This window comes from Actinomadura macrotermitis (genome assembly GCF_009604375.1).
In the GTDB taxonomy this organism is placed as follows: Bacteria; Actinomycetota; Actinomycetes; order Streptosporangiales; family Streptosporangiaceae; genus Spirillospora; species Spirillospora macrotermitis.
Genome location: NZ_WEGH01000003.1, coordinates 115,344 through 230,686, shown reverse-complemented (window position 1 = coordinate 230,686; position 115,343 = coordinate 115,344). Strand labels below are relative to the sequence as shown.

88 protein-coding genes (2 of these 88 cut by a window edge) are annotated in these 115,343 nt (G+C 75.1%); 62 read left to right on the top strand and 26 right to left on the bottom strand.

Annotated features, from left to right (window positions below; translation table 11 throughout):
• On the top strand, window positions 1-616 hold the 3' end of the coding sequence (locus ACRB68_RS22200; RefSeq protein ID WP_328594584.1) for an XRE family transcriptional regulator. 971 nt of this gene lie to the left of the window's left edge; the window shows 616 of its 1,587 coding nt (coding positions 972-1,587); the start codon falls outside the window, past its left edge; it ends in the stop codon at window positions 614-616.
• Window positions 617-623: 7 nt separating this feature from the next.
• Window positions 624-1,241, top strand: a complete 618-nt coding sequence (locus ACRB68_RS22195) for a GNAT family N-acetyltransferase (protein ID WP_153535568.1) — start codon at window positions 624-626, stop codon at window positions 1,239-1,241.
• Between the two features lie 181 nt (window positions 1,242-1,422).
• Here ACRB68_RS22195 and ACRB68_RS22190 read toward each other — a convergent pair whose 3' ends face one another.
• On the bottom strand, window positions 1,423-2,217 hold the full coding sequence (locus tag ACRB68_RS22190) for a class I SAM-dependent methyltransferase (protein WP_153535566.1): 795 nt from the start codon (window positions 2,215-2,217) through the stop codon (window positions 1,423-1,425).
• Window positions 2,218-2,289: 72 nt separating this feature from the next.
• Entirely contained in the window at window positions 2,290-4,371 is a 2,082-nt protein-coding gene (locus ACRB68_RS22185; protein ID WP_153535564.1) for a prolyl oligopeptidase family serine peptidase, read from the bottom strand.
• Between the two features lie 79 nt (window positions 4,372-4,450).
• Here ACRB68_RS22185 and ACRB68_RS22180 point away from each other — a divergent pair, with 79 nt between their 5' ends.
• From ACRB68_RS22180 to ACRB68_RS22170, 3 genes are all read left to right on the top strand, one after another.
• A complete protein-coding gene (locus tag ACRB68_RS22180) occupies window positions 4,451-4,909 on the top strand; it encodes a DUF11 domain-containing protein (RefSeq protein ID WP_153535562.1) in 459 nt (152 codons plus the stop codon).
• 264 nt (window positions 4,910-5,173) lie between these two features.
• A complete protein-coding gene (locus ACRB68_RS22175; RefSeq protein ID WP_153535560.1) occupies window positions 5,174-5,683 on the top strand; it encodes an HNH endonuclease in 510 nt (169 codons plus the stop codon).
• 40 nt (window positions 5,684-5,723) lie between these two features.
• Window positions 5,724-5,945 (top strand): FmdB family zinc ribbon protein, encoded by a 222-nt coding sequence (locus ACRB68_RS22170; protein WP_153535558.1) that lies wholly within the window; start codon window positions 5,724-5,726, stop codon window positions 5,943-5,945.
• A gap of 66 nt (window positions 5,946-6,011) precedes the next feature.
• Here the strand turns inward: ACRB68_RS22170 and ilvD are convergent, their stop codons facing one another.
• Window positions 6,012-7,868: a dihydroxy-acid dehydratase gene (gene ilvD / locus ACRB68_RS22165; RefSeq protein WP_153535556.1), complete on the bottom strand. Its 1,857-nt coding sequence runs from the start codon at window positions 7,866-7,868 to the stop codon at window positions 6,012-6,014.
• A gap of 361 nt (window positions 7,869-8,229) precedes the next feature.
• Window positions 8,230-9,054 carry a nuclease-related domain-containing protein gene (locus ACRB68_RS22160; protein ID WP_153535554.1) on the bottom strand — a complete coding sequence of 275 codons (825 nt, stop codon included), beginning with the start codon at window positions 9,052-9,054 and terminating at the stop codon, window positions 8,230-8,232.
• A gap of 226 nt (window positions 9,055-9,280) precedes the next feature.
• Between ACRB68_RS22160 and ACRB68_RS22155 the strand changes: the two genes are divergently transcribed.
• Window positions 9,281-10,711 carry an amidase gene (locus ACRB68_RS22155; protein WP_328594583.1) on the top strand — a complete coding sequence of 477 codons (1,431 nt, stop codon included), beginning with the start codon at window positions 9,281-9,283 and terminating at the stop codon, window positions 10,709-10,711.
• Between the two features lie 69 nt (window positions 10,712-10,780).
• Window positions 10,781-12,868, top strand: coding sequence for a 4-alpha-glucanotransferase (gene malQ, locus ACRB68_RS22150; RefSeq protein ID WP_328594582.1), 2,088 nt, complete (start codon window positions 10,781-10,783; stop codon window positions 12,866-12,868).
• Between the two features lie 2 nt (window positions 12,869-12,870).
• Here the strand turns inward: malQ and ACRB68_RS22145 are convergent, their stop codons facing one another.
• Both ACRB68_RS22145 and pepN read right to left on the bottom strand, forming a co-directional pair.
• Window positions 12,871-13,875, bottom strand: a complete 1,005-nt coding sequence (locus ACRB68_RS22145) for a hypothetical protein (protein WP_328594580.1) — start codon at window positions 13,873-13,875, stop codon at window positions 12,871-12,873.
• A gap of 92 nt (window positions 13,876-13,967) precedes the next feature.
• Entirely contained in the window at window positions 13,968-16,502 is a 2,535-nt protein-coding gene (gene pepN, locus ACRB68_RS22140) for an aminopeptidase N (protein ID WP_328594579.1), read from the bottom strand.
• Between the two features lie 184 nt (window positions 16,503-16,686).
• Here pepN and ACRB68_RS22135 point away from each other — a divergent pair, with 184 nt between their 5' ends.
• From ACRB68_RS22135 to ACRB68_RS22100, 8 genes are all read left to right on the top strand, one after another.
• Window positions 16,687-17,301, top strand: coding sequence for a mycothiol-dependent nitroreductase Rv2466c family protein (locus tag ACRB68_RS22135; protein WP_153535548.1), 615 nt, complete (start codon window positions 16,687-16,689; stop codon window positions 17,299-17,301).
• Window positions 17,302-17,396: 95 nt separating this feature from the next.
• Window positions 17,397-18,092, top strand: a complete 696-nt coding sequence (locus ACRB68_RS22130; protein ID WP_328594578.1) for an energy-coupling factor ABC transporter permease — start codon at window positions 17,397-17,399, stop codon at window positions 18,090-18,092.
• Between the two features lies 1 nt (window position 18,093).
• Window positions 18,094-18,399: a PDGLE domain-containing protein gene (locus ACRB68_RS22125; RefSeq protein ID WP_153535546.1), complete on the top strand. Its 306-nt coding sequence runs from the start codon at window positions 18,094-18,096 to the stop codon at window positions 18,397-18,399.
• Window positions 18,400-19,164, top strand: coding sequence for a cobalt ECF transporter T component CbiQ (gene cbiQ / locus ACRB68_RS22120; protein ID WP_328594577.1), 765 nt, complete (start codon window positions 18,400-18,402; stop codon window positions 19,162-19,164).
• A complete protein-coding gene (locus ACRB68_RS22115) occupies window positions 19,161-19,934 on the top strand; it encodes an energy-coupling factor ABC transporter ATP-binding protein (RefSeq protein WP_328594576.1) in 774 nt (257 codons plus the stop codon). Before cbiQ ends, ACRB68_RS22115 begins: the two co-directional genes overlap by 4 nt.
• A gap of 111 nt (window positions 19,935-20,045) precedes the next feature.
• Complete coding sequence (locus ACRB68_RS22110; RefSeq protein ID WP_328594575.1) at window positions 20,046-20,984, top strand: ATP-binding protein; 939 nt, start codon at window positions 20,046-20,048, stop codon at window positions 20,982-20,984.
• 43 nt (window positions 20,985-21,027) lie between these two features.
• Window positions 21,028-21,987 carry a hypothetical protein gene (locus ACRB68_RS40260; protein ID WP_194293410.1) on the top strand — a complete coding sequence of 320 codons (960 nt, stop codon included), beginning with the start codon at window positions 21,028-21,030 and terminating at the stop codon, window positions 21,985-21,987.
• A 42-nt stretch (window positions 21,988-22,029) separates the two neighbouring features.
• Window positions 22,030-22,506 carry a ribose-5-phosphate isomerase gene (locus ACRB68_RS22100; RefSeq protein ID WP_153535540.1) on the top strand — a complete coding sequence of 159 codons (477 nt, stop codon included), beginning with the start codon at window positions 22,030-22,032 and terminating at the stop codon, window positions 22,504-22,506.
• A 10-nt stretch (window positions 22,507-22,516) separates the two neighbouring features.
• On the opposite strand, the gene ACRB68_RS22095 is transcribed toward ACRB68_RS22100, so the two are convergent.
• Complete coding sequence (locus ACRB68_RS22095) at window positions 22,517-22,711, bottom strand: hypothetical protein (protein ID WP_153535538.1); 195 nt, start codon at window positions 22,709-22,711, stop codon at window positions 22,517-22,519.
• A 129-nt stretch (window positions 22,712-22,840) separates the two neighbouring features.
• Here ACRB68_RS22095 and ACRB68_RS22090 point away from each other — a divergent pair, with 129 nt between their 5' ends.
• A complete protein-coding gene (locus ACRB68_RS22090; RefSeq protein WP_153535536.1) occupies window positions 22,841-23,956 on the top strand; it encodes a PP2C family protein-serine/threonine phosphatase in 1,116 nt (371 codons plus the stop codon).
• A gap of 5 nt (window positions 23,957-23,961) precedes the next feature.
• On the opposite strand, the gene ACRB68_RS22085 is transcribed toward ACRB68_RS22090, so the two are convergent.
• Complete coding sequence (locus ACRB68_RS22085) at window positions 23,962-25,263, bottom strand: serine/threonine-protein kinase (RefSeq protein WP_194293409.1); 1,302 nt, start codon at window positions 25,261-25,263, stop codon at window positions 23,962-23,964.
• Window positions 25,264-25,910: 647 nt separating this feature from the next.
• On the opposite strand from ACRB68_RS22085, the gene ACRB68_RS22080 reads away from it, so the two are divergent.
• From ACRB68_RS22080 to ACRB68_RS22070, 3 genes are read left to right on the top strand one after another with little or no spacing between them, the layout of a single operon-like run.
• A complete protein-coding gene (locus ACRB68_RS22080) occupies window positions 25,911-27,302 on the top strand; it encodes a sensor histidine kinase (RefSeq protein WP_153535532.1) in 1,392 nt (463 codons plus the stop codon).
• Window positions 27,303-27,321: 19 nt separating this feature from the next.
• A complete protein-coding gene (locus ACRB68_RS22075) occupies window positions 27,322-28,791 on the top strand; it encodes a carboxyl transferase domain-containing protein (protein WP_328594574.1) in 1,470 nt (489 codons plus the stop codon).
• Between the two features lie 40 nt (window positions 28,792-28,831).
• Entirely contained in the window at window positions 28,832-29,623 is a 792-nt protein-coding gene (locus ACRB68_RS22070) for an arginase family protein (protein ID WP_153535530.1), read from the top strand.
• Between the two features lie 4 nt (window positions 29,624-29,627).
• Here the strand turns inward: ACRB68_RS22070 and ACRB68_RS22065 are convergent, their stop codons facing one another.
• The 3 genes from ACRB68_RS22065 to ACRB68_RS22055 all read right to left on the bottom strand — a co-directional run bounded on the left by ACRB68_RS22065 (window position 29,628) and on the right by ACRB68_RS22055 (window position 32,724).
• On the bottom strand, window positions 29,628-30,605 hold the full coding sequence (locus tag ACRB68_RS22065) for an LLM class flavin-dependent oxidoreductase (RefSeq protein WP_153535528.1): 978 nt from the start codon (window positions 30,603-30,605) through the stop codon (window positions 29,628-29,630).
• A 36-nt stretch (window positions 30,606-30,641) separates the two neighbouring features.
• Entirely contained in the window at window positions 30,642-30,923 is a 282-nt protein-coding gene (locus ACRB68_RS22060; RefSeq protein ID WP_153535526.1) for a hypothetical protein, read from the bottom strand.
• A gap of 91 nt (window positions 30,924-31,014) precedes the next feature.
• Complete coding sequence (locus ACRB68_RS22055) at window positions 31,015-32,724, bottom strand: ExeM/NucH family extracellular endonuclease (protein ID WP_153535524.1); 1,710 nt, start codon at window positions 32,722-32,724, stop codon at window positions 31,015-31,017.
• Window positions 32,725-32,907: 183 nt separating this feature from the next.
• On the opposite strand from ACRB68_RS22055, the gene ACRB68_RS22050 reads away from it, so the two are divergent.
• The 7 genes from ACRB68_RS22050 to ACRB68_RS22020 all read left to right on the top strand — a co-directional run bounded on the left by ACRB68_RS22050 (window position 32,908) and on the right by ACRB68_RS22020 (window position 43,234).
• Window positions 32,908-33,228: an ArsR/SmtB family transcription factor gene (locus tag ACRB68_RS22050; protein WP_153535522.1), complete on the top strand. Its 321-nt coding sequence runs from the start codon at window positions 32,908-32,910 to the stop codon at window positions 33,226-33,228.
• On the top strand, window positions 33,228-33,476 hold the full coding sequence (locus tag ACRB68_RS22045) for a hypothetical protein (protein WP_153535520.1): 249 nt from the start codon (window positions 33,228-33,230) through the stop codon (window positions 33,474-33,476). The genes ACRB68_RS22050 and ACRB68_RS22045 overlap by 1 nt, the downstream gene beginning before the upstream one ends.
• 107 nt (window positions 33,477-33,583) lie before the next feature.
• Window positions 33,584-35,701 carry an MMPL family transporter gene (locus tag ACRB68_RS22040; RefSeq protein ID WP_153535517.1) on the top strand — a complete coding sequence of 706 codons (2,118 nt, stop codon included), beginning with the start codon at window positions 33,584-33,586 and terminating at the stop codon, window positions 35,699-35,701.
• Window positions 35,702-35,733: 32 nt separating this feature from the next.
• A complete protein-coding gene (locus ACRB68_RS22035; protein ID WP_153535516.1) occupies window positions 35,734-38,082 on the top strand; it encodes an ATP-binding cassette domain-containing protein in 2,349 nt (782 codons plus the stop codon).
• A gap of 35 nt (window positions 38,083-38,117) precedes the next feature.
• Window positions 38,118-40,181 (top strand): NAD-dependent DNA ligase LigA, encoded by a 2,064-nt coding sequence (gene ligA, locus ACRB68_RS22030; protein WP_153535514.1) that lies wholly within the window; start codon window positions 38,118-38,120, stop codon window positions 40,179-40,181.
• Between the two features lie 268 nt (window positions 40,182-40,449).
• A complete protein-coding gene (locus ACRB68_RS22025; protein ID WP_153535512.1) occupies window positions 40,450-41,649 on the top strand; it encodes a lipase family alpha/beta hydrolase in 1,200 nt (399 codons plus the stop codon).
• 526 nt (window positions 41,650-42,175) lie between these two features.
• Complete coding sequence (locus tag ACRB68_RS22020; protein ID WP_328594573.1) at window positions 42,176-43,234, top strand: S1 family peptidase; 1,059 nt, start codon at window positions 42,176-42,178, stop codon at window positions 43,232-43,234.
• Between the two features lie 48 nt (window positions 43,235-43,282).
• Here the strand turns inward: ACRB68_RS22020 and ACRB68_RS22015 are convergent, their stop codons facing one another.
• Window positions 43,283-43,450 (bottom strand): hypothetical protein, encoded by a 168-nt coding sequence (locus tag ACRB68_RS22015; RefSeq protein ID WP_153535510.1) that lies wholly within the window; start codon window positions 43,448-43,450, stop codon window positions 43,283-43,285.
• Entirely contained in the window at window positions 43,447-44,940 is a 1,494-nt protein-coding gene (qcrB, locus tag ACRB68_RS22010; RefSeq protein WP_153535508.1) for a cytochrome bc1 complex cytochrome b subunit, read from the bottom strand. Before qcrB ends, ACRB68_RS22015 begins: the two co-directional genes overlap by 4 nt.
• Before the next feature lie 306 nt (window positions 44,941-45,246).
• Here qcrB and ACRB68_RS22005 point away from each other — a divergent pair, with 306 nt between their 5' ends.
• Window positions 45,247-47,352, top strand: coding sequence for an MMPL family transporter (locus tag ACRB68_RS22005; RefSeq protein ID WP_153535507.1), 2,106 nt, complete (start codon window positions 45,247-45,249; stop codon window positions 47,350-47,352).
• A 60-nt stretch (window positions 47,353-47,412) separates the two neighbouring features.
• Here ACRB68_RS22005 and ACRB68_RS22000 read toward each other — a convergent pair whose 3' ends face one another.
• Both ACRB68_RS22000 and ACRB68_RS21995 read right to left on the bottom strand, forming a co-directional pair.
• Window positions 47,413-48,753: a glycosyl hydrolase family 18 protein gene (locus tag ACRB68_RS22000; RefSeq protein ID WP_153535505.1), complete on the bottom strand. Its 1,341-nt coding sequence runs from the start codon at window positions 48,751-48,753 to the stop codon at window positions 47,413-47,415.
• Between the two features lie 144 nt (window positions 48,754-48,897).
• Window positions 48,898-49,341 carry a hypothetical protein gene (locus tag ACRB68_RS21995; RefSeq protein ID WP_153535503.1) on the bottom strand — a complete coding sequence of 148 codons (444 nt, stop codon included), beginning with the start codon at window positions 49,339-49,341 and terminating at the stop codon, window positions 48,898-48,900.
• Between the two features lie 278 nt (window positions 49,342-49,619).
• Here ACRB68_RS21995 and ACRB68_RS40255 point away from each other — a divergent pair, with 278 nt between their 5' ends.
• The 10 genes from ACRB68_RS40255 to ACRB68_RS21950 all read left to right on the top strand — a co-directional run bounded on the left by ACRB68_RS40255 (window position 49,620) and on the right by ACRB68_RS21950 (window position 60,566).
• Window positions 49,620-51,260: a carbamoyltransferase family protein gene (locus ACRB68_RS40255; protein WP_194293408.1), complete on the top strand. Its 1,641-nt coding sequence runs from the start codon at window positions 49,620-49,622 to the stop codon at window positions 51,258-51,260.
• On the top strand, window positions 51,257-52,810 hold the full coding sequence (locus ACRB68_RS40250) for an HAD-IIIA family hydrolase (protein WP_328594572.1): 1,554 nt from the start codon (window positions 51,257-51,259) through the stop codon (window positions 52,808-52,810). The genes ACRB68_RS40255 and ACRB68_RS40250 overlap by 4 nt, the downstream gene beginning before the upstream one ends.
• Window positions 52,807-53,799: a glycosyltransferase family 9 protein gene (locus ACRB68_RS21985; RefSeq protein WP_328594571.1), complete on the top strand. Its 993-nt coding sequence runs from the start codon at window positions 52,807-52,809 to the stop codon at window positions 53,797-53,799. Before ACRB68_RS40250 ends, ACRB68_RS21985 begins: the two co-directional genes overlap by 4 nt.
• Window positions 53,796-54,791 carry a glycosyltransferase gene (locus ACRB68_RS21980; RefSeq protein WP_153535501.1) on the top strand — a complete coding sequence of 332 codons (996 nt, stop codon included), beginning with the start codon at window positions 53,796-53,798 and terminating at the stop codon, window positions 54,789-54,791. Before ACRB68_RS21985 ends, ACRB68_RS21980 begins: the two co-directional genes overlap by 4 nt.
• Window positions 54,788-56,005, top strand: coding sequence for a glycosyltransferase (locus tag ACRB68_RS21975; RefSeq protein WP_153535499.1), 1,218 nt, complete (start codon window positions 54,788-54,790; stop codon window positions 56,003-56,005). The genes ACRB68_RS21980 and ACRB68_RS21975 overlap by 4 nt, the downstream gene beginning before the upstream one ends.
• A gap of 62 nt (window positions 56,006-56,067) precedes the next feature.
• Entirely contained in the window at window positions 56,068-56,601 is a 534-nt protein-coding gene (locus ACRB68_RS21970) for a D-sedoheptulose-7-phosphate isomerase (protein WP_194293476.1), read from the top strand.
• Window positions 56,598-58,004, top strand: coding sequence for a PfkB family carbohydrate kinase (locus ACRB68_RS21965; protein WP_328594570.1), 1,407 nt, complete (start codon window positions 56,598-56,600; stop codon window positions 58,002-58,004). The genes ACRB68_RS21970 and ACRB68_RS21965 overlap by 4 nt, the downstream gene beginning before the upstream one ends.
• Complete coding sequence (locus ACRB68_RS21960) at window positions 58,001-58,678, top strand: SDR family oxidoreductase (protein ID WP_153535494.1); 678 nt, start codon at window positions 58,001-58,003, stop codon at window positions 58,676-58,678. Before ACRB68_RS21965 ends, ACRB68_RS21960 begins: the two co-directional genes overlap by 4 nt.
• On the top strand, window positions 58,669-59,619 hold the full coding sequence (locus ACRB68_RS21955) for a glycosyltransferase family 9 protein (protein WP_328594569.1): 951 nt from the start codon (window positions 58,669-58,671) through the stop codon (window positions 59,617-59,619). Before ACRB68_RS21960 ends, ACRB68_RS21955 begins: the two co-directional genes overlap by 10 nt.
• On the top strand, window positions 59,616-60,566 hold the full coding sequence (locus ACRB68_RS21950) for a UDP-glucuronic acid decarboxylase family protein (protein WP_153535492.1): 951 nt from the start codon (window positions 59,616-59,618) through the stop codon (window positions 60,564-60,566). The genes ACRB68_RS21955 and ACRB68_RS21950 overlap by 4 nt, the downstream gene beginning before the upstream one ends.
• Here the strand turns inward: ACRB68_RS21950 and ACRB68_RS21945 are convergent, their stop codons facing one another.
• Window positions 60,567-62,075: a long-chain-fatty-acid--CoA ligase gene (locus ACRB68_RS21945; protein ID WP_153535490.1), complete on the bottom strand. Its 1,509-nt coding sequence runs from the start codon at window positions 62,073-62,075 to the stop codon at window positions 60,567-60,569. It lies immediately after the preceding gene.
• A 69-nt stretch (window positions 62,076-62,144) separates the two neighbouring features.
• Entirely contained in the window at window positions 62,145-62,315 is a 171-nt protein-coding gene (locus ACRB68_RS21940) for a hypothetical protein (protein ID WP_153535488.1), read from the bottom strand.
• A gap of 76 nt (window positions 62,316-62,391) precedes the next feature.
• Here ACRB68_RS21940 and ACRB68_RS21935 point away from each other — a divergent pair, with 76 nt between their 5' ends.
• The 7 genes from ACRB68_RS21935 to ACRB68_RS21905 all read left to right on the top strand — a co-directional run bounded on the left by ACRB68_RS21935 (window position 62,392) and on the right by ACRB68_RS21905 (window position 68,703).
• Window positions 62,392-63,129 carry a GntR family transcriptional regulator gene (locus ACRB68_RS21935; protein ID WP_153535486.1) on the top strand — a complete coding sequence of 246 codons (738 nt, stop codon included), beginning with the start codon at window positions 62,392-62,394 and terminating at the stop codon, window positions 63,127-63,129.
• 102 nt (window positions 63,130-63,231) lie between these two features.
• Complete coding sequence (locus tag ACRB68_RS21930) at window positions 63,232-64,350, top strand: TIGR03364 family FAD-dependent oxidoreductase (protein WP_153535484.1); 1,119 nt, start codon at window positions 63,232-63,234, stop codon at window positions 64,348-64,350.
• A gap of 26 nt (window positions 64,351-64,376) precedes the next feature.
• Window positions 64,377-65,036: a phosphonatase-like hydrolase gene (locus tag ACRB68_RS21925; protein ID WP_153537548.1), complete on the top strand. Its 660-nt coding sequence runs from the start codon at window positions 64,377-64,379 to the stop codon at window positions 65,034-65,036.
• Window positions 65,036-66,067, top strand: a complete 1,032-nt coding sequence (locus ACRB68_RS21920; RefSeq protein ID WP_153535482.1) for a 2-aminoethylphosphonate ABC transporter substrate-binding protein — start codon at window positions 65,036-65,038, stop codon at window positions 66,065-66,067. Before ACRB68_RS21925 ends, ACRB68_RS21920 begins: the two co-directional genes overlap by 1 nt.
• 1 nt (window position 66,068) lies before the next feature.
• Entirely contained in the window at window positions 66,069-67,151 is a 1,083-nt protein-coding gene (locus tag ACRB68_RS21915) for an ABC transporter ATP-binding protein (protein WP_153535480.1), read from the top strand.
• Window positions 67,148-67,906 (top strand): 2-aminoethylphosphonate ABC transporter permease subunit, encoded by a 759-nt coding sequence (locus tag ACRB68_RS21910; protein ID WP_328594566.1) that lies wholly within the window; start codon window positions 67,148-67,150, stop codon window positions 67,904-67,906. The genes ACRB68_RS21915 and ACRB68_RS21910 overlap by 4 nt, the downstream gene beginning before the upstream one ends.
• Window positions 67,906-68,703, top strand: a complete 798-nt coding sequence (locus tag ACRB68_RS21905) for an ABC transporter permease (protein ID WP_153535478.1) — start codon at window positions 67,906-67,908, stop codon at window positions 68,701-68,703. Before ACRB68_RS21910 ends, ACRB68_RS21905 begins: the two co-directional genes overlap by 1 nt.
• 24 nt (window positions 68,704-68,727) lie before the next feature.
• Here the strand turns inward: ACRB68_RS21905 and ACRB68_RS21900 are convergent, their stop codons facing one another.
• On the bottom strand, window positions 68,728-74,190 hold the full coding sequence (locus tag ACRB68_RS21900; RefSeq protein ID WP_328594565.1) for an ATP-binding protein: 5,463 nt from the start codon (window positions 74,188-74,190) through the stop codon (window positions 68,728-68,730).
• 336 nt (window positions 74,191-74,526) lie between these two features.
• On the opposite strand from ACRB68_RS21900, the gene fusA reads away from it, so the two are divergent.
• Window positions 74,527-76,536: an elongation factor G gene (gene fusA, locus ACRB68_RS21895; protein WP_153535476.1), complete on the top strand. Its 2,010-nt coding sequence runs from the start codon at window positions 74,527-74,529 to the stop codon at window positions 76,534-76,536.
• A 54-nt stretch (window positions 76,537-76,590) separates the two neighbouring features.
• Here fusA and ACRB68_RS21890 read toward each other — a convergent pair whose 3' ends face one another.
• The 7 genes from ACRB68_RS21890 to ACRB68_RS21860 all read right to left on the bottom strand — a co-directional run bounded on the left by ACRB68_RS21890 (window position 76,591) and on the right by ACRB68_RS21860 (window position 86,229).
• Window positions 76,591-77,511 carry an LLM class flavin-dependent oxidoreductase gene (locus ACRB68_RS21890; RefSeq protein ID WP_153535474.1) on the bottom strand — a complete coding sequence of 307 codons (921 nt, stop codon included), beginning with the start codon at window positions 77,509-77,511 and terminating at the stop codon, window positions 76,591-76,593.
• Between the two features lie 47 nt (window positions 77,512-77,558).
• Window positions 77,559-80,078 (bottom strand): BTAD domain-containing putative transcriptional regulator, encoded by a 2,520-nt coding sequence (locus ACRB68_RS21885; protein WP_153535472.1) that lies wholly within the window; start codon window positions 80,076-80,078, stop codon window positions 77,559-77,561.
• A 109-nt stretch (window positions 80,079-80,187) separates the two neighbouring features.
• Entirely contained in the window at window positions 80,188-82,893 is a 2,706-nt protein-coding gene (locus ACRB68_RS21880) for an ATP-binding protein (protein WP_207709790.1), read from the bottom strand.
• A gap of 123 nt (window positions 82,894-83,016) precedes the next feature.
• Entirely contained in the window at window positions 83,017-83,841 is an 825-nt protein-coding gene (locus tag ACRB68_RS21875) for a shikimate dehydrogenase family protein (RefSeq protein WP_328594564.1), read from the bottom strand.
• On the bottom strand, window positions 83,838-84,884 hold the full coding sequence (locus tag ACRB68_RS21870) for a 3-dehydroquinate synthase family protein (protein WP_153535470.1): 1,047 nt from the start codon (window positions 84,882-84,884) through the stop codon (window positions 83,838-83,840). Before ACRB68_RS21870 ends, ACRB68_RS21875 begins: the two co-directional genes overlap by 4 nt.
• Window positions 84,881-85,780 (bottom strand): ROK family protein, encoded by a 900-nt coding sequence (locus tag ACRB68_RS21865; protein ID WP_153535468.1) that lies wholly within the window; start codon window positions 85,778-85,780, stop codon window positions 84,881-84,883. The genes ACRB68_RS21870 and ACRB68_RS21865 overlap by 4 nt, the downstream gene beginning before the upstream one ends.
• 14 nt (window positions 85,781-85,794) lie before the next feature.
• Window positions 85,795-86,229, bottom strand: a complete 435-nt coding sequence (locus ACRB68_RS21860; protein ID WP_328594563.1) for a type II 3-dehydroquinate dehydratase — start codon at window positions 86,227-86,229, stop codon at window positions 85,795-85,797.
• Between the two features lie 258 nt (window positions 86,230-86,487).
• Between ACRB68_RS21860 and ACRB68_RS21855 the strand changes: the two genes are divergently transcribed.
• The 14 genes from ACRB68_RS21855 (at window position 86,488) to ACRB68_RS21765 (ending at window position 110,587) form a co-directional block, all read left to right on the top strand.
• Window positions 86,488-87,651, top strand: coding sequence for an aminotransferase class I/II-fold pyridoxal phosphate-dependent enzyme (locus tag ACRB68_RS21855; protein ID WP_235959856.1), 1,164 nt, complete (start codon window positions 86,488-86,490; stop codon window positions 87,649-87,651).
• Entirely contained in the window at window positions 87,648-88,754 is a 1,107-nt protein-coding gene (locus ACRB68_RS21850) for a Gfo/Idh/MocA family protein (RefSeq protein ID WP_328594562.1), read from the top strand. The genes ACRB68_RS21855 and ACRB68_RS21850 overlap by 4 nt, the downstream gene beginning before the upstream one ends.
• A complete protein-coding gene (locus ACRB68_RS21845) occupies window positions 88,744-89,424 on the top strand; it encodes an HAD-IA family hydrolase (protein WP_153535462.1) in 681 nt (226 codons plus the stop codon). The genes ACRB68_RS21850 and ACRB68_RS21845 overlap by 11 nt, the downstream gene beginning before the upstream one ends.
• Before the next feature lie 100 nt (window positions 89,425-89,524).
• Complete coding sequence (locus ACRB68_RS21840; RefSeq protein WP_328594561.1) at window positions 89,525-91,174, top strand: ABC transporter substrate-binding protein; 1,650 nt, start codon at window positions 89,525-89,527, stop codon at window positions 91,172-91,174.
• The gene (locus ACRB68_RS21835; RefSeq protein ID WP_328594560.1) at window positions 91,167-92,153 is read left to right on the top strand and encodes an ABC transporter permease; all 987 of its coding nucleotides are present in this window, start codon (window positions 91,167-91,169) and stop codon (window positions 92,151-92,153) included. The genes ACRB68_RS21840 and ACRB68_RS21835 overlap by 8 nt, the downstream gene beginning before the upstream one ends.
• A complete protein-coding gene (locus ACRB68_RS21830; protein ID WP_153535458.1) occupies window positions 92,150-93,010 on the top strand; it encodes an ABC transporter permease in 861 nt (286 codons plus the stop codon). The genes ACRB68_RS21835 and ACRB68_RS21830 overlap by 4 nt, the downstream gene beginning before the upstream one ends.
• A complete protein-coding gene (locus ACRB68_RS21825; protein WP_153535456.1) occupies window positions 93,007-93,975 on the top strand; it encodes a glutathione S-transferase C-terminal domain-containing protein in 969 nt (322 codons plus the stop codon). Before ACRB68_RS21830 ends, ACRB68_RS21825 begins: the two co-directional genes overlap by 4 nt.
• A gap of 29 nt (window positions 93,976-94,004) precedes the next feature.
• The gene (locus ACRB68_RS40580) at window positions 94,005-103,409 is read left to right on the top strand and encodes a type I polyketide synthase (RefSeq protein ID WP_207709789.1); all 9,405 of its coding nucleotides are present in this window, start codon (window positions 94,005-94,007) and stop codon (window positions 103,407-103,409) included.
• 1 nt (window position 103,410) lies between these two features.
• Entirely contained in the window at window positions 103,411-104,205 is a 795-nt protein-coding gene (locus tag ACRB68_RS21800; protein WP_153535454.1) for an arylamine N-acetyltransferase family protein, read from the top strand.
• Window positions 104,189-107,149 carry a bifunctional 3-(3-hydroxy-phenyl)propionate/3-hydroxycinnamic acid hydroxylase gene (locus tag ACRB68_RS40575; protein ID WP_207709788.1) on the top strand — a complete coding sequence of 987 codons (2,961 nt, stop codon included), beginning with the start codon at window positions 104,189-104,191 and terminating at the stop codon, window positions 107,147-107,149. The genes ACRB68_RS21800 and ACRB68_RS40575 overlap by 17 nt, the downstream gene beginning before the upstream one ends.
• A gap of 108 nt (window positions 107,150-107,257) precedes the next feature.
• Window positions 107,258-107,875 (top strand): NAD(P)H:quinone oxidoreductase, encoded by a 618-nt coding sequence (gene wrbA, locus ACRB68_RS21780; RefSeq protein WP_153535452.1) that lies wholly within the window; start codon window positions 107,258-107,260, stop codon window positions 107,873-107,875.
• Between the two features lie 2 nt (window positions 107,876-107,877).
• Window positions 107,878-108,252 carry a lipocalin-like domain-containing protein gene (locus tag ACRB68_RS21775; protein ID WP_328594559.1) on the top strand — a complete coding sequence of 125 codons (375 nt, stop codon included), beginning with the start codon at window positions 107,878-107,880 and terminating at the stop codon, window positions 108,250-108,252.
• 51 nt (window positions 108,253-108,303) lie between these two features.
• A complete protein-coding gene (locus ACRB68_RS21770) occupies window positions 108,304-108,906 on the top strand; it encodes a TetR/AcrR family transcriptional regulator (protein ID WP_153535450.1) in 603 nt (200 codons plus the stop codon).
• Between the two features lie 70 nt (window positions 108,907-108,976).
• A complete protein-coding gene (locus ACRB68_RS21765) occupies window positions 108,977-110,587 on the top strand; it encodes a dipeptide ABC transporter ATP-binding protein (RefSeq protein WP_153535448.1) in 1,611 nt (536 codons plus the stop codon).
• Between the two features lie 12 nt (window positions 110,588-110,599).
• On the opposite strand, the gene ACRB68_RS21760 is transcribed toward ACRB68_RS21765, so the two are convergent.
• Window positions 110,600-111,511: an alpha/beta hydrolase family protein gene (locus ACRB68_RS21760; protein ID WP_153535446.1), complete on the bottom strand. Its 912-nt coding sequence runs from the start codon at window positions 111,509-111,511 to the stop codon at window positions 110,600-110,602.
• Window positions 111,512-111,742: 231 nt separating this feature from the next.
• On the opposite strand from ACRB68_RS21760, the gene glpK reads away from it, so the two are divergent.
• The 3 genes in view from glpK to ACRB68_RS21745 are tightly spaced (at most 3 nt apart) and all read left to right on the top strand, a layout consistent with a single transcriptional unit that may run on beyond the window.
• Window positions 111,743-113,257 (top strand): glycerol kinase GlpK, encoded by a 1,515-nt coding sequence (glpK, locus tag ACRB68_RS21755; RefSeq protein WP_153535444.1) that lies wholly within the window; start codon window positions 111,743-111,745, stop codon window positions 113,255-113,257.
• A gap of 3 nt (window positions 113,258-113,260) precedes the next feature.
• Window positions 113,261-114,796: a glycerol-3-phosphate dehydrogenase/oxidase gene (locus ACRB68_RS21750; protein WP_153535442.1), complete on the top strand. Its 1,536-nt coding sequence runs from the start codon at window positions 113,261-113,263 to the stop codon at window positions 114,794-114,796.
• 3 nt (window positions 114,797-114,799) lie between these two features.
• A protein-coding gene (locus tag ACRB68_RS21745) for an alpha/beta fold hydrolase (protein WP_153535440.1) crosses the window boundary here: on the top strand, window positions 114,800-115,343 show its 5' portion. It continues 296 nt past the right edge of the window; 544 of the gene's 840 nt are visible here — the first part of the coding sequence; the start codon lies at window positions 114,800-114,802; its stop codon lies off the right edge, out of view.

Below are 115,343 nucleotides of genomic sequence, written 5' to 3'. Positions count from 1 at the left end.
GGCGCTGCACCTGGCCCGCAAGGCCCAGGACCTGGCCGGCCGCGACCCGAGCGTGGCGGCCGCGATGGCGCCCGCCGTCGAGGCGCGCGCCCTCGGCATGCTGGCGATGCGCGGCCGCAGCGACGCCGGCCCCGGCGCGCAGCGGGCCCTGCTGCGCGGCCGCTCGGTCTTCGAGCGGCTGTCGCGCGACGACACCGGCGACCTGGTCTTCGGCTTCACCGACCGGCAGATGACCTTCTACGAGGGCGACACCTACACCAACCTCGGCGACCACCGCAACGGCGACGAGCACCTGAGCCGGGCCCTCACCCTCTACGACTCCAACGACAAGGTCGACCTCACCCTGGTGCGGCTGGACCGGGCGTCGTGCCGGCTGCACGCCGGGCACCCCGACGCCGCGCTCAGCACGGCCCAGGAGGCGATCCTGGACCTGCCGCCCGACCACCGCTCCGACATCCTGGTGCACCGGGCGCTGCAGATCGGCGCGGCGGTGAAGGCCAAGCACGGCGAGGTCCCCCAGCTGAAGCCCTTCTACGAGGCGCTCGCCGGCCCCTGGGTGAAGAGCCCGACGGCGCCCCCGGCGACGCGGCCGGTCCCGCCCTCGGAGCAGGTCTGAAGACGCGATGACGACCCACGAGAGCGAGACGCCCGCCCCCGGGACCGCCACCCCGGCCGCGCCGGTCCGGCTCCGGCAGGAGCCGCCCCGCTGGGCCTTCGGCGACCTGCGCTTGCGGCGCTACCGCGCCGCCGACCACGCCACCGTCCTGGACCTGCACCGGGCCGGGCTGGCCCAGGTGGGCCTGCGCCCGGGCGACGGGGTGTACTACGAGCACGACCTGTTCCGGATGGAGGACCTGTATCTCACCAACAACGGCGAGTTCCTCGTCGGGGAGCTGGACGGCCGGATCGTCGCGATGGGCGGCCTGCGCCGGGCCGACCTGATCCCCGGCGGCAGCGCCCGCGCGTACGGCGGGTTCAGCGTGGGCACGCCCGAGCTCGGCGTGGCCGAGATGGTGCGCCTGCGCGTCCGCCCGGACGTGCAGCGCCGCGGCTACGGACGGGCCGTCGTGCAGGCCCTGGAGGAACGCGCCGCCGAGATCGGCTACCGGCTGCTGCGTGCCGACACCACCGAGCACCAGGGCCCGGCGCTGGCCCTGTACCGCGGGTTCGGCTGGACCGAGACCAGGCGGGAGCCGATCGGCGGGATCGTCAACATCTATCTGGAGAAACGCCTCCGCTGAGGGGCCCGCCCCCTCGGGGGCGATGAACGGCCCCCGTCCGGGCCGGCCGCGGCCGGTACCCGGACGGGGCTTCGGGCAGGCACGCGCCGCTTTCCCCGCCACCAGCGGGGGAAGCGGCGTGTGCGCGTGTACGCCGGTGCCCGGCGAGGCCGGCTGGAGGGGTGGGCCGGCCCCGCCGGGGTCAGGGGCGGCGGCCCGCGGCGAGCTGCAGGAACGGGTAGCGGCGGTGCTCGATCCCGGTGAGGCCGCGGTCGGCCAGGGCGGCGGTGACCTCGTGGTCGCCGAACATCCTCACCCCGGCGAGGGCGCCGAAGATCGCGCTGCTCGCGCGCGAGACCGGCAGGGCGGGGCGGCGGGTGGTGAGGACGACCAGCCGGCCGCCCGGCTTCAGGACGCGGACCATGCTGTCGACGGCCGCCCACGGGTCGTCGAACAGGTAGAGGGCGCCGAAGCAGCAGACGGCGTCGAACGAGGCGTCCTGGAAGGGCAGGCCCACCGCGTCGCCGCGGACGTAGCCGATGCCGGTCCCGGCGCTGTCGGCCGCGGCGCGCGCGAGCATCCCGGCGGCGGCGTCGAGGCCGACGACCAGGCCGTTCTCGGCGACCCCGGCGGCCAGGGCGCGGGTGACGTTGCCCGGGCCGCACGCCACGTCCAGCACGGTCGCGGCGGGCTTGCGGACGTCGCCGGGCTGGGCGAGGCCGAGCCACTCGCGGGCGAGCGCGTGCTCGGCCGCGGTGCCGGGCCCGGCGGGCCAGCCCTTGGCGAGGTTGAACGCCACCGGCCGCCAGACGCGCTCGTAGATCTGCGGCAGCAGCGTCGACTGCATCACCTGCTGGGCGATGGTCGGGGCCGGCGCCGCCCGCGGGCCGAGCAGGTCGAGGTAGCCGCCGGTCAGGGCGGGCTCCGCGGGCGGATCGGCGAGCAGGCCCGCGATCCGCTCCGCGGTGGACGGGTGCGGCGGCACCGGAGGACTCATCCCCTTATTCGAGCATGTGTCAATAGGTGCCGTCATCAGGGGCGGGGCCTGTGTGACGCACGCCACCGGCCGTCAGTCCAGGGTCAGGCCCGTCTGGGCGGCCAGGAAGGACAGCGTGTCGGTCATCAGCTCGACCGAGCGGCTCACCGACCGGCCCGCGTGCCCGACCTGCGCCTCGTTGCGCAGCAGGACCGGCGCGTCCGACGACGTGGCGTGCTGGAGCGCGGCGCACATCTTGCGGGCGTGCAGCGGATCCACCCGGGTGTCGCTGTCGAAGACGGTGAACAGCGTCGCCGGGTAGGCGACGCCCTCGCGCACGTGGTGGTAGGGCGAGTACGCCAGCAGCCAGCCGAGCTCCTCGGGATCGTCGGCGGTGCCGTACTCGTCGTTCCAGGTCTGCCCGAGCCCGAACCTCTCATAGCGGACCATGTCCAGCAGCGGCGCCGAGCACACCACGGCCCGGTACAGGTCCGGGCGCTGGGTGAGGGCCGCGCCGACCAGCAGCCCGCCGTTGGAGCCGCCGGAGATCGCCAGCTGCTCCGGGGTGGTCCGGCCGTCCGCGACCAGCTTCTCGGCGGCGGCGTGGAAGTCGTCGAAGACGTTCTGCTTGTGCTCGCGCATGCCCGCGCGGTGCCACTCCTCGCCCTCCTCCGAGCCGCCGCGCAGGTTGGCGATCGCGTACACGCCGCCCGCCTCGGTCCAGGCCAGGACGCTCGCCGAGTAGGCGGGGGTGAGCGGCACGTTGAAGCCGCCGTACCCGTACAGGATCGCCGGCCGCGGGCCACTGGCGCCGGGCCGCGACAGCACCAGCATCCGCACCTGCGTGCCGTCCGCCGAGGTGTAGACGACCTGCTCGGCGTCGACGGCGGGCACCTGCACGACGCCCGGCGCGGTCGCCCACGTGGTCGTCTCGCCGGTCCGCGCGTCGTAGTGCAGGACCGTGGCGGGCGTGGTGTTGTCGGTGTAGCCGAACCACGCCTCGTGGCCGCCCTCGGGCCGCTCGACGATGCCGCCGATCGAGCCGAGGCCCGGCGCCGGCACCTCGCCGAGCCGCTCGCCGGTGGCCAGGTCGTGCACGGTGATCTCGCCGATCGCGTGCCGGGTCCAGCCGGCCAGCAGCACCGGCCGGTCCAGGTCGTCCAGGACGGCGTAGTCGGTGAGCACCGCCTCGGGGTCCTGCGGGAGCAGGTCGCGCCAGGTGGACCGGTCGGCGGCGGTCGCCGGGTCGGTGACGCAGAGCCGCGAGCGCGGCGCGTCCAGGTCGGTGAAGACGTAGGCGCGGCCGTCGCGGCCGACCGACAGCCACGTCTCGGCGTCCACGCCCTGCTGGACCACCCGGATGTCGGGGGCGCCCGGGGACGAGGCGGCCAGGTCGGCGAGCCACAGGTCGTTGCGCGGCGCGGTGCCCTGCGACGCCGAGATGGTGAGCCAGCGGCCGTCGCGGCTGACCGCGGCGCTGTAGTAGTTGGTCTTGTCCAGCCCGTCGCCGAAGACGAGCGTGTCGGCGGTGTCGGGATCGGTGCCGACGCGGTGCAGGTAGACGCGCCGGTGGTACTGCTCCTCGCCCGCCGGGACGTCGCCGGGGGCGAGCCGCCGGACGTAGTAGTACGCCTCGCCGCCGGGCAGCCACGCGATGGGGGAGTAGCGGCTCCGGTCGATCGGCCCCTCGACGCGCTCGCCGGTCGCGACGTCGATGACGTACAGCAGCGACTCCTCGTCGCCGCCGTGCGACACCTTGTACGCCAGCAGGCGGCCCTCCTTGTCGGGCTGCCAGCCGTCCAGGGTGGTGGTGCCCTCGGGGTCCAGCTCCATCGGGTCGACGAGCGCGCGCTCGGCGCCGTCCGGATCCACGGTGTACAGGACGGCGTGCTCCTGCTCGGCGGTGCGGCGGGTGAAGAACCGCCGCTCGCCCCGCCAGACGGGCGCGCCGACGCTGCCCGCCGACAGCAGCTCGGCGAGCCGCTTGCGCAACCGGTCCCGGCCGGGCAGGACGTCCACGCAGGCGTGGAACAGCTCGTCCTCGGCGGCGAGCCACTCCCCGGTGGCGGCGTCGTCGCGGTCCTCCAGCCAGCGGTAGGGGTCGGGGACGCGGTGGCCGTGCAGGTCGTCGGCGATGTCCTGGCGGCGGGCGGGCGGATACGGCGGTCGGCTCATGGAGTGCACCTTATGCAGCCGCCGGGCCCGCCCGCGTGTGGCGAGGTGAACACCGCCACCGTCTTCGGTAGAAGTGGCGGTGACCAGTGGGCTCTTCCAGACGGGGGTCGGGAACATGAAGGGCATCGTCACCGCCGCGGGCGCCGCGGTCATCGCGCTCGGCGCCGCACCGCCCGCCTGGGCGGAAGGCACCGGGAAGGTGGAGTTCGTCTACTCCATGCCGAAGGTCTCGGCGGCGGGCGACACCGTCACCTGGACCTGGACGCTGCGCAACACCGGCACCAGGGACCTGGACCGGGTCACGCTCGAGCACCGGCTGACGCCCCGGCTGCGCGTGACGTCGGTGAGCGCGCGCTGCAAGCCGGCGAAGGCCTCGGTGCGCTGCGAGTACGGCGCGGTGCGCGTGGGCGGACGGCGCACCGGCTTCCTGGTCGCCGCCCTCCCGCCCTCGGGGGCGGGCGATGTGCGCATCAACGGCCGGGCGACCTGGGAGCAGGCCCCGCCGGCCGCCGCTCCCCGCCCGCGCCGCACCCCCTGACCGAAAAAGGCTCCCGGCGGCGCCATATTTTCGCGGCGCTTGGTGCCGCGCGCGTTCGATCGGGCCGCGCTTGGGGGAATATTGGGGTAGCGGACGGCCTCTCTCAGACGCCACACTGATTTCGGGTCGGTTCGCCTCTGGGGAGGTCCTCATGGCGGGTGCGCAACAGGTGCCGGAGACGATAATCGGGCCTCGGCAGGAGGCGCGCACGCGCGCGTCCGCCGAGGCGAAGAGCGCGGGCCCGGGCCCGCTGGGGGACGGCTGATGCGCCAGGTCCTCCTCCTGAACGCGACGTACGAGCCGCTGACCACGCTGCCGCTCCGGCGGGCCGTGTGCCTCGTGCTCCGGGAGAAGGCCGAGGTCGTCCACCACGACGCGGCGGGCGCGGTGCTGCACTCGGCGGCGATGGCCATCGAGGTGCCGTCGGTGATCCGGCTGCGCCGCTACGTGCGCATCCCGTACCGGACGCGGGTGCCGCTGACACGGGCCGCGCTGATGCGGCGCGACAACTTCCGGTGCGTCTACTGCGGCCGCCGCGCCGAGACCATCGATCATGTGCACCCGCGCAGCCGGGGCGGCAAGCACGTCTGGGAGAACTGCGTCGCGTCGTGCATGGCGTGCAACCACAGCAAGGCCGACCGGCTGCTGGAGGAGCTCGGGTGGACGCTGGAGATCACGCCCGGCGTGCCGCGCGGCGCGCACTGGCGGCTCATCGGCGTCATCAACGACGGCGACCCCCAGTGGGCCCCCTACGTGACCGAGCCCGCCGCCTAGGTCGTGGCCGCGGGCGCGGCCACGACCTTATTCTGGGCGCATGCCACGCTATGACTATCGCTGCCGCGCCTGCGGGTCCACGTTCGAGGTGTCGCGTCCGATGAGCGAGGCGTCCGCGCCCGCCGCCTGCCCCGACGGGCACGACGACACCGTCAAGCTGCTGTCCACCGTCGCGGTGACCGGGTCGTCCCGGGGCGGCGCGGCGCCGCCCGCGCCGCGCGGCGGCGGGGGCGGCTGCTGCGGCGGGGGCTGCTGCGGCTGAACGGCGGGCCCGCGACCACGGAGGCCGGGACCACCGCGAAGGTGGTCCCGGCCCCGGTGCGTCCGCTCAGCCCTGGGCGAGCTGGCCCACGTCGCGGGCGGCGCCGGTCGCGGCGGAGGTCGCCATCGCCGCGTACGCCTGCAGGGCGGCGCTCACCGGGCGGTGCCGGTCGCGCGGCCGGTAGCCGCCGAGGTCGGCCAGCAGCTTCTCGCGGCGGATGTCCAGCTCGTCCTGCGGGACGTCCAGCTCCAGCGTCCGGTTCGGGATGTCGATGACGATCCGGTCGCCGTCCTGCACCAGCGCGATGACGCCGCCGCCGGCCGCCTCGGGGGAGGCGTGCCCGATGGACAGGCCGCTGGTGCCGCCGGAGAACCGGCCGTCGGTGATCAGCGCGCACGCCTTGCCGAGCCCGCGGCCCTTCAGGAAGCTGGTCGGGTAGAGCATCTCCTGCATGCCGGGGCCGCCGCGCGGGCCCTCATAGCGGATGACGACGACGTCGCCGGCCTTGACCTTGCCGCCGAGGATGCCCTCGACCGCGTCGTCCTGGGACTCGAAGACCACCGCGGGACCGGTGAAGGTCCACAGCTCCTCCTCGACGCCCGCGGTCTTGACGATCGCGCCGTCGGGGGCGATGTTGCCGCGCAGCACCGCCAGGCCGCCGTCGGTGGTGTAGGCGTGCTCGATGTCGCGGATGCAGCCTTCGGCGCGGTCCAGGTCGAGCTCCTCCCAGCGCGCGCTCTGGCTGAACGCCGAGGTGGAGCGGACGCCGCCGGGCGCGGCGTGGAACATCTCCAGCGCCTCGGGCAGCACGTTGGGGGAGTGCACGTCCCACTTGTCGATCATCTCGGTCAGCGACGCGGCGTGCACCGAGTGGGTGTCGCGGTGCAGCAGGCCGCCGCGGTCCAGTTCGGCCAGCAGCGCGGGGACACCGCCGGCGCGGTGGCAGTCCTCGACGTGGTACCTGGCGGTCGCGGGCGCCAGCTTGCAGATGCACGGCACGCGCTTGGACAGCTCGTCGATCTCCTTCAGCCCGAAGTCGACCTTGCCCTCGTAGGCGGCGGCCAGCAGGTGCAGGATCGTGTTGGTGGAGCCGCCCATCGCGATGTCGAGCACCATGGCGTTCTCGAACGCCTCCTTGGTGGCGATGTTGAGCGGCAGGACCGACTCGTCGTCCTGCTCGTAGTAGCGGCGCGCGATGTCCACCACGGTGCGGCCGGCGTCCTCGTACAGGCGGCGGCGGGCGGTGTGGGTCGCCAGGACGGTGCCGTTGCCCGGCAGCGCGAGGCCGATCGCCTCGGTGAGGCAGTTCATGGAGTTGGCGGTGAACATGCCCGAGCAGGACCCGCAGGTCGGGCAGGCGCTCTCCTCCAGCTCGGCGAGCTTGGCGTCGGCGACCGAGTCGTCGGCGGAGGCGATGATCGGGTCGATCAGGTCGAGCTTGTTGCCGTCCAGGACGCCCTCGACCGGCTTGCCGGCCTCCATCGGGCCGCCGGAGACGAACACGGTCGGGATGTTCAGCCGCAGCGCGGCCAGCATCATGCCCGGGGTGATCTTGTCGCAGTTGGAGACGCAGACCAGGGCGTCGGCGCAGTGCGCGTTGACCATGTACTCGATGGCGTCGGCGATCACCTCGCGGGACGGCAGCGAGTAGAGCATGCCGGCGTGGCCCATCGCGATGCCGTCGTCGACGGCGATGGTGTTGAACTCGCGCGGGACGCCGCCGGCCTCCTTGACCGCGCCGGCGACGACGTCGCCGACCTCGCGCAGGTGCACGTGGCCCGGGACGAACTGGGTGAAGCTGTTGGCCACCGCCACGATGGGCTTGCCGAAGTCCTCCCGCGCCACGCCGCTGGCGCGCATGAGCGCGCGGGCGCCCGCCATGTTCCTGCCGTGGGTGACCGTACGTGACCTGAGCGGGGGCATGTGACCTCTCCAACGTGTGACGTGCTGTGCTGCCGATGGTAGGCCCGTGAGGGGGCCGGGGCCGCGGTGGCACGGCGGGCGTGCCGGTGCGCGGCGGACGGGAAGGGCAGCGGCGGATCACGGCGCTGCCGCCGGCTCAGCAGAGGTCGTGTGGTGCCGGCTGTTCGTCGTCCGATGGTATCAACGCACGTCGGTGCCCGGCGCTTCCCGGCGGCGGGGGCGCATCGGGCAAAGGACCGGAGCGGCACCCGGCACGGCGGTGCGGGGTGCCCCTCGGCACCGGGGCCGGTACGGCCCGGTCGTCGGGGCTCGTCGTTGAGCCGGTCGGGCGGCCCGGCCGGACCGCCCGCAGGGTTCGGCCCTACTCGGGGTACTTCGGCGGCAGGGCCTCCGCGGCCGCCGAGTAGATCCGTTCGACGTCGGCGTCGGTCAGGATCTTGGGCCGGCGGCGCAGGTAGCCGCGGGCCCGGTTGCCGGAGTAGACGTCCACGTCGCGCACCCGCATGACCTTCCACGGGATGGACGGGCCGTAGATCGCCACCGACGGCTGGACCGGCACCTCGAAGCCGACCTGGCCGCCGATGATCTTGCTGGCCTGGTCGGCCTCCCACCGCGCCTCGTCCAGCCGGTCCTTCTTGTTGAAGGGGCCGTGGAAGAGCTTGCGGTGCGACATGGTCCGCACCGGCAGCCGCTTGTCCCAGTTCTCCGAGTCGATGGCGTAGACGCCGCTCGGGCCGATGACCAGGTGGTCGATCCGGCCGTCGCTGACCCCCTCGTCGTCCATCGGGACGGCGCGGGCGTGCAGCACGCGGTAGCCGTTCTTCTCCAGCGACCTCAGCTGGCGCTCGGTGCGGCGCTCGGCCGCCGAGGACTTCTGCCAGGCGGTGACGCTGGAGGTGCGGCGGGACCGGCGGACGATGTCCACGATCACCACCACGATCGCCGCGGTGACGCCGAACCGGAGGCCGAACATGATCGTGATCACGATGCCGATCGCGATCGCGACTCCGGCCAGCCACAGCCGGCGGCGCATCCTGGGGTCCTCCAGCAGCTCGCCGTAGGGTCTGGCGCGCCGTTCGCCGGGTTCGCGCGCCGGCTCGGTCTCGCTCACGGGTTCGGCCTCGGTCTCGGGTTCGGGCTGGCCACGCGCGTCCGGGTGGGTGTCGCCCCGCTCCATGATCGCCATGAGTGACGCTCCGTATTCCTTTCGCGTCGGAAGCATGATCCTCCGTGCGCAGAGTAATCACTTCGGCGGGCGGCGACCAGTCGTGCCAGGTCAACAGTTTTGTCGCCGTCCCTGGGTGATTCGGTGCGCTGGTGAACGGGTAGGTTGATTTTCACCTCATCTCGCTCGGCCTGCCCCCTGAAGCCATCTTTGATGGTCATGGCCGCGCCGTCTAGCGTTTCGCCCTGTGACACATACCCATGACCTGACGGCTATGCGGCTCGCCGCGGCGGTCCGTTCCCGTGAACTGTCCCCGGTCGAGATCGCCGATCATTACCTGGAGCGCATCGAGCGCCTGAACGCGCAGGTCGGCGCCTATGTGACGGTGACGGCCGACCTGGCGCGCGCGCAGGCCAAGGCGGCCGAGCGGCGGGTGCTGGAGGCCGACGACCCGGCGGAACTGCCGCCGCTGCTCGGCGTGCCGGTGCCGGTCAAGGACCTGAACATGGTGAACGGCGTCCCGGTCACGCTCGGCTCGGAGGTTTATCGTGATCTGACCGGTTTCGCCGATGACAATGTCGTTGTCCTGCTGCGGTCAGCCGGATCTGTCCTCACCGGCAAGACTTCCACCCCCGAATTCGGTCTGCCCTGTTATACGGAAAACGCCGTGGCCCCTCCGGCCCGAACGCCCTGGGACCTGTCCCGGTCGGCGGGCGGCTCCAGCGGCGGGGCGGCGGCCGCGGTCGCGGCGGGCCTCGCGCCCGTCGCGCACGGCAGCGACGGCGGCGGGTCGATCCGCATCCCGAGCAGCGTGTGCGGCCTGTTCGGGATCAAACCGACGCGGGGCCGCGTCTCGCAGGGCCCGGTGGTGCCCGACCTGTTCGGCCTGTCCACCGGCGGGCCGATCGCGCGCACCGTCCGGGACGCCGCGCTGCTGCTCGACGTGATGGCCGGCCCGAAGCCGGGCGACCTGTACACCGCCCCGCCCCTGGCGCCGGGCGAGACGTTCCTGCGGCACGCCGACCGCGCGCCCGGGCGGCTGCGGATCGGGCGGAGCGCCACGCCGGCGGTGCCGGGCGCCGAGGTCCACCCCGACTGCCTGGCCGCCTACGAGGAGGCCACCGCGCTGCTGGTCGAGCTCGGCCACGAGGTCGTGGACATGCCGCCGGTGTTCGGCCCGGAGATCGTCCCGCACTTCGAGCTGCTGTGGGGCGTCATGGCGACGCTCACGCCGGTGGACCCCGCCCGCGAGCACCTGCTGCAGCCGCTCACCCGCTGGCTGCGCGAGCGCGGCGAGGCGACGACGGCGCCGCAGCTGATCAGGGCGCACGCGGCGCTGCAGGGCGCGCTGCGCGCCGCGTTCCCGGTGATGGAGGAGTTCGACGCGATCCTGCACCCGACGCTCGCCCAGCCCCCGGCGCCGATCGGCCACTTCCACGACCAGGAGCCGCCGGAGAACTTCCGCCGCCAGACGCTGTTCACCCCCTTCGCCGCCGCCTACAACATCTCCGGGCAGCCCGCCGTCAACGTGCCGCTGCACTGGACGCGGGACGGCCTGCCGATCGGCGTCATGCTGGCGGGCCGGCTCGGCGGCGAGGGCACGCTGATCTCACTGTCGGCGCAACTGGAGGAGGCGCGCCCCTGGATCGACCGCAAGCCGGACATCTGGGACGCCTGACCTGGCCCTTCGCCCCCGGTGCGGGCGGGCCGGGATTTCGACCCCCCTGATCCGGGGATGGGTGCAGGCGTGGTGGACGACGAACTGAGCGATCTGGCCCGCGCGTACCGCGTGGCGACGCACTATGAGGACTGGCAGGGCAAGGACGTCGAGGTCGCGCCGGACACGCTGCGCGCCGTGCTGACGGCCCTCGGGGTGGACGTCTCGTCGCGGGCGGCGATCCGCGACGAGACGGCCCGGCTGGCGGAGGCGGGCAGGCGGCTGCTGCCGCCCGTCGTCGTCTGCCGGCAGGGCGCGGACGACTCCTGCCTCCCCGGGGACGCGACACTCGACCTGGCCGACGACCGTGTCCTGGAAGTGTCCGGGAAGGCGCTCCCCCCGGACGTGCCCATCGGCTGGCACCGGATCAGCGCCCGGCGCGGCGCGCGCGCGGAGAGCGCCGCGCTGCTCGTCGCGCCGAAGTCCCTCGCCCCAGCACCGAGGACATGGGGTCTGACAGCACAGCTCTATTCGGTGCGTTCCCGTGGCTCGTGGGGGCTGGGCGACCTGCGGGACCTGGCCGACCTGGCGACCTGGAGCGGCCGCGACCTCGGCGCCGGCTTCCTGCTGATCAACCCGCTGCACGCGGCGGAGCCCTCGCCGCCCATCACGGCCTCCCCGTACTCACCGCTGAGCCGCCGCTTCGCCAGCCCTCTCTACCTGCGGGTGGAGGACGTCCCGGAGTTCGCGGCGGCCGACCCCGACGAGCGCGACCGGATCGCCGGGCTCGGGCGGCTGCAGCGCGACACCGACGTGAGCGCCGCGCCGCTGGACCGCGACGGCTCCTGGACCGCCAAGAAGACCGCGCTGGAGATGCTCCACCGGCTGCCGCGCACCGCGGCCCGGGAGGCCTCCTACCGGGCGTTCCTGGCCGAGCAGGGCGAACCGCTGGCGCTGTTCGCGACCTGGTGCGCCCTCGCCGAGGAGCACGGCGCCGACTGGCGGGCCTGGCCCGCCGAGCTGCAGGACGCGCACGGCCCGGCCGTCGCCGCCGCACGCGACCGGCTGGCAGACCGGGTCGGCTTCCACGCCTGGCTGCAGTGGCTGCTGGACGGGCAGCTCACGGCCGCCCAGCGTGCCGCCAAGGACGCCGGCATGCCGATCGGCATCATGCACGACCTGGCGGTCGGGGTGCGCGGCGGCAGTGCCGACGAGTGGGCGCACCGCGACCTGTTCGCCCCCGGCATCAGCGTCGGGGCGCCGCCGGACGAGTTCAACCAGCGCGGCCAGGACTGGGGCCAGCCGCCCTGGCACCCGCAGCGCCTCGCGGACGCCGAGTACGGCCCCTACCGCGCCATGGTGGCCACCGCGTTCCGCTACGGCGGCGGGCTGCGGCTCGACCACGCCATGCAGCTGTCGCGGCTGTGGTGGGTCCCCGAGGGCGGTTCGCCCGCCGAGGGGACCTATGTCGGCTACGACAGCGAGGCGCTGCTGGCGATCCTCACCACCGAGGCGGAGCAGGCCGGCGCGGTCGTCGTCGGCGAGGACCTCGGCACCGTCGAGGCCCACTTCCGCGACGCGCTCGCCGAACGCGCCGTCCTCGGCACCTCGCTGCTGTGGTTCGAGCGCGACGCCAAGGGGCGGCCGAAGCCGCCCGAGCACTGGCGCGAGCTGTCGCTGGCCACTGTCGGCACCCACGACATGCCGCCCATCACCGGCATCCTGCACGGCGACCACATCGCGCTGCGCGAGCGGCTCGGCCTGCTCACCCGGCCGGCTGCGGTCGAGACGGACGAGCAGCGCGAGCAGCTCGCCGCCTGGCTCGCGCTGCTGCGCGACGAGGCGTTGCTCACCACCTCGCCCGCCACGGTCCTGGCGGCGCTGCGGGCCGGGTCCGACGAGCACGACGCCGAGGTCGTCGCGGCCCTGCACGGCCTGCTGCGGCGCTCCCCGGCCCGGCTGATCGGCGTCTCGCTGACCGACGCGGCGGGGGAGCGGCGCACCCAGAACCAGCCCGGCACCATCGACGAGTACCCCAACTGGCGCGTCCCGCTCGCCGGGCCCGGCGGCCGGCCGATCCTGCTGGAGGACCTGCCGGACGACCCGTACCTGCACGCGGCCCTCGCGCCGTTCCGCGACGACGTGCCGGCGGCCGACTCCGACGGGTTCGGCCGCTAGTCCTACGGCTGGTCCTGCAGCGCGCGGGCGGTCCGGACGCCGACCTCGTGCAGCAGCGTGTCCGGGACGATCTCGGTGGCGGCGATCGCGGAGAACAGCGCGGGCAGCCCCGGCAGGGGATAGTCCTCGTCGCCCGTGGTCGAGTCCGTGCCCGCGAGCGCCTTGCGGCCGAGCGGGTGGTGGCGCAGGGAGGCGCGGGCGCGGGCCCAGGCGACCTCGACCTCCTCGGGCGAGGGCACCCCGAAGCCGTGCCCGACCGGCGCGGCGTGCCGCAGCCGGACGACGGCGCTGTCGGTGAAGTCGGCGGCGAGCTTGCAGCGGCTCGTCAGGTCGGCGCGGACGTCGTCGTCCAGCCGCGTCATCACCGTGCAGGGGGTGCGGCAGCGCGCCGCGCAGTCGCCGAGGGCCTGCGCGACCTGGCTGTGCTGGCGGTCCAGGTAGGCGCGCCAGCCCGGCGGCGGCTCGGCCGCCACGCGCAGCGCGCGCTCGCAGGCCGAGCGCTCGGGCCGGGTGTGGTCGCACATGCGCTCGGCGCCGGGCTCGATCGGGACGCCGAACCGGCTGCCCTCGCCGGTCGTCGCGCGGCCGATCAGCGCCGGGTCGCCGGCGTGGCCGAGGACCGGCTCCCAGGCCAGCAGCGCCAGGTACTCGCTGGCGATGTGCACCGCGGCGACCAGCGCGGCCATCTCGCGCCGCCGCCAGCGGATCTCGATGACCTCCAGCAGCAGCGCGTACGCGGGGCGCAGGCTGGCCAGCGCCCCGCGCGGCTGCTCGCGGGGCGCCTGCGGCATCCGGCTCGCGCGGGCCCGGTCCAGCAGGTCCTTGGGGACCTCCCCGACGGCCTCGGGCATGCCGAAGTCCTCGGCGTCCAGGTCCAGCACCCGCTGCCCGAACGCGCAGAGCGCCAGCGCCGGCGATCCGGGGTCCAGGCCGGCGACCAGCGCCTCCAGGTCCCCGAACGCGTGCCGCCGGGCCAGCTCGGTCAGAACGTCCCGCGCCGTCTCCACAAAGATCAGCCTTCCATCCGGGGAGACAGATCATGCCACCCGGGCCGGAACCGCCCCGCGCCTCCCGCAGGAGGCGCGGGGCGGCGGCGGGCTCAGGACGCCGACGCGTCCTTGGCGCGGGCGCGCAGCGCGCGCGCCACGCCGTCACGGCCCTCCGACAGCAGCCGGACCAGCGCCGCGGGCGGGTCGTTCTCGGCGATGTAGGCCTCGGTCCGGTCGATCGTGGACTGCTCGATCACCAGGAAGGGGTAGGCGACCTCGGCGAACGTCTGCGACATGTCGCTGCTCCACTCCTTCCAGACCCGGCCGACCTCGGCGAAGTAGCGGTCCACGTAGGGGACGAGCAGCTCCGCCTGGTCGGGCTCGACGAACCCGCCGAAGGTGGCGCGGTACACCGCGTTCGGCAGCTCGCCGGAGACGATCCGCTCCCACGCCGCGGCCTTGGCCGCGGCCGTCGGGATCGCGGCCTTGGCGCCGGCGGCCTGCCGCTCGCCCGCGGCGGTCGGGTCGCGGCGCAGCTCGGCGTCGACGCGGTCCTCCCCGGCCTCGCCCGTCACCACCAGGCGGCGCAGCAGCGACCAGCGCAGGTCGGTGTCGACGGTGAGGCCCTCCAGCACCTGCGAGCCGTCCAGCAGCCCGGCGATGTAGGCCAGGTGCTCCTTGGACACCGCGGCGGCGGTGAACGCCTGCAGGTAGGCCAGCTGCAGGTCCGAGCCGGGCTCGGCCTCGCGCGCCAGGTCGTACAGCGCGTCCGCCATCAGGCCGAGGCCCTCGGTGCGCCAGGACGGGTCGGCGTACTGCTGCACGGCCGTGCGGGCCTGCCGCAGCAGCGTCTGCGTGACCGAGATGTCGGTGACGCCGCGGATGCCGCGCACCACCAGCTTCACGTAGTCGCGGGTGGCCATCTCGGCGTCGCGGGTCATGTCCCAGGCCGCCGACCAGCACAGGGCGCGCGGCAGGCCCTCGCGGATGTCGCCGATGCCCTCGACCAGCGTGGCCAGCGAGTGCTCGTCCAGGCGGACCTTGGCGTAGGTGAGGTCGTCGTCGTTGACCAGCACCAGGTCGGGACGCTTGCGGCCGGCCAGCTCGGGCACCTCGGTGCGGGCGCCGACCACGTCCAGCTCGATCCGCTCGCGCCGCACGATGCCCTCGGGCGTGCGGTCGTACAGGCCGATCGCGACGCGGTGCGAACGCAGCGTCGGGTGGTCGGCCCTGGCCTCCTGCAGCACGGCGAACGAGGTGAAGTTCCCCTCGCCGTCCACCTCGTAGACCGGGCGCAGGGTGTTGACGCCCGCGGTCTCCAGCCACTCGCGCGACCAGGACGCCAGGTCGCGGCCCGAGGTCTTCTCCAGCGGCCCGAGCAGGTCCTGCAGCACCGTGTTGCCCCACGCGTGCTCGCGGAAGTAGCGCCGGACGCCCTCCAGGAAGTTGTCCCGGCCGACATAGGCCACCAGCTGCTTCAGCACGCTGGCGCCCTTGGCGTAGGTGATGCCGTCGAAGTTCACCTCGACGGCGCGGATGTCGGGGATGTCCGCCGAGATCGGGTGCGTGGACGGCAGCTGGTCCTGCCGGTACGCCCACGCCTTCATCAGGTTGGCGAACGTCGTCCACGACCCGGTCCACTTGGTCGCCTCGGCCTGGCAGAGGACGCTCATGTACGTCGCGAACGACTCGTTCAGCCACAGGTCGTCCCACCAGCGCATGGTGACCAGGTCGCCGAACCACATGTGCGCCATCTCGTGCAGGATCGTCTCGGCGCGCCGCTCGTAGGCCGCGTCGGTGACCCGCGACCGGAAGACGTAGTCCTCCAGGAACGTCACGCAGCCGGCGTTCTCCATCGCGCCCGCGTTGAACTCCGGCACGAACAGCTGGTCGTACTTGGCGAACGGGTAGCGCTGGTCGAAGACCTCCTCGAAGAACGCGAAACCCTGGCGGGTGACGTCGATGACGGCGTCCGCGTCCAGGAACTCGCCGAGCGAGGCGCGGCAGAACACCCCGAGCGGGATGACCGAGCCGTCGGCGCGCCGGTACTCGTCGCGCACCACGTGGTACGGGCCGGCGACGAGCGCGGTGATGTAGGTGGAGATCTTCGGCGTGGGCGGGAAGTGCCAGACGCCGCCCTCGGCCGAGTCGGCGGCCTCGTTGGTGATCACCTCCCAGCCCTCGGGCGCGGTGACGGTCAGCTCGAAGGCCGCCTTGAGGTCGGGCTGGTCGAAGCAGGTGTACATCCGGTGCGCGTCGGCCGTCTCGAACTGCGTGTACAGGTACACGCTCTGGTCGACCGGGTCCACGAACCGGTGCAGGCCCTCCCCGGAACGGGAGTAGGTCGCCTCGGCCACCACGCGCAGCTCGTTGTCGGCGGCGAGCCCGGGCAGCGGGATGCGGCCCTTCTCGGCGTCGTAGCCCGCCGGGTCGAGCGCGGTGCCGTTCAGCGTCACCTCGTGCACCACGCCGCCGTGCAGGTCGGCGAAGGTCGAGGCGCCCGGCTCCGCGCAGCCGAACTTGATCACGGTGGTGGAGCCGAAGCGCTCCGCCCCCGTGGTGAGGTCCAGCTCGACCGCGTACGACTCCACGGTCAGCAGCCGGGCCCGTTCCCGCGCCTCGTCGCGCGTGAGGTTGCCTGCCACAAGGACTCCTTGATCGTCACTTTCCTGGTTTCCCCCATGTCTACCAACCGGCCGCCCTCCCGTCCCGCGTGGCACGGCCTAGGTTCCCGATGAACTTCACATATCGGGGTGGAGCGCCGGGAATGGGCGGCCGGCCGAGAAGGTTGCCGCAGGTAAGCATCGATCTGCGCTCAGGAGGCTCATCTTGTCCCAGGACACCCCCCAGCGAGTGGACTTCTGGTTCGACCCCCTCTGCCCGTGGGCCTGGATCACCTCGCGGTGGATCCACGAGGTCGGGCAGCACCGGGCGCTCGACGTGCACTGGCACGTGATGAGCCTGTCGGTCCTCAACGAGGACAAGGACGTCCCGGAGAACTACCGCAAGATGATCAAGGAGGGCTGGGGGCCGGTGCGCATCTGCATCGCCGCCGAGCAGAAGTACGGCCCCGAGGTGCTCGGCCGCCTCTACACCGAGATCGGCACCCGCCGCCACCACGACAGGGCCGAGTTCGGCCCGGAGATGTACCGGGAGGCGCTCACCGCCGCCGGCCTGGACCCCGACCTCGCGGCCGCCGCCGACTCCACCGACTACGACGAGGCCGTGCGCGCCTCGCACAAGGACGGCATCGACCGCGTCGGCGAAGAGGTCGGCACCCCGGTCATCGAGGTGGAGGGCTCGGCGTTCTTCGGCCCGGTCATCACCCCGATCCCGCGCGGCGACCAGGCCCTGAAGCTGTTCGACGGCGTCGTCGCGGCGGCGTCGGTGGACGGCTTCTTCGAGCTCAAGCGCACCCGCACCCGCGACCCGATCTTCACCTGATCGGCCCGGCGGCGGGCCGGGGCTAATTGCGACTGGCTTGCAAGTGCGTGTTGGGTGCCGTCACACTGGGGTGACCGATGTGAGCAGCTAGGACGGTGGACGACGTGCACGTGCCGGACGGATTCATCGACGCCCCGGTGTCGATCGCGGCGGGGGCGGTGGCCGTCGCCGGGGTGGCGGTGGCGCTGCGCGGGGCGCGGCGGGAGCTGGACGACCGGACGGCGCCGCTCGCCGGCCTCACCGCCGCGTTCGTGTTCGCCGCGCAGATGCTGAACTTCCCGGTCGCCTCCGGGACGAGCGGGCATCTGCTCGGCGGCGCGCTCGCGGCGATCCTGGTCGGGCCCTACACGGGCGTGCTGTGCGTCGCGGTGGTGCTGCTCGTGCAGGCGCTGCTGTTCGCCGACGGCGGCATCACCGCGCTCGGGGTGAACATCATCACCATGGCGCTGGTCACCGTCGTGGTGGGCTACGGGGTGTTCCGGCTGCTGCTGCGGGTGCTGCCGAAGACGCGCGCCTCGGCCACGGCGGCCGCGTTCGGCGGCGCCGTCGTCTCGGTGCCCTGCTCGGCGCTGGTGTTCACGCTGATCTACGCGGCCGGCGGCACCGCCGACGTGTCGGTGGGCAAGGTCGCCGCCGCGATGGTCGGCGTGCACGTGCTGATCGGCATCGGCGAGGCGCTGATCACCGCGGTGACGGTGTCCAGCGTGCTGGCCGTCCGGCCGGACCTGGTGTACGGCGCCCGCGGCATGGTCAAGGCCCTGGAACTGCACGACGAGCCGGTGAGGGTGTGACATGAGGACCAAGCGTTTCTTCGCCGTCTTCCTGCTGGTCTCGCTGGTGCTGGCGGGGTTCGTCAGCTACTACGCGAGCAGCAGTCCCGACGGCCTGGAGAAGGTCGCGGCGGACAAGGGCATCGACGCCCACGCCAAGGACCACTCGATGAAGGACTCGCCGCTCGCCGACTACGGCATCAAGGGCATCGGCGACGCGCGGCTTTCGGGCGGGCTGTCCGGTGCGATCGGTGTCGGTGTGGTGCTGCTGATCGGCGGGGGCCTGTTCTGGGTCGTGCGCCGTCGCGGTCCTGAGCGGGACTCCTAGGTGGGCGCTGGGCACGCCCACCGGCTCTACGTGCCGGGCGCGTCGGTGGTGCACCGGCTGCCGCCGCAGTGCAAGCTCGTCGCGGTGCTGGCGTTCGTGCTGCTGGTGGTGGCCACTCCCCGCGAACGGTTCTGGGCGTTCGGCGCCTACGCGGCGCTGCTCGCCGTCGTCGTCGTGGCGGCCCGGCTGAACCCGCTGATGGTGCTGCGGCGGATCGTGATCGAGCTGCCGTTCGTGGCGTTCGCGTTCCTGATGCCGTTCGTCGCCGAGGGGGAGAAGGTCGCCGTTCTCGGCGTGCACCTCAGCCAGAGCGGTCTGTGGGGCGCCTGGAACATCCTGGCCAAGGGCACCCTCGGCGTCGTCGCCTCCATCCTGCTGGCCGCCACGACCGAGCCGCGGCTGCTGCTGCTCGGCGTCGAGCGGCTGCGGATGCCGCAGCTGATCACCCAGATCGCCGCGTTCATGCTGCGCTACGGCGACGTGGTGACGGCCGAGCTGAACCGGATGAAGGTGGCCCGCGCCGCGCGCGGCTTCGAGGCCCGCGACATCCGCGCCACCGGCGTGCTCGCCCGGTCGGTCGGCGCGCTGTTCCTGCGCTCCTACGAGCGCGGCGAGCGGGTGCACCTGGCGATGGTCAGCCGGGGCTACGACGGCCGGATGCCGGTCTTGCACGAGGTCGGCGCGACCACCGCGCAGTGGACGGCCGCCGCCGCGCTGCCGCTCGCGGCGGCCCTGGTCACCGCTGCTGCTTGGATGATGCCGTGATCGAGACCACCGGGAACCCTTCGCTCGAGGTCAGCGGCCTCGCCTACGCCTATCCCGACGGCACCCAGGCCCTGTACGGCGTGAACGCCGTCATCGGCAAGGGGGAGCGGGTCGCGCTGCTCGGCCCGAACGGAGCCGGCAAGACGACCCTCGTGCTGCACCTGAACGGCATCCTGCACGGCGGCCTCGGCACCGTGCGCGTCGGCGGCCTGGCGGTGGACCCCAAGGACAAGAAGGCGCTGCGCGAGGTGCGGCGCCGCGTCGGCATCGTCTTCCAGGACCCCGACGACCAGCTGTTCATGCCGACCGTGCGCGAGGACGTCGCGTTCGGCCCGGCCAACCTCGGCCTGCGCGGCGCCGAGCTGGAGCGCCGGGTCGCCGACGCGCTGGAGCGCGTCGGCATGCTGCACGTGGCCGACCGGCCGCCGCAGCACCTCAGCTTCGGGCAGCGCCGCCGGGTCGCGGTCGCGACCGTGCTGGCGATGGAGCCGGAGATCCTGGTGCTGGACGAGCCGTCGTCCAACCTGGACCCGGCCAGCCGGCGCGAGCTCGCCGAGATCCTGCTCGGCCTGGAGGTGACCGTGCTGATGGTCACCCACGACCTGCCGTACGCGGCCGAGCTGTGCCCGCGCTCGCTGATCCTGTCCGGCGGGGTGATCGCCGCCGACGCGCCGACCCTGGAGCTGCTGGCCGACGACGCGCTGCTGCGCGAGCACCGGCTGGAGCTGCCGTTCGGGTTCGACCCGGTGGCCGCCGCCCGCGCCCGCTGACCAGGACTTTCCCCGCCCTTTCTGGGATTGCGCTTGCGACCCGCCCGCCCCGGGTGAAGACTGCCGTACCTGATAGTGGCAATGGTTTTCATATCCGAATCGGGGGCATTCGTGAAAATCGCGTTCGTGGGCAAGGGCGGCAGCGGCAAGACCACCCTGTCCTCGCTGTTCGTCCGGCACCTGGCCGCGCGGGGGCTGCCGGTGGTGGCCGTCGACGCCGACATCAACCAGCACCTCGGCGTCGCCCTCGGGCTGGAGGAGGACCGCGCCGCCAAGGTCCCCGCGCTGGGCGACCACCTGCTGGAGATCAAGGAGTGGCTGCGCGGCGCCAACCCGCGCATCGCCTCCGCCCAGTCCATGGTGAAGACCACCCCGCCGGGGCAGGGCTCGCGGCTGCTGCGGCCGCGCGGCGACGACCCGGTGCACGCCCTCGCCCAGGACGTCGACGGCGTCACCCTGCTCGCCACCGGCCCGTTCAACGACGAGGACCTCGGCGTCGCCTGCTACCACTCCAAGACCGGCGCGGTGGAGCTCTACCTCAACCACCTGGTGGACGGCCCCGGCGAGTACGTCGTCGTCGACATGACCGCGGGCGCTGACACCTTCGCCTCCGGGCTGTTCACCCGGTTCGACCTGATGTTCCTGGTCGCCGAGCCGACCCGCAAGGGCGTCGGCGTGTACCGCCAGTACACCGACTACGCCCGCGACTACGACGTGGCCATCGCCGTCGTCGGCAACAAGGTGCAGAGCGAGGACGACGTCGCCTACCTGCGCGAGCACGTCGGCGGCGACCTGCTCACCTGGGTCGGCCAGTCCGCCGCCGTGCGCGCCGCCGAGCAGGGCCGCCAGGGCGCCCGCCTGGAGGAGGCCAACGCCGCGGCGCTGGACCGGATGCTGGCGGCGGTGGACGCCCGCCCGAAGGACTGGGACAAGTACCAGCGCCAGGCGGTGGAGTTCCACGTCAAGAACGCGCGCAGCTGGGCCAACCGCGCGACCGGCGAGGACCTGGAGCGGCAGGTCGACCCCGGCTTCCGCTTCCCGGTGGCCTGAACCGGCCTTCCCGGCCGGTTCGCGCTCCATTACCCTGCCCCGCATGACGCTGCGGCGAGTGCTCGGAATCGGTATCGGCACGGCGGTCCCACTGGTACTGCTCGCGCTGCTGTTCGGCAACCAGTGGCTCGCCGACGCGGTCATGCGCAGCGACCTCGGTTACCGCAGCTCCTTCCGGGTGCCGCTGAACTGGCTGGAGTTCCCCGCGTGGCGGATCACTCCGGGCTACGCCAGACCCGGCGTTCCGACGCTGCTGGCGGTGGACTTCTGCCTCGTGCTGTTCATCGCCGCGGCCGGGCTGCTCGCGGCGCTCGGCGCCCGGGCGCTGGACGCCCGCAACGGCGTGTTCGGCGCGCTGACGACCGCCTGGTGGGCGACGATCGTGGCGGGCGGCGCGGTCGGCCTGCTGCGCGGCCTGCTGCTGAAGACGATCGCGGGCGAGCACTACCCGTCCTCGCTGAGCGTGTCGCTGGTGTGGAACCACGCCGCGCAGGGGCTCGGCTTCGGCTTCCTGCTCGGCTGGGCCGCCGGGTCCGGCGCGCTGATCGCCTACATGGTGACCCGGCCCCGCGATGGCGCCGCGCCGGGCGCGCCGGCGCCGGCCGGGACGGTGCCCGGGCAGCTGCCGGCCCACCACCCCGCCGCCGTCCCGTACGTGCCGCCCGCCCAGGCCGTCGCGCCGGCGGCGGCCTGGGGCGCCGCGCCGCCGCCCGGCCCGGCGCCGGTGCCGACGCCCGAGCCGATACCGGAACCGGCGCCCGCGTCGGCCGCCGAGCCGGCCGCCGAACCGGCGCCCGAGCCGGCCGCTGAGCCGGCGCCCGAGCCGGAGCCCGCGCCGGAGCCCGCGCCGGAGCCCGCGCCGGAGCCCGCGCCGGAGCCCGGATCCGAGCCCGCTCCGGAAGCCGGGGCCGAGACCGGGCCGGAGCCCGAGACCCAGGTCGACGAGCCTGGGCGCAAGGACGGCAAGGCCCACGGCGAGGGGACGCTGCCGCCGCCGAGGTGACCCCGCGGACGGGCGGTCCCGCGCACCTGCGAGAATCAGCGCATGCGCGTGTTTCTTGGATGCGACCATGCCGGCTTCGAGCTGAAGGAGCACCTGGTCTCCTGGCTGAAGGCGAACGGTCACGAGCCCGTCGACTGCGGCGCCTTCGTCTATGACGGCGTCGACGACTACCCGCCGTTCGTGCTGCGCGCGGCCGAGCGCACCGTGGCCGAGCCCGGCAGCCTCGGCATCGTCATCGGCGGCTCGGGCAACGGCGAGGCGATCGCGGCGAACAAGATCAAGGGCGCCCGGGCCGCGCTGGTGTTCAGCGAGGACACCGCGGTGCTGGCCCGCGAGCACAACGACGCCAACATCATCAGCCTCGGCGCCCGCCAGTACGACACCGAGACCGCGACGCGCTACGTCGAGCTGTTCCTGAACACCGCCTACTCCAAGGAGCCGCGGCACACCCGCCGCATCCGGATGCTGAGCGCGTACGAGCAGACCGGCGAGCTGCCGCCGCTGCCGCGCGAGAGCTGACCGGCGGGTTCTAGGCCTCGGGCTTCGGGGCGCTGCGCTTGCCGAGGCGGCGGCGCTCGTTCTTGGCCGCCCTGCTGCGCCGCCCGGCCTCGGCGCCCTTGGCCGGGACGGGCGGCGGCTCCGGCTCGCCGTCCGGTCTCGGGCGTGACACATCGCGCGCCCGCATCGCCGCGTCCACCGTGATCCGCATTCCCGGCTGGCCCATGCCCCCCATTGGACACCACGGCGGGCCCGGAGGGAATGGCGTCCCGGTGCCTTCTTGGACCGTTGCAACGGCCGGCCCTGGCGCGGAACCCGGCCGGGCGGGGCGGTTGCTCGGTACAGTGCGTGAGTCATGCTGCAACGACTCGTCCATCTGCTGCCGCTGAGGGTCCGCGTGTTCCTGCGCCGGATCCCGGCCCTGGTCGCCCTCTACGGGTGGCTGCGGCGCGGCGGGCTGAGCCGCGACCGCTACGTGTTCGCCGGGCTGGCGGTGCTGACGGTCGCCCTCGGCCTGGTCGCCCCCGAGTCGCGGGCGTGGGCGCCGTCGGGCGCCATCGTGCTGACGGTGGTCGGCGGCGGCCTGCTGCTGCGGGTGCGCGCGCTCTGCGTGCTGCTCGGCGTGGTCGCGGTGATGGTCGCCTACAACGCCTGGCACGACACCGACGCGGTCGGCCCCGGCATGATCGCCACGCTGGCCGTCACGGCGCTGCTGGCGATCACGCTCGCCCGCACCCGCCAGCAGCTCGGCGTGCAGGGGCTGCGCGGCGACTCGATGCTGCTGGAGCTGCGCGACCGGCTGCGCCGCCAGGGGCAGCTGCCCGACCTGCCGGCCGGCTGGGACGCGCAGGTGGTGATGCTGCAGGCGGGCGGGTCCTCGTTCGGCGGCGACTTCGTGGTCTCGGTCTGCGACGGCGACACGCTGGAGGTCGCGCTGGTCGACGTGTCGGGCAAGGGGGTGGACGCCGGCACCCGCGCGCTGATGCTGTCGGGCGCCTTCGGCGGCCTGCTTGGATCGCTCCAAACCGACCTTTTCCTGCCCGCCTGCAACCGCTACCTGCACCGGCAGCGCTGGGACGAGGGCTTCGTCACCGCCGTGCACGTGGTGGTCGACCTGCGCTCGGGCGCGTACACGGTGGAGTCGGCCGGCCATCCGCCGGCGGTGCAGTTCGACGCCGGCACCGGCAAGTGGCAGGTCAGCGCGGCCCAGGGCGTCGTGCTCGGCGTGGTGAAGGAGATGGAGTGCACGCCGGAGCGGGGCGTGCTGCTCCCCGGCGACGCGCTGCTGCTGTACACCGACGGGCTGGTGGAGTCGCCGGGCCGTGATCTGGACGAGGGCATCGACGGGCTGCTCGGCGAGGCCGAACGGCTCGTCCCGCACGGGTTCCGCAAGGGCGCCAAGGAGCTGGTCGAGACGATGGCCGCCGCCCGCGACGACGACTGCGCGCTCGTGCTGATCTGGCGCACCTGACGCGGCTAACCGCGCTTGCCCTGCTTCTTTTCCTTCTTGTCCTTCTTGGGCTTCTTGTGGTCCTGGTGCCCGCCCTTGTGCTCCTCCTTCTTCTTCTGCTCGCCCTTCCGCTTGCCGTGATCGGCGGGCGGCCTGGAGCCGGGGGCGGGAGCGTCCCCGCGGACCGCGGCGGGCCGCGCGGCGTGCCGCCCGACAGGCTCGGCTACGGGCTTGGCCGGCGCGGCGGGGGCGGGCTCCTGCCGGGGCGGCAGGACGGCGGCGCCGGCCGTCCCCGCGGTGCCGCCCTCGTCGCCGGTCAGCCCGAGGAGCAGGCCGCTCGCCAGGACCGTCGCGGCGGCGACGCCGGCCCCGGCGGCCAGCCGTGCCCGCAGCGTCGTCCCGGCCCCGGCGCGCCGGAGCAGGCCGAGGGCCTGGGTCTCGGGTCCCTCGGTGCCGGAGGGGGACGCGGGCAGGTCCGGCTCGACCGCGCCCGGGTCGGTCTGGTTGACCAGGGAGAGCAGCAGCGCGGACGCGGTGGGCCGCTCGGCCGGGTCCTTGGACAGCGCCGCCCGGACCGCCGGCAGCAGCGATTCCGGCAGCCCGGACAGGTCGGGCTCCTCGCCCATCACCCGCAGCGCGACGGCCGAGGCGGCGCCGGCGCCGAACGGCAGCCGCCCGGTCCCGGCGTAGGCGACCAGGCAGCCCCAGCCGAACATGTCGGCGGCGGGCGAGGCGGCGCCGCCGGCGATCACCTCCGGCGGCATCCAGCCGGGCGTGCCGAGCACCGAGCCGGTGGTGGTCATCGTGCCGGGGGAGCCCTGGGTGCGGGCGATGCCGAAGTCGATCACCCGGCAGCCCGACAGCGTCAGCATGACGTTGGCGGGCTTGAGGTCGTGGTGCACCAGGCCGGCGGCGTGGATCGCGGCGAGCGCGGACGCCACGCTCACCGCCACGCCGTGCAGCTCGGCGGCCGGGAGCGGGCCGCTCTGGTCGATCCGGTTCTGCAGCGACATGCCGCCGACGTACTCGCTGACGATGTAGGGGCGGTCCTCCTCGTCGCCGTGCGCGACGACCCGCGCGGTGCAGAACGAGGCGACGCGCCCGGCCAGCACCGCCTCGTCGCGGAACCGCTCCCGGAAGGCGGCGTTCCCGGCCAGGTGCGGATGGATGGTCTTCACCGCCACCCGCTCGCCCGAGTCGGGGTCGCGGCCGAGGAAGACGGTGCCCATGCCGCCGGCGCCGATCCGGCCGAGCAGCGGGTAGCCGCCCACCTGCTCGGGGTCGGTGCTCTCCAGCGGGCGCAGATCTGTGGTCTGGTGGCGATTCATGGCGTTCCTGTTCACCCCTCCGTGAAGCTCAGGCGCCCCCCTTCCCGTTCGATGGCGAAATATGGTTCCTGACTTGGTCTTTCTTGCCGGAAACGTGAACGTCACCTTGATGTAGCCCCCCGTGCACATGGTCAGGGCAGAGTAAGGACCAGTTCGGCGATCGGTTCCGGGCCCTCGTGACCCTCCTCGGCACGGGCCCGCGGCGGTCGGCGGCACCGAAGGCGATGCCCGCGCGGACGGCACCCCAGGGGTGGGAGGCGCCGTCCGCGCGGGCATCGGCCGATCGGTTCTCTATAAAACCTGTTGACTTAGTAGGGAATGTTCGCTTGAATATCCCCGTGGGTTCCTCCCGGCTCGACCGGCCCCCTCGGTCGCCCGCCGGGCGGGGCCGGTCAGGTCTCCCTCGCCGTTCGGGGCGCTCTTACGGCGGGGGCCGCGCGGTGACCGGGGCGGCGACGGCACGGCCCGTCCCGGTCACCGGCGATCTTTTCCGCCCCGCCGCGAGCGGCGCCGGAGGGTTCTGCCGATTCGCCGCCCTATGTTTCGCTTTGCAATGGGCAGGTAACAACCAGCTCTAGTGATCGTTCACCCCCCAGCGATGGAACGCACGGTTCCGTGCCACGCCGAACCGGGGGGAGGGCGCCGCAATGACGGGTCGCACGGTGCGCTGGCCCCCCTCGCGCTGGTCGCTCGGCGCCCGGGTGACCGCGGCCGCCACCGTCATCGCCGGGCTCCTCATGGTGGCCGGCGTGCTCGGCCTCTACGCGACGCTCATCTGGGCGGTGGACGAGCGGCTCGCGACCCACGGCGGCCAGGCGGTGCAGCGGCTCATCACCGACACCGAACGGTCCGGCGGGCATCCGCGGCTCGTCCCCGCCGGGGACGGCTTCTCCCTGCTGCAGGTCGTGGACGAGCAGGGCCGGGTGGTGGCCGCCAGCGACACGATGGAGCACCGCCCGCCGCTGCTCGCCCGGCGGCCCGCGGCCCACGACGAGCGGATCACCGAGATCACCTACCGGCCCGGCTTCAGCGCGAAGCTGTACGTGATCGGCGCCTGGGCGCACACGCCGCAGGGCTGGCGGGTGGTGTACGCGGGGGCGCCGATGCCCGTCGCCAAGGAGACCAAGACCTACTTCGTCATCGCGCTGGTGCTGATGGTGCCGGTGACGACCGTCCTGATCGCGTGGACGGTGTGGCACGCCGTGCAGCGGGCGCTGCGGCCGGTCCGGCGGATGCGCGCCGAGCTGGCCGAGATCACCGGCGGGGAGCAGCACCGCCGGGTCACCGTGCCCGACAGCGACGACGAGGTCGCCGGGCTCGCCGAGTCGGTGAACGTGACGCTGCGCCGGCTGGAGGCCGTCGTCGAGCGGTACCGGGTGTTCGTCGCCGACATCTCGCACGAGCTGCGCAGCCCGCTGACGGCGCTGCGGATCCAGCTGGAGCTGGCCCTGGAGCACCCCGCGGACGAGGACTGGCCGGCCGTCGCGCGCGCCGCGCTGAACGACGCCGACCGGCTGCAGCGGCTGGTCGGCGACCTGCTGATCATGGCCCGGCTGGACGCGGGGGTGCCGATCGAGCGCGAGCCGGTGGACCTCGGCGAGCTGGCCCGGGCCGAGATCGCCCGGCGCGGCCGGCGCGTCCCGGTCAAGGTGGAGACGGTCGACGGCGCGGTGGTCTCGGCCAACCCCGCGCATCTGGAGCAGATCCTGACGAACCTGCTGGACAACGCCGAACGGCACACCCGCACCCACGTCGCGGTGAGGATCTCGGTCGTGGACGGGCAGGCGGTGCTGACGGTCACCGACGACGGATCGGGCATCCCGCCCGAGGACCGCGAGCTGGTCTTCAAGCGGTTCCAGCGGCTCGCCGAGGGCCGCAAGCGCGACCGCGGCGGCAGCGGCCTCGGCCTGCCGATCTCCCGGGACCTGGCCACCGCGCACGGCGGCACGCTGGTCGCCGAGGACAGCCCGCAGGGCGCCCGGCTGGTGCTGCGGCTGCCGCTGCTGGAGCGGGCCTGCGACGAGCGGCGGACCGGCTGAGGCCTGCCAGGATGGGCCCGTGACGAATCGGGCGGGAGCGCGCGGCCTGCTGGACCGCGTCGTGACGGACTGGCGGTCCTGGGACGAGGCGCCGATCGAGGTGGCCGCGCCGGGCTCGCCGTACGCGGCCGAGCTGGCGGCGGCCCGCGCGCGCAGCGGCTGCGACGAGGCCGTGATCACCGGCGAGGGGCTGCTGCGCGGCCGCCGGGTCGCCTGCGTGGTGTCGGAGTTCGGCTTCCTGGCGGGCTCGATCGGCCTGGCCACCGCCGAGCGGATCGTCGCGGCGGTCGAGCGCGCCACGGCCGGGGGGCTGCCGCTGCTGGCCGCGCCGTCCTCGGGCGGGACCCGGATGCAGGAGGGCACCGCGGCGTTCGCGCAGATGGCGCGGATCACCGCCGCCGTCGCCCGGCACCGCGCGGCGGGCCTGCCCTACCTGGTCTACCTGCGGCATCCGACGACCGGCGGGGTGTTCGCGTCGTGGGGGTCGCTCGGGCACCTGACGGCCGCCGAGCCCGGCGCGCTGATCGGGTTCCTCGGGCCGCGCGTCTACCAGGGCCTGTACGGGGAGCCGTTCCCCGAGGGCGTCCAGGTGGCGGAGAACCTGGCGGCCAAGGGGCTGGTGGACGCCGTCGTCGGCGTCGACGACCTCGCCGGGGTCGCCGCCAGGGCACTGGACGTCATCTGCGACCCGCCCGCGTTCCAGGAGCCCGCGCCCGCCCCGCCGGTCGAAGCGCCCGCGTCGGCCTGGGACTCCATCGAGCGGTCCCGCCGCGCGGACCGCCCGGGCGTCCGCGAACTGCTCCGCCACGGCGCCACCCAGGTGACGCCCCTGTCGGGCACCGGCCAGGGCGAGGCCGACCCGGGCCTGCTGCTCGCGCTCGCCCGGTTCGGCTCGGCGTCGTGCGTCGTCGTCGGGCAGGACCGGCGCAGCCAGCGCACCGGCCACCCGCTCGGCCCGGCCGGGCTGCGGGTCGCGCGCCGGGGCATGGGCCTGGCCGCCGAGCTCGGCCTGCCGCTGGTCACCGTCGTGGACACGCCGGGCGCGGTGCTGTCGGCCGAGGCCGAGGAGGGCGGCCTCGCCGGGGAGATCGCGCGCTGCCTGGCCGACCTGCTCACCCTGGCCGCGCCGACCGTCTGCCTGCTGCTCGGCGAGGGCACCGGCGGCGCCGCGCTCGCGCTGCTGCCGTCCGACCGGGTGCTGTGCGCCCGGCACGGCTGGCTGTCGCCGCTGCCGCCCGAGGGCGCCTCAGTCATCGTGCACCGCACGCCGGACCGGGCGGCCGAGATGGCCGCGGCGCAGGGCGTCGGCGCGGCCGACCTGCTGCGCGGCGGCATCGTGGACGAACTCGTCGACGAGCGCCCCGACGCCGCCGACGAGCCCGCGGAGTTCTGCACCCGCGCGGCGGCGGCGGTGGAACGCGCGGTACGGGCCGTCATCGACCACCCTGGAAACCGCTGGCACCGCTACAGCGCCCTCGGCCCCCGCTGACCTGGTTGGATCGGTACCAAAGATCATCAGGAGGGCTCGCATGCCGGTTGTTCTGCAGGTGCCGCAGTGGCAGGGGTCATCGTCGCCGGACGCCCGGCGGCTGCGCGAGGGCGCGGAACGCCTGGCCGCCCTCATCCCGGACGCGCGGTACGCCCGCCCGGACGTCTCCGACTCGCCCGGCACCCCGGACGCGGGCGTGCGCGCCGCCGACGTCCTGGCCGCCAACCTGCGGGCCGTCCGCGCGGCCCTCGCCGAGTCCGGCGCGCGGGTGACGGTGGGCGGGGACTGCGGCGTCGAGCTGGCCCCGGTCGAGGCGGCGCTCCAACGGCACGGCGACCGCCTCGCCGTCGTCTGGTTCGACGCGCACGGCGACCTGAACACCCCGGACTCCTCGCCGTCCGGGGCCTTCCACGGGATGGTGCTGCGCACCCTGCTCGGCGAGGGCCCGGCCGCCCTCGCCCCGGCGCGCACGCTCGCGCCGCACCAGGTCGTCCTCGCCGGCGTCCGCGCGCTGGACCCGGGCGAGAGCGCCTACGTCGAGCGCGCCGGCATCCGCCATCTCGGCGCGGCCGGCCTCGCGGAGCTGCCGGACGCGATCGACGCCGGGGCCGTGTACGTCCACATCGACCTGGACGTCATGGACCCCGGCGCGTTCGCCTCGGTCGGCTTCCCCGAGCCCGGCGGCGTGGCCCCGGCCGCCCTGGCCGCCGCGGTCAACGCCCTCGCCGCCCGCTTCGAGATCGCCGGGCTCGGCGTGACCGAGTACCAGCCCGCCCGCCCGCAGGACCAGGAGGTCCTGGCGACCCTGGTCGCGTCCCTGGACCTCTGGTGAACCGTCACAGGCCGTACAGGCCGGCCAGGATCTCGTAGGAGCGCAGGCGGTCGGCGTGGTCGAAGGTCATCGTGGTGACCATGACCTCGTCGACGGCGGTGCGCTCGATCAGCTCGTCCAGCTTGCGGCGGACGGTGTCGGGACCGCCGATGACCTGGTCGTCGAGACGGGACTGGATGAGCTGCCGCTCCAGGTCGCTGTAGGGGTGCGCGGCGGTCTCCTGCGGCGTCGGGAGCTTGCCGGGGCGGCCCTGGCGCAGCCGCAGGAACGACAGCGCCTGCGGGGCGGCCAGTTCCCGGGCCTGCTCGTCGGTCTCGGCGGCGGTCACCGAGACGCCGATCATCGAGTACGGCTCGGGCATCTCGGGCGTCGGGCGGAACGAGTCGCGGTAGAGCCGCAGCGCGGGCAGGGTGTTCTCGGCGCTGAAGTGGTGCGCGAACGCGAACGGCAGGCCGAGCAGGCCCGCCAGGCGGGCGCTGTAGCCGCTGGAGCCGAGCAGCCACACCGGCACGCCGTTCCCGGCGGCGGGGGTGACGGTGCTCTTGTCCTCGAAGTAGCCGCGCAGCTCGGCGACCTGCTCGGGGAAGTCGTCGACCGACAGCGCGTCCGCGGAGCGGCGCAGCGCCCGCGCGGTCGCCTGGTCGGTGCCGGGCGCGCGGCCGAGGCCGAGGTCGATGCGGTCCGGGTGCAGGGCCTGCAGCGTGCCGAACTGCTCGGCCACCACCATCGGCGCGTGGTTGGGCAGCATGATCCCGCCGGAGCCGATCCGCATGCGCGTCGTCGCCGCGGCGACCTGGCCGATGAGCACGGCCGTCGCCGAGCTGGCGATGCCGGGCATCGTGTGGTGCTCGGCCAGCCAGTACCGGTGGTAGCCGAGCCGTTCGGTGTGCCGGGCCAGCCCGAGGGTGTCGTGCAGCGCCTGCGCGGAGGTGGAGCCTTCGGCCACGGGCGCCAGATCGAGGACGGAGAGAGGAACGCTCATTATCGTCCCAACCCGCGGGACGGCCGTCCTCTTCCGTCAGGCGCGCAGCGCGGCGGTGATACCGGCCACCACGGCCGCGGGGGCGAGCGGCAGCACGGTGAGGCTCAGCCACGACCACAGGACGAGCCGGCGCGCCCCGTCCGGGTCCTGGGGGAAGCGCTCCTCGGCGCGGGTGTACAGCAGCGCGCCGAGGACGAGCAGCGGGAGAAAGACGATCATGGCCCACAGGCCGCAGAGGAACGCCAGGGCCTGCCCCCGGCGGGTGTACGAGCCGTCCGGGCCGATGCCGATACCGGGGCGGGGTGCCAGTTCGCTCATGCCACATCCGATCGCTCGAAAGTGATCTGGATCATATGCGGCATGGGCGCGCCCGGGAAGGCCCGGCCTTCCCGGGCGCGCCGTGCGTCCGTCAGCGCAGGTTCAGGCCGAGCAGGACGGGGTCGTGGTCGGAGGAGCGGTAGGCGTCCGGCTTGTACAGCGACGGCGGGTTGAACTCGGTGTTGTAGTCCGCGATCGTCGGCTCGTCGCTGTTGATGTGCCAGATCGTGGCGCCGGTGACGCGCCGCGACAGGCCCTTGCCCGCCAGCGCGTGGTCGAGCTCGCCGGACTGGCCGTCGAAGACGTAGCTGTAGCGGTCGCGCGCCGGGACGAACCGGGGCGTCTGCGCGACGAGCCCGGCCTTGGTGAGGACCTTCACCGGGTCCTCCTCGCCGTAGGCGTTCAGGTCGCCCAGCACGAGCGGGTTCTCCTCGCCGGCGGCCAGGTCGGCGATCGCCTTGGCCTGGGTGACGCGGCGCGCGTTCCAGCAGCCCTGGCCGTCGCCCTGGTCCTTGTCGGCGCCGGTCGCGCCGGTGCAGCCCTTGGACTTGAAGTGGTTCACCACCATGGTGAACTTGGCGCCGCCGGACTTGCGCTGGAACGTCTGCACCAGCGGCGGCCGCTCGAACACCGGCGCGCTGGACGAGCGCGCCGCGCCGACCGGCGTGACCTTCTTCGTCTTGTAGATCAGCGCGACGTGGATCTCGTCGGTGCCCGGGTTCGGGTGCCTGATCCAGGAGTAGGTGCCGGCGCCGACGGCGGCGTTCAGCCGGTCGACCAGCGTCTTGACGGCGGTGTCGCCGTTGTTCTCGACCTCCATCAGGCCGGCCACGTCGGCGTTCAGGCCCTTCAGCGCCGCGACGAGCTTGGTGAGCTGGCGCTCCTGCTCCTCGGCGGTGTCGGCGCCGCGCTTGTTCAGCGTGGTGAACCAGTTGAGGGTGTTGAAGCTCGCCACCCGCACGTCGCCACCGACGTTGCGGGGCTTCTTGGTGCGCGGGTTGGTGGGCGCGAACTTCGGGGCGCGGGTCGGCTGGAGACGGTAGCTGCCGAAGCCCTGGCTGAGGACGCCGGTGAGGCCGGTGGTGGTGTCGCCGATGCGCAGCAGCCGCGGCTCGGTGTAGGGGACCTTGGCCGGGTTCTGCACGGTGGAGGCGTCGTCGATGAGGAGCCGCCGGCTGTTGTTGGCGGCCTGCGCGGCGGCGTTGTCGCCGGGGTGCGGCCGGTCGGTCGGCTGGAACAGCCGCCCGCCCGCCGACACCGTCACCTCGCCGTACCGGCCGAGCTGGTAGGTCTCGGTCGCGGTGAGGCGCTGGGTGTAGCGCAGCAGGACGCCCTCGTAGGACTCGGCGGAGGTGCCCGCGGGCAGCGGCAGCCGGACGTTGGCGGGGGCGATGTCGCCGGTGCCGCACACGTCCACGGCGGTCACGGGCGACAGCTCGGTGAGGCCGCTGTACTCCACGGCCTTGCCGGTGACCAGGACGCGGTCACCGGGCTTGACCTCCTTGGTGGAGTAGACGAACAGCCCGTCGGAGGTCTTCGGGTCGCTGTCGGGGGTGGGGTCCTGGACGAAGAACCCCTTCAGCTGGTCGGTGCCCTGGTAGTCGCCGGTGACGACGCCCTCGACGCGAACGGTCTGCCCGTTCAGCGGGGTGGTGTCACCGGTGCCCTGGACCTGGGCGATCTGGTGGGTGGCCGGGGCGTCGCACGCGGCGGGGGCCGTGTCGGCGGCCGCCTGGCCTGCGGTGGTGCCGAGGCCGGCGGTCAGGACGGCCACGGCTGTTGCTACTGCGGATCGGCGCATGGGGGAGAGCGTAAAACGGACGGCGCGCCTAGCGCAGAACTATCGGTGAAGAAACGCCCAACTCGGCATTGACGGTGATGAGGAAACGCCGCCGCCCCTGAGGGGCGTCTCGTCCTCCAGGCGGAGGCGGCCGTCCGCATCTCCTCCGCAGGTCCGGTAGGGCACCTGCTAACTTTTCTTTGCATGTACGGGGACGACCTGCTGAAGGTGCTGTCCACGCTCGCCAACCCGCATCGGCTGCGGGTGCTGGCGGCGCTGGCCGGCGAGCGCGACTACGTGAGCCGGCTCGCCCGCGAGCTCGGCATCAGCCGCCCCCTGCTCCAGGTCCACCTGCGCAAGCTGGAGGCGGCCGGGCTCGTCCGCGGGCGGGCCGAGACCGCCCCGGACGGCAGGGTCGTGAAGTACTACGAGGTCGTCCCGTTCGCGATCGAACTGACGCCGCAGAGCATCGAGGCGGCGGTGCGCACGCTGAGCGCGCCCGAGGAGACGAAGGGACAGCGGTGATGGACGGCCACGAACTGGCGGAGGTGGTCGGCGCGTTCGGCCTCTTCGCCTTCATCACCACCGTGATCACGGTGATCATCATGCAGGTGGGCGCCACCCTGCGGGCCCGCGCCGCGCTCACCCGCGAGGACGGGTACCGGCGCCTCGCCGAGGACGGCGCCGCCGCGCAGCAGACCATCGCGCGGCGGCTCACCGACATGGAGAAGCGCATGGAATCGCTGGAGACCATCCTGCGGACGGTCGAATAGGAAACGGCTGGGCCGCCGAGCGGCAACTCGGCGGCCCAGCGAAGAAGCACCCACCCGCCCGAGGGCGGGCTCTCACAGACACTCCTTCGTCGAAAGGACAGCAGTTCATGCTGCCTGAAGGCAAGTCGGCCACACGCGTGGCCGAACCGCCCGTGCCGAGAAGACCCCTGACCGAGCGGATCGCGGGCTGGTCCGTCCGGCATCGCGCGCTCGCCATCACCGGCTGGTTCGCGCTCGCCGTCGTCGCGGTGCTGGCGAGCGCCGTGCTCGGCCTGGACTCCAAGAACAGCACCGACCCGGGGGAGTCGGGCCGCGCCGACCGCGTCCTGGACGCGCAGACCGCGTACCTGCCGCTCCAGGAGAACGTCCTTGTCCAGGCCCGGACGGGCGGCGCCCCTTTCACCGACCCTGCTCTACGCGCCGCGACCGAGGACCTGACCCGCACGCTGCGCGCGGCGCCCGGCGCCGTCACGGCCCTGCGTTCGCCCCTGGAACCGGGCAACGGCGACCTCGTGTCCAGGGACGGCCGGTCCGGGCTGGTCGATTTCCAGATCGCCGGGCCCCACGACGACTTCCGCGAGCACTACGCCGCCGCCGTGCGGGCCGTCGAGGACGCCGCGGCGCGGCACCCCGCCGTCCGGTTCGCGCAGGCGGGCGACAAGAGCCTGTCCGACGCGGTGAACGACGGCATCAAGGACGACATGCAGCGCGCCGAGTACTTCTCGCTGCCGCTCACCGTCGTCATACTGCTGCTGGTGTTCGGCTCGCTGGTCGCCGCGGGCATCCCGTTGCTGCTCGCGGTCACCACCATGCTCACCGCCTTCGGGCTGCTCCAGGTGGCCGCGCACTGGGTGCCGGTCAACAGCGCCACCTCCTCGGTCGTGCTGCTGGTCGGGATGGCCGTCGGCATCGACTACTCGCTGTTCTACCTGCGCCGCGAGCGCGAGGAGCGGGCCGCCGGACGCGGTGTCGCCGAGGCGCTCGGCGTCGCCGCCCGCACGTCCGGGCACGTCGTGGTCGTGTCCGGCCTGACCGTGATGCTGTGCCTGGCCGGGCTGCTGCTCACCGGCCTGGACAACTTCAAGGGGCTCACCGCCGGCACCGTCCTCGTCGTCGGCGTCGCCATGCTGGGCTCGGTCACGGTGCTGCCCGCGCTGCTCGCCGCGCTCGGCCACCGCGTCGACAAGGGCCGCGTCCCCGGGCTCGGCCGCCGCGGGGAGTCGCGGTTCTGGACGGCCGTGGCGCGGCGCGTCGTCCGCCGTCCGCTGCTGTGGGGCGGCCTCGCCGCCCTCCTCCTGGTGCTGCTGACGCTGCCCGCGTTCGGGATGCGGCTGCAGGACGCCGCCGTCACCGACAGCCTGCCCCGCACGGTCCCGGCCGTGGACGCCGCCGTCCGCGTGCAGCAGGCGTTCCCCGGCGCCGCCTCACCCGCCCGGGTCGTGCTGTGGGAGAAGCGGCCGGGCGCACTGGACGACCCGGCCGTGCGCGCCGCCGTCGACCGCCTGCACCCGGTCTCGACCGCCCGCGCCGGCCGCGTCCTGGTCGCCCGGGTCCGGCTCGCCGACTCCGGCACCGGGCCCGACGCCGAACGCTCCCTGCGCGGGCTGCGCGCCCGGATCGCCGTCCCGGACGGCGTCGGGCACGCCGTCGCGGGCAAGACCGCCTTCGCCCACGACTTCACCGAGGTCGTCAGGGACCGCTCGCCGCTGGTGTTCGGGTTCGTGCTGACGCTCGCCTTCGTGCTGCTGGCGGTCACCTTCCGCTCGCTGACGATCCCCCTGGTGTCGATCCTGCTCAACCTGCTGTCGCTCGGCGCCGCCTACGGCGTGCTGACCTGGGTGTTCCAGGACGGCCACCTGGAGTCGGCGCTCGGGTTCCGCTCCTACGGCGGCGTCGTCGGCTGGCTGCCGCTGTTCATGTTCGTCATCCTGTTCGGGCTGAGCATGGACTACCACGTCTTCATCCTCAGCCGGATCCGCGAGCGCCTCGCCGCCGGCGCCGCACCGGCCGACGCCGTCGTCGCCGGGGTCGGCACGAGCTCGGGCGTCGTCACCGGCGCCGCCGCCATCATGACGGCCGCGTTCAGCGTCTTCGTCGTCCTGTCGGCGATCGAGTACAAGATGATGGGCGTCGGCCTGGCCGTCGCGGTGCTGGTCGACGCCACCGTGGTGCGCGGCGTGCTGCTGCCCGCCGCCCTGGCCCTGCTCGGGAGACGCCCCCGCTGACCCTGCGTGAACGGATCGGTACTGTGGGGATCATGGAGACTGGTTCCGCCGATCCGTTCGTGCGGGTGCGCGGCGCCCGCGAGCACAACCTGCGCGACGTGGACCTGGCCGTCCCGCGCGACGCCCTGGTGGTCTTCACCGGGGTGTCGGGCTCGGGCAAGTCGTCCCTGGCGTTCGGCACCCTGTACGCCGAGGCGCAGCGCCGGTACATGGAGTCGGTCGCGCCCTACGCGCGGCGGCTGCTGCACCAGGCCGGGACGCCCCAGGTCGACCAGATCACCGGACTGCCGCCCGCCGTCGCCCTGGAGCAGCGCCGCTCGGTGCCGTCCGCGCGCTCCTCGGTCGGGACCGTCACCACCCTGTCCAACCTGCTGCGCATGCTGATGTCGCGGGCCGGCGACTACCCGCCCGGCGCCGAGCCGCTGTACTCCGACGCCTTCTCCCCCAACACCGCCATCGGCGCCTGCCCGAACTGCCACGGCCTCGGGGAGGTGCACGAGGTCACCGAGCAGACGCTGGTCCCCGACCCCTCGCTGAGCATCCGCGACGGCGCGATCGCGTCCTGGCCGGGCGCCTGGCACGGCAAGAACCTGCGCGACATCCTGGAGACCCTCGGCTACGACATCGACCGGCCCTGGCGGGAGCTGCCGCAGGAGCAGCGCGACTGGATCCTGTTCACCGACGAGCAGCCCGTCGTCACCGTCCACCCCGTCCGCTCCGCCGGCCAGGTCCAGCGCTCCTACCAGGGCACCTACGCCAGCGCCCGGCGGCTGGTGCTGCGCACCTACTCCGGTTCGGCGAGCGAGGGCCGCCGCCGGCGCATGGAACGGTTCCTGGTCACCTCGCCCTGCCCGGTCTGCCGGGGGCAGCGGCTGAACCTGGACGCGCTCGCGGTCACCTTCGCCGGGCTCAACATCGCCGGGCTCGCCGCGCTGCCCCTCACCGAGCTGGCGGACGTGCTGCGGCCGCATGCGACCGGCGACGACGCGGCCGCGGTGATCAGCCGCGACATCATCGCCCGCATCGACGACCTGGCCGAGCTCGGCCTCGGCTACCTCGGCGTCTCCCGCGCCGCCCCGACGCTGTCGGCGGGCGAGCTGCAGCGGCTCCGCCTGGCCACCCAGCTGCGCTCGGGCCTGTTCGGGGTGGTGTACATCCTGGACGAGCCGTCGGCCGGGCTGCACCCGGCCGACACCGAGTCGCTGGTGGCGGTGCTGGAGCGGATCAAGAAGGCCGGCAACAGCGTCTTCTTCGTGGAACACGACCTGGAGGTGGTGCACCGCGCTGACTGGATCGTCGACGTCGGGCCCGCCGCGGGCGTGCACGGCGGCCGGGTCCTGTACAGCGGGCCCGTCGAAGGGCTGCGCGAGGTCGCGGACTCGGTCACCGGCCGCTACCTGTTCGAGGGGGCCGGGCGGCCCGCGCGCGCGCCGCGCGCGCCGTCGGGTGTGCTGGAGCTGCGCGGCATCGACCGGCACAACCTGTGCGATCTGGACGTCGACGTGCCGCTCGGCGTCTTCACCGCCGTCACCGGGGTGTCCGGGTCGGGCAAGTCCAGCCTCGTCGACGCCATGGAGGACGCCGCCACCGGCCGCGTCGTGCGCGTCGACCAGCGGCCCATCGGCCGCACGCCCCGCTCCAACCTGGCCACCTACACCGGCCTGTTCGACACCGTCCGCAAGCTGTTCGCGGCGACCCCCGAGGCCAAGGAGCGCCGCTACGGCGCCGGCCGGTTCTCCTTCAACGTGCCCGGCGGGCGCTGCGAGAACTGCCAGGGCGAAGGGTACGTCTCGGTGGAGCTGCTGTTCCTGCCGAGCACCTACGCGCCCTGCCCGGTATGCCACGGCGCCCGCTACAACCCCGACACGCTGCGGATCCGCTACAACGGCGCCAATATCGCGGAGGTCCTGGACATGACCGTGGACGACGCCGCCGGGTTCCTGACCGACGTCCCCGCCGCCGCCCGCTCCTTGCGGACGCTGCGCGACGTCGGCCTCGGCTACCTGCGGCTCGGCCAGCCCGCGACCGAGCTGTCCGGCGGCGAGGCCCAGCGCGTCAAGCTCGCCGCCGAGCTCCAGCGCACCCGGCCCGCCGACACCCTCTACCTGCTGGACGAGCCCACCACCGGCCTGCACCCGGCCGACGCCGACCTGCTCATGGACCGGCTGCACGACCTGGTCGACGGCGGCGCCACCGTGGTCGTCGTGGAGCACGACATGGACGTGGTCGCCGCCGCCGACCACGTCGTCGACCTCGGGCCCGGCGGCGGCGACCGCGGCGGCCGGATCGTCGCGCAGGGCACCCCGGCCGAGGTCGCCGGGACCGCCGGCAGCATCACCGCGCCCTACCTGAAGGCCCGCCTGGACCGGCACCGACGGTAACCGGGAATGTCGGTGGCACGCGAGAGAATGTGCCCATGACCGAGACCCCCGCGATCACCGAGATCGGTGACGAGGCCGCGTACGCCGCCGCCGTCCAGACCGCCGTCAGCGCCGCCGCGGCCTACTACGGCGAGGGCGACTCCGTCCTGGACGACGACGCCTTCGACCGGCTGGTGCGCGGCATCGCCGCCTACGAGGAGGAGCACCCCGACCAGGTGCTTCCCGAGTCGCCGACCGGCAAGGTCGCCGGGGGAGCGGTCGTCGGCGACGTGCCGCACACCGTGCCGATGCTGAGCCTGGACAACGTGTTCGGGCCCGAGGACCTGGCGTCCTGGGCGGCCGGGCTGGAGCGCCGCCTCGGCCGCCCGGTCGAGCGGTGGAGCGTCGAGCCGAAGCTCGACGGGCTGGCGATCTCGGCCCGCTACCGCGAGGGCCGGCTCGTCCAGCTGGTCACGCGCGGTGACGGCGCGGCGGGCGAGGACGTCTCGCACGCCATCGGCACCGTCACCGGGCTGCCCGCCCGCCTCGCCCGGCCGGTCTCGGTCGAGCTGCGCGGCGAGGTGCTGATGACGCGCGCCCAGTTCGAGGACGCCAACACCGCGCGCACCGGCGCGGGCGGCGCCGCGTTCGCCAACCCGCGCAGCGCCGCCGCCGGGTCGCTGCGCGCCAAGGACCGCGCCTACGCGGTGGAGATGACGTTCTTCGCCTACGGCGCGCTGCCGCTGGAGTCCGGCGAGGAGCTCACCGCGCGGCTGCGCGAGGCCCCGCACAGCGAGATCATGGAGCTGGTCGCCGAACTCGGCGCCAACACCACCGCCTCCACTCCGGTCCCCGGCGTCGTCGCGGCGACCGTGGAGCAGGTGCAGGCCCGCGTCGAGGAGATCGCCGCGCTGCGCGCGACGCTGGAGTTCGGCATCGACGGCATCGTGGTCAAGGCCGACCTGGCCGCCGACCAGGAGCAGGCCGGGCTGTCCTCGCGCGCGCCGCGCTGGGCCACCGCCTACAAGCTGCCCGCCGTCGAGAAGATCACCAGGCTGGTCGCGGTGGAATGGAACGTCGGCCGCACCGGCATCATCGCGCCCCGCGCGGTGCTGGAGCCGGTCGAGGTCGACGGGGCCGTCATCGCCTACGCCACCCTGCACAACGCCGGCGACATCGCCCGCCGCGACCTGATGATCGGCGACCACGTCACCGTCTACCGGGCCGGCGACGTCATCCCGCGCGTCGAGGCGCCGGTGGTGCACCTGCGCACCGGCGAGGAGACCCCGATCGAGATCCCGGACGCGTGCCCGCGCTGCGGCCAGGGCATCGACGACGCGCAGAAGCGCTGGCGCTGCGCGCAGGGCCGCGCCTGCCACGCCATCGCCTCGGTCCGCTACGCCGTCGGCCGCGACCAGCTCGACATCGAGGGCCTCGGCGAGAAGATCGTCGACCAGCTCGTCACCGCCGGGCTCATCGCCGACTTCGCCGACCTGTTCTCCCTCACCCGCGAGCAGCTCCTCGATCTGGACCGGATGGGCGAGACCAGCACCGACAACCTGCTGGCCGCCATCGAGGCCGCCAAGGCCAAGCCGCTCAACAAGGTGTTCTGCGCGCTCGGCATCCGCGGCACCGGCCGCTCGATGTCGCGGCGCATCGCCCGCCACTTCGCCACCATGGACGCCATCCGCGCCGCCGACGCCGAGGCGTTCCAGGACGTCGACGGGGTCGGCCCCGAGCGCGCCGCGCTGCTGGTCGCCGAGATCGCCGAGCTGGGCCCGCTGATCGACCGGCTCGCCGCGGCCGGGCTCGGCATGACCGAGCCGGGCGCCACCGGCCCCGGCGCACCGGCGGCGGACGCCGACGAGCTGCCGCTGTCGGGCATGTCGGTCGTCGTCACCGGCGCGATGAGCGGCCCGCTGGCCGACCTCACCCGCACCCAGGTGAACGAGCTGATCGAGCGCGCGGGCGGGAAGGCGTCGTCGTCGGTGTCGGCGCGCACCGCTCTGCTCGTCGCGGGCGAGAAGGCCGGCTCCAAGCGCGACAAGGCGGAGAAGCTCGGCGTGGAGATCGCCACCCCGGAGGAGTTCGCCGCCCGCGTCGCCGACTTCCTGGCTTGACGGCACGGGCCGCCAGGGCACGGGGCTGAGAACATGGGATTGACGGCACGGGGGCCGACGGCCCGGCTCAAGCCGGGGCCGTCGGCCCCCGTGCCGGGGTGGCCCCGGTGTTCAGGTGGCCCCGGTCTTCGGGGGGTGCCGGTGTTCGGGTGGTCCCGTGCTTGGGTGATGCGTGCTTTGGCGGGGTGCTTCGGCGTGCGTGCTCGGATGGCGCGTGCTTTGCCGGCGGGCTTTGACGGGGGGCGGACCGCTGGGGGATCGTGCGGGCATGCGACCGAACGAGACCCGCGCCCTCGGCGAGTTGACGGGCAAGGCCCTCAGCGGCGGCACCGCGCGCGTCCGCCAGATGCACCGCGGCATCGCCGCGCGGGTCTTCCGCGGCGTCGGCCCCGCCGCCGCGCCCGTCCGCGTTCTGCACGACGGCATCGCGGACGCCGTCTACAGCACGGTGGGCGGCACGTTCTCCGCGGCGGGCCGCGCCGCCGGGCGGGTCCTGGCGGAGGCGTCGGACGGCCGGCCCCTGGAGGACGACCGCCGCGCCGCCGTCCCGCTGGCCATGCTCAACGCCTGGCACGGCGACCGGCTGCGGGACGAGGGCAGCCCCCTGGCGCTGGAGATGACCGTCCGGGTGGACGGGCGCAACGTGCCCATCCGCCCGGACGTCCTCGCCGAGACGCACCCCGATCCGGCCGGGCGCGTCGCGGTCTTCCTGCACGGCCTCACCGAGACCGAGGGCGCGTGGGCCTACAAGTCGGTGCAGTACTACGGCCGTCCCGGCGTCACCTACGGCGACCGCCTGCGCGAGGACCTCGGCTACACGCCCGTCCAGATCCGCTACAACACCGGCGCCCGCATCCCGGCGAACGGCAGGGAGCTGGCGGCCCTGCTGGAGGACCTGGTGGCGGCCTGGCCCGTCCCCGTCGAGGACCTGCTGCTGGTCGGCCACTCGATGGGCGGCCTGGTGATCCGCAGCGCCCTGGCCCAGGCCGGGGACCGGGCGTGGCCCGCGCTCGTCCGCGACACCGTCACGCTCGGCAGCCCCCACCTCGGCGCCCCGCTGGAGCAGGGCGCGACGCTCCTGGCGCGCGCGCTCGGCGTGCTCGGCGAGACCCGCTCGATCGCCACGATCATCGACGGACGCAGCGCGGGCATCAAGGACCTGCGCCGCGGCACCCTGCTGGAGGACGAGGAGGCCGACGTCCCGCTGCACGAGGGGGCCCGCCACTTCATCGTGGTCGCCACCGTCGCGGGCCGCGACGGCTCCCTGGCGGGGAACCTGCTCGGGGACCTGCTGGTCCGGCCGGACAGCGCCTGCGGCACCCGGCGCTTCGAGCTCCCGCCCGAGCACATCTGCCGCCTGCCGCGCCTGCACCACTTCGACCTGCTCAACCACCCCGACGTCTACGACCGCATCCACGGGTGGCTGACCGCGCGCCCGGCGGACGAGCCCGCCGGCGCCGAGGACTGAGCCCGCGGCGGGTGCGGATCACGACAAGTGAGGGCCCGGTTACTTGGCACTTTCTCGCCGGGACCGGCGGCCCCGGGACGGAGAGCGGGCCGGGGCCGGCGTGACCGGCGCGAGAAGAGCGCTGGTCGGGACCGGTGCCGTGGGCCGGGGCGGGCACGACCCCTTCGCTCCCTGTGAAGCAGCCGCTACCCGTTTCCGGCGCCCTCAGGTTTGCCGGCGTTTCCGCAGACGTGCAGGTCCGCGCGTCCCGTCCGGCGGGCCACCGGAAAAGTTGCCATCGGGCGGCCACATTGTTGTTCATTGATGCCAGGAAAGAGTGCCCACCTGGCCTCTTGCGGTCATCCCGCCGCCGGGAACTCCCTCGAAGCGGCGCGAAATGCGGCTGACGGGCGGGTTCCGCATGTTTGCCACACCGGCGGCGATCCTTGGGTGTTTTTTGTGCCTTGCGGGCTATCCACGGCCTTTCCCACTATTTGCGGTAATCGGGGCGCGCCAGTCGGGTGCGCCCTGGCTCCCAGGAGGCACAGTGAGGAAGTCCACCCTCCGTCCCGCCACCGTCATCGGTGCGAGCGCCGCCATCGCGGCCGCCGCCCTGACCGCCCTCCCGGCCGCGCACGCGGCCGCCCCGCAGGCGGCCCCGGCCGCCCCCGACCCCTCCGCCGTGGCGGCCCGGCTGGCCAAGCAGCTCGGCAAGCGCAGCGCGGGCGCCTACCTCGACCGCGGCAAGCTCGTGGTCACCGTCTCCGACGCCGCGGGCGCCCGCCAGGTCCGCGCCGCCGGCGCCACCCCGCGCACCGTCGCCCGCGACGGCGCGGACCTGGCCAAGGTCACCGCCGCCATCGACAAGGGCGTGAAGTCCAGCGGCACGGCCTGGGCCGTCGACCCCGCCACCGACCAGGTCGTGCTGTCCTACGACAGCACCGTCACCGGCAAGAAGCTGACCGCGCTGCGCGCCGTCGCCGCCAAGCAGGGCAAGGCCGTGCGCGTCGAACGCGTCGCGGGCCGGTTCGCGCCGCTCATCGCCGGCGGCCAGGCCATCTACACCGGCGGCGCCCGCTGCTCGCTCGGCTTCAACGTGCGCAGCGGCACCACCTACTACTTCCTCACGGCGGGCCACTGCACCAACATCGGTGCGACCTGGTACGCCGACTCCAGCGGCTCCACCGTGCTCGGCACCCGGGCGGGCACCAGCTTCCCCGGCAACGACTACGGCATCGTCCGCTACACCAACACCTCCATCACCAAGACCGGCGGCGTCTACACCTACCCGGGCACGCAGGACATCACGTCCGCCGCCGACCCGGTGGTCGGCCAGACCGTCCGCCGCAGCGGCAGCACCACCGGCGTCCACAGCGGCACGGTGACCGCCCTCAACCAGACCGTCCGCTACTCCGAGGGCACCGTGTACGGCCTCATCCGCACCACGGTCTGCGCGGAGCCGGGCGACAGCGGCGGGTCGCTGTACAACGGCACGACGGCCTACGGGCTCACCTCGGGCGGCAACGGAAACTGCTCGTCCGGCGGCACGACCTTCTTCCAGCCGGTCACCGAGGCCCTCGCCGCCTACGGCGTGAGCGTCTACTGATCCGGTGGGCGGCCTCCCCGCGGGGAGGCCGCCCTTTCCCGGCGGCGGTCAGTTGAGGCTGAGGGTGCCGTCGGCGAGCAGCCGGTCGAGGGCGACGCCGACCAGGCGCCGGGTGCCGGCGAACGGATCGCGGCCGTCGCCCAGGGCGTGACGGCCGGTCTTGCCGTCGTCGCGCCCGTCGTCGTCCAGGTCGGCGTTCACGGCATCGTCGTTCACGGCGTCTCCTCGATCGGGGCCGAGCCCCGCCCGCCCGACAGCACGACCGCCATGTCCGGCGGCACCTCCCGGTGGAGCCCGGTGTACCCGCCCTCGGGGGTCATGACGATCACGCCGCTCTCGTGGCCGTGCGCCAGCGCGGCGGCGTCCCGCCGCTGCAGGCCGAGGCAGAGCCGCTTGGTCACCTGGTAGGCCGCGGCGGGGAGCGTGAAGAGGGCGACGCGGAAGAACCACGTGGTCGCGTACAGCGACACGTGGAACCTGTCGGAGATCACGTCGTTGGCCCCGGCCAGCCACAGCACGGCGTAGCACGTCGTGACGGCGACACCGGCCGAGGTGCGCACCGGCGCGTTGCGTGGCCGGTCGTTGACGTGGTGGAGGCCGCGGTCACCGGTGGCCCAGCGCTCCAGCCACGGCCAGAACGCCGCCCCGGTCACCAGGAGGCCGAGCGGGACCAGGCCGGGGACCAGCACGTTCCAGCTGACCGTGTGCCCCCACAGTGTGGTCTCCCAGGCGGGCATGACACGCAGGGCGCCCTCCAGGAAGCCCAGGTAGAAGTCGGGTTGCGATCCCGACGAGACCACCGCGGGGTCGGACGGCCCGTACAGCCAGACCGGGTTGATCTGCGCGACGGCGGCCAGCAGCGCCAGCACCCCGAAGGTGAACAGGAAGAACGCGCCGGTCTTGGCCACGAAGACCGGGAAGAACGGGTAGCCGTGCGTCTGCCGTTCGGTGTGGTGCCGGACCGGCATCGAGCTGTGCGTCTGGTGCCACATGATCAGGATGTGCGCGACGACCAGCGCCAGGATGACGCCCGGGATCAGCAGGACGTGGATCGTGAACATCCGCGGCACGATGTCGGTCCCCGGGTACTCCCCGCCGAACAGGAAGAACAGCAGGTAGGTGCCGACCAGGGGAAGGGCCTGGACCACCCCGGCGGTGACCCGCAGCCCGGCGCCCGACAGCCCGTCGTCGGGAAGCGAGTAGCCGAACAGGCCCTCGACCAGCACGATCGTGAAGATGGCCAGGCCGACCAGCCAGTTGAGGTCGCGCGGCTTGCGGTAGGCGCCGGTGAAGAAGACCCGGAGCATGTGCGCCATGATCGCGGCGATGAACAGGAGCGCCGCCCAGTGGTGGATCTGGCGGACCAGCAGCCCGCCGCGCACCTCGAAGCCGATGTCCAGGGTCGAGGCGTAGGCCTCGCTCATCCGTACGCCGTCGAGCTGCCGGTACGAGCCGTGGTAGACGACCTCGGTCATGTCGGGCCGGAACCACAGCGTCAGGAACGTCCCGGTGATCAGCAGCACGACGAACGAGTACAGGGCGATCTCGCCCAGCATGAACGACCAGTGGTCCGGAAAGACCTTCCTGATCGCCTTCCTGAGCGTCCGCGTGGAGCCGAGCCGCTCGTCGAGGAACTCCAGTGAGGTGATGGTGGCGTTGATCGTGGCCCCCTTGGCCGTCGGGCGACCGGGCTCGCCGCGCCGCATCCGTCCGGACCCGGATCGGCGCGGTTCCGGCCGGCGCGCCGAGCGGAGCGGCTGCCCGCCTTCACCTCACTGACTGCGCCGCGACGGGTTCTGTGACAGGGCGGGATCGTGACGCAGGTCACGTGCGGCCACCGGTGGACCGGACCTCTGGAAGTGGCGAATGGTGATCCAGGTCACATTGTCCGGCGGTCACAGCCGGCGAGCGCGCCGGGTCAGGCGATTGACCGCACGAACGCCCGAGGAGCGTGCGCGCGCCGAACGGCGCCCGCTCTTCCCGGCGCCCCACCTGCCCCTTGTGAGAAGCGCATGACCGACACCTCCGTGAGCCGCATCCCCGACTCCCCGCACCCGCCGCCCGCGCCCCCGCCGTCCCGCTGGAACGGCTACGTCGCCGCGGTCACCGGCAGGCGCTCCAAATGGGCCGTCCTGGCCGCCTGGCTGCTGATCGTGCTGATCGCCGGGGGCTTCGCCGCCAAGGTCGCCGACGTCCAGGACAACGACCCGGCCTCCTGGCTGCCCGCCGACTCCCAGGCCACCCGGGCCGTCGAGATCGCCGAACGGCACTTCGCCGAACACGACCGGGCCACCGCCGTCGTCGTCTACACCCGCGACGGCGGCCTCACCCCCGCCGACCTGGCCAAGGCGGACCGGGACCGCGGCGCGACCCCCGGCGCGACCGCGCCCACCAGGTCCGCCGACGGCAGGTCCGTCCTGTTCAGCGCGCCCGTGCCGATGGCCTCCAACGACAACGGCGTGCTCGGCGACGCCGTCGGCCGTCTCCGGAAGACCACCGGCCAGGCGGCGCCGGCCGGGCTGGACGTCCGCGTCACCGGCCAGGCGGGCACCATCGCCGACTACATCGAGGTCTACTCCGGCATGGACGGGGTCCTGCTCGCGGTCGCCCTCGCCGTCGTCACCGTCGTCCTGCTGGTCACCTACCGCAGCCCCGTGCTGTGGTCGATCCCGCTGCTGGCGACGTTCCTGGGCACCTGGACCGCCCTCGGGGCGGTCTACCTGCTCGCCAGGCATGCCGGGCTGAAGGTGGACGGCCAGTCCAGCTACATCCTGATGGTGCTCGGCCTCGGCGTCGGCACCGACTACGCCCTGCTGCTCATCGCCCGCTACCGCGAGGAGCTCGGCCGCCGCGCCGACCGGCACGAGGCGATGGCGCACGCGCTGCGCCGCTGCCTGCCCGCCGTCACCGCCTCCGCCGCCACCGTCGTGATCGCCTCCCTCTGCCTGGTCTTCGGCAGGATGAACAACACCCAGGGCCTCGGCCCGGTCGTCGCGATCGGCGTGGCGGTCGTCTGCCTGGCCGCCACCTCGCTGCTGCCCGCGCTGCTGGTCGTCCTCGGCCGCTGGGTGTTCTGGCCCCGCCGGCCCGCCGTCGCGCCCGCCGGACCGGACGCGCCGGCCGCCGCGCCGGGCACCGGCCTGTGGGGACGGGTCGCCGCCGCCGTCGACGCCCGGCCCCGCCTGATCTGGATCGGATCGGCCGCCGCCCTGGCCGTCCTGGCGGCCGCCGCGTTCACCCTCCACTCCGGCCAGGCGCTCGACGAGCAGTTCACCGGCACCACCGACGCCATCGCCGGCCAGCGCCAGATCGCCCGGCACTTCCCCGCGGGCTCCGCCGAGCCCGCCGACGTCTACGTCGCCGACGCCCGGGCCGGCGCGGTGCTGGCCCGGGTCGGGAGGGTCGGCGGCGTCACCAGCGCGGCCAGGGACCGCTCGGCGGGCGGCTACACCCACCTGACCGTCGTCCTGGCCGACGAACCCGACACCCCGGCCGCACGCGCCACGATCACCCGCGTCCGCGACGCGGTGGCCGGCACGGGAGCCGTCGTCGGCGGGCAGACCGCCGTCGCCCTGGACACCTCCCGCGCCCAGGGGGCCGAGGAGGCGCTGCTCATCCCGCTCATCCTCGCCGTCGTCCTGATCATGCTCGTGCTGCTGCTGCGCGCCCTCACCGCCTCCCTGCTCCTGATCGCCTCGGTCGTGCTGTCCTACGGCGCGGCCCTCGGCATGGCGGGGCTGCTGTACCGGGCGCTCGGCCATCCGCGCATCGACCGGGGGCTGCTCCTGTTCGGGTTCCTGTTCCTGGTCGCCCTCGGCATCGACTACACGATCTTCCTGATGTCGCGCGCCCGCGAGGAGGCGCACCTGCACGGCCACCGGGCGGGCGTCCTGAACGGCCTGCGCGTCACCGGCGGCGTGATCACCAGCGCGGGGCTGGTCCTGGCCGCGACCTTCGGCGTCATGGCCGTCGTCCCCACCGTCTCCGCGCTCCAGCAGGGCCTGCTCATCGCCGGGGGCGTCCTGCTCGACACCCTGGTCGTCCGGAGCCTGCTGATCCCGGCGCTCGCCCTGGACGCCGGGAAACGCATCTGGTGGCCCGCCAGGGTCGACGACTGACGGCGGCCGGACGCTGGACGGACGCTCCCGCCCGCGGGCGGGAGCGTCCGCTCGTGCGCGCTACCGGCCCTGGAGGGAGCGGACGTTGTCGCCGAACGTCCAGCCCTTGGACCCGTCCCAGTTGAGGGACCAGGTCATCAGGCCCTTCAGCCCGCCGTTGTAGGTGTTCCAGGCCTGCGCCACCAGGGAGGGCGCCATGTAGCCGCCGCCCGCGCCCGGCTGCGCGGGCAGGCCCGGGACCTGCTTGTCGTAGGGGACCTTGATGGTGGTGCCCTGGACGACCAGTCCCTTGTTCAGGCAGTCGGTCTGCGCCGTGAAGCCCTGCACCGTGCCCGCGGAGTAGGAGTCGCCCGCGCAGCCGTACATGCTCCCGTTGTAGTACTGCATGTTCAGCCACCACAGCCGGCCGTTGTCGGCGTACTTCTTGACGATCGGCAGGTAGGCGCCCCAGATGGAGCCGTAGGTGACGCTGCCGCCGGTGACGTACGCGGTCTCGGGCGCCATCGTCAGCCCGAAGCCGGGCGGCATCTGGGCGAGCACGCCGTCGATGATGCGGACCAGGTTCGCCTGCGACGCCGAGAGCCGGCCGATGTCGCCGCTGCCCGACAGGCCCGTCTCGATGTCGATGTCGATGCCGTCGAAGTTGTACTTCTTCAGGATCGGCACGACGGTGGCGACGAAGCGATCGGCGACGGCGGCGGAGCCGAGGTCGATGCCGGCGTTCGCGCCGCCGATCGACAGCAGGACGGTGAGGCCGGCCGCCTTGGCCGCGCACATCTCGGCCGGGGTGGCGACCTTGACGGTGGCGTCCATGCCGTCCTCCCACAGGACGGTGCCGTCGGACCGGATGACGGGGAACGCCGCGTTCACGACGTTGTACCCGTGCTGGCGGATGCGCGGGTCGGTGATGGGGGTCCAGCCGAACGGCGGGTGGACGCCGTTGGCCGCGCCATCCCAGTTCTCCCAGTACCCCTGGAGGACCTTGCCGGCCGGCCGCGGCTTCAGCGGGCAGGTCTCGGACGTCGGCGGAGTGGTGGGCGACGCGGTGGGTGACGCGGTGGGTGACGTGGTGGGTGACGTGGTGGGCGGGGTCGTCGGCGGCTGCGTCCCGTCGCAGGGGCCGAGGTCGCGCCACAGCGTCGGGGTGGCGTCGGGTGTCCAGCCGGCGCCGGGATAGGCGGTGTGGGTCTGCAGGGCCTCGTAGCCCCGCGCCTTGTAGGCGGCCTTGGCTCCGGCCTGGTAGGTGGTGCCCTCGGCCCAGGCGGGGAAGGCGCACGCGATCGTGGGGGCGGCCGACGAGGCCGCGGACGGGAACGCCACCAGTGCCGACAGCGCCAGGAGCGCGGCGACGGCTGCGGCGGCGAATGCCGCGGCCCGGCGTTTGCGGGTTTCAACGGGCATGGGACTCCTCGGCAGGCGGGGGGAATTGCAGAGGAGCCGGGCGCGGAGGCGGGTATTCGCTGGGAGCGTGGGCCATGCGACCGGCGGGGACGCCCCCAGCGTAGGCGCATTTCCGCTAACTGAAAAGAGTCTTTTCCGGTCAATTCAATATGCGAAATAAGGGTGGGGACAAATGGCCCGGCAAAGGTCGGTGAGGCTCGCGCGCGCCGCCTCCACCTCGCCCGGCAGCGGCCGCCGGGAGCGCGCCGGCGACGGCAGGGCCCGCGCGGCGTCGGCCAGCCCGCCGGTCCCGGCAGGCCGGCGGGCCGGCCGAGCGGCGCGCGGGCCATCTGCTGCGACACCGGGTCCAAGGCGTTCCGCTCGCCCACCAGGACGCGGGCGGCGAGCAGTGCCGTGCGCGGTGTGCTCGGCGAGGCTGCGGCGCAGCTCCGGGCCCCGGTCGCGGGTGGCGACGACGATCGTCACGTCCGGCACGCGCTCCTCCTGGCTGACGTGGCGGCGGGCGGTGGAGGCGCGTTGCGGCTCCTCCAGGGGCGACGGCGGGCCTGCGCGACGGCCATGGGCGATCACGATGACCGTGCCGTGCATGGACGGGAGATACCCGGCGGACCCGGGCGTATCCGGTGGCGCGCGGAAAGCGAGCGGCAAAATCGGGCAAGGGGCCCTTATGGCGAAGTAAGTATTTTATCTACTTCCTCCTTCTCGCCCGTCTGATGCTGTTTGGGCAATTGAACACGGGTAGTAGCGGATTGTTCCTTTCTGTGTCCTGCTTCGCGTGAGGTGACCACGACAGCGAGCTCCTTCATCCGTCCCGCTCAACGGCCGGCATTCCGCACCTGGCCTGCTCTCCTGCACTGGAGACCCGTATGCGTGTTCTCGGAATCAACGCCATTTTCCATGACCCGGCCGCCGCTCTGGTGGTGGACGGCCACGTGGTCGCCGCCGCCGAGGAGGAGCGATTCAGCCGCCGCAAGCACGGCAAACGGCCGTACGCCTTTTCGGCATGGGAACTGCCGGAGAAAGCGGCCCGCTGGTGCCTGGAGGAGGGCGGCCTTGAGGCCGGGGAACTCGACGCGGTCGCCTATTCCTACGACCCGGCGCTCGTCGAGCCGGGCCTGGGAGGGCACGAGGCGGAATGGGAGAAGCTGCGGACGCTCTACGCGCGCCGCGCGCCCCTCATGCTGGCCGGCGCCCTGCCCGGCCTGGACCCGGGGATCTTCCGGTACGTCCCGCACCATGTGGCGCACGCCGCGTCCGCCGGCCTGGCCGCGCCCGGCCCCGGCGACGGCGACGTGCTGGTGCTGGACGGCCGCGGCGAGTCGCACTCGCACCTGGCCGGCACCTACGCCGACGGGGCGCTCACCACGCTGGCCGCGCAGCGGCTCCCGCACTCGCTCGGCCTGATGTACGAGGACCTGACCGAGCACCTGGGCTTCCTGCGCTCCAGCGACGAGTACAAGGTCATGGCGCTGGCGTCCTACGGCGGCCCGCGGTTCGCCGACGATCTGCGGCAGCGGGTGCGCGCCACCGGCGACGGCGGGTTCGAGGTCGGCCGCATCGACTGGGCCGCGCTGGCCAAGCCGCTCGGCGACGGCGACGAGTGGACCGAGGACCACGCCGACCTGGCGGCCAGCGTCCAGCTGCTGCTGGAGGAGGTCCTGCTCGACCTGACCGGCTGGCTGCACGAGCGCACCGGCTCGTCCCGCCTGACGATGGCCGGGGGAGTGGCGCTCAACTGCGTCGCCAACTCCCGCCTGGCCGCCGACGGCCCCTACGAGGAGATCTGGGTGCAGCCCGCCGCCGGCGACGCCGGGACCGCGCTCGGCGCCGCCCTGCACGTCGCCCGGGAGGGCGGCGACGCGATCACCGCGATGCCCGGCGCCGCGCTCGGCCGCTCCTGGGACGAGGCGGAGCTGGCGCACTGGCTGGACACCGCGCACGTCCCCTACACCCGGCCCGCCGACCTGGCCGGGACGGTCGCCGAGGCACTGGCCCAGGACAAGATCATCGCCTGGTTCCAGGGGCGCAGCGAGTACGGGCCGCGCGCTCTCGGCCACCGGTCCCTGCTGGCCCACCCGGGCAACGCCGCCAACCTGGAGCGGCTGAACGCGGTCAAGGGCCGCGAGCAGTTCCGGCCGATCGCGCCGATGGTCGCGCTGGACCGGGCCAGCGAGATCTTCGAGGGGCCGATCCCGAGCCCCTACATGCTGTTCGTGCAGAACGTGAAGCCCGAGTGGCGCGACCGGATCCCGGCCGTGGTGCACGTGGACGGCACCGCCCGCATCCAGACCGTGACGCGCGCGGACGAGCCGCTCGTGGCCGACCTGCTGGCGGCGTTCGAGCGGCGCACCGGCGTCCCGGTGGTCGTCAACACCAGCCTGAACACCGCGGGGCGCCCGATGGTGGACGACCCGCGCGACGCCCTGGAGTGCTTCGGCTCCGCGCCGGTGGACCTGCTGGCCATCGGCCCGTTCGTGGTGCGGCGCCAGGAGGTGTTCGCCCGGTGAGCGCGCCGCCGACCTACAGCGTCGTGGTGCCGACGATCGGCCGCCCGAGCCTGCGGATCATGCTGGACGCCCTGCTGGAGTCGATCGGGAAGGCCGCCGGGCCCGGCCCGGCCGAGATCCTGCTGGTCGACGACCGGCCCCGCCCCGGCGCGCCGCTCCCGCTGCCGGACGGCGCCGGGGACACCGTCCGGGTGCTGCGGTCGGGCGGGCGCGGCCCCGCCGCCGCCCGCAACACCGGCTGGCGCGCCGCGTCCGGCGAGTGGGTGGTGTTCCTGGACGACGACGTCGTCCCGTCGCCGGAGTGGGCGGCCGACCTCGCCGCCGACCTGACCTTCCTGCCCGCCACCGCCGCCGGGACACAGGGCCGGGTCCGGGTGCCGCCGCCCCTCGGCCGCCGCCCGACCGACTGGGAGCGCAACACCGCGGGCTTGGAGGCGGCGGCGTGGATCACCGCCGACATGGCCTACCGGCGGCAGGCGCTCGAAGCCGCCGGCGGCTTCGACGAGCGCTTCCGCCGCGCCTTCCGCGAAGACGCCGACCTGGCGCTGCGCGTGTCGGCCCTCGGCCACCGCTTGGTGCAGGGCACCCGGCGGATCACCCATCCGGTGCGGCCGGCCGGGTTCTGGGTCTCGGTGCGCATGCAGGCCGGCAACGCCGACGATGCGCTGATGAAGCGGGTGCACGGCCCGGACTGGCGGGTGCGCGCGCATGAGCACCACGGCCGCTTCGGTCGTCACGCCGTCACCACGGCGGCGGCGCTGCTGACCCTGGCCGCCTACCCGGCGCGGCGGCGTCCGGCCGGTCGTGCGGTCCTGCTCGGGTCGGCGGCCGTCTGGACGGCGCTGACGGCGGAGTTCGCCGCCGCTCGCATCCGGCCCGGCCCGCGCACCTTCGACGAGGTCGCCCGGATGCTGGTGACCAGCGTCGTCATCCCACCTGTTGCGGTACGCCACCGGATCCGCGGCACCCTGGCCCACCGCCGCGCCGAACCGTGGGGGCCGAGGCCGGTGGTGCTGTTCGACCGGGACGACACCCTCATCCGCGACGTCCCCTACAACGGCGACCCCGCAAAGGTGGAACCCATGCCGGGCGCACGGCGCGCCCTGGACCGGCTGCGCGCGCGCGGCATCCGCGTCGGGGTCATCTCCAACCAGTCCGGTGTGGCCAAGGGGTGCATCACCGACGACGACGTCCGCCGCGTCAACGCACGCGTAGAGGAACTGCTCGGTCCGTTCGAGGTGTGGGAGTTCTGCCCGCACGACGCGGCCGACGGCTGCGGCTGCCGCAAGCCCGCGCCCGGTCTGATCGAACGCGCCGCCGTCCGGCTCGGCGTGCACCCGCGCGACTGCGTGGTCATCGGCGACATCGGCGGCGACGTGGAGGCCGCCGCGGCGGCCGGCGCGCGCGGCATCCTGGTGCCGACCCGCCGGACCCTGCGGGCGGAGGTCCGCTCCGCCCGGGAGGTCGCTCCCGACCTCGAGACCGCCGTCGAGCTGGTCCTGGCCGCGCCGGCCCGCAGGGACGGCCGTGGACGCGGGGCGGCGCGGTGAGGGTCCTGGTCGTCCGGCAGGACAACCTCGGCGACGTCCTGCTGGCGGGACCCGCCGTGCGGGCGGTCGCCGCCCGCGCGGACGAGGTCGTCATGCTCTGCGGGCCGCGCGGCCGGGCCGCCGCCGACCTGCTGCCCGGCGTGGACCGCGTCGTGGAGTGGTGCGCGCCGTGGATCGACCCCGAGCCCGGGCCGGTGGACGCCGCCCGGATCGAGCGGCTGGTGGCGCAGGCCGGCGATATCGACCGCGCGCTGATCTTCACCTCGTTCCACCAGTCGCCGCTGCCGCTCGCGCTGCTGCTCCGGCTGGCCGGAGTCCCGTGGATCGGCGGCATCAGCGACGACTACCCGGGTTCGCTGCTGGACCTGCGGCACCGCTGCGAGGCCGACATCCCCGAGCCCGAGCGGATGCTCGCGCTCGCCGCCGACGCCGGCTTCCCGGCCCCCGACGACAAGCGCCTGCGCATCCGCGGGCCGCTGCCGGACGTCACCGGGCTCACCGGCGGCCCCGGGTACGTCGTCGTCCACCCCGGCACCTCGGTCCCGGCCCGCGCGTGGCCGCCCGAGCGCTGCGCCGAGGCGGTGGAGCTGCTCGCCGGGGCCGGGCACCGCGTCGTCGTCACCGGCCACGGTGACGAGAAGGAGCTCACCGCGTCCGTCGCCGGCGCGGCCGGCCTGGACCTCGGCGGCCGCACCAGCCTCACCGAGCTGGCGGCGGTGCTGGCCGACGCGCGCGCCGTCATCGCCGGCAACACCGGGCCCGCGCACCTGGCCGCGGCCGTCGGCACCCCGGTGGTGTCGCTGTTCGCGCCGACGGTCCCGGCGGCCCGCTGGGCGCCCTACGGGGTCCCCACGGTGCTGCTCGGCGACCAGCACGCCCCGTGCCGGGGCACCCGGGCCACGGTCTGCGCGGTCCCCGGGCACCCCTGCCTGACCTCGGTCGAGGCGCGGCGGGCGGTCGCGGCGGTCGAGGAGGTGGCCCCGCGATGAGGGTCCTGATGTGGCAGGTGCACGGCTCCTGGGCGACGTCGTTCGTGCACGGCGGCCAGACCACGCTCGTGCCCGTCGTCCCCGACCGGGGACCCGACGGCAAGGGCCGGCCCGAGACCTTCACCTGGCCCGATCGCGCGGTGGAGGTGCCCTTCGACCGGTTACGCGACGAGCACGTGGACGCGGTGGTGCTCCAGCGGCCGCGCGAGCTGGAGCTGGCCGAGCGCTGGCTCGGCCGCCGTCCCGGCCGGGACGTGCCCGCCGTCTACGTCGAGCACGACACCCCGCGCCGCACGGCCTCCGACGCGAGCCTGCCCGAGGAGGTCGTGCCCGACAGCCGGCACTTCCTGCACGACCGGTCCGACATCCCGGTCGTGCACGTCACCCACTTCAACGACCTGTTCTGGAACTGCGGCCGCGCGCCCACCACCGTCATCGAGCACGGGATCGTCGACCCCGGCTACCGGTTCAAGGGCGACATGCCGCGCGCCGGGGTCGTCGTCAACGACCCGCTGAAACGCGGCCGCGTCACCGGCACCGACCTGCTGCCGCGCATCGCCCGCGCCGTCCCGCTGGACCTGTTCGGCATGCGCGTCACCGACGTGCCGCGGCGGCTCGGCGTGCCGCCGGAGGCCTTGTGGACCTTCGAGGACCTGCCGCAGGAGCGGATGCACGACGAGCTCGCGCGCCGCCGCGTCTACGTGCACCCCTTCCGCTGGACCTCGCTCGGCCTGTCGCTGATCGAGGCGATGATGCTCGGCCTGCCCGTGGTGGCCCTGGCCACCACCGAGGCGATCGAGGCGGTGCCGCCGGAGGCGGGCGTGCTGACCACCAGGGTCGACACGCTCGCGCAGGCGGCGCGGTCGCTGGCCGGGGACCCCGCACACGCCCGCCAGCTCGGCAAGGAGGGCCGGGCGGCGGCCGCCCAGCGCTACAACCTCAGCCGTTTCCTGCGCGACTGGGAGCGGCTGCTGACGGAGGTGACCCGATGAAGATCGCCATGATCTCCGAACACGCCAGCCCGCTCGCCGCGCGGGACGGGCTCGGCGGCGCGGACGGCGGCGGCCAGAACGTGTTCGTCGCCGGCCTGGCCGCCGAGCTCGGCCGCCAGGGCCATCACGTCACCGTCTACACCCGCCGCGACGACCCCGCCCTGCCGGGCCGGGTGCGGCTGGCACCGGGCGTGACGGTCGAGCACGTCCCCGCCGGACCTGCGGCGGAGGTGCCCAAGGACGGGCTCCTCGGCTGGATGACCGACTTCGCCCGCTACCTGGAGAGCCGCTGGAGCGCCGACCCGCCCGACGTCGCGCACGCCCACTTCTGGATGAGCGGGCTGGCCGCGCTGCAGGCCGCCGGATGGCTGACCGGGACGCGGCTGCCGGTCGTGCAGACCTACCACGCCCTCGGCGCCGTCAAGCGGCGCCACCAGCGCGACAAGGACACCAGCCCGCCCGGGCGCGTCGGCCACGAGCGGCGGATCGGCTGCTGCGCCGCCGCCGTCATCGCCACCTGCGCCGACGAGACGCGGGAGCTGGAGGCGATGGGCGTGCCCCGCGGGCAGATCACCGTCGTGCCGTGCGGGGTGGACCTGGACCGGTTCACGCCGGACGGGCCCGCCGAGCGGCGCGGCGCCGCGCACCGGCTGGTCGCGCTGTCGCGGCTGGTCGAGCGCAAGGGCGTGGACACCATGATCGAGGCACTGGCCGACATCCCGGGCACCGAGCTGGTCGTCGCGGGCGGCCCGGCGGCGGACGCGCTGGACGCCGACCCCGAGGTGCGCCGGCTGCGGCGCGTCGCCGCCGAGGCCGGCGTCGCGGACCGCGTCGTCTTCACCGGGCGGCGGTCGCGCGCCCAGGTGCCCGCGCTGCTGCGCTCGGCCGACCTGGTCGTCACCCTGCCCTGGTACGAGCCGTTCGGCATGGTGCCGCTGGAGGCGATGGCCTGCGGCGTCCCGGTCGTCGCCACCGGCGTCGGCGGGCACACCGACACCGTCGTCGACGGCGAGACCGGCGCCCTGGTGCAGCCGCGCGACCCCGCCGGGACCGCCAAGACCGTCAACCGCCTGCTGGCCGACGACGCCCGCCGCGCCCGGCTCGGCGCGGCCGCCGCGCGCCGCGCGCGGGCCCGCTACTCCTGGGCCGGCGTCGCCCGCGCCACCACCGATGTCTACGCCGCCGCCATGGCGCGCGGGGAGGTGCGGGCATGACCACCACCGCGCAGGGCAGGACGGCCGCGGCCGCCGAGGACGCGCGGCTGGAGGCGCTGGCGATGGCCGCGCTGCGGTTCCGGGTCTGGACGCCGACGCTGAACCGGTGGGGGCGGCGCCTGGCGCACGTGCTGGACGCCGGCGGCAGGCTGCTGGCCTGCGGCAACGGCGGCAGCGCCGCCGAGGCCCAGCACCTGACCGCCGAGCTGGTCGGCCGCTTCGAGGACGAGCGGCGGCCGTTCGCCGCCATCCCGCTGCACGGCGACACCTCCTCGTGCACCGCGATCGGCAACGACTACGGCGCCGAGCACGTCTTCGCCCGCCAGGTGCACGCGCACGGCCGCCCCGGCGACGTGCTGATCTGCCTGTCCACCAGCGGCCGCAGCCCGAACGTGGTCGCCGCCGCACGGCAGGCCCGCCGGCTCGGGCTGACCGCGTGGGCGATCACCGGGCCGGGCCCGAACCCGCTGGCGCGGGCGTGCGACGAGGCGGTCACCGTGGACGCCGGGCGCACCGCGACCGTCCAGGAGATCCACCTGGCGGCGGTGCACCTGTTGTGCGGGGTGATCGACCGGACGCTGCAGGAGCCACGGTGAGCGGCCCGCTGGTCGTCCTCGGCGACGTGCTGCTGGACGTCGACATCGTCGGCGCCGCCGGCCGGCTCTGCCCCGACGCGCCCGTCCCCGTCATCGAGCAGGCGGTGGAGCGGCCCCGGCCCGGCGGCGCGGGCCTGGCCGCGCTGCTCGCCGCCGCCGACGGCCGCGAGGTGACGCTGGTGACCGCGCTCGCCGACGACGACCCGGCGCACCGGCTGCGCGCGATGCTCGCCCCGCACCTGGAGGTCGTGGCGTTCCACCTGAACGGCGGCACGCCCCGCAAGATGCGCATCCGCTCGGGCAGCCAGTCCGTCGCGCGGCTGGACGTCGGCGAGGGCGAGGCCGTCGACGGGCCGGTCGGGCCCGCGGTCACCGAGGCCGTCCAGAACGCCGGCACGGTCCTGGTGTCGGACTACGGGCGCGGGGTGACCCGGCACCGCGTCATCCGCGACCTGCTGGCCGGCCTGGCCGGCGAGGTGCCGGTCGTCTGGGACCCGCACCCGCGCGGCGAGCCGCCGGTGCCCGGCACCCGGCTGGTCACCCCGAACGAGGGCGAGGCGCACCGGCTCGCCGCCGCCGAGGGCAGCCAGGAGTGGGAGGGCGCCGGCACCGGGCTGCCGGCCGCCGCGCACAGCGCGCGCTTCCTCGCCGCCGCCTGGGACGTGGAGGGCGTCGCGGTCACGCTCGGCGCGAACGGCGCCCTGCTGTCGGGCCGCACCGGCGTGCCCTACCTGGTCCCGGCCGAACCGGTCACCGGCGACGCCTGCGGCGCGGGCGACAGCTTCGCCACCCGCGCCGCGCAGGTCCTGGCGGACGGCGGGCGGCTCACCGAGGCCGTCAGCGCCGCCGTCCGGCACGCCACCGAGTTCGTCGGCGCGGGCGGCGCGTCCGCGCTCGCCACCCGGCTCGCCCGCGGCGACTCGCCGCCGGCGCCGTCGGAGCGGACCGCCGACGCCTTCGAGGTGGCCGAGCGGGTCCGCCGCGGCGGCGGCACGGTCGTGGCGACCGGCGGTTGCTTCGACCTGCTGCACGCCGGGCACGTCCGGCTGCTGGAGCAGGCCCGGCGGCTCGGCGACTGCCTGGTCGTCTGCGTCAACTCCGACGCCTCGGTGCGGCGCCGCAAGGGCCCCACCCGGCCGGTGTCGACCGTCGCCGACCGGGTCCGGGTGCTGGAGGCGCTCAGCGACGTCGACGCCGCGCTGGTGTTCGACGAGGACACCCCGGGGCCGCTGCTGGAGCGGCTGCGCCCCGACGTGTGGGTCAAGGGCGCCGACTACGCCGGCGCCCCGCTGCCCGAGGCCGGCACCGTGCGCGCCTACGGCGGCGAGGTCGTCCTGCTGCCGCTCCTGGAAGGGCGCTCCACCACGCGCCTGCTGTCCTCTGCGAAGGGAATCGGAACATGAAGGTCCTGATCACCGGTGGCGCCTCCGGGCTCGGCGCGGCCATCGTCCAGCGGATCGCCGCCGACGGCGGGCAGCCGCTGGTCATCGACCGGCGGCCCGCCGCGGCCGGCGTCCCGCAGGTCGAGGCCGACCTGGCCGACCGGGCCCGCACCGGCGAGGCGGTGCGCGAGCTGGCACGGCAGGCCGGCGGGCTGGACGCGATCGTCACCGCCGCCGGCATCGACGCCTGCGGCAAGCTCACCGACGTGCCGCCCGAGGAGTGGGAGCGCGTCGTCGAGGTCAACCTGCTCGGCACCGTGCGGGTCGTCCGGGCCGCGCTGCCCTACCTGGAGGAGGCGCCGAACGGGCGGATCGTCACCTGCGCCTCCACCCTCGGGCTGCGCGCGCTCAGCGACGCCAGCGCCTACTGCGCGTCCAAGTTCGGCGTGGTCGGCCTCACCCGCTCGCTGGCGATCGAGCTGGCCGGGCGGGTCGGCGTCACGCTGCTGGTGCCCGGCGGCATGGACACCCCGTTCTTCGACGGCCGCACCGAGCAGTACAAGCCGGGCCCCGACGCCAAGCTGAACCGGCCCGAGGACGTCGCGGCGGCCGTGGCGTTCGCGCTCGCCCAGCCGCCCGGCTGCGAGGTGCGCGAGCTGGTGGTGACCCCGTCGCTGGAGACCTCGTGGCCGTGACGGCGCGGGTCCTGGCGCTGCGGGCGCTCGGCCTCGGCGACCTGCTGACCGCGGTGCCCGCCCTGCGGGCGCTGCGGCGCGGGCTGCCCAGCCGGACGCTGACGCTCGCCGCGCCGCCGGAGCTGACGCCGCTGGCGCTGCTGACCGGCGCGGTGGACGAGGTCCTGCCCGCCGCCGGGCTGGTGGCGCCGCCGCCGCCGGCCGGGCCGGTGGAGCTGGCCGTCAACCTGCACGGGTGCGGCCCGCAGAGCCACCGGCTGCTGCAGGAACTGCGCCCGGGACGGCTGCTGGCGTTCGCCCATCCCGACGTCCCCGAGGTCGAGGGACCCGCGTGGGACGAGGGCGAGCACGAGGTCCGGCGCTGGTGCCGCCTGCTCGCCTGGTACGGGATCGCCGCCGACCCCGCCGACCTGGACCTGCCCCGGCCGCCGTGCCCGTCGCCGGCGCCCGGCGCCGTCGTGGTGCATCCGGGCGCGGCGTTCCCGGCCCGCCGCTGGCCGGCCGAGCGGTTCGCCGCCGTCGCCGCCGCGCTGCGCGCCGACGGCCACCGGGTGGTGGTGACCGGCGGGCCCGGCGAGACCGCGCTCGCCCGCGAGGTCGTCGTCCTGGCCGGGCTGGAGGACGAGGCGGACCTGTCGGGCCGCACCGGCCTGCTGGAGCTGGCCGCGCTCGTCGCGGACGCCCGCCTGGTGGTCTGCGGCGACACCGGCACCGGCCACCTGGCCACCGCCTACCGCACCCCGTCGGTGCTGCTGTTCGGCCCGACCCCGCCCGGCCGGTGGGGACCCCCGCCGGACCGGCCCCGGCACCAGGTGCTGTGGGCCGGCCGGTCCGGCGACCCGCACGGCCGCGCCCCCGACCCCGGCCTGCTGGAGATCTCCGTCACCGCGGTCAAGGAGAGGGCGCGGCGGACGGTCGGTATGGAAGGAGCGACACGATGACGTCTCGACGCGCCGTGGTGACCGGCGGCGCCGGTTTCCTCGGCTCCCACCTGTGCGAGGCCCTGCTGGACCGGGGGACCGCCGTGGTGTGCCTGGACAACCTGCTGACCGGCAGCACCGCCAACATCGCCCACCTGCGCGACCGGCCCGGGTTCGAGTTCGCGCACATGGACGTCACCGAGCAGGTCGGGGTGCGCGGCCCGGTGACGCAGGTGTTCCACTTCGCCTCGGCGGCCTCGCCCGCCGACTACCTGCGGTACCCGATCCAGACGCTGGACGTCGGCAGCCTCGGCACCCGGCACGCGCTGGAACTGGCCGTGCGCAAGGGCGCCCGGTTCGTGCTCGCCTCCACCTCGGAGGTGTACGGGGACCCGCTGGAGCACCCGCAGACCGAGTCCTACTGGGGCAACGTCAACCCGGTCGGCCCGCGCAGCGTGTACGACGAGGCCAAGCGCTTCGGCGAGGCGCTCACCTCGGCGTTCCGGCACGCGCTCGGTCTCGACGCCGCCATCGTGCGGATCTTCAACACCTACGGGCCGCGGATGCGCCCCGACGACGGCCGCGCCATCCCCACCTTCCTGCAGCAGGCGCTCACCGGCGAGGCGCTCACGGTGACCGGCGACGGCGCGCAGACCCGGTCCATCTGCTACGTGGACGACACGGTGCGGGGCGTCCTGGAGCTGGCCGAGTCGCGGCACCCGGGCCCGATGAACATCGGCAGCCCGTTCGAGACGTCGATGCTCGAGCTGGCCCGGTACATCATCGAGCTGACCGGGTCGTCCTCGCCGATCCGGTTCATCGAGCGGCCCGTGGACGACCCGGCGGTGCGCCGGCCCGACACCGCGCTGGCGCGCGAGGTGCTCGGCTGGCGGCCCAAGGTGTCAGTGGAGGAGGGGCTGCGCGCCACGATCGAGTGGTTCACCCGGGAACTGGGCGCGCCCGTCTGATCACGCGCGCAGCTCCTTCTTGAGGATCTTGCCGGTGGGCCCGACGGGCAGGGCGTCCAGGAAGCGGACCTCGCGCGGGCACTTGTAGGAGGCCAGCCGCTCCCGGCAGAAGGCGGTCACCTCCTCGGCGGTGGCCGCCGCGCCGGGGCGCAGCGCGACGCAGGCGACGACCTCCTCGCCGAGCCGCTCGTCGGGCCGGCCGATGACGGCCGCCTCGGCGACGGCGGGGTGGGTGTACAGGACCTCCTCGACCTCGCGCGGATAGACGTTGTAGCCGCCGCGCACGATGAGGTCCTTCTTGCGGTCGACGACGAACAGATAGCCGTCCTCGTCGGCGTAGGCCAGGTCGCCGGTGTGGAACCAGCCGTCGCGCAGCGCCTCGGCGGTGGCCTGCGGGCGGTTCCAGTAGCCCTTCATGACGTTGTGGCCGCGCACGACGATCTCGCCGACGTGCTCGGGGCCGGGCGGCAGGGGCCGGCCGTCCTCGTCCACGACCAGGGTCTCGACGCCCCACACCGGCCGGCCGATCGAGGCGATCCGGCGCTGCTCGGCGCTGACGTTGAAGGTCGCGGTGCTGGCGGTCTCCGACAGCCCGTACCCCTCCAGGATGACCACGCCGGGGAACTTGTCCTCGAACGCCCGCAGCACCTCGCCGGGGATCGCGGCGCCGCCCGAGACGCCCACCCGCAGGGCGGACAGGTCGCGGCCGGCGGTGTCGGCCCGCAGCATCGCGAAGTACATGGTCGGCACGCCCGTGAAGACCGTGCAGCGGTGCCGCTCCAGCGCGTCCAGCACCGGCCCGATCTCGAACCGCGGGACGAGCGAGATCGTGCCGCCGAAGCGCACGGCGACATTGAGGACGCTCGACAGGCCGAACACGTGGAACAGCGGCAGCACCGCCAGGCCGACGTCGTCGGGGCGGAAGCCGAACAGCTCGCCGGCGACGGTGCAGTTCATGTAGAGCTGGAAGTGGGTCAGCTCCGCGCCCTTGGGGCGGCCGGTGGTGCCGCTGGTGTAGAGCAGGACCGCGGTGTCGTCGGCGTTGGCCGGCGCGATCGTCTCGTCGTCGGCGCCGTAGAGCTCGTCGAAGGACAGCGTCCCGGCGGGGCGGGCGTCGCTGCCGGGCGTGTTCACCACGTAGGTCTTCACCTCGGCGGCGGCCTTGACCGCCTCCTCGGCGAACGTCTCGAAGGTGACGAGCAGCCGCGCGCCGGAGTCGGTGAGGTGGTAGGCGATCTCGGGCGCGCGCAGCAGCGGGTTCAGCGGGACCATGATCAGCCCGGCCTTGAGGATGCCGAAGTAGGCGAACAGGAACTGCGGGATGTTCGGCAGCTGGACGGCCACCCGGTCGCCGGGCCGCAGGCCGAGGCCGCGCAGCCCGGCGGCGATCCGGCCGGACAGCTCGTCGACCTGCCGGTAGTCCAGGCTCAGCTCGCCGAGGTGGCAGAGCGGCTTGTCCGGATGGGCCCGTCGCGATTCGCGCAGGATCGTCGCGAGATTGAAGCTCATGTGCGCTCGCCTTTCTTCATACCGACCGCCCGGTATGTTCGCGCAACCTAGCCCCCGCGCCCGCGGCTGTCAACGGTCCTTGGCGGCGCCCGGCGGCCCGGTCGGGCAGTGGCTGCACGACTCGCTCACCGACCTGTTCAGGCACATGAAGGCCCGTTCCGAGGCGCTGATCGTCCGGGCCGGCTCGGGTGCTGCGAGCTCGGCCCGCAGATGGCCGCGCCGTTCCTGTCGGGCATCCATCCGCGCGCCACCTGACGGACGGCCGCGCCTGTTATGGTCCGCGTCCGAAGACGGCGGCCGTGGCGGAGGGACGGGGATGGACGGGGCGGTACGGGCCGGGGTGCCCGAGCACGGGCGGCTGCCCAAGCACTACGTGGTGAAGGTGCGGCTGGCGGAGCTGTGCGACGAGCTGGGGGAGGGCGCGCCGCTGCCGCCCGAGCGGGAGCTGGCCGCGCGCTTCGAGGTGTCGCGGGTGACGCTGCAGAAGGCGGTCCGCGAGCTGGTGATCGACGGGCGGCTGCAGACCCGGCGCGGCAGCGGCACGTTCGTCGCCGGGCCCAAGCTGGTGCAGCCGCTCGCGCTCACCAGCTACACCGAGGGCATCCGCAGCCAGGGCTTGGAGCCGGGGCGCCGGCTGGTCGGCCTGGCCGAGCAGCCCGCCGGGACCGAGCTGGCGGAGCGGCTGCGGATCGCCGAGGGCGACCCGGTCATCCACCTGGAGCGGGTGCTGCTCGCCGACGGGGAGCCGGTCGGGCTGGAGAGCACCTACCTGCCCGCGGCGCGGCATCCGCGCCTGCTGGAGGTGCTCGACCCCGAGCAGTCCCTGTACGCGTGCCTGAAGGACCGGCTCGGCGTGGTGTTCGCGCGCGCCGAGGAGGTGATCGAGACGGTGCTGGCCACGCCCCGCGAGGCACTGCTGATCGGGGTGAACCCGGCGGTGCCGATGCTGCTGCTGCACCGGGTGTCCTACGGCCCGGCGGGCGAGCCGCTGGAGCGGGTGCGGGTGATGTACCGGGGCGACCGGTTCAGCTTCTCCGCCGAGCTGCGGGGTTGATAACGGAAAGATAACAGGACTAGCCCAATTTTAGGGGCTCGTTCACCACCGGGCCATCGACGCGCCACCGGTGGCACGCCCGCACGCAGCACCGTTGCCGTCATGCGAATCGTCATCGTCGGGGGCGGCGTGCTCGGCACCATGCACGCCGCCGAGGCCGTCCGGCGCGGTCATCAGGTCGTCCATCTCGAACGCGAGGCCGAGGCCCGGGGCGCGTCGGTGCGCAACTTCGGGCTGGTGTGGGTCGGCGGCCGGGCCGACGGCCCCGAGCTGGCCACGGCGCTGCGCGCGCGCGAGCTGTGGGAGCGCGTCGGCGCCGAGGTCCCGGGCGTCGGGTTCCGCGCGAACGGGTCGCTGACCGTCGCGCGCACCGAGGCCGAACTGGTGGTGGCGCGTGCTGCCGCGACCCGCCCCGACGCCGCCGAACGCGGCCTGAAGCTGCTCGACCCCACCGAAGCGCGCGCGCTCAACCCCGCCCTGCGCGGCGGTTTCCTCGGCGCGCTGTGGTGCGAGCGCGACGCCGCCGTAGAGCCGCGCGTCACCCTGCCCGCGCTGCGGGCGCACCTGGCGGAGAGCGGCCGCTACACCTGGCTGCCGGGCCGCGAGGTCCGCGAGGTGAACGGGGCGTCGGCGCGCGACGACCACGGCACCGTGCACGAGGGCGACCTCGTGCTGCTCTGCACCGGCGCGCACCTGTCGGGCCTGGTCCGCGAGCTCGCCCCCGACCTGCCCGTGCGGCGCGTGCGGCTGCAGATGATGCAGACCGCGCCGCTGGAAGAAGCCCTGACCACCTCGGTCGCCGACGGCGACAGCTTCCGCTACTACCCCGCCTACCGCGGCGAGGCCCTGGACGCCCTGGCCGAGCGGCAGCCGCAGCAGCCGGTCGCCGCCGAGCACGCCATGCAGCTGCTCATGGTGCAGCGCCTGGACGGCGGCCTCACCATCGGCGACACCCACGCCTACGACGAGCCGTACCCCTTCGACGTCCAGGAAGACCCCTACGACCACCTGCGCGCGGTCGCCGAGGAGATCCTCGGCCGCCCGCTGCCGCCGGTGCGCCGCCGCTGGGCCGGCGTGTACGCGCAGTGCGCCGACCCCGCGAAGGTCGTGCACCGGGCCCGCCTGGACGGCGCGGCCCACCTCGTCACCGGACCGGGCGGGCGCGGCATGACCTGCTCGCCCGCCATCGCCGAAGAGACCATGAAGGAGCTGGGCCTGTGACCGCGATCGAGCTGGTCGTCCTGGACATGGCCGGGACCACCGTCCTGGACGGCGGACTGGTGGAGGCGGCGTTCGCCGAGGCGGTCGCCGAACTGGGCGTGGCGGCGGGCGGCGCCGAGCACGCCCGCATGCTGGACCACGTCCGCGCCACCATGGGCGAGTCCAAGATCTCGGTGTTCCGCACCCTGACCGGCGGCGACGAGGACGCGGCGCAGCGCGCGAACGCCGCGTTCGAGCGCGCCTACGCCGAGCTGATCGGCGACGGCCGCTGCGCACCGGTCCCGGGCGCCGCCGAGACCATCGCGGCGCTGCGCGACGCCGGCCTGAAGGTCGCGCTGACCACCGGCTTCGCCCGCCCCACCCAGGACGCGATCCTGCACGCGCTCGGCTGGGCCGGGATCGCCGACCTCACCCTCTGCCCGGCCGACGCCGGCCGCGGCCGCCCCTACCCCGACCTCGTCCTCACCGCCCTGCTGCGCCTCGGCGCGACCGACGTGCGCAACGTCGCCGTCGCCGGCGACACCGCCTTCGACATGCTCGCCGCGCGCCGCGCCGGCGCGTCCGTCGCCGCCGGCGTGCTCACCGGGGCGCACGACCGCGCCGCCCTCACCGAGGCGGGCGCCACCCACGTGCTCGCCTCCGTCGCCGACCTCCCCTCGCTCGTCCTCCCCGGAAAGGTGATCTGATGCGCCGCATCGCCACGGCCGCCGCCCTGGCCGCCCTCGTCCTGCCCGTCGCCGCCTGCGGCGCGGGCACCTCCGCGGCCGGCGCGTCCGGCAAGACCGTCACCGTCTACAGCGTGGACGGCCTCGGCGACTGGTACACCAAGCGGTTCGCCGAGTTCCAGAAGCAGACCGGCATCAAGGTCCAGTACGTCGAGTCCGGCTCCGGCGAGGTGCTGACGCGGGCGCAGAAGGAGAAGGCGCGCCCGCAGGCCGACGTCCTGGTCACGCTGCCGCCGTTCATCCAGAAGGCCGAGAAGGAAGGGCTGCTGGAGCCCTACACGCCCGCCGGCGCCGACAAGGTCACCGACAAGGACGCGGGCGGCTCCTACACCGCCCTCGCCGGCAACTACCTGAGCTTCATCTACAACCCCGAGCACGCCAAGCCCGCCCCGGTCACCTTCGACGACCTGCTCGCCCCGCGCTTCAAGAAGAAGCTGCAGTACTCCACGCCCGGCCAGGCCGGCGACGGCACCGCCGTGCTGATCCAGCTCCAGCACGTCCTCGGCAAGGACAAGGCCCTGGACTACCTCAAGCGGCTGGAGGCCAACAACGTCGGGCCGTCCTCCTCCACCGGCAAGCTCCAGCCCAAGGTCACCAAGGGCGAGCTGCACGTGGCCAACGGCGACGTGCAGATGAACCTCACCAGCATCAAGAACGACGGCGCCGGGTTCCAGATCTTCTTCCCCGCCGACGCCTCCGGCAAGAAGTCCACGTTCGCGCTGCCCTACTTCATGGGCCTGGCCAAGAACGCCCCGCACTCGGCCCCGGCCAAGAAGCTGATGGACTTCCTGCTCACCCCCGAGGCCCAGAAGACGCTCGCGCCCGAGACCTACGGGCTGCCGGCGCGCTCGGACGTCACCGCCGACGACGCCAACTCCCGCCAGATCGCCGACCTGATGAAGGGCGTGCAGATCTGGACGCCCGACTGGGACAAGGTCGTCGCCGACCTGGACGGCGACGTCGCCGCCTACACCAAGGCCATCGGGGGCTGACATGACGTCCACCCTCACCCCCGTCCCCGCCACCGCGGTCGAGGCGCCCGCGATCGGCTGGGACGGGGTGTCGGTGCGGTACGGCGACGCCCATGCGCTGCGCGACCTCACCCTCGACGTCGCGCGCGGCGAGACCGTCGCGCTGCTCGGGCCGTCCGGCTCGGGCAAGTCGACGGCGCTGAAGGCGGTCGCCGGGTTCGTCCGGCCCACCTCGGGCCGGGTGCTGCTCGGCGGCCGCGACGTCACCGGCGAGCCGCCCCACCGGCGCGGCGTCGGCGTGGTCGTGCAGTCGTACGCGCTGTTCCCGCACATGAAGGTCGAGGACAACGTCGCGTTCGGCCTGCGCGCGCGGCGCCTGCCGCGCGCCGAGGTCGCCGCGCGCGTCACCGAGATGCTCGCCATGGTCGGCATGACCGCGCACCGCGGCAAGCTCCCCCGGGAGCTGTCGGGCGGGCAGCAGCAGCGGATCGCCATCGCCCGCGCCCTGGCGATCCGCCCGCCCGTCCTGCTGCTGGACGAGCCGCTGTCGGCCCTGGACGCGCGGCTCCGCCAGGACATGCTGGACGAGCTGCGCCGCCTGCGCGGCGAGCTGCCCGACACCGCCATCGTGTACGTGACGCACGACCAGACCGAGGCGCTCGTCCTCGCCGACCGCATCGCGATCATGCGGGACGCGCGGCTGGTCGACGTCGGCCCGGCCGATGAGCTCTACCACCGGCCGCCGAGCGCGTTCACCGCCGAGTTCCTCGGCGGCGCCAACCTCATCCCCGCCGAGGCCGTCGCGGGCGGCGCCCGCGTCGGCGACCGCACCGTCCCCGCCGCGCACTCGGCCGTCGCCTCGGGGCCCGCGCTGCTCTGCGTGCGGCCGCACGCCCTCACCGTCGAGGTGCCCGGCCCCGACGGGCTGCCCGGCCGGGTGACCGCCGTGCAGTGGCGGGGGAGCGGGTACCGGCTGGAGGTCGCCCTGGACTGCGGCGCCACGGTCAGCGCGGACCTGCCCGCGCTGACCGGCGTCCCCGCCGCCGGCGAGCCCGCCGCGGTGCGGGTCGGCGCGGCCTGCGTGGTCGCCCGGGAGGAGCCGTGACCCGCCGCGCCCTGTGGACGCTGCCGCCGCTGCTGCTCGTCGCGGGCTTCTTCGTCTACCCGCTGACGCTGACCGCCCTGCAGTCCGGCGGCGCCTGGACCCGCGTCGCGACCTCGCCCGAGTTCGGCCGCACCGTGCTGCGGACCCTGGAGATCGCCGTCTGCGCCACGATCGGCTGCCTGCTGCTCGGGACGTTCTTCGCGCTCGTGCTCACCTACGCGCCGTTCCCCGGCGCGCGCGCCGTCGCCCGCCTGATCGACACCGTGCTGGCGTTCCCCTCCTACCTGATCGCCCTCGCCTTCACCGTGCTGTACGGCTCGGCGGGCGTGGTCGACGGGCTCGGCATCGCCACCCTGGACTTCATCTACACCCCCGCCGGGCTGGTCTTCGCCGAGATCACCTTCTACACCCCGTTCGTCATGCGCCCGCTGCTCGCCGCGTTCGGCCAGGTCCCGCCGGCCCAGCTGGAGGTGGCGGCCAGCCTCGGCGCCCGCCCCTGGCGCGTCGTCCGGCAGGTGCTGCTGCCCGAGGCGCTGCCCGCCCTGGCCGCCGGCGGCGGCCTCACGCTCCTGCTCACCCTGAACGAGTTCGGGCTGGTGCTGTTCATCGGCGCCAAGGACGTGACGACGCTGCCGATGCTCGTCTACACCAAGGGCCTGGTGACCTTCGACCAGGCCGGCGCGGCCGTCGCCGCCGTCGCCCAGGTGGCGCTCTCCCTGACCGTCTACTCGCTCTACCGCCGGGTGGCCCGCTGATGCTGATCTGGACCCGCCGCGGCCGCGCCGCCCTCCGGACGGCCTTCGCCGCGCTGTTCGCCCTCGTGATCCTCGCCCCGCTGGCCGTGGTGGTGCTGGCCGCGTTCGCCCGCTCCTGGAACGGCGTGCTGCCCGGCGCCTACACCACCGGCCACCTGCGGGAGTCCCTGACCGACGACCGGCTGGCCGCCCTGCTGGTCAGCCTGCAGACGGCCCTGGCCGCGGGACTGCTCGCGGTGCTCGTCGGCACCTGGGGCGCCCTCGCCGTCGCCTCGGCGCCGCGCCTGCTGGCCCGCGTCGCCGACACGCTGCTGCACCTGCCCATCGCCGTCTCCTCGGTGGTCGTCGGGCTGAGCATGCTGGTCGCCTTCAACAAGCCGCCGCTGCTGCTGGGCGGCACCCGCTGGATCGTCATCGCCGCGCACACCGTCCTGGTGACGGCGTTCGCCTACAGCACCGTGTCGGCCGCCCTGAAACGCCTCGACCCCGCCTACGCGCAGGTCGCCGGCAGCCTGGGCGCGGCGCCGCCCCGCGTCCTGTTCCGCATCGTCCTGCCCCTGCTGATGCCCGCCATGAGCGCCGCCGCGGCCCTGTCCATCGCGCTGTCCCTGGGCGAGGTCGGCGCGACGATCATGGTCTACCCGCCCGACTGGCGGACCCTGCCGGTCGGCGTCTTCACCCTCACCGACCGCGGCCGCGTCTTCCCGGCGGCGGCCCTGACCCTCACCCTGCTGGCGACCGCCCTGGTCACCCTGACCGGCCTCGGCCGCCTCGGCCGCCGGCCGGGCGCCCGCTGAGCGGGGCCCGGCCGGCGGCCCGCCTCACTCCGCCGCCACGCCGGTCCCGATCGCCTCGATGATCCGGGGCCGCAGCTCCGCCGCGCCGATGACCGCGTCCACGGACCCGACCTCGACGGCGCGGCGGATGTCGTGCACCCGGTCGAACTCCGCGGCCACCTCGCCGAGCTTCTCGGCCCGCACCGACGAGCGCAGCTCCTCCAGCTCGGCGGTCAGCGTGGCGCGGGCCGCGCCGGTGACCGCCGAGACGCGGGCCTCCAGGTCCCGCACCCGCGGGTCCGCGGCGGTGCGCGCGTCGACGTCGCGGGCGAACACCGCGGCGGCGGCGGGGGCGCCGCCGAGCACCGAGGCGAACGACCCCTCCAGCGCGAACACGGTCATGTTCGGGTTCAGCGCCTTGGAGAACACCACGAACGCGCCGCCGTGGTACCGCGAGATCACGCAGAACACGATCCGCCCGCGGAAGTTCACGATCGCGCGGCCGATCTCGGCGCCGTACTCCAGCTGGAGCCTGCGCATGGACTCCGGCGACCCGTCGAAGCCCGACAGGTTCGCCAGCACCACCAGCGGGCGGTTGCCGCTGGCCGCGTTGATCGCCCGCGCCGCCTTCTTGGACGAGCGCGGGAACAGCGTGCCCGCGGTGTAGGCGTCCGGGCCGTCGGTGGGCGGGAAGCCGCGCCGCGGCACCGCCCGCGACTCGATGCCGAGCAGGCACACCGGCATGCCGCCGATGTGGACGTCCTGGACGACCGCGGTGTCGGCGTCGGCCATGCCCGCCCAGCGCTCCAGCACCGGGTGGTCCTGGTCCGACAGCGCCCGCATCACGGTGCGGATGTCGAACGGCTTCTTGCGGTCGGGGTTGGCGGCGGCGGAGAAGATCTCGCCGACGGTGGTGAACTCGCTGTCCTCCACCACGTGCGGGAAATCCGACACGTCCCGGTCGGCCGGGTCGGTCGTCGGCGCCCGGCGCGGCGCCTGCTCCCCGGGCGCGACGTAGGTGTGGTCGTAGTGCGACATGAGGATGTCGCGGGCGGCGGCCAGGTTCGGCGCCCAGTACTGCGCCTGCCCGTTCGGGCCCATCACCCGGTCGTAGCCGCCGATGCCGAAGTTGTCCTCGGCCGACACGCCGCCGGAGAAGTCCAGGGCCTGCTTGCCGGTGAGCACCATCGCCGAGTCCGGCGTCATCACCAGGACGCCCTTGGTGTGCATGAGCATCGTGGCCTCGGCGTTCCAGTACGGCTGCGCGCCGACGTTGATGCCCGCGACCACGATGTTGATCTCGCCGCCGTCCTGGGTGAACTCCACGATCCGCTTCAGCGCCGCGGCCACCCAGTCCATGTTCTCGGTGCCCGACTCCATGGAGATCCGGGCGCCGGCCGACAGCGCGTACCACTCCAGCGGCACCCGCATCCGCTCGGCCAGGTCCAGGGCGGCGATCACCCGGCGGCACTCGGGCTCCGACAGCGCGCCGAGCGCCTTGGTCGGGTCGCCGAGCAGCACCACCCGGGTGACGCCCTCGGGGTGCCGCGCGGTCGGCGTGGTGACCACGCCCGCGACGATCGCCGCGCTGTTGCGCCCCTTCGGCCGCTCCACCGGCACCAGGGCGTGGTCCCCGTCCAGGTCGTGCTCGGTGAAGTCGCCGAGCATCTCCGTCAGCTCGTAGGGGTAGACGGTGTTGCGGGCGCTGGCGCGCAGCACCTTCTGCCGGTAGCCGTCGACGGGCTCGATCGGGTCGTCCGACGGCTCGCCGATGGTCATCCGGACCCCGCCGGCGGAGTCGAAGGCGACCCGCAGCGCGATCTTGGTCAGCGCGCCGGTGCCGGGGTCGCGCTGGCGCCCGATGAGCAGGATCTCCTCCAGCCCGGCGCCCGCGGTCGTCGGCAGCACCCGCCCGACGATCATCTCCAGCTCGGCGCGGGACAGGTCGATCGGCGGCCAGACGTACAGCACGATCCGGTTGGTGTTGTACCGGTTGCGCGACGGCCGCCGGGCCTGCGCGCGGCGGATCGAGTCCAGGCAGGTGGCGATGGAGTACTCGGCCATCGGCAGCGTGGCGAGCCGGCCCTCGTCGTCGCGTAGCCCGGTCAGGTCCCGGACCTGCGCGAACGCGACGAGGCGGTCGTCGGCGGGGTTCTCGCGCGCCACGCACTGGAAGAGGTAGACCTCCTCGTCGGCCGACGGCAGCCGGGTGAGGTCGAACCGGCCCAGCCGCTCCAGCTGCATCCGCTGCGCGATGTGGGGGTGCAGGCCGCGGATCAGCCGCTCCTCGGCCATCCCGGCGGCGGACGGGCGGAACGTGAAGTGGTGGTGCATCACCGCGCCGGCGCTGCCGGCGACGGTGGCGGTGAGCCGGCGGACCTGCTCGGGGAGCCGGTGCGCGCCGATCACCTCGTGCAGCGCGGCCGCCATCGCGTCGAAGTCCTCGGGCTGGTTCTCCCAGGCCAGGTAGATGTCGGCGTCGACCGGCCCGCCGCCCGCCGCGAGCCCGGCGAGCCCGCGCAGCGCGCCGTCCAGCGACTCGAAGCGCACCGCGGCCGAGACCAGGGACGAGCCGGCCCGCTCGGCGACCACGAACCGGCAGTCCGCGCCGGGCGCGTCCACGGTGCGGACGCCGGTCAGCCCCTTGTTGCCGTAGTAGCGCCGGGTCAGCACCTCCAGCATGACCGAGTTGTCGCGGTCGTGGCGGACCAGCCGCTGCCCGAGCAGCCGCACCAGCGGCTCGGTGCTGCGCACCATCTCGGCGATGCGCCCGGCGCGGTCGGGCGCGTCGGGGTGCGCGTCCAGGTGCCGCAGGTGCCGCCGGACGCCGGCGTAGACGCGGGCGCGGTTGCGGCGCAGCAGCGGCTGGGCGAACCAGGCGAACACCACGCCGCAGGCCAGGTCGTAGACCACCGGGAAGCGGACCTGCGCCGCCGCCACCAGCCGCTCCAGGGCGAGGCCGGCGGGCACCCGCAGCGCCTCGTCCGGCGGCGGCTCCTGCAGCCACGCGCGCAGCAGCGCCGTGACGACCGCGGCGTCCTTGGACGCGCGCTGCCGGGCCAGGAAGATCCGGAACACCGCGGCCTCGAGCTCGGGCGAGCGCTCCAGGTCGGTGACGCCGTAGTGCCCGAGCACCTTGGCGAGCTTGGCCCGGAACTCCTCCGGCAGGCCGGCCCGCTCGACGTCCAGGCTCTGCAGGTAGGTGTGGAAGTGCTCGCGGGCGCTGTGCACGTGCCCGCCGTCGGCGCCCTCGGCGCCGGTGTCGCGGCTCAGCTCGGCCAGGTCGGCGAACACGTCGACGAGCGCGAGCTCGTCGGCGGCCGGCCGGTGGCCCTCCGCGGCGGCGGCCGCGCGCGCGGCCAGGTAGTCGTCGAGCGCGCGGCGCTCGTCGTGCGGGTCGGTGTCGAAGCCGAGCAGCAGGCTGCGCAGCTCCTCCAGGCCGCGCGCGGCGCGCTCGCGCGCCGGGACCCGCGCGGGCGCGGCGGGCAGGTCCAGCTCGACGGCCCCGGCGGCGGCGTCCTCGTCCCCGGCGCCGTCGCCGAGCGGCTCCAGCCGCAGCAGCGGCGCGCCGGCCTCGACCTGGCCGCCCACCGAGACGACGCACTCCTTCAGCCGCGCCCGGAACGGCGCGCGCAGCACCGTCTCCATCTTCATGCTCTCCAGCACCAGCACCGGCGCGCCCGCCTCGACCTCGGCGCCGGCCTCCACCGGCGTCGCGACCACCAGCGCGGGCGCGGGCGCGCGGACGACACCGCCCTCGTCGAGGCTGACGCGGTGCGTCACGCCGTCCACCTCGACCAGGTGGACCGGCCCGTGCGTGCCGGTGACCAGGCGGTACCGGGCGCCGTTGACCACGATCTGCCCGGTGTGCCGGTCGAAGCGCTCCAGCTCGACGGCGGCGGTGCGGGTCTCGCCGCCCGCCTCGATGCCGACGCGGAACCGCTGGGCGCCGACCCGCGCGACGCGCACCCGGTAGGTGGCGCCGCGCAGCTTCAGGTCCAGCGGCCGGCCGCTGTCGTGCCGCAGCTGGGGGCGCCCGCCGGACGCCGTCGACAGCAGCCGCCGCCGCTCGGCGGCCTCGGCCGCCTCGTAGGCCTCGATGGCGGCGGCGGCGAGCGCGACGGCCGAGTGCCGGTGCGAGACCAGGCCGCCCTCGGCGCGGACGCGGTCGATCCAGCCGGTGTCGGCGCTGCCGTCGATCACCTCGGGCCGGTCCAGCAGGTCGAGCACGAAGCTCTTGTTGGTCGCGCCGCCCTCGATGATCACCGTGGTCTGCGCCATCGCCCGGCGCAGCCGGCCGAGCGCCTCGGCGCGGTCGCGGCCGTAGGCGATGATCTTGGCGATCATCGAGTCGAAGTCGGCGGGGATGGTGTCGCCCTCGGCGACGCCGGTGTCCACCCGCACGCCCGGCCCGGCGGGCAGGTCCAGCCGCGCGATGCGGCCGGGGGAGGGCGCGAAGTCGCGGTCGGGGTCCTCGGCGTTCAGCCGGGCCTCCACCGCGTGGCCGCGCTCCACCGGCGGGGACCCCTCGAGCCGGCCGCCGGAGGCGACGTGCAGCTGCGCCTTGACCAGGTCGAACCCGGTGGTGGACTCGGTGATCGGGTGCTCGACCTGCAGCCGGGTGTTGACCTCCAGGAACGCCAGCAGGTCGTCGCCGGGGTGGTAGAGGAACTCCACCGTCGCCGCGCCGCGGTAGCCGACGGCGACGGCCAGCCGCTCGGCGGAGGCCTTCAGCTCGGCGACCCGCGCGGGCGGCAGCACCGGCGACGCCGACTCCTCGATGATCTTCTGGTTGCGGCGCTGCACCGAGCAGTCGCGCACGCCGAGCGCCCACGCGGTCTCCCCGTCGGCGATCACCTGGACCTCGACGTGCCGGGCGCCGGTGACCAGGCGCTCCAGGAAGACCGTGCCGTTGCCGAACGCCCGCGCGGCCTCCTGGCCGGTGCGCTCGTAGGCGTCGTCGAGCTCGTCCTGGCTGGTCACCACCCGGATGCCGCGCCCGCCGCCGCCCGCGGTCGCCTTCAGCATCAGCGGGTAGCCGATCTGCGCGGCCGCCGCCCGGGCGGCCTCCAGCGTCTCGACCGCGCCGCGGCTCCACGGCGCGACCGGCACGCCGACCTCCTCGGCGATCAGCTTGGCGCCGATCTTGTCGCCGAGCCGGCGCATCGCGTCCGCGCCCGGCCCGACGAAGGTGACGCCGGTCCTCTCGCACAGCTCGGCGAACGCCGGGTCCTCGGCGACGAAGCCCCAGCCGACCCAGGCCGCGTCGGCCCCGGTCTCGGTCAGGGCGCGCTCCAGCACCGCCAGGTCGAGGTAGGGGCGCGCGGACGCGGGGCCGAGGTCGTAGGACAGGTCCGCCTCGCGCACGAACGCCGCGGTCCGGTCGACGTCGGTGTACAGGGCGACGGTCTCGATCCGTGCCCCGGTCTCCGCGGCGATGTCCCGTACGGCGTGGATGAGCCGCATGGCGGCCTCACCACGATTGACGATGGCGACACGAGTGAACACCCGACCGAACCCTTCTGCAGATCTCGATGTGCGCGCCGGGAGGACGCTCCCCGACCCTGCCCACCCTTCCGGTTATCGGCGGGTAGCTCCATGCCGACCATCGAGCACGCTGCACGCCCTGAGTTGTAGGAAACCTGCAAATCCCGGCCGGGGAACGGCCCGGCGGGGCTCACCGGCCCCGAACGTCGCGGCGGGCACCGGCCTGCGCACGGGGCCGCCCGGCGGCGCGAAAACCCTTGGCCTCACCGGCTTCCCCGTCGTTACGGTCGCAAGGTCCCGCGCCGGGTGATCCTATCCGCCGCGGTCGCCGACCGACCCCCGGAGGAGGGCCGTTACATGACCACCACCACCCGCCTGGACCTCGCCAAGGTCCGCAACATCGGGATCATGGCCCACATCGACGCGGGGAAGACGACGACCGCCGAGCGGATCCTGTTCTACACCGGCGTCTCGCACCGCATCGGGGAGGTCCACGACGGCGCCGCCGCCCTGGACTACATGAAACAGGAGCGCGACCGCGGGATCACCATCACCGCGGCGGCGACGACCTGCCGATGGCGCGGCCATACCGTCAACCTCATCGACACGCCCGGCCACGTCGACTTCACCGTCGAGGTGGAGCGCTGCCTGCGCGTCCTGGACGGGGCCGTCGCGGTGTTCGACGGCGTCGCGGGCGTCGAGCCGCAGTCGGAGACGGTGTGGCGGCAGGCCGACCGGTACGGCGTGCCGCGCGTCTGCTTCGTCAACAAGCTCGACCGGGCCGGCGCGTCCTTCCACCGCTGCGTCGACATGATCGCCGAGCGGCTCGGCGCGGTGCCGCTGGTCGTGCAGCTGCCGATCGGGGCCGAGGACGGGTTCGCCGGGGTCGTCGACCTCGTCGCGGGCCGGGCCCTGATGTGGACCGACGGCGATCCGGACGTCGTGGACGTCCCGGCGGACCTGGCGGACACGGCCCGCGAGTGGCGCGGCCGGCTCGTCGACGCCGTCGCCGAGCGGGACGAGGAGGTCATGGCCCTGTACACCGGCGGCACCGAGCCGTCCGCGGAGCAGCTGCACGCCGCCATCCGGCGGCTCACCGTGGCGGCCGGGGCCACCCCGGTGTTCTGCGGCAGCGCCCTGCGCAACAAGGGGGTGCAGCCGCTGCTGGACGGCGTCGTCCGGTACCTGCCGTCCCCCGCGGACGCGGGCGCCGACGACGACGGGCCGCTCGCCGCGCTCGCGTTCAAGATCATGAGCGACCGGCACCTGGGCCGGCTCACGTTCGTCCGGATCTACGCCGGCCGGCTGGAGCCGGGCCGGACCGTGCTGAACGGCGTCAAGGGCAGGAGGGAGCGCATCGGCAAGATCTACCGGATGCACGCCGACCGGCGGGAGGAGATCGCCTCGGCGGGCGCCGGCGACATCGTCGCGGTGATGGGCCTGAAGGACACCACCACCGGCGAGACGCTGTGCGACCCGGCGCACCCGGTGGTGCTGGAGGCGATGGACTTCCCGGCGCCGGTCATCGAGGTCGCCGTCGAGCCGGCGTCCAGGGGCGACCGGGAGAAGCTGGGCGCCGCCCTCCAGCGGCTCGCCGAGGAGGATCCCTCCTTCCACGCGCGCACCGACGCCGAGACCGGCCAGACCGTCCTCGGCGGGATGGGCGAGCTGCACCTGGAGGTGCTCGTCCAGCGCATGCGGGAGGAGTTCGGGGTGGCCGCCGCGGTCGGGCGGCCCCGCGTCGCCTACCGGGAGACCATCCGCCGGGCCGCCCGGAAGGTGGAGTACGTCCACAAGAAGATGACGGGAGGCAAGGGGCAGTACGCGAAGGTGCAGATCTCGGTCGAGCCCTGCGCCGACGCCCCGTACGAGTTCGTGAACCAGGTCACCGGGGGCCGCATCCCGAAGGAGTTCGTCCCGTCGGTCGACGCGGGATGCCAGGACGCGATGCGGTCCGGCGTGCTCGCGGGCCACGAGATGACCGGGGTGCGCGTCGTCCTGCTGGACGGCGCCTTCCACGACGTCGACTCCTCCGAGCAGGCGTTCCGCATCGCGGGCGCGCAGGCGTTCCGCGAGGCGGTCCGCCGCGCGTCGCCGGTGCTGCTGGAACCGGTGATGGCCGTCGAGGTCTCGACGCCGGCGGAGTACCTCGGCGAGGTCATCGGCGACCTCGGCGCCCGCCGCGGCCGCATCGACGGCATCGGCGCGCAGGAGGTGCGGGCGCGGGTGCCGCTGGCGGAGATGTTCGGCTACGTCGGCGACCTGCGCGGCGCCACCTCCGGCCGGGCCGCGTACTCGATGCGCTTCGACTCCTACGCCGAGGCGCCCGAGGCCGTGGCCGGGAAGGTCGTCGCGGCGGCCCGCTGAGCCCGGCGGCGGCCGCACGGACCATGCGGTCCGTGCGGCCGCCCTGGCCGGGGCTCAGCCCTTGGCGATGGCCTCGCGGACGGCGGGGACGACCTCCTGGGTCCACCGGCCGAGGGTGTGGTCGGAGCGGGGGTCGTCGCCGTCGAAGAAGACGAAACCGGCGGCGCCGTGCTCCAGCACCGCGGCCGTCAGCTCCTCGACCCACTGCTTCGGGGACCCGCCGACCAGCGCCCCGTCCTCGTCCCGGGTGGAGGGCAGGGGGTCGGCGGTGATGCGGCCGCGGACGTTGTAGTAGTCGCCGATCTCGGACGGCGAGCGGCCGGCGGCGGCCGCGGCCTCGTCGATGAGCGGCCGGGACTCGCGGTAGAGCGTGCTCAGCCAGTCCGAGGCGTGCGGCGGCGACCAGCCGTCGGCGTGGCGGCCGGTGACCGCGAGCGAGCGCGGCCCGACCGACCCGGTCCACACCGGCGGCACCGGCACCGGCGCCGGGTCCAGGCCCTGCACCTGGTAGAACTCGCCCTCGAAGGTGACCGGCTCGCTGCCGCCGCCCGCCAGGGACTTGATGAGCGTGATCCCCTCCTCGAAGGCGCGGACGGCCTCGCCGGGGGTCAGCCGGGGCACCCCGAACCGGGCGATGTCGTCCCACAGGTAGCCGGCGCCGATCCCGAGCACGATGCGGCCGCCCGACAGCGCCGACAGCGTGGTGAGGGTCCGGGCGAGCAGCGGCGCGGGCCGCACCGGCAGGTTGGTGACCGTGGCGACGGCCGTGATGGAGCGCGTCCGGCCGAGGATCACCCCGATCGTGCCGTAGGCCTCCAGCCGGGACCCGTTGTAGGGGTGGTCGGTGACGGTGATCAGGTCGAGCCCGTCCCGGTCGGCCTGGACCGCCTCCTCCAGCAGCCGCGCGCTGCGGGCGATGGGGATATGCGGGCCCGGGCCGTACCCGAACAGGGCGCCCGGCTGGGTCTGTGTCATCTGTGCTGCCTTTCACGGCGGAGAGATGAGGGTGGTCGCGCCGAACGCTACGCGCGGCCCGGGAACCGCCCGGTAATCGGCGCGAGGACGTGCCGGCGGTCGCGGCCCGGCGGGCCGGCCGCCCACTCCGCCGCGCGGCGGTGCCCGTCCGCGCGGTCCCGCCGGGGCGTCTGCGCGTACGCCACCTCGCGCAGCAGCGGCTGGGCGAAGGCGTACTCGTCCTCCGCCGGGGCCGGCCCGGAGGCGACGCGGCGCAGCAGGCCCTCGCGGTCCAGGGCGCGCAGGAGCCGCACCACCTCCTCCCCGGGGCGGTCCGACACGGCGGCCACACCGGCGGGCGACACGACCGGCCCGAGCACGGCGGCGTGCCGGAGCACGGCCTTCTGCGCGGCGGGCAGGGTGTCCAGCCGGGCGGTCAGCAGGTCGGTGACGCGGCGGGGCACCGGCGGCGGGCCGGGGGCGGTGTGCCGCCGGTGCGCCTGCGCGTACTCCAGCGCGACCAGCGGGTTGCCCGCGGCGAGGGGGAGCAGGTCGCCGGCCCCCTCGCCGAGCAGCGCCGCGGTGGCGTCGTCGGGCAGCGGGTCCAGGGTGAGGACGCAGGTGTCGCGCCGCCCGCCGCACCAGCGGGGCCGGCGGTGCAGCAGCTCGGGCCGCGCGGTCGCCACGACCAGCAGCGGGACGGCGGCCACCCGCTCGGTCAGGGTCTCCACCATGCGCAGCAGCCCGGTGCCGGTGTGGTGCAGGTCGTCGAAGACGACGACGAGCGGGCCGTCGGCGGCGATGCCCTCCAGGCAGCGCAGCCACGCCGCGAACAGGGCCGCCGGCTCGGTCGCGCGGGCCAGCCGGTCGGCCGGGCAGGCGGGCCGCGGCGGTCCGGCGCCCGGCGCGGGCCACGCCCCGCCGGGGCCCGCGCCCGCGACGGTGAACCCGGCGTGCGAGCGCACGATCCCGGCCAGCGGGTCGGCGTCGCCCTCGTAGGCCGGCGGGACGGCGGCCGACAGGCAGCGCACGTCCCCGGCCCGCTCCGGCAGGGACGCGCGGAACTCCTCCACCAGGTGGCTCTTGCCGATGCCCGGCTCGCCGAGGACGGTGACCAGGTGCGGGCGGCGGCGCCGCCGGACGTCGTCCAGCAGGTCCTGCAGCCGGGCCAGGTCGCGCTCGCGGCCGAGCAGCGGCCGCCGCTGCGGGGCCGGGGCCGGCCGCGGCGCCCCCGGGGTCACCCGCCAGCCGCCCGCCGGGTCGCCCTCGGCGTGCCCGAACCGCGCCCCGACGGCCTGCCGGGTCCGGTCGCACACCCGCACGGTGTCGCAGATGGCGCGTTCCAGCAGGCCCTCGCACTCCTCCAGGACGCCGCCGGTCAGTTCGGCCGGCTCGGGGTCGCCCTCGTCCCGGTAGGAGGCGAGCACGTCGCCGGTGGCCACCGCGAGCCGCAGCGTGGCGTCCGGGGCGGCCGCGCCGGTCAGGCGCTCGCGGATCGCCAGCGCGGCCCGGACCGCGCGCACCGGGTCGTCCTCGTGGACGCGGGGAACGCCGAACACCACCAGCCGCACCGAGCCGAGGACGCCGCGGACCAGGCCGCCGTAGCGGGCGGCCTCGGCGGCCACGGCCCGGTCGAGCGCGGCCAGGGCCTCGGCGACCCGCTCGGGGTCGTCCAGGCCGGCCGGCACCCGCGCGCGGACCAGCAGGACGCTCGCGCGCTTGCGCTCCACCATGGGGCGCGGCGCGGCGGCCGGGCGGGAACGTTCCGCGGGGACCGGCGCGGTGCCCGGGCCCGTGCTCGTGCCCGGGTCCGCCGTCGCGGCGGGCGCCATCAGCGTGGGGTCCTGGTTGAGGATGGCGTGCTGGAGCCGGTGCAGCTCGGGGGCGGGCTCGATGCCGAGGGCCTCGACGAGGGCCGCGCGGGTGCGCCGGAAGACGGCGAGCGCCTCGGACTGCTGCCCGCAGCGGTACAGCGCCAGCATCAGCAGGCCGCAGAGCCGTTCGCGGGCGGGCTCCTCCTCGGCCAGCGGGGTCAGCTCGCCGGCCAGCTCGCGGTGCAGCCCGAGCGCCAGCTCGGCCTCGGCGCAGTCCTCCAGCGCGGTGAGCCGCTGCTCGTCCAGGGTGGCCAGTTCGGGCCAGGCGTGGCCGAGTTCGGCCACGTCCGCCAGGGCGGGGCCGCGCCACAGCGCGAGCGCCTCGCGCAGCAGCCGCGCGGCGGGCTGCCAGGCCTCGGCGCGGAACGCGGCCCGGCCGAGCCGGACCAGCTCGTGGAAGCGGGTGGCGTCCAGGGCGGCCGGGGGCATCCGCAGGACGTACCCGGGGGCGACGGTGAGCAGGGCGGGGCCGTCACCGCCCGTGTTGTCGCCGCCCGCGCCGTCGCGCAGGGTCCGGCGCAGCCCTGCCACGGCGTTCTGTACCATCTTGCGCGCGGTCGGCGGGGCGTCGTCGCCCCACAGCGCCCGCACCAGGTCGCTGGTGGAGACGACGGTGCCGGCGTTCAGCAGGAGGTAGGCGAGAGTGGCGCGCTGGTTGGCGCCGCCGAGGGCGAGGGGCTCCCCGTCCTGGAGCACTTCGAGGGGACCGAGCATGTTGACGTGCACTTTCACCCCGTTCCGTGGCACACCGGACTGACTGGAGTAAAGATACCCGTTATACTGGACTAAACATACCTGTTATATAGGAAATTGGGCGGTGTTGTCAGCCGGCCCGGACCGGCTCGGCGCGCAGCGACGGTGGCAGCTCCCGCCGGTGCCGTACCCCCAGCTTGCGGTACACCCGGGTCAGGTGCTGCTCGACGGTGCTCGGCGTGACGAACAGCCGCGCGGCGATCTCCCGGTTGGTGTAGCCGAGCACCGCCAGCGACGCCACCCGCCGCTCCGACCCGGTGAGACCGCCGAGCGGGACCCCCTCCGGCGTCGCGGCGGGCCCGCCGTCCGCCGCCACGTCGGAGACCGCCAGCAGCTCGCGCGCCAGCGCCGCCGCCCCGCTCAGCTCGGCGATGTGCAGCGCCTGGCGCACCAGCGGCCGCCCGCGCCGCCGGTCGCCGCGGTCCAGATGCGCCCGGCCGAGGTCGGCCAGGACCCGGGCCTGCTCGAACCGGTCGCCGGACGCCTCGGCCAGCCGGAGCGCCTCCCCGAGCAGGACGGGCCGGCGGCTCTGCGGGCCGAGCGCGGCCTGCAGCCGCAGCGCCGGGCCGCGCACCCGCGACGCGTGCGCCCCCGGCCGGTCCAGCTGCTCGCGCACCAGGCGCCGGGCCTGGTCGCGTTCGCCGAGCCGCAGCCACGCCTCGGCCGCGTCGGTGCGCCACGGGATGAGCGCCGCCGCGTCCAGGCCCCACCCGCGCAGCGTCTCGCCGCAGTGCAGGAAGTCGCCGAGGGCGTCGTGCGGGCGGCCCGTCGCGAGGTGGTGGTGGCCGCGGGCGTAGCGGTGGTAGACGCCGGCGAAGCTCTGGAACATCGGCTCGGGCACGGTCCGCGCCAGCTCGCCGGCCGCGGTGCGGTGGTCGCCGGTCCTGGTGGCGGCGAGGACGAGCGTGCCGAGCGGCAGGCCCACGTTCACCCCCCACGCCTGGGCGGGCAGGTGCTCCAGCGCCGCCCGCGCGTGCCGGGCGGCGCCGCGCGGGTCGCCGAGGCGCAGGCACACCTCGGCGCGGGCCGCGGCGAACATCGCGCTGACCGTCGGCGCGGTGCCGCCCGCCTCGCCGGCCGGCCGCTCGCACCAGACGGCGACGGCGTCCAGGCGCTCGGCCAGGATGAGGACCTGCAGGGCCAGCAGCGCGGCCTCCTCGGTCCACGGGTTGCGGCGGTGCAGGTGCAGGTCGCGCAGCACCCGCTCGGCGAGGTCGGCCGCCGCCGCGCCGGTGTTGCCGCTCAGCGCGCCCGCCAGGACCGCCGCGCAGCGCAGCTGGGGATCGGTGCCGGGCCGGGCCGGGCCGCGCGACGGCGGCGCCGGGGCGCGCCGGTCCCGCGCCAGCTGCGGGTGCCGGAACGCCAGCCACACCTCCAGGTCGGCCAGCCGCTCGGCGCCCGCGCCGCGCGCCCCGGCCTGGCCGAACCGCTCGCGCAGCCCGGCCAGCACCTCGGCCGCCTCGGCGTCGCGGCCGTGCCAGAGCAGGTGCTTGACCAGGACCAGCAGGTCGCCGGGCGCGAGCATCCCGGCGTGCGCCGCCGCGACGAGCGGCGCCAGGTGCCGGGCCGCCGCCGCCGGGCTGACCTGCCATTCCGCCCGCGCCAGGCGCGCCTGCAGCGCGGCCCGGGACCGGTCGTCGCCGTCCCCGTGCCAGGCCAGGCGCAGGCATTCGGCGGCCGGCCCGGGACGGTCGTCCAGCAGCGCGTGCTCGGCGGCGTCCGACAGGACGGCGACCGCCCACGGGGCGCCGGCGTATCCGGCCGCGACGAGGTGGCGGGCGACGTGCCCGGCCGGCGCGCCCTCCTCGTAGAGCAGCTCGGCGGCCCGCCGGTGCAGCCCGGCCCGCTCGTCGCCGGGGATGTCGTCCAGGACGGCGGCCCGGGCCGCCGGGTGGCGCAGCCGCAGCCCGTCCAGCAGGCCCGCGGCGGCCGGCCCGTCCAGCAGGCGCTCCGCCGCCGCGGGGTCGCAGCCGGCCAGGCGGGCGAGCCTGCCGGGGGTGGCGTCCTCGTCCAGGACGGCGAGCGCGCGGACCGCGGCGAGCCGGTCCGGGCCCTCGCCGCGCAGCAGGCCCGCGAGCGCCAGGCTGTACCGGGCGGCGGGGCCGCCGCCGGTCTCCCGGCGGTCCTCCAGCAGGGCGTCGGCCAGGAGCGGGTTCCCGCCGCTCGCGGCGTGCACCTCCGCCGCGAGGCCGGCCGTGCCGCCGGCGCCCGCGCGCTCCACCAGCAGCGCGGTCCCGGCGGGCGACAGCGGGCCGAGGACCAGCCGCCGCACGTGCGGCTGGCGGCCGAGGTCCGACAGCAGCAGGCGGCGTCCGGCGTCGGCGCCGACCGGGCCGGCGAGCGCGAGCAGGACGCGGGCGGAGCGCAGCCGGCGGGCCAGGTGCAGCAGGAAGTGCAGGGACTCCTCGTCGGCGTGCCGCAGGTCGTCCACGGTGACGAGCAGGGGCCGCTCCCCGGCCGGTTCCATCAGGCGCGCCGACAGGGCCCGGTACGCGCCGAGGCGGTCGTGCGCGTCCGCCGGCACCGGTCCGGCGCCCGGCCCGGTGAGCTGCTCCACGACGCCGTAGGGCAGGTCGCGCTCGGCCGCCGAGCAGGCGGCGCCCAGCACCTGGAAGCCCGCCGAGGCGGCCCGGTCGGCGAGCGCCCGCAGCAGCGCGGTGCGGCCGGTGCCCGCCGGGCCCTCCAGCACCGCGACGCGGCCCTGCCCGCCGTCGGCGTCGTCCAGCAGGCGGCCGAGATGGCGTAATTCGTCGTCTCGTTCGATCAGTTCCGTCACGCGGCCTCCACTCCGGGACGGCGTGCGGTCCACCGGGGCGCACGCTCGCCGCCCATCATCAGGGCGCGCCGCCCACTGCCCGGCAACCGTCCGCCCACCGGCCGCGCCGCCCGCACCGCCGGATCAGGGCGGCGCGGGCCCCTCCAGGCCGAAGAAGTCCCGGTAGAGGGCCACCTGGTGGTCGAGCATGTGCGCGCCGTGATGTACCGGGTGGCCGAGTCCGGCCGCCGCGCGCAGCAGGGCGGTGTCGCGGGGCCGCATGACGATGTCGGCGACCACGCACCCGGCCGGCAGGCCGGCCGGGTCGAACGGCAGCGGGTCGTCCGGGCGCAGGCCGAGCGGGGTGGCATTCACCGCGACGTCGGGTTTCCGCTCCCCGACGGCGCGGACCGGGCCGATCCGGCCGGGCCAGTGCCGCGCCAGCCGCGCGGCGATACCGGCCGGCCGCGCCGGGTCGGTGTCGTGCAGCCGCACCTCCGCCGCGCCCGCGGTGAGCACGGCGGCCGCGATGGCGCCGCCCGCGCCGCCCGCCCCGGCGATGGCGAAGCGGGCGCCGCGCACCCGGTGGCCCGCCGCCTCCAGCCCCGCGACGAAGCCCGCGCCGTCGAAGTCCTCGGCGTACCAGCCGCCGCCGGGCCGGCGGCGGAGCGCGTTCGCGCTGCCCGACACCGCGGCGGCGGGGCCGAGCGCGCCGGCGAGCCCGCACACCGCGATCTTGTGCGGCACGGTGACCAGCAGCCCGTCCAGGTTGCGCACCGCCGCCAGCCCCGCGAGCACGGCGGCCAGATCGGCGGCGCCGACGTGCACCGGGACCAGCACCGCGTCCAGGCCGAGCCCGGCGAACAGCGGGTTCAGCAGGGCGGGGGCGCGCACCTGCGCGACCGGGTCGCCGAGCACCGCGTACAGCCGGGTGGCGCCGCCGATCGCGGCCGGCCCGCCGCCGCTCACGCCGGCTCCGCGCGCGGCATGGCGCGCAGGACGGCGGCGACGGCGTCCTCGGAGACGCCGGTGACGAGCTCCGCGCCCGCCGGGCCGTCCAGCACGAACGCCAGGCCGTCCCCGAGGCGCTTCTTGTCCGCGCGCATGAACCCGATCAGCTCCGCGGGGGAGGGCCCGGCGGGCAGCCGCGTCGGCAGTCCGAAGGCGGCGACGACGTCGCGGTGCTCGGCCGCCCGGTCCGCGCCGATGCGGCCGAGGGCCAGCGCGAGCCGCCCGGCGAAGACGGTGCCGATCGCGACGCCCTCGCCGTGCCGGATCCGGTGGCCGGTGGCGTGCTCCAGGGCGTGGCCGAGGGTGTGCCCGTAGTTCAGCAGGTGGCGCCGGCCCTGGTCGCGCTCGTCCGCCGCCACGATCGACGCCTTGAGCGCGACGCTCGCCGCGATCTGGTCGGCCACCGGCAGCCCGAGCAGGCCCGGCGCGCCGATGAAGTGGCACCGCGCGATCTCGCCGTACCCGTTGGCGTGCTCGCGATCGGGCAGCGTGGCGAGGTAGTCGGTGTCGCACAGCACCTCGGCGGGCTGCCAGTAGGCGCCGACGAGGTTCTTGCCCTCGGGCAGGTTCACCGCGGTCTTACCGCCCACGCTCGCGTCCACCTGCGCGAGCAGCGTCGTCGGCAGGTGCACCACCGGCAGCCCCCGGTGGTAGAGCGCGGCGGCCAGCCCGGCCGCGTCGGTGGTGGTCCCGCCGCCCACCGCGACCACGGCGTCGGCGCGGGTCAGCCCGTAGCGGGCGAAGCGGCCGCACAGCTCGGCCACCCAGGCGAGCGTCTTGCCCTCCTCGCCGTCGCGCGCCGGGACCACCAGCGCCGGGACGCCCGGGTCCGGCGTCCACTCCGGCGGCCGGGCGGTCACCACCGCGGCGCGGCGGACGCCGAGCCGCGCCAGCACCGCGGGCAGGGTGTGCCGGACGCCGGGCCCGATGCGCACCCGGTACCCGCGCTCACCGAGGTCGACCCGCACCTCCCGCACGTCCGCCGGGGTCTCCAGGGTCATGACGGTCCTCCTTCCCCTGCCAGCAGCAGGGCGCCGTGCAGGGACGACAGGGCGCCCAGCCGGGCCGGGCGCACCGGGGGAGCGGCGACGCCGGGCCGGGCCAGCGCGCGCACATGTTCGGCGACTCCGGGCACCAGCCCGGGGAGTCCGGCGGCGAACCCGCCGCCGACGACCACGGTCTCGGGGCGGACCAGTTCGGTCACGCCGATGACGGCCACGGCGAGCGCCGCGCAGGTCTCCTCCAGCGCAGCCCGCGCCCACGGCCTGCCTTCCTCCAGGCCGGCGCGCAGGTCGGCGAACCCGGCCGCCCGCCCGCGCAGCCGCCCGGCGCGGCGCAGCGTGGCCGGCCCGGACGCGACCGCCTGCAGGCAGCCGCGCCGCCCGCAGTCGCAGACCGGCCCGGACCGGTCGATCACCAGGTGCCCCACCTCGCAGGAGCCGCGCCCGAGCCCGGGGACGAGCGCCCCGTCCAGGACGATGCCGCCGCCGACGCCCGTGCCGACGCCGATATAGAGGACATGCCGGGCGCCGGTCCCGGCGGCCTCGGCCAGCGCCGCCAGGTCGCCGTCGTCGGCGCAGCGCACCGGCACGTCCGGGAACAGGCCGCGCAGCAGCCCGCGCAGGTCGAGCCCGGCCCAGCCGGGGCGGCCCGGCCAGGCGGTGACGCGGCCCGCCGCGTCGAGCGTGGCGGGGACGGCCACGCCGACCGCGGTGACGGGACCGCCCCACTCCGCGCGCAGTTCCCCGACCTGCGCGCGCAGGGCGTCCCGGTCGGCGCGCGGGTCGGCGGGCACGGGCCAGCGGAAGGTGCTCTCGCGGGAGCGGCCGGCCGCGTCCTCGACGCGCAGCGCCACCTTGGTCCCGCCGATGTCGATGCCCAGGCGGGTTCCGGTCATCTTCCCGGCCCGGCTCAGGCGGGCACCTTGGCCAGCAGCGCCTGCGCCGCCAGCCGGTACCCGAGCGCGCCCAGCCCCACGATGACCCCGCTCGCCAGCGGCGCGAGCACCGACCGGTGCCGGAACGACTCGCGCGCGTACACGTTCGACAGGTGGACCTCGATCCACGGCGGCGGGAAGGCCGCCAGGGCGTCGCGCAGGCTCCAGCCCGCGATCATCAGCGCGCCGGGGTTGATGATCGCGCCGGCCGCGCCGTACCCGTCCTGCAGCGCGTGGATCAGCTCCCCCTCCGACTCGCGCTGGACCGAAAGGACCTTCCAGCCCCGGCCGGCGACCTCCTCGGCCACCGCCGCCTCGATGTCGGCGAGCGTGTCGGTGCCGTAGATCTCTGGCTCGCGCCGGCCGAGGGTGCCGAGGTTGGGGCCGTTTATCAGCAGCAGGTCGGACACGTTTTCGCCTCGCCTTCCGGTGGTGCGCGCCCCAAGGGCCGTGACGTCCCGAGTTATAGCAACGCCCCGGCGCCGGGACCAGGGAGAACGCGCGCCCCGCCCGCAACAGAGGGGGGTCATAGGGGGGTCGTCAGGGGATAAGGGCGCCCCCCTTTCTCGTTAGCGTGATCGCAACGGCAATCGCCCTGGCACGCACTGGTCCGGAGCGAGATCGGATTCTTGCGGACACGGAGGAAAGCGCGACCAATGACGACTGCATTGACGAATTCGCGAACGGCTCCCCGATTCCCTGAATGGCCGCAGTACGACGACACTGAACGGTCCGCGCTGACCCGCGCCCTGGAGCAGGGCCAGTGGTGGCGCGTGGGCGGCGGCGAGGTCGACGCGTTCGAGCGCGAGTTCGCCGCGCTGCACGGCGGCGGCCACGCGCTCGCGGTCACCAACGGCACCCACGCGCTGGAACTGGCGCTGCAGGTCCTCGGCGTCGGGCCGGGCGACGAGGTGATCGTGCCGGCCTTCACCTTCATCTCCTCCTCCCAGGCGGCGCAGCGGCTCGGCGCCACGGCGGTGCCGGTGGACGTGGACCTGGCCACCTACAACATCGACCCCGCGGCGGCCGAGGCGGCGATCACCGCGCGGACCAAGGTGATCATGCCGGTGCACATGGCGGGCCGGATCGCCGACCTGGACGCCCTCGGCAAGGTCGCCGAGCGCGCCGGCGTCGCGCTGCTGCAGGACGCCGCGCACGCCCACGGCGCCGAGTGGAAGGGCCGCAAGGTGGGCGAGCTGGGCTCGGTCGCGGCGTTCAGCTTCCAGAACGGCAAGCTCATGACCGCCGGCGAGGGCGGCCTGGTGCTGTTCCCCGACGAGGAGGGACGCGACCTGGCCTTCGTGCGGCACAGCTGCGGCCGCCCGCCGGGCGACACCCGCTACCTGCACCGCACCTCCGGCTCGAACTTCCGCCTCAACGAGTTCTCCGCCGCGGTGCTGCGCGCCCAGCTGTCGCGCCTCACCGCGCAGGTGGAGACGCGCGAGCGCCGGGCGGCGGTGCTGGAGCCGCTGCTCGCCGGCGTCCCCGGCGTGGTGCCGCAGGGCCGCGACGAGCGCGCCACCCGCGTCCCGCACTACATGGCGATGTTCCGGGTGCCGGGCATCGGCGAGGAGCGCCGCAACGCGCTGGTGGCCGAGCTGGTCCGCCGGGGCCTGCCCGCCTTCGTGGTCTTCCGCGCGATCTACCGCACCGACGGCTTCTGGGAGACCGGGGCGCCGGACGCGACACGCGAGGAGCTCGCCGAGCGCTGCCCCAACACCGAGCTGATCCACGCCGAGGGGATCTGGCTGCACCACCGCACGCTGCTGGCCGGCGAGGACGAGGTCCGCGCCATCCCCGAGATCATCGCCGACGCGCTGGAGACGCTGTGAGCGCGGGCACCGGCCTCGATCGGCCGGTCCGCACGGTCCTGGTCGGCTACGGATGGGCGGGCCGGACCATCTGGCTGCCGCGGCTGCAGGAGCACTCCGGCTACGAGGTGACCGCGGTCGTCGAACCCGACCCGCGGGCACGGGCGACGGTCCCCGGCGCCCGCGGGCTCGCCGACGTCGCGGAGGTGGACCCCGCCGAGACCGACCTGGCGATCGTGGCCGTCCCCAACCACCTGCACGCGCCGGTGGCCGAGCGGCTGCTGCTGCGGGGCGTGCCGGTGTTCGTCGAGAAGCCCGTCTGCCTGAGCGTCGCCGAGGCCGACCGCCTCGCCGCGGCCGAGCTCGCCGGCGGGGCGGTGCTGCTCGCCGGCAGCGCCGCCCGGTACCGCGCGGACGTGCGGGCGCTGCACGAGGAGGCCGCCCGGCTCGGCCCGGTCCGCCACCTGGACCTGGCCTGGGTGCGGGCCCGGGGCGTCCCGGGCGCGGGCGGCTGGTTCACCGACCGCGGCCGGGCCGGCGGCGGCGCCCTGGTGGACCTCGGCTGGCACCTGCTGGACGCGGCCGGCCCGCTCCTGGACGACGCCGAGTTCGCCCAGGTGGCCGGCGCCGTCTCGGCGGACTTCGTCAACAGCGGCGACCGCCGGGCCTCCTGGCACGCCGGCGGCGCGGACGGCGCGGCGGGCGACGTGGAGGACACCGCCCGCGGCTTCCTGGTCACCGCCGGCGGCGTGTCGGTGTCGCTGCGCGCGAGCTGGGCCTCCCACGAGGCCCGCGACGTCACCCGCCTCACCGTCGAGGGCGAGGCCGGCACCGCCGCGCTGACCTGCACGTTCGGGTTCAGCACCAACCGCTGGCCCGGGCCGGCGCTCACCCGCACCCGGCACGGCGTCACCGCGGCGGTGCCGCTGCCCGACGAGCCGGTCGGCGCGGAGTACCTGCGCCAGCTGGACCGGCTGCCGGGCCGCCTCGCCGACCCCGCGAGCCGGGGCCGCGCGATCGGCCGGGCCCGCCGCACGATCGCCACGATCGAGCGGCTGTACGCCTCCGCGCTGCCGGGCCGCGGCACCGCCGCCCCTCTGCCGGAGGCCGTCCATGCCGGGTGACGCGGGCGGCGGGCCGCACGCCGTCGTGTTCGACCTCGACGGGGTCGTGGTGGACAGCTTCGCGGTGATGCGCGCGGCGTTCGACACCGCCTACGCCGAGGTGGTGGGCGACGGCCCGGCCCCCTTCGCCGAGTACAGCCGCCACCTCGGCCGCTACTTCCCCGACATCATGCGGATCATGGGGCTGCCCCTGGAGATGGAGGAGCCCTTCGTCCGGGAGAGCTACCGCCTGGCCGACCGGGTCACCCTCTTCCCCGGCGTGGTGGACCTGCTGGACGAGCTGCGCCGGCGCGGCCTGCGCCTCGCCGTCGCCACCGGCAAGAGCGGCCCCCGCGCCCGCTCGCTGCTGGACACCCTCGGTGTCCTGGACCGGTTCGCGTACGTCATCGGCTCCGACGAGGTGGCGCGGCCGAAGCCCGCGCCCGACATCGTGCGGCGCGCCCTGGAGCTGCTGGAGGTCGCCCCGGACCGGGCGCTCATGATCGGCGACGCGGTGACCGACCTGGCCAGCGCGCACGGCGCGGGCGTCACGGCGGTCGCCGCGCTGTGGGGCGAGTGCCACGAGGCCGAGCTGCTCGCCGCCTACCCCGACGCGGTCGTGCGTCACCCCGCCGAACTGCTCGACCTGTGCCCGGCCCTCGGGCCGTTCACCGACGCCCTCACCGAATGAGGCCCGCCTGACCCGCTCCCGCCCTGCCCGCCCGCGACCCCGTCCCCCCGTCCCCGATCCCGCCACGCCCCCCACTCCACCCCACGATCACGGAGAGCCCGTGTACCGATCAGACAGACCAGCAACCCGCGCCGTGCTCCTCGCCCTGACGGCCGCGCTGCCGCTCGCCCTCGCGGCCTGCGGCGGCGGGACGGACGGGAAGGCGGCGGCGGACGGCGGCGCCCCCGTCGACGGCGGCAAGCTGGTGTTCGCGGTGAACAGCGAACCGCTCGCCCTCGACCCGCACACCAGCCCGCAGGACGTGACCGCCATCTTCACCCGGCCCGTCCTGGACTCGCTCGTCGCGCTCGACTCCGCGGGCACGGTGAAGCCCTGGCTGGCCACGTCGTGGAAGCTGTCGCCCGACCAGCGCAGCTACACCTTCACGCTGCGCCGCGACGTGACCTTCAGCGACGGCACCCCCTTCGACGCCGCCGCGGTCAAGGCCAACCTCGACCACATCGTGGACCCGAAGACCAAGTCGCAGCTGGCCGCGTCCCAGTTCGGCCCCTACAAGGGCACCGACGTGGTGGACCGTTACACCGCCCGGGTGAACTTCGCCAAGCCGCACTCGCCGTTCCTCAACGTGCTGTCGACCGTCTTCTTCGGCATGGAGTCGCCGGCCGAGCTGCGCAAGGGGCCGCAGGCGCAGGCGTCCGCCATCGTCGGCACCGGCCCGTTCATCATGGAGCGCTACACCCCGCACCAGGGCATCACCTACCGGCGCAACCCGGCCTACAAGTGGTCCTCGCCGAACGCCGCCCACCAGGGGCCGGCCCGCCTGGCGCAGCTGGAGATCAAGATGCTGCTAGAGGACTCGGTCCGCTACGGCGCGCTGACCAGCGGCCAGGTGAACGCGATCACCGCGGTGCCGCCGGCCAACCTGAGGCTGGCCGACCGCGACAAGCGGCTGCGCGTCGAGCGGGTGCCCGCGGGCACCTACTCCTACTTCCCCAACACCACCAACGGCATCTTCACCGACGCCAAGGTGCGGGACGCGTTCCGCTCGGCCGTCGACTTCCGCACCCTGGTCGGGTCGCTGTACTTCGGCGCCTTCAAGAAGGCCTACAGCCCGCTGTCGCCGCAGGCGCCCGGCTACGACAAGGCCACCGAGACCCAGTGGGGGTACGACCCGGCCAAGGCCGCCCGGCTGCTGGACGAGGCGGGCTGGACCGCCCGCGACGGGCAGGGCTACCGCACCAAGAACGGCCACCGGCTGACCGTCCGCTGGCCCATCCTGCGGGCGCTGGACCGCGAGTCGCGCGCGACCCTCGCCGAGCAGGTGCAGGCCGAGGTCAAGAAGCTCGGCTTCGAGGTGCAGCTGCAGAACGTGACGTTCAACGAGTACCTGGTCAAGTACGGCAAGGCCGACTACGACCTGCTCGACTACAGCATGCGCGCCGACGCCGACTCGCTGCGCAGCCTGTTCGACACCTCCAACATCACCAAGGGGCCGCGGCTCACCCAGAACGCGGCCCGCTACTCCGACAAGGAGGTCGACGGCTGGTTCCAGCAGGCCCTGGCCAGTTCCGACCAGGCCAAGCGGCTGGCGCTGTACACCCAGGTCCAGCACAAGGTCACCGAGCAGGCCGTGGTGTTCCCGGTCTACGTCCAGTCGGTCCTGCTCGGCCGCAGCACCCGGGTGCACGGCATCGGGTTCGACACCCAGTCCTTCCCGCTGTTCCAGGACGCCTGGATCACCCGTGGCTGAGTCCGCCACCCACGTCCGCCCCCCGCGCCGGGCCGCCCGGCGCGGGGCGCGGCCCCTGCTGCGCGCCGCGGCACTGCGGCTGGCCGCGTCGGTGCTGGTGTTCTGGGGCGCGGTGACGGCGTCGTTCGGCGCGCTGCAGGCCGTCCCCGGCTCGACCGTGGACGCCCTGCTCGGCAACAACGACGCCTCGCTGGAGGTCCGGGCGCAGATCATCCGCGAGTACGGCCTGGACCGCCCGCTGCTGGAGCAGTACCTGACCTACCTCGGCCACGCGCTGACCGGCGACCTCGGCCGGTCCTACCAGCTGAACCAGCCGGTGACCCAGGCGATCGGCGCGTCGCTCGGGTCGTCGCTGCGGCTCACCGCCTCCGGCATGGCGCTCGGGCTGGCCGCGGCGACCGTGCTGGCGCTGCTCACCGCGCACCGGCGCCGCTGGGTGCGCGCGGTGTCCTCGGGCGTGGAGCTGCTCGGGGTCTCGCTGCCGGTGTTCTGGGTGGGGATCTTGCTGCTCACCCTGTTCTCGTTCCGGCTCGGCTGGTTCCCCGCCGTCGGCGGGGACGGCGCGGCCGGGCTGGTCCTGCCCGCCGTGGCGCTCGCCATCCCGGTCACCGCCGTGCTCACCCAGGTGATGCGCGAAGGGCTGGAGCGCGCCCTGGAGCAGCCGTTCGTGCTGACCGCGCGGGCCCGGGGCATGACCGACGCGGGCGTCCGGCTGCGGCACGCGCTGCGGCACGCCCTGCTGCCGGTCGTGACGCTCGTCGGCTGGCTGTTCGGGGTGCTGCTCGGCGGCATGGTGGTGACCGAGCGGGTCTTCGGGCGGCCCGGCGTGGGCCGGCTGGTCGTCGAGGCGGTCGTGGCCAAGGACCTGCCCGTCGTGCTCGGCGTGGTCGTCTGCTCCGCCGCGCTGTACATCGCCGTCAACATCGCGCTCGACCTGTGCTACCCCGTCATCGACCCGCGGCTGCGGGGGGCGTCATGACCGCCCCCACCGCCGCGGTCCCCGCCCTGCGGACCGCCGGGCGCCGCCGCGCCGCGTGGCGGCCGGGCCTGTGGGCGGCCGGGCTGTTCCTCGGCCTGGTGGTCCTGGCCGCCCTCGCGCCCGGCCTGCTGGCCAGCGGCGCGCCCGACGCCGCCAACGCGCTCGCCGTGCTGCGCCCGCCGAGCTCCGCGCACCCCTTCGGCACCGACGCCAACGGCCGCGACGTCCTCACCCGGGTGATCTACGGGGTCCGGCCGTCGCTGCTGGCGGGCGTCGGCGCGACGCTGCTCGCGCTGCTCAGCGGCAGCGCGCTCGGGCTGCTGGCCGGCCTCGGCGGCCGGATCGCCGACGCGGTCGTCATGCGCGCGGTGGACATCGTGCTGTCGCTGCCCTCGCTGCTGCTCGCGCTGCTGTTCCTGGTCGTCACCGGGCCCGGCACCCTGCCCTCGGTGCTGGCCATCGCGCTCTACACCATGCCGATCTACGCCCGGCTGGTGCGGGTGCAGTCCAGCGTGGTGGGGCGCTCGGGATACGTGGAGGCGGCCGTGTCGCTCGGGCTGAGCCGCACCCGGATCGTGCTCCGGCACGTGCTGCCGAACGCGTTCGCGCCGCTGGTCGTGCTCGCCACGATCGAGGTCGGCGCGGCGCTGGTGGCGGCGTCCTCGCTCAGCTACCTCGGGTTCGGCCCGAAACCGCCCGCCCCCGAGTGGGGCGCGATGCTCGCCGCCGGCCAGGAGTACTTCGCCGTCGCCTGGTGGATGGCGGTGTTCCCCGGCCTGGCGATCAGCACCACCGTCCTGTCGATCACCGCTGTGGGGCGCGCGCTGCAGCGCCGTTCCGAAGGGAGGCGCGCATGAGCCCGGCCTACGCCGGCCCCGCCGACGTGGCGGCGCACGGGGAGTACGGCCCCGGCCGCCTGGACCTGTCGGCGGGCTGGAACCGGCCCCGCTACCCCTTCCAGGGCCGGATCACCGCCGACGGGTCCGGCGGGTTCCCCGCCGAGCCCGGCCGCTACCACCTGTACGCCTCCTACGTGTGCCCGTGGTCGCAGCGCTCCGTCATCGTCATCGGCCTCAAGGGGCTGCGGGACGTGGTCTCGGTGTCGTACGTCGACGACGAGCGCGACGGGCGCGGCTGGGCGTTCCGCGAGCGGCGCGGACCCGACCCCGTCAACGGGTTCGCCTTCCTCCAGGAGGCCTACGACGCGACCGAGCCCGGCTACCCGGGGCACCTGTCGGTCCCGGTGCTGTGGGACCGCGAAACCGGGCGGATCGTCAGCAACGACTTCCCCGACATCTCCCTGGACCTCGGCACCGCGTTCGACGCCTACGGCGACCCCTCCGTGCGGCTGTACCCCGAGCACCTGCGCGCCGAGATCGACGAGCTGAACGCCTACGTGTACGAGAACGTCAACAACGCCCCCTACCAGGCCGCGGCGGCCGTCACCCAGGAGGACTTCGAGTCCTGGCGGGACCGGCTGACCGGGGCGCTGGAGACCCTCGACCGGCGGCTCGCCGGCCGCCGGTACCTGCTCGGCGACGAGCTGACCGAGGCCGACGTCCGGCTCTGGCCGACGCTCGCCCGCTTCGACCTGTTCTACAACCCGATGAGCGGAGTGAGCGAGCGGCCGCTCACCGGATACGAGCACCTGTGGGCCTACGCCCGCGACCTGTACGCCCGGCCCGCGTTCCGCGACGCCACCGACCTCGCCGCGCTCCCCGCCCTGCTCGCGCGCGCCCGGGCGATCGTCAACGCGGACGTGCGCCGCCTGAAGGTCGAGCCGCGGCTCGCCGACTGGGACGCCCCGCACGGGCGCGGCTGACCCCGCACCCACCCCGAGGAGAGGACGCCATGCTGCGCACGGAACTGATCCGCCCCCTCCACGAGCTGCTGGCGGCCAACGCCCGGCGGCACGGGGACAAGACCGCCTTCTCCGACGCCCGGCGGGCGGTGACGCACGCCGGGCTGGACCGGCGCACCGCCCGGCTCGCCGGGCACCTGGCGGCGCACCCCGACGGCCCGCGCCTGCGCCCCGGCGACCGGGCCGCCCTGCTGCTCGGCAACCGGGTGGAGATGGCCGAGGGCTACCTGGCCGTCACCCGCGCGGGCGGGATCGGGGTGCCGCTCGACCCGCGCGGCACCGACGCCGAGCTGGCGTACCTGCTCGCCGACAGCGGGGCGCGCGTCGTCCTCACCACCGCCGCGCTCGCCGGGCGCGTCGCCGCCCTGGACCTGCCCGGCGGGCCGCCCCGCCTGGTCGTCGCGGGGGAGGGGCCCGTCCCGCCCGGCGCCCTGCCGTACGAGGAACTGGCCGGCACCGAACCGGCCGGACCCGCGCGCGACGACCTGCCGCTCGACGCGCCCGCCTGGATGCTCTACACCTCCGGGACCACCGGCCGGCCGAAGGGGGTGCTGTCGTCGCAGCGCTCCTGCCTGTGGTCGGTGGCCGCCTGCTACGTCCCCGTCCCCGGGCTGACCGCGGACGACCGGGTCCTCTGGCCGCTCCCGCTGTTCCACAGCCTGTCGCACATCGCCTGCGTGCTGGCGGTCACCGCCGCCGGCGCGAGCGCGCACCTGCTCGACGGCTTCGCGCCGGACGACGTGCTGGAGGCGCTGGCGGAGCGTTCGACCACCTTCCTGGCGGGCGTCCCGGCCATGTACCACCAGCTCGTCCGCGCCGCCCGCACGCAGGGGGTGACCGCCCCGGACCTGCGCGTCTGCCTGGTCGGCGGCGCCGTCACCACCGCCGAGCTGCACCGTTCGTTCCAGGACGCCTTCGGGATCGCGCTGCTGGACGCCTACGGCAGCACCGAGACCTGCGGCGCCATCACCGTCAACCGGCCGGACGGGCCGCGCGTGGCGGGGTCGTGCGGGCAGCCGGTGCCGGGCCTGGACGTCCGGCTGGTCGACCCCGACACCGGAGCCGACGTCGGCCCGGACACCGAGGGCGAGGTGTGGGTGCGCGGCCCGAGCGTCATGCTCGGCTACCACGACCGCCCGGAGGAGACGGCGGCGGCGCTGCGCGACGGCTGGTACCGCACCGGCGACCTGGCCCGCCGCGACGCCGGCGGCTTCTTCACCGTCACCGGCCGGATCGGCGAGCTGATCATCCGGGGCGGGGAGAACATCCACCCCGGCGAGGTCGAGGAGGCGCTGCGCGCGGTGCCCGGCGTCGCCGACATCGCCGTCGCGGGCCGCCCGCACGAGGTGCTCGGCGAGGTCCCCGTCGCCTACGTGGTGCCCGGCCCCGGCGGCTTCGACGCGCGGGAGCTGCTCGCGGTGGCCCGGGAACGGCTGTCGCCGCACAAGGTCCCCGAGGAGGTCTACGAGATCGACCGGGTGCCGCGGACCGGCTCGGGGAAGACCCGGCGGCACGCCCTGCTCACCGGGCCCGCCCGGCTGCGCGCCGCCGCGGCCCCGCCGCCGCCCGCCGAGGACGCCGCCCCCGACGCCGCCGTGGCCGCCGCCCTGCGCGCCCGGCTGCTCGAAACGCCCGCCCCGGCCCGCGCCCGCGTGCTCACCGACCTCGTCCAGACCGAGGTCGCCGCCCTGTACGACCTGCCGGACGGCACCGCCGCCCGGCCCGGGACCGCGTTCCGCGACCTCGGGCTGACCTCGGCCCACGCCGTCGCCCTGCGCGCCCGGCTGACCCGGGCCACCGGGCTGCGGCTGCCGGTCACGCTCGCCTTCGACCACCCGACGCCCGAGGCCGTCGCCCGCCACCTGGCCGCGTCGCTGCTCGGCACCGAACCGGCCGGCGCCGCGCCTGCGGCGCCCGCCGCCGACCCCGGCGACCCGATCGCCGTGGTCGGCATGGCCTGCCGCCTCCCCGGCGGGATCACCTCCCCCGAGGACCTGTGGCGGCTGGTCACCGAGGAGGGGGAGGCGATCGGCCCGTTCCCGGGCGACCGCGGCTGGGACCTGCACGCCCTGTACGACCCCGAGCCCGGCCGCCCCGGCCGCTCCTACGTCAAGGAGGGCGGCTTCCTGGACGACGCGGGCGGCTTCGACGCCGCCTTCTTCGGGATCTCGCCCCGCGAGGCCCTCGCCATGGACCCGCAGCAGCGGCTGCTGCTGGAGACCTCGTGGGAGGTGCTGGAACGCGCGGGCATCGACCCGGCGGCGGTCCGCGGCACCGAGGTCGGCGTCTACGCCGGGGTGATGTACCACGACTACGCCACGGGGCCGGGCACCGTCCCCGCCGACCTGGAGGGCTACCGGAGCACCGGCTCGTCGGGTGCCGTCGCGTCCGGCCGCATCGCCTACGCCCTCGGGCTGCAGGGCCCGGCGGTGACCGTGGACACGGCCTGCTCGTCGTCGCTGGTCGCGCTGCACCTGGCGGCCCGCGCGCTGCGCGCGGGGGAGTGCGAGCTGGCCATCGCGGGCGGCGTGGCGGTGATGGCGCGCCCCGGCTCGTTCGTGGAGTTCTCCCGGCAGCGCGCGCTGGCGCCCGACGGCCGCGCCAAGGCGTTCGCCGACGCCGCCGACGGCACCGCCTGGTCGGAGGGCGTCGGCGTCGTGCTGCTGGAGCGGCTGTCGGACGCACGGCGCGCCGGCCACCGGGTCCTGGCGGTGCTGCGCGGCTCGGCCGTCAACCAGGACGGGGCGTCCAACGGCCTGACCGCGCCGAGCGGCCCCGCGCAGGAGCGCGTCATCCGCCGGGCGCTCGCCGACGCCGGGCTGTCGGCGGCCGACGTCGACGCCGTCGAGGCGCACGGCACCGGCACCGCGCTCGGCGACCCCATCGAGGCGGGCGCGCTGCTCGCCACCTACGGCCAGGACCGCCCGGCGGACCGGCCGCTGTGGCTCGGCTCGCTGAAGTCCAACATCGGGCACGCGCAGGCCGCCGCCGGGGTGGCGGGCGTCATCAAGACGGTGCAGGCCCTCCGCCACGGCGTCCTGCCCCGCACCCTGCACGTGGACGCGCCGAGCAGCCGGGTGGACTGGTCGTCCGGCGCGGTCGAGCTCCTCACCGAGGCACGGCCGTGGCCGGCGACGGGCCGCCCCGCCCGCGCAGCGGTCTCGGCCTTCGGCGTCAGCGGCACCAACGCCCACGTCATCCTGGAACAGGTCCCGGAGTCCGCCCCAGACGAACCTGAACCACTCCAGCCAACCGCAGCGCCGCAGCCCCTCACGGCACGCGACCCAGACGCACTGCAGGAGCAGGCTGCGCGGCTTGTGGACGAGCCCGAACCGCTGCAGGCCACTGCGCTGCCACGGCCCCTGTCTGCGCGTGATCCAGACGCGCTGCGGGAGCAGGCGGACGAGCCCGAGCCGCTGCCGGGCACTGCGCTGCCACGACCCCTCTCTGTGCGCAACCCCGACGCGCTGCGGGAGCAGGCGGCCCGGCCTGCGGACGAGCCCGAACGGCAACAACCCACTGCGCTGCCCTGGATCCTCTCTGCGCGCGACCCCGACGCGCTGCGGGAGCAGGCGGCGCGGCTGGCGGACCGTCCGGACGCCGGGATCGCCGATGTGGGCTACGCGCTGGCCACGACCCGGGCGCAGCTCGAACACCGGGCGGTGCTGGTCGCGACCGGGTCGGATCAGGCACGGGAGGCGTTGCGGGCGTTCGCCGCTGGCGGGGAGGTGCCCGGCGTCGTCACCGGTACCGCCGCGCCGGTGTCCGCTCCGGTGCTGGTGTTCCCCGGCCAAGGGGCGCAGTGGGCCGGGATGGGCGCGGAGCTGCTGGAGTCCTCGCCGGTGTTCGCGGCCCGCATCGCCGAATGCGAACAGGCGCTCGCCCCGCTGACGGGCTGGTCGCTCACCGGCGTCCTGCGGGAGGAGCCCGGCGCGCCGTCGCTGGAGCGGGTGGACGTGGTGCAGCCGGTGTCGTTCGCGGTGATGGTCGCGTTGGCGGCGGTATGGGAGTCGCTGGGCGTCGTCCCCGCCGCCGTGGTCGGCCACTCCCAAGGCGAGATCGCGGCGGCCTGCGTCGCGGGCGCGCTGACGCTCCAGGACGCCGCCCGCGTGGTGGCGCTGCGGGCGCGGGCGATCGCCCGCCGGCTGGCCGGCCACGGCGCGATGCTCGCGGTGGAGCTGCCCGCCGAGCGCGTCGCCGCGCGGCTCCCCGGCGGGGTCGAGATCGCCGTCGTCAACGGGCCCGCCGCGACCGTGCTGGCCGGCGCCCCCGGCCCGGTCGACGCCCTGCTGGCGGCGTTCGAGGCCGAAGGGGTGCGCGCGCGGCGGCTGCCCGTCGACTACGCCTCGCACACCTCGCACGTGGCCGCCGTCGAGGACGACCTGCGGCGCGACCTCGCCGGGATCGTCCCGGCCCCGCCGCGGACGCCGTTCTACTCCACCACCGAGGGGCGCTGGATCACCGGCACCGCGCTGGACGCCGCGTACTGGTACCGCAACCTGCGCGAGCCGGTCCGCTTCGGCGCGGCCGTCGCGGCGCTGGCCCGCGACGGGCACCGCGTGTTCGCCGAGTGCTCCAGCCATCCGGTGCTGACCTCGGCGATCGAGGAGGCGCTGGACGCGGCGGACATCTCCGGCGTCGTGACCGGGACGCTGCGCCGCGGCGACGGCGGGCCCGCCCGCCTGATCGCCTCCGCCGGGCACCTGTGGGCGCACGGCGTCCCGGTGCGGTGGCGCGCCCTGTTCGACGGCCTGCCGGTCCGCCCCGTCGACCTGCCGACCTACCCGTTCCAGCACCGGCGGTACTGGCTCATACCGGAGCGGACCGCCGACGAGCCGACCGCGCCGCCGCTGTACGGCCTCACCTGGAACCGCCACACCGGCCCGGCGGAGCCCCGCCCGGCGGGCACGCGGATCGTGCACGTCGCCCCGGGCGAAGGAGGCCCGGAGCGGGTGCGCGAGGCGACGGGCCGCGTCCTCGCCGAACTGCAGGCCCTGCCGGACACCGGCGCGCATCTCGTGGTCGTCACCAGCGGCGCGGTCGCGCTCCGCGACCCGGCCGAGGTGACCGACCCCGAGGCCGCCGCGGTGTGGGGGCTGGTCCGGTCCGCGCAGTCGGAGCTGCCCGGGCGGATCACGCTCGTCGACACCGACGCGCCCGGCGGGCCGCTGCCGGACCTGCCCGAGGGCGAGCCCCAGGTGCTCTTCCGGGACGGGCGCCCGTACACGCCGCGCCTGGCGGCGCTGCCCGCCGCACGCCCCGCCGCGCCGCTGCGGCCGGGCGGCACCGTGCTGATCACCGGCGGGACCGGGACGCTCGGCGGCCTGGTCGCGCGGCACCTGGTCACCGCGCACGGCGCGCGGGACCTGCTGCTGGTCAGCAGAAGCGGCCCGGCCGCGCCCGGCGCCCCCGAGCTGATCCACGAACTGGCCGCGCTCGGCGCGCGGGTCCGCGTCGTCGCCGCCGACGTGGCGCGCCGCGACGAGGTGGCGCGGGTGCTGGCGGAGATCCCCGGCGAGCATCCCCTCACCGCCGTGGTGCACGCGGCCGGCACTCTCGACGACGGCGTGGTGGAGGCGCTCACGCCCGGGCGGCTGGACGCCGTCCTGGCCGGGAAGGCCGACGCCGCCGCGCACCTGGACGAGCTGACCCGCGACGCCGACCTGGCCTGGTTCGCGCTGTTCTCCTCGGCGGCGGGGACGTTCGGCAACCCCGGCCAGGGCAACTACGCCGCCGCCAACGCCTACCTCGACGCGCTGGCGCACGCCCGGCGCGCCCGGGGCCTGCCCGCGGTGTCCCTGGCCTGGGGCTGGTGGGAGGCCGAGAGCGGGCTCACCGCGCGGATCGACGCCGCGTCCGCCGCCCGGCACCGCCGCTCGGGCGTCCTGCCGATGCCCACCGAGGCGGCTCTGGCGCTGCTGGACGCCGGGCTGGCCGCCGCCCACCCGGCGCCGGTGCCCGTCGCGCTCGACCTGCCGGGCCTGCGCGAGCGCGCGGCGGCCGAGCCCGTCCACCCGCTGCTGCGCGACCTGGTCCCTCCGGCCGCCCCTGAGCCGCCCGCGGCCGGCCGCGACGCCGAACCCGGATACGCCGAGCTGGCGCCGGCCGAGCGGAAGCGGGTCCTGCTGGACCTGGTGCGCCGCCACGCCGCGGCCGTCCTCGGGCACTCCGGGGCCGACGCCGTCGCGCCCGACCGGCCCTTCAAGGAGGCCGGGTTCGACTCGCTCACCGCCGTCGAGCTGCGCAACCGGCTGGCCGGGCCCACCGGGCTGCGGGTGCCCGCGACCGCGGTGTTCGACCATCCGACGCCGGCCCGGCTCGCCGCGCACCTGGCGGCCGAGATCGGCGGCGAGGAGGCCACACCCGCCCCTGCGCCCGCGCCCGCCCCGGCGGCCCGCCCGGCCGACGACGACCCGATCGCGATCGTGTCCATCGGCTGCCGCTACCCGGGCGGCGCCGTCGACCCCGACGGCTTCTGGCGGCTCGTGCACGACGGCGTGGACGCGATGACCGACCTGCCCACCGACCGGGGCTGGAACCTGGACGCCTACGACCCCGACCCCGACCGCCCCGGCACCTACTACGTGCGCAAGGGGTCGTTCGTGGACGCGACCGGCTTCGACGCCGAGTTCTTCGGGATCTCGGCCCTGGAGGCCGTCGCGATGGACCCGCAGCAGCGGCTGCTGCTGGAGGTCACCTGGGAGCTGCTGGAACGGGCGGGCCTGGACCCGCACGGGCTGCGCGGCGCCCCGGTCGGGGTGTTCACCGGCGTGATCCACCACGACTACACCAAGCTGCTGTCGCCGCCCCCGCCCGAGCTGGAGGGCTACCGCCTCACCGGGACGGCCGGGAGCGTGGCCTCGGGCCGCATCGCCTACACCCTCGGGCTGAACGGGCCCGCGATCACCGTCGACACGGCCTGCTCGTCCTCGCTGGTCGCGCTCCACCTCGCCGCGCACGCGCTGCGGCGCGGCGAGTGCGACCTGGCCATCGCGGGCGGCGCCACGGTCATGGCGACGATGGACAACTACATCGACTTCTCCCGGCAGCGCGGCCTGGCGCCCGACGGCCGCGCCAAGGCGTTCGCCGCCGCCGCCGACGGCACCGCCTGGTCGGAGGGCGTGGGACTGCTGCTGCTGGAGCGCCTGTCGGACGCCCGCCGCGCCGGGCACGAGGTGCTGGGGATCATCCGCGGCTCGGCGCTCAACCAGGATGGCGCCTCCAACGGGCTCACCGCGCCGAGCGGCCCGGCCCAGGCCGGTGTCATCCGGCGGGCGCTCGCCGACGCGGGGCTGTCGGCCGCCGACGTCGACGCCGTGGAGGGGCACGGCACCGGCACCACGCTCGGCGACCCCATCGAGGTCCGCGCGCTGGTGGAGACCTACGGCCGCGAGCGCGACCCGGACCGGCCGCTCTGGCTCGGCTCGGTCAAGTCCAACATCGGGCACAGCCAGGCCGCCGGCGGCGTCGCCGGAGTGATCAAGATGCTGCTGGCGATGCGGCACGGCGTCCTGCCGCGCACCCTGCACGTGGACGCGCCGACGCCCGAGGCGGACTGGTCCGCCGGGACGGTGCGGCTGCTCACCGGCAACCGCCCCTGGGAGCGCGGGGAGCGGCCCCGGCGGGCGGCGGTGTCGGCGTTCGGCGTCAGCGGCACCAACACGCACGTCATCCTGGAGGAGCCGCCCGCCGAGCCGCCCGCCGTGCAGCCGCGCGAGGAGCAGGGCGAACCGCCGGTGGCCGCCCTGCCGCCACTGGTCCTGTCCGGAGGCTCCGCGGCAGGCCTGCGCGCCCAGGCCGGACGTCTGCTGGACCGCCTGGAAGGCCGCACGGATCTCAAGGACATCGCGTACTCCCTGGTCACCACGCGCGCGGCGCTCGCCCACCGGGCCGTCGTCGTGGGGGAGGACCGCGCGGCCCTGCTCGCCGGGCTGGCCGCCCTGCGCGACGGCGCCCCGCATCCCGCGCTCGTCGAGGGCGCCGGGAGCACCCCGGCGTCCGGTCCCGTGCTGGTGTTCCCCGGCCAAGGGGCGCAGTGGGCCGGGATGGGCGCGGAGCTGCTGGAGTCCTCGCCGGTGTTCGCGGCCCGCATCGCCGAATGCGAACAGGCGCTCGCCCCGCTGACGGGCTGGTCGCTCACCGGCGTCCTGCGGGAGGAGCCCGGCGCGCCGTCGCTGGAGCGGGTGGACGTGGTGCAGCCGGTGTCGTTCGCGGTGATGGTCGCGTTGGCGGCGGTATGGGAGTCGCTGGGCGTCGTCCCCGCCGCCGTGGTCGGCCATTCCCAAGGCGAGATCGCCGCGGCCTGCGTCGCGGGCGCCCTGTCCCTGGAGGACGCCGCCCGCGTGGTGACATTGCGCTCCCAGGCGATCGCCCGGACCCTGGCCGGGCGCGGCGGGATGCTCGCGGTGGCGCTGCCCGCGGAGAAGACGGCCGACCGGCTCCCCGACGGCGTCGAGATCGCCGTGGTCAACGGCCCGGCGGCGACCGTCGTCGGCGGGGCGCCCGAGGCGCTGGACGCCCTGGAACGCGACCTGGCCGCCGAAGGGGTCCGGGTCCGCCGGATCGCCGTCGACTACGCCTCGCACACCGGCCAGGTCGAGGCGGTCCGCGACGACCTCCTGACGGCCCTGGCCGGCCTGCGCCCCGCCGCGCCGCGCGTCCCCTACCACTCGGCCGCCGAGGTCCGCCGGATCGAGGACGCCGGGCTGGACGCGGCGTACTGGTACCGCTCGCTGCGCGGCCGGGTCCGGTTCGGCGAGACCGTCGCCGCCCTCGCCGCCGAAGGCCACCGGGTGTTCCTGGAGGTGAGCGCCCACCCGGTGCTGACCCCGTCGATCCAGGAGGCGCTGGAGGACGCGGGCGTGACCGGCGTCGTCGCCGGGACGCTGCGCCGCGACGACGGCGGCGCGGGCCGCCTGCTGGCCTCGGCCGCCGAGCTGTGGACCCGGGGCGTGCCGGTCGACTGGACCCGGATCCACGCGGGCACCGGCGCCGCCCGGGTCCCGCTGCCGACCTACGCCTTCCAGCACCGGCCGTACTGGCCGCAGGTGCGGGAGGCAGCCGGGCCGGAGACCGCGCCCGCCGCGGCCCCGGCCGAGCCGGACGACCGGCTCGCGGGCCTGCCGCCGGAGCAGCGGGATGCGGCGCTGCTGGAGCTGGTCGCCGCCGAGGCCGGCGCGACCGTCGGCTCCCCGGACCCGCTCGCCGCCGACACCGTCTTCTTCGACGTCGGCTTCACCTCGATCCGGGCGACCGAGCTGCGCAACCGGCTCACCGCGCGCACCGGGATCAGGCTCAGCCCGACCGTCGCGTTCGACCACGTGACCCCCGCCATGCTCGCCGAGCACCTCGGCGACCTCCTGGACGCCGAGACCACCAAGGAAGGCGTGAGCTGACATGTTCGACCCCGCCGCATACCTGGCGACGCTCGGGCTGGCCGCGCCCGAGCGGCCCGACCCCGCGGCACTGCGCCGCCTGCACCTGGAGCACGTGCGGCGCCTGCCCTACGACAACGCGCACTGGATCGGCAGCGGCCGGGCCGGGCTGGTGGCCGCCGACATCGACCTGGACGCCTCCTTCGACCGGATCGTCCGCGACCGGCGCGGCGGCAACTGCCTGGAGCTGGCCGGGTCCTTCCACCGGCTGCTGGGCGCGCTCGGCTTCGACGCGCACCTGCTCGGCGCCGCGCTGCGCGAGCCCGATGGCCGGTTCAGCACCGCCGACGCCCACATGCTGGTCGGCGTCCGGTTCGGCGCCGACCTGTGGCTGGCCGACGTCGGCTTCGCCGGCCCCGGCTTCATCGAGCCGCTGCGGGTCGCGCCCGAGGAGGTCGAGCAGTACGGCGTCGCCTACCGGGTGCCGGTCGACGCGACCGGCCGGTACGTGGTGGAGCGGCGGCCGAAGGGCGGCGCATGGCAGCCCCTGTACCGGTTCGCGGACCGGCCCCGGCGCTTCGCCGACTGGTACGCCGGAGTCGGCGGCGCCGGGTGCACCCCCGACGGGCGGCTCCTGGAGCCCACCTCGGTCATGCGCTCGCGGGCCACCGGGAACGGCCAGCGGGTGCTCGTCGGGCGCCTGCTCACCACCGTGGAGGACGGCGCGCAGAGCACCCGCGTCCTGGTCGCCGCCGCCGACCTGGCCGCCGCCGTCCACGAGATCACCGAGGGGGCGGGCGATGACGTCCCGGCGTGAGACCGAGATCGTGATCGTCGGGTACGGGCCGGTCGGGCAGGTCCTGGCCGTCCTGCTCGCCCAGGCGGGCCGGGAGGTCCTGGTCCTGGAGCGCTGGCCCGACCCCTACCCGCTGCCCCGCGCGGTGGCCTACGACGCCGAGTCCGCGCGGATCCTCGCCACGACGGGCGTCGACCCCTCGCTCGGCCCGAACGGACGGCCGCTCGGCGACTACGTCTGGCGCAACCAGGACGGCGTGGAGCTGCTGGCCTTCACCGGCCTGCACGAGGTCGGGCCGCAGGGCTGGCCGGCGGTCACCTCGATGTACCAGCCGGGCCTGGAGGACGCCCTCATCGCGCGCGGCGCGGAACTGCCCGGCCTGACGGTGCTGCGCGGCCACGAGGTCATCGACGTCGCCGCCGACGGCGACACCGTCACCGTCACCGCGACCGGCCCGGCCGGGGAGCGGCTGAGCGTCACCGCGTCCTGGGCGATCGGCTGCGACGGCGCCAACAGCGCGGTGCGCCGCGCCCTCGGCACCCCCTTCGAGGAGCGCGGCTTCAGCCACGACTGGCTGATCTGCGACATCACCACCGGCAAGCACTACGACCCCGACAACCTGCAGATCTGCGACCCCGCGCGGCCCCGCACCTCGGTCGCCGCCGGTCCCGGGCACCGGCGCTGGGAGTTCATGCGGATCGCCGGCGAGACCCTGGAGGAGCTGAACACCCCCGAGGCGGCGTGGCGGCTGCTGGAGCTCGGCGGCGAGTCCCGCGCCGAGGCGACCCTCGACCGGCACGCCGTCTACACCTTCCGGGCCGGGCACGCCGCGCGGTGGCGGGACGGCCGGATCCTGCTGGCCGGGGACGCCGCGCACCTCATGCCGCCCTTCGCCGGCCAGGGCCTCTGCTCGGGGTTCCGCGACGCCCGCAACCTGGCCTGGAAGCTCAACCTGATCCAGGACGGGCGCGCAGACGCCGACCTGCTCGACACCTACACCGAGGAGCGGCGCGCGCACGTCCAGGCCGCCATCGACCGGTCGGTGGAGCTCGGCCGGGTGATCTGCGAACCCGACCCGGCCGCCGCCGCGGCCCGCGACGCCGAACTGCTGGCCGCCCGCGCCGGCGACGACGGGCCGGTCCTGGAGGTCCAGCGGCTGCACGGCGGCCTGCTGCACCAGGGATCGGCCGCCGCGGGCGACCTCGCGCCGAACGGCACCGTCACGCGGGGCGGGCGCACCGCCCGCCTCGACGAGATCGCGGGCACCGGCTTCGTCCTGCTCACCTCCGTCCCGCCGGAAACGCTGCTGGACCCCGCGCGCCTCGATCTGCTCGCCTCGCTAGGCGGCCGGGCCGTCCACGTGGTCCCCGCAGGCGGCGACCACGACGGGAGGGCGGTCGCCGACACAGGCGAGACGCTGCTGCCCTTCCTGGCGGGACACGACGCGCAGGCGGTGCTGATCCGGCCCGACTTCTACGTGTACGGCGCGGCCACCGGGCCGGACGGCACCGCCGCGCTGCTCGACGGCCTGCGCGACCGGCTCGGCGCTCGAACGAAGACGAGGAGAACGGCGATGGGGAACGGCTCGGACGCGGTCCGCGGCTTCTACGCGGACTGGGGGCGCGGCGACCTGGACGCCGCGGTCGCGGTGTTCGGCCCCGAGGCGGTGTGGCACGCGCCGCCGGGCCTGGAGGACGTGGAGCTGAGCGGCGTCGCCAAGGGCCCGGAGGAGATCGGCGAACTGCTCGCGCGGGAACACGCCCTGCTGGAGAGCCGGCCCGAGCCCGACGAGATCGTCGAGGCCGACGACCGCGTCGTGGTCTTCGGGACCGCGGCCCTGCGCGGCTCCCTGACCGGCGTCACCGGCACCGCGCCGTTCACCCACGTCTGGCGGTTCGCCGGCGGGCAGGCCGTGGAGGTGACCGGCCGCCACACCACCGGGCCGGTCCGCGAGCTGCTCGCGGCCGACGGCGGCGACGGGCTGCGCGGGCTGTCCACCGACTTCATGCTCTCGCAGGTGCTGCGCTCGGCCGTGGACCTCGGCGTGTTCCCGGCCCTGGCGGACGGGCCGCTGCCGGCCGCCGAGCTGGCGGACCGCGTCGGCCTGCACCCGCGCGGCGCGCTCGACTTCCTCGACACGCTCGCCGCGCTCGGCCTGCTCGCCCGCGCGGACGGCCGGTACGGCACCACGCCGGTCACCGCCCGCTACCTGGCCGATCCCGACGCCGACCCCTACCTCGGCGGGCTGCTCGGATACGTCGGCCGGCACTGGTACTGGTCGTGGGGCCGGCTGCCCGAGGCGCTGCGGACGGGGGAGTCCCAGTCCTACGGCGGCGCGGCGCCCTACGACGCCATCCACGCCGACCCCGAGGTGGCGGCGGACTTCCAGCGCGCCATGGCGGGCGCCTCGACGGCGCTGCGGGCCGCGCTGGCCGGGCTGGACCTGTGGCAGGGCGTCCGGACCGTCACCGATATCGGATGCGCCGACGGCGCGCTGCTGTCGCGGGTCCTGGCCACCCACCCGCACCTGACCGGCACCGGGTTCGACCTGCCGACCGCCGAACCGGGGTTCCGCCGCGCGGTGGCCCGGTACGGCACGGCGGACCGGCTGCGCTTCGCCGGCGGGGACTTCCGCACCGACCCGTTCCCGCCGGCCGACGCGGTGCTGCTCGCGCACGTGCTCATCGACTGGGACGAGGACGTGCGGCGGCTCCTGCTGCGGCGCGCCTTCGACGCCCTGCCCGAGGGCGGCACCGTGCTGATCGTGGACACCCTCGTCGAGGACGCCCGGGACGCCGCGAGCGCCGCCGGGCTGCTGGTCAGCCTGCACATGCTGGTCGACCAGCGCGGCGGCCCCAGCTACACCGCGGGCGAGGTGACGGGCTGGCTGGCCGACGCCGGCTTCCGCGACGTGCGGGTGCGGGCGCTGTCGGGCTTCGACCGGCTGGTCACCGCGACCCGCTGACCCGCCTATCCGGAAACATTCCGGATAGGGGTTGCCCGCTGCCCGCCGCGCTGCCTACGCTTGAAACGGAAACATTCCGCTTCGCTGCCCCCAGACAGGAAGTCCACGATGTCCGTGAAGATCGCCGTCATCTACTACTCCGCCACCGGCAACGTGCACGGCCTCGCGCAGGCCATCGCCGAGGGCGCCGAGAAGGCCGGCGCCGAGGTGCGGGTGCGCCGGGTCGCCGAGCTGGCCCCGCCGGAGGCCGTCGACGCCAACCCGGCCTGGCGCGCGCACACCGACGAGGTGCACCCGGCCGTCCCGGTCGCCGACCACGACGACCTGCGCTGGGCCGACGCCTACGCGTTCGGCACCCCGACCCGCTTCGGCAACGTCGCCGCCCAGCTCAAGCAGTTCCTGGACACCACCGGCCAGCTCTGGCTCGACGGCACGTTCACCAGCAAGCCCTTCACCGCCTTCACCAGCACCATCAACCTGCACGGCGGCAGCGAGGCCACGCTCATCGCGCTCTACCTGCAGGCGTTCCACTGGGGCTCGGTCATCGTGCCCCCCGGCTACAACGACCCGAGCGTCCCCGACGCCTACGGCAACCCCTACGGCGTCTCGCACCCCACCAAGTTCGCCGGCGACGCCCCCGACGAGAAGGCGCTCGCCGCCGCCCGCTTCCAGGGGGCCTACCTGGCCGAGATCACCGCCCGGCTGCGCGCCGGCGCGCCGGCCTGAGCGTGGCCGCCGCAGCCGACCTGGCGGGGCACTGGCTGCTGATCGCGATGCTGGAGTACGACCCGGCGGGCCGTCCGCACGACGGCCCGCTCGGCCCCCGCCCGCGCGGGTCGCTGTACTACGGCCGCGACGGCTACATGTCGGTCCACCTGTCCGGCGACCAGGGCTACATCGGCTACACCGGGACCTGGCGGCTGTCGCCGGACGGCGGCCGGGTCACCCACACGGTGCTGGTCTCCTCCGACCCCGCCTGGGACGGCACCGACCAGCACCGCGAGGTCGTCCTGGACGGCGGCCGCCTCGTCCTGGTGCGCCGCGACACCGTCGGCGGGCGCCCGTTCCGCGCCGCCCTCACCTGGGACCGGGACCCCCGGTGAGGGCCGGCGCCCCCGTTAGACTGCGGGGCGGGCGGACGCCGAGGAGGCACGATGACGACCCGATCGGGCGGCGCGCTGCCGGTGGTCGGCCAGGACCCCGCCGAGCGCGCCGACGCGGTGCGCAACCGGCGCAAGATCCTCCAGGTGGCGGCCCGCGTGCTGGCCGAGTCCGGCCCCGAGGGGTTCTCGCTGGCCGAGGTCGCGCAGGCCGCGCAGGTGGGCGTCGGCACGGTCTACCGCCGCTTCGGCGACCGCGCCGGGCTGCTGCTGTCCCTGCTGGACGACGGCGAGCGGTGCTTCCAGGAGGCGTTCATGCTCGGGCCGCCGCCGCTCGGCCCCGGCGCCGGCCCCGCCGACCGGCTGCGCGCCTTCCTGCACGCGCTGGTCGACCGGGTCGAGGAGCAGCCCGAGCTGCTGCTCATCACCGAGAACACCACGCCCGAGCAGCGCTACGGCAACGGCCACCACGCCGTCCGGCGCCTGCACGTGGTCACGCTCCTGGCCGAGCTGCGGCCCGGGCGCGACGTGCACTACCTCGCCGAGGCGCTGCTGGCCCCGCTCACCCCGAGCCTGGTGGTCTTCCAGCGCCGCCACCAGGGCCGCAGCGTCGCGGAGATCAAGGCCGGCCTGGACGACCTGCTGTCCCTGCTGTAACCCCGACCGGACCCGCGGCCTCCCGGGCCCGGCGGCCTCTCGCGCCCCGCCCGCCCGGAAGGAACACCCCATGACCACACCCCTCGTAGAGCTGGCCGACCTGCACGTCTCGTTCGGCGGCGTCCAGGCCGTGCGCGGCGTCTCGCTGACGGTGCGCCCCGGCGAGTGCCTCGCGCTCGTCGGCGAGTCCGGCTCCGGCAAGAGCGTCACCGCGCGCAGCCTCATCGGCCTGCCCGGCGACGGCGCGACGGTCACCACCGGGACCTTCCGCGTCGGCGGGCGCGACGCGACCGCGTTCGGCCCGCGCCAGTGGCGCGACGTGCGCGGCACCCGCATCGGCTACGTCCTGCAGGACGCGCTGGTGTCGCTGGACCCGCTGCGCCCCGTCGGCAGGGAGATCACCGAGGCGCTGCGGCTGCACCGCGCCGTCCCGCGCGCCGGCGAACGGGCCAAGGTCACCGAACTGCTGCGCTCGGTCGGCGTCCCCGAGCCCGAGGCCCGCGCCGCGCAGTACCCGCACGAGCTGTCGGGCGGGCTGCGGCAGCGGGCGCTGATCGCGTCCGCGATCGCGTGCGACCCGGCGCTGCTGATCGCCGACGAGCCCACCACGGCCCTGGACGTCACCGTGCAGGCGCAGATCCTGCGGCTGCTCGCCGAGCGCAAGGCGGCCGGCACCGCGCTGCTGCTGATCAGCCACGACCTGGCGGTCGTCGCCGAGCTGGCCGACCGGGTCGCGGTGATGAAGGACGGCGTGCTCGTCGAGGAGGGCCGCACCGCCGACGTGCTCACCGCCCCCGCGCACGACTACACCAGGGCGCTGCTGGCCGCCGTCCCGCGCGAGCACGCGCGCGGCACCCGGCTGTCCGGCGGCGCCGGCGTGCGGCGCGAGCGCGGCACGCCCGGCGACGTCGTGCTGCGCGCGGACGGCCTGGTCAAGTCCTTCAAGGGCCGCACCGCCGTGGCCGGCGTCTCGTTCGACCTGCGCGCGGGCGAGACGTTCGGGCTGGTCGGGGAGTCGGGGTCGGGCAAGACGACGACGGCGCGGCTGGTGCTCGGCCTGCTGGACCCCGACGCGGGCGACACCGAGATCGACGGGCGCCCCTGGCGCGGCCTCGGCCGGGCCGAGCGGCGCGAGCTGCGCCGCCGGATCCAGGTGGTCTACCAGGACCCGCTCGGCTCGTTCGACCCGCGCTTCACCGTCCGCCGCATCCTGGACGAGGCCCTGGAGGTCGGCGGCGAGCCCCGGCGCACCCGCCGCGGCCGCGCCGCCGAGCTGCTGGAGCGGGTCGGCCTGGACGCCTCCCTCCTGGAGCGCCGCCCCGCGCACCTGTCGGGCGGCCAGCGCCAGCGCGTGGCCATCGCCCGCGCGCTGGCGCCCAGCCCCCGCGTCATCGTCTGCGACGAGCCGGTGTCGGCCCTGGACGCCTCGGTCCAGGCCCAGGTCCTGGACCTGCTCGCCGACCTGCAGGCCGACCTCGGCGTGGCCTACCTGTTCATCTCGCACCACCTCGGCGTGATCTACCACGTCAGCGACCGGGTGGCGGTGATGAAGGACGGCGCCATCGTCGAGACCGGCGACGTGGGCCCGATCTTCACCGCGCCCCGGCACGACTACACCCGCGAGCTGCTGGCCTCCGTCCCGAGGCTCCCGCAGGAGCGGGAGCGCGCCGGGTTCCAGTGACCGGCCGGGGGCTCAGGAGGTGGGGCAGGAGTCGCGGTACTCGGTGAGCCGGGGGTCGGCCGGAGCGGGGCAGAGGAACTGGTCGTAGCGGGTGTCGCCGTCGAGGAACCGCTTCATCCAGGCGACCTCGAGGGAGCCGATCAGCTGGTCCTCGGCGGTGAAGGTGAGGTGGGTGGCGTCGGAGACCTCGGCGTAGGCGCGCTCACGGGCGCCGGTGAGGCTCTGGTAGATCGGCTCGGCGTAGGTCGCGACCGGGGTGACGGTGTCGCGGGTGCCGGCCTGGACGAGGGTCGGGACGGTGATGCCGGACCAGTCCTTGATGGTGTTGTACGGGGCGAGCGGCACGGCGGCCTTGAGGCCGGGGCGCGACCAGGCGGCGTACAGGGCACCGCCGCCGCCCATCGAGTGGCCGGACACGGCGAGGCGGCCGGCGTCGAGGCGCCGGCGTACCTCGGCGGGCGACTTGGCCGTCAGGTAGTCGAGCGCGGCGAGAAGCTGCCGGCCGCGTGAGGTGGGCTGGTCGTAGAGGGACGTGGTCGCGATGGTGACGACGATGAAGCCCTGGGACGCCAGGCGCGGGCCGAGCCAGGCGATGGAGCTCTCGGGGCCGGTGTAGCCGGGAGAGACGGCGATGCCGCCGTAGGTGCCCTGGGTGGTGTCGTCAGGGTAGTAGATGGTGCCGCCGCCGAACGCGCCGGCGGCCTGGGACGCGGTGATCTTGACCGCGGAGTAGGTGAACGGCCCGCGTGCGGCGCGGATGCCCTCCTGCGTGGGGGCCGGGCCGCGCCGGTACTCGGTGACCGCCGCGCGGACGGAGCCCGCGGGGGCCGCGGCGGTGGTGGCGGCGGCGGGGACGGCGGCGCCGAGGGTGAGGGCGAACAGGGCGGGTGCGGCGGCCAGGGAACGACGGAGATCGATTCTCATGGTGCTCCTCACGAGGCCCCGCCGCAGGTCGGCGGCTCGGCACGGCCGGCGGTGCGGGGCCCCGGGGTGGGGGATGGATCGCCCGGCCACGGTAAAGACGTTCCGGTTCGGTGCGTTATCTCCCGATGACAACGTTCACACGGGCGTTATCAGAGGTGTCGTAGTTCGCCTTCTGAAGGCTCCTTACTGTTTGCGGTCCCGAAAGGCCGATCCAGTAAGGGGGAAGCGCGCATGTCGCAGCGCCTTGTCGCGGCCATCGACCAGGGGACGACGTCGACCCGGTGCATGGTCTTCGACGCGGCCGGCACGGTGCTCGGAAGCCACCAGCGAGAGCACCGGCAGCTGCTTCCGCGACCGGGCTGGGTGGAGCACGATGCCGTCGAGATCTGGGCGCGGGTGCAGGAGGTCGTCGCCGGAGGCCTGCGGAACGCGGGCGTGGACGCCGCGGACCTGGCGGCCGTCGGAATCGCCAACCAGCGGGAGACCACGGTCGTGTGGGACCCCGCGACGGGACGACCGGTGCACAACGCGCTGGTCTGGCAGGACACCCGCACCGAGCCGCTGTGCGCGGAGCTGGCGGCCGGGCCGGGGCGGGACAGGTTCGCGCGGGACACCGGGCTTCCGCTCGCCTCGTACTTCTCCGGGCCGAAGATCCGGTGGCTGCTCGACCACGTGCCCGGGGCCCGGGAGCGCGCCGAGCGCGGGGAGCTCCTGTTCGGCACGCTGGACACCTGGATCATCTGGAACCTGACCGGCGGCGCCGTCCACGTCACCGACGTCACCAACGCCTCCCGCACGCTGCTGATGAACCTGCGGACCCTGGACTGGGATGAGGGCGCCCTGTCCGCGATGGGCGTTCCCCGGGCGATGCTGCCGGAGATCCGCTCGTCGGCCGAGGTCTACGGGCGTGCCTGCGGCGTGCTGGAGGGCGTGCCGATCACCGCCGCGCTCGGCGACCAGCAGGCCGCGCTGTTCGGGCAGGCCTGCTTCTCCGCCGGGGAGGCGAAGTCGACGTACGGGACGGGCGCGTTCCTGATGCTCAACACCGGCCGCGAGCCGGTGCCCTCCGCGCACGGGCTGCTGACGACCGTCGGCTTCCGGCTCGGCGGCGAGCCCGCCGTGTACGCGCTCGAAGGCTCGATCGCGAACACCGGATCCCTGACCCGGTGGCTGCGCGACGGGCTGGGCGTCATCGGCGGCGCCGCGGAGATCGAGACCCTCGCGCGCTCGGTGCCCGACAACGGCGGGCTGTACCTGGTGCCGGCGTTCTCCGGGCTGTTCGCCCCGCACTGGAGCCCGGACGCGCGCGGCATCCTGGCCGGGCTGACCGGTTTCGCCAGGCACGGGCATCTGGCCCGCGCGGTCCTGGAGGCGACGGCGTACCAGACCCGCGAGGTCATGGACGCGATGGCGCTCGACTCCGGGCTCCGCCTGGAATCACTGCGCGTGGACGGCGGGATGACCGCCAACGACCTGCTCATGCAGATGCTCGCCGATGTGCTGGGCGTGCGGATCGCGCGGCCGGAGATGACCGAGACCACCTGCCTCGGCGCGGCCTACGCGGCCGGTCTGGCCGCCGGCGTGTGGCCCGACCTGGACGCCCTGCGCGCGGGCCGGCGGCACGGCGCCGCCTGGACGCCCGAACCCGGCACGGGGCTCGGTGCCCGCCAGTACCGCAAGTACCGCAAGGCCGTCGAGCTGGCCAAGGGCTGGCTCGACGAGGACGACGTCATCGAGGGGATCTGACCGATGCTGGGAAGAACAACGGCGCCCGCCGGCACCACGCGGGAGGAGATACGGGAGGAGTTGCGGCGCGGGTCCTTCGATCTCCTGGTCATCGGGGGCGGGATCGTGGGGATCGCGGCGGCGTGGACGGCGGCGCAGGCGGGCCTGCGGGTCGCGCTCGTCGACGCCGGGGACTTCGCGGGCGCGACGTCCAGCGCGTCCACCAAGCTGGTCCACGGCGGGTTCCGCTACCTGCAGACCGGCAACGTCCGGCTCGTCTCGGAGAACCACCGCGAGCGCCGGAGCCTCGCCGACGACGTCGCGCCGCATCTGGTCAATCCGCGCAGGTTCCTCATCCCGATCTACCAGGACGGCCCGCACGGCGCCGCCAAGCTCGGCGCGGGCGTCCTGCTGTACTCGGCCCTGTCGGCGTTCGGTGACGGAGCCGGCCGGATCGTCGGCCGCAACCACGCCGTCCAGCAGGTGCCCGCGCTGAAGACCGCGGGGCTGCGCGCCGCGGCCGTCTACACCGACCACCAGATGAACGACAGCCGTGTCGCCATCATGACGGTCCGTGCCGCGGTCTCCGCCGGGGCCGTCGTGCTCAACCACGCCGCCGTCGAGGCGCTGCTCACCTCGGCGGGGCGGGTGGCCGGCGCGGCGCTGCGGGACCGGCTGGACGGTACCGGGTTCGAGGTGTCGGCCCGGCTGGTCCTGAACGCCACCGGCCCGTGGGTCGACCGGGTCCGTGCGCTGGAGGACCCGGCGGCGGCACCGACCGTCCGGCTGTCCAAAGGCGCGCATGTCGTGCTCAAGCGGCACGAACCGTGGCGGGCCGCCGTCACCATCCCCGTCGACAAGTACCGCGTCTCGTTCGCGATCCCCTGGGAGGACCACCTCCTGCTCGGCACCACCGACGACCCCTACGACGGCGAACCCGCCGACGTCCGGGCGACCGAGGAGGACATCGCGCGGATCCTCGGCGAGGCGGGCCACGCCCTGGGCGGGCTGGACCGCGCCGACGTCACCTGCGCGTTCGCCGGCCTGCGCGTCCTGCCCGGCGGCCCCGGCGAGGTGACGACCGCCCGGCGCGAGACGGTCATCACCGAGGGCCGCGGCGGCATGCTCTCCATCGCCGGCGGCAAATGGACCACCTACCGGCACATCGGCAAGGTCGTCCTGGACCGGCTCGGCGCCGGGACCGGCGTGCTGCGCGCGATGCCGCTGCCCGGCATCGCGCTGCCCACCGCCGTCGCCCGCCGCCTGGTGGCGGACCGTTCCACCGGCGAGCCCATGGACCCGGCCATCGCCGCCCACCTGGCGACGCACTACGGCACCCTGGCGTTCGACATCGCCGACCTCATCCGCCGCGACCCCGGGCTCGGCGCCCCCGTCCACCGCGACGGCCCCGACATCTGGGCGCAGGTCGTCTACGCCCGCGACCACGAATGGGCCGAGACCCCCGACGACGTCCTGCGCCGCCGCACCACGCTCACGCTCCGCGGCCTGGACACCCCCGAGATCCGCTCCCGCGTCGCCGACCTGCTGAAGAGGCGCTGACCCATGTTCACCTTCGCCGGAGCCGACGGCCTGCGGCTCCACGTGCACGAATGGCGGCCGCCGGGCGAGCCGTGCGGCGTCGTCCAGCTCTCCCACGGCATGGGCGAGCACGGCGGCCTGTACTCCGGGTTCGCGCGGTCGCTCGTCCGGCACGGCTTCGCCGTCTACGCGAACGACCATCGCGGCCACGGCCGGTCGATGAAGGAGGGCCCCGGCCACCTCGGCGAGGACGGCTGGAACCTCCTGGTCGACGACCTCGGCAGGCTCGGCGAGCGCCTGCGCGCCCGGCACCCGGGCCTGCCGCTCGTCCTGATCGGCCACAGCATGGGCTCGTACGCCGTGCAGCAGCTCCTGCTGGAGCGCGCCGGCCTGCCGACCGGGGTCGTGCTGACCGGGACCACCGCCCTGGACGGCCTGCTCGACCGACTGGAGCGCGAGCCCGACCGGATCGGCTTCTACAACGCCGCCTTCCAGCCGGTCCGGACGCGCTACGACTGGGTCAGCCGCGACGAGGCGTTCATCGACGCGTTCGTCGCCGACCCGCTGT

What these genes read in the sequence shown, in the direction of transcription:
- ACRB68_RS21980 (WP_153535501.1), top strand. Translation starts at nt 53,796, where the DNA reads ATGAGGGTCCTGATGTGGCAGGTGCACGGCTCCTGGGCGACGTCGTTC.
- ACRB68_RS21870 (WP_153535470.1), bottom strand. Translation starts at nt 84,884, where the DNA reads ATGACCCTGGAGACCCCGGCGGACGTGCGGGAGGTGCGGGTCGACCTC.
- ACRB68_RS40255 (WP_194293408.1), top strand. Translation starts at nt 49,620, where the DNA reads ATGCGTGTTCTCGGAATCAACGCCATTTTCCATGACCCGGCCGCCGCT.
- ACRB68_RS21845 (WP_153535462.1), top strand. Translation starts at nt 88,744, where the DNA reads ATGCCGGGTGACGCGGGCGGCGGGCCGCACGCCGTCGTGTTCGACCTC.
- ACRB68_RS22070 (WP_153535530.1), top strand. Translation starts at nt 28,832, where the DNA reads ATGCCGGTTGTTCTGCAGGTGCCGCAGTGGCAGGGGTCATCGTCGCCG.
- ACRB68_RS21760 (WP_153535446.1), bottom strand. Translation starts at nt 111,511, where the DNA reads ATGAGAATCGATCTCCGTCGTTCCCTGGCCGCCGCACCCGCCCTGTTC.
- ACRB68_RS22085 (WP_194293409.1), bottom strand. Translation starts at nt 25,263, where the DNA reads ATGAATCGCCACCAGACCACAGATCTGCGCCCGCTGGAGAGCACCGAC.
- ACRB68_RS21765 (WP_153535448.1), top strand. Translation starts at nt 108,977, where the DNA reads ATGACCACACCCCTCGTAGAGCTGGCCGACCTGCACGTCTCGTTCGGC.
- ACRB68_RS21945 (WP_153535490.1), bottom strand. Translation starts at nt 62,075, where the DNA reads ATGAGCTTCAATCTCGCGACGATCCTGCGCGAATCGCGACGGGCCCAT.
- ACRB68_RS40575 (WP_207709788.1), top strand. Translation starts at nt 104,189, where the DNA reads ATGACGTCCCGGCGTGAGACCGAGATCGTGATCGTCGGGTACGGGCCG.
- ACRB68_RS21995 (WP_153535503.1), bottom strand. Translation starts at nt 49,341, where the DNA reads ATGCACGGCACGGTCATCGTGATCGCCCATGGCCGTCGCGCAGGCCCG.
- ACRB68_RS22080 (WP_153535532.1), top strand. Translation starts at nt 25,911, where the DNA reads ATGACGGGTCGCACGGTGCGCTGGCCCCCCTCGCGCTGGTCGCTCGGC.
- ACRB68_RS21970 (WP_194293476.1), top strand. Translation starts at nt 56,068, where the DNA reads ATGGCCGCGCTGCGGTTCCGGGTCTGGACGCCGACGCTGAACCGGTGG.
- ACRB68_RS22065 (WP_153535528.1), bottom strand. Translation starts at nt 30,605, where the DNA reads ATGAGCGTTCCTCTCTCCGTCCTCGATCTGGCGCCCGTGGCCGAAGGC.
- ACRB68_RS22025 (WP_153535512.1), top strand. Translation starts at nt 40,450, where the DNA reads ATGCGACCGAACGAGACCCGCGCCCTCGGCGAGTTGACGGGCAAGGCC.
- ACRB68_RS22000 (WP_153535505.1), bottom strand. Translation starts at nt 48,753, where the DNA reads ATGCCCGTTGAAACCCGCAAACGCCGGGCCGCGGCATTCGCCGCCGCA.
- ACRB68_RS21830 (WP_153535458.1), top strand. Translation starts at nt 92,150, where the DNA reads ATGACCGCCCCCACCGCCGCGGTCCCCGCCCTGCGGACCGCCGGGCGC.
- ligA (WP_153535514.1), top strand. Translation starts at nt 38,118, where the DNA reads ATGACCGAGACCCCCGCGATCACCGAGATCGGTGACGAGGCCGCGTAC.
- glpK (WP_153535444.1), top strand. Translation starts at nt 111,743, where the DNA reads ATGTCGCAGCGCCTTGTCGCGGCCATCGACCAGGGGACGACGTCGACC.
- ACRB68_RS21930 (WP_153535484.1), top strand. Translation starts at nt 63,232, where the DNA reads ATGCGAATCGTCATCGTCGGGGGCGGCGTGCTCGGCACCATGCACGCC.
- ACRB68_RS22055 (WP_153535524.1), bottom strand. Translation starts at nt 32,724, where the DNA reads ATGCGCCGATCCGCAGTAGCAACAGCCGTGGCCGTCCTGACCGCCGGC.
- ACRB68_RS22160 (WP_153535554.1), bottom strand. Translation starts at nt 9,054, where the DNA reads ATGGCGATCATGGAGCGGGGCGACACCCACCCGGACGCGCGTGGCCAG.
- ACRB68_RS21865 (WP_153535468.1), bottom strand. Translation starts at nt 85,780, where the DNA reads ATGACCGGAACCCGCCTGGGCATCGACATCGGCGGGACCAAGGTGGCG.
- ACRB68_RS21885 (WP_153535472.1), bottom strand. Translation starts at nt 80,078, where the DNA reads ATGCTCGGTCCCCTCGAAGTGCTCCAGGACGGGGAGCCCCTCGCCCTC.
- ACRB68_RS22005 (WP_153535507.1), top strand. Translation starts at nt 45,247, where the DNA reads ATGACCGACACCTCCGTGAGCCGCATCCCCGACTCCCCGCACCCGCCG.
- wrbA (WP_153535452.1), top strand. Translation starts at nt 107,258, where the DNA reads ATGTCCGTGAAGATCGCCGTCATCTACTACTCCGCCACCGGCAACGTG.
- ACRB68_RS21825 (WP_153535456.1), top strand. Translation starts at nt 93,007, where the DNA reads ATGAGCCCGGCCTACGCCGGCCCCGCCGACGTGGCGGCGCACGGGGAG.
- ACRB68_RS22045 (WP_153535520.1), top strand. Translation starts at nt 33,228, where the DNA reads ATGGACGGCCACGAACTGGCGGAGGTGGTCGGCGCGTTCGGCCTCTTC.
- ACRB68_RS21770 (WP_153535450.1), top strand. Translation starts at nt 108,304, where the DNA reads ATGACGACCCGATCGGGCGGCGCGCTGCCGGTGGTCGGCCAGGACCCC.
- qcrB (WP_153535508.1), bottom strand. Translation starts at nt 44,940, where the DNA reads ATGCGGCGCGGCGAGCCCGGTCGCCCGACGGCCAAGGGGGCCACGATC.
- ACRB68_RS22175 (WP_153535560.1), top strand. Translation starts at nt 5,174, where the DNA reads ATGCGCCAGGTCCTCCTCCTGAACGCGACGTACGAGCCGCTGACCACG.
- ACRB68_RS22170 (WP_153535558.1), top strand. Translation starts at nt 5,724, where the DNA reads ATGCCACGCTATGACTATCGCTGCCGCGCCTGCGGGTCCACGTTCGAG.
- ACRB68_RS21925 (WP_153537548.1), top strand. Translation starts at nt 64,377, where the DNA reads ATGGCCGGGACCACCGTCCTGGACGGCGGACTGGTGGAGGCGGCGTTC.
- ACRB68_RS22185 (WP_153535564.1), bottom strand. Translation starts at nt 4,371, where the DNA reads ATGAGCCGACCGCCGTATCCGCCCGCCCGCCGCCAGGACATCGCCGAC.
- ACRB68_RS21950 (WP_153535492.1), top strand. Translation starts at nt 59,616, where the DNA reads ATGACGTCTCGACGCGCCGTGGTGACCGGCGGCGCCGGTTTCCTCGGC.
- ACRB68_RS21800 (WP_153535454.1), top strand. Translation starts at nt 103,411, where the DNA reads ATGTTCGACCCCGCCGCATACCTGGCGACGCTCGGGCTGGCCGCGCCC.
- ACRB68_RS21905 (WP_153535478.1), top strand. Translation starts at nt 67,906, where the DNA reads ATGCTGATCTGGACCCGCCGCGGCCGCGCCGCCCTCCGGACGGCCTTC.
- ACRB68_RS22095 (WP_153535538.1), bottom strand. Translation starts at nt 22,711, where the DNA reads ATGGGCCAGCCGGGAATGCGGATCACGGTGGACGCGGCGATGCGGGCG.
- ACRB68_RS21975 (WP_153535499.1), top strand. Translation starts at nt 54,788, where the DNA reads ATGAAGATCGCCATGATCTCCGAACACGCCAGCCCGCTCGCCGCGCGG.
- ACRB68_RS22040 (WP_153535517.1), top strand. Translation starts at nt 33,584, where the DNA reads ATGCTGCCTGAAGGCAAGTCGGCCACACGCGTGGCCGAACCGCCCGTG.
- ACRB68_RS21960 (WP_153535494.1), top strand. Translation starts at nt 58,001, where the DNA reads ATGAAGGTCCTGATCACCGGTGGCGCCTCCGGGCTCGGCGCGGCCATC.
- ACRB68_RS21940 (WP_153535488.1), bottom strand. Translation starts at nt 62,315, where the DNA reads ATGGATGCCCGACAGGAACGGCGCGGCCATCTGCGGGCCGAGCTCGCA.
- ACRB68_RS22125 (WP_153535546.1), top strand. Translation starts at nt 18,094, where the DNA reads ATGAGGACCAAGCGTTTCTTCGCCGTCTTCCTGCTGGTCTCGCTGGTG.
- ACRB68_RS22050 (WP_153535522.1), top strand. Translation starts at nt 32,908, where the DNA reads ATGTACGGGGACGACCTGCTGAAGGTGCTGTCCACGCTCGCCAACCCG.
- ACRB68_RS21750 (WP_153535442.1), top strand. Translation starts at nt 113,261, where the DNA reads ATGCTGGGAAGAACAACGGCGCCCGCCGGCACCACGCGGGAGGAGATA.
- ACRB68_RS40580 (WP_207709789.1), top strand. Translation starts at nt 94,005, where the DNA reads ATGCTGCGCACGGAACTGATCCGCCCCCTCCACGAGCTGCTGGCGGCC.
- ACRB68_RS22035 (WP_153535516.1), top strand. Translation starts at nt 35,734, where the DNA reads ATGGAGACTGGTTCCGCCGATCCGTTCGTGCGGGTGCGCGGCGCCCGC.
- ilvD (WP_153535556.1), bottom strand. Translation starts at nt 7,868, where the DNA reads ATGCCCCCGCTCAGGTCACGTACGGTCACCCACGGCAGGAACATGGCG.
- ACRB68_RS22195 (WP_153535568.1), top strand. Translation starts at nt 624, where the DNA reads ATGACGACCCACGAGAGCGAGACGCCCGCCCCCGGGACCGCCACCCCG.
- ACRB68_RS22060 (WP_153535526.1), bottom strand. Translation starts at nt 30,923, where the DNA reads ATGAGCGAACTGGCACCCCGCCCCGGTATCGGCATCGGCCCGGACGGC.
- ACRB68_RS22190 (WP_153535566.1), bottom strand. Translation starts at nt 2,217, where the DNA reads ATGAGTCCTCCGGTGCCGCCGCACCCGTCCACCGCGGAGCGGATCGCG.
- ACRB68_RS40260 (WP_194293410.1), top strand. Translation starts at nt 21,028, where the DNA reads ATGACGCTGCGGCGAGTGCTCGGAATCGGTATCGGCACGGCGGTCCCA.
- ACRB68_RS21890 (WP_153535474.1), bottom strand. Translation starts at nt 77,511, where the DNA reads ATGACACAGACCCAGCCGGGCGCCCTGTTCGGGTACGGCCCGGGCCCG.
- ACRB68_RS21915 (WP_153535480.1), top strand. Translation starts at nt 66,069, where the DNA reads ATGACGTCCACCCTCACCCCCGTCCCCGCCACCGCGGTCGAGGCGCCC.
- ACRB68_RS22090 (WP_153535536.1), top strand. Translation starts at nt 22,841, where the DNA reads ATGCTGCAACGACTCGTCCATCTGCTGCCGCTGAGGGTCCGCGTGTTC.
- ACRB68_RS21935 (WP_153535486.1), top strand. Translation starts at nt 62,392, where the DNA reads ATGGACGGGGCGGTACGGGCCGGGGTGCCCGAGCACGGGCGGCTGCCC.
- ACRB68_RS22100 (WP_153535540.1), top strand. Translation starts at nt 22,030, where the DNA reads ATGCGCGTGTTTCTTGGATGCGACCATGCCGGCTTCGAGCTGAAGGAG.
- ACRB68_RS21920 (WP_153535482.1), top strand. Translation starts at nt 65,036, where the DNA reads ATGCGCCGCATCGCCACGGCCGCCGCCCTGGCCGCCCTCGTCCTGCCC.
- fusA (WP_153535476.1), top strand. Translation starts at nt 74,527, where the DNA reads ATGACCACCACCACCCGCCTGGACCTCGCCAAGGTCCGCAACATCGGG.